Raw genomic sequence first — 112,051 nt, 5'->3', positions numbered from 1 at the left:
CGTGCGGCAGCCGCGCGCGGACCGCTGGTGCTGGCCGGTTCCAGCCTCGGGTCCTACATCGCGGCGCGGGTATCGCTGCAGGTGCCGGTGGCCGGGCTGTTCCTGATGGTGCCGCCGACCACGATGGGACCGCTGCCGGGGCTGGATGCGGCGCGCGTGCCGACCTCGGTGGTGATGGCCTGGCACGACGAGGTGATCCCGGTGGCCGAGGTGATCGAGTGGTCGCGGCAGCGCTCGGCACGGCTGCTGCTGCTCGACGACAGCCACCGCCTGTCCGCGCACGTGGACGCCTCCGCGCGCGCCTTCGCCGAACTGCTGGAGTCGCTGTGAGCGCGGCGGACGGCATCGTCCTGCGCGCCGAGACCGATGCCGACATCGACGCGATCGAGGTGCTGACCCTGGTGGCGTTCTTCGAGGTGGAGCACAGCCGCCACGACGAACAGCGCATCGTCGCCGCGCTGCGGGCCGATGGCGCGCTGGCGGTGTCGCGGGTGGCCGAGCACGAGGGCTACGTGGTCGGGCATGCGGCCGCCTCGCCGGTGACCCTGTCCGACGGCACGCCGGGCTGGTACGGACTGGGGCCGGTGTCGGTCGGGCCGGGCCACCGGCGCCGCGGCATCGGCACCCGGCTGGTCGGCGCGGTGCTGGACGAGCTGCGCGCGCGTGGCGCGGCCGGCTGCGTGGTGCTGGGCGATCCGGCGTTCTACCGACGCTGCGGCTTCCATGCCGAACCCGGCCTGGTGCTGCCCGGGGCGCCGCCGGGATGCTTCCAGGCCATCGCCTTCGGCGACCGCCTGCTGCCGCTGGCCGAGGTCGAGTATCACCCGGCGTTTGCCGCCGGCTGAACGCGGTGGCCGGCAGCGGATCACATGCCGGGTGCCTGCGATTACACTTGCCGCATCCATCACCACGTGAGTATTCGTCCGATGCGCCATTGATGCCGCCGTCGCACTGACGGCAACGCCGCCGCCCGTCCGTCCAGGACCGGCCCGTGCATTGCATCCAATGGAGTACCGCATGACGCATCCGTCGCTTTCGCTCGAAGGCGTTTCGCACGTCCTGCCCGATGGCAGGCGCCTGTTCCCCGCGCTCGACGCGCAGTTCGATTCCACCCCGACCGGACTGGTCGGACGCAACGGCGTGGGCAAGAGCGTGCTCGCACGCATCCTGGCCGGCGAACTCGAACCATCCTGCGGCCGTTGCCGGCGTCCGGGCCGCGTGCACTACCTGCCGCAGCAGGTCGCCTGTGCACCGGGCGACAGCGTGGCCACGCTGGCTGGCGTTGCCGGCACGCTGGCCGCGCTGGAACGGATCGAGGCCGGCAGCTGCGACGTTGCCGATTTCGAACGCGTGGGCGAGGACTGGGATCTTGCCGCGCGGCTGGCGGCCGAACTGCAGCGGCAGGGACTCGGCGGCCTCGACGCCTCCACGCCGGCCGCGCGCCTGAGCGGCGGCGAGGCGATGCGGGTGGCGCTGGCCGGCGCATGGCTGGCGCAGGCCGACTTCCTGATCCTCGACGAACCGAGCAACCATCTGGACCGCGCGCATCGGCTGCGCCTGATCGAGCAGCTCGGGCAATGGCCGCGCGGCCTGCTGGTGGTCAGCCACGACCGCGAGCTGCTGCAGACGATGGGCCGCATCGTCGAACTGTCGCCGGCCGGATTGCGCGACTACGGCGGCGGCTATGCGTTCTACGCGCAGTGCCGCGCGCAGGAGCGGCAGGCGGCGCAGCAACGGCTGCAGCAGCGCCGGCTCGAGCGCCAGCGCGGCGAGCGCGCCTTGCAGGAACAGCACGAACGCATGCAGCGGCGCAGCGCGCGCGGCAACCGCGAGGCGCGCGACGCCAACCAGGCGAAGATCCTGCTGGACCGGCAGAAGGATCGCAGCCAGGCCAGCGCCGGGCGCCTGCGCCAGCTCCAGGCCGCCGAGTGCGAGCAGCTCGATGCCAACGTGCGCGAGGCGGTGCGGGAAGCCGGGCAGGAACAGGACATCGCCGTGCTGGCGCCGCTGCCGGCGGACCTGCATCGGCGCACGGCCGCCACGCTGGAGGGAATGCGGCTGCCGTTCGGGCCTGCACATGCGCATGCGCTCGATCTCGTCGTCACCACCGGCCAGCGCGTCGCCCTGACCGGCGGCAACGGCGCCGGCAAGTCGTCGCTGCTGCGCGTGCTGTCCGGGCAACTGGCGCCGGCGGCGGGCATCTGCCGGACCCACGTCGCCACCGCCTGCCTGGACCAGCGTCTGGATCTGCTGGACCCGGACCGCTCGGTGCTGGAGCAGATGCAGGCGGCCAACCCGGCCGCTGCGCAGTCGCTGCTGCGCACGCGGCTGGCGCTGCTGGGACTGGACGCGGCGCGTATCGGCGTCGCCAGCGGCCTGCTCAGCGGCGGCGAGCGGCTCAAGGCGGCGCTGGCCTGCGTACTGCATGCACGGCATCCGCCGGAACTGCTGCTGCTGGACGAACCCGGCAACCATCTCGACCTGCCGTCGCTGCAGGCGCTGGAGCAGATGCTGGCGGCGTACCCCGGGGCCTTGCTGGTGGCCTCCCACGACGAGGTCTTCCTGGACCGGCTGGGGCTGCAACTGCGGCTGCATGTCGATGGCGACGGCTGGCAGCTGCTGCCCTGGCGTGCAGATTTGGGGGCTGGCAGGTGATCCTGCGTTCGTCACCGCCTGGAATCAGCGGGATCCGGATCGAGGGTTGAGCGCTGAACGCCTGCTTCCCGTCATCCATGCGGCTGGAGAAAGCCGCGGGGACGACGCGTACGCCGGTATCGGCGCTACATCCAGGTCCCGTCGTCGCCAAGCGATCTCGCAGCATCGCTGCCGCAAGCCTTCGCCAACGAGATGAAAAGACTTCCCCGGACCCGTAATGCGCGAACGTGGGGAGCCAGGGATCTTCGTGCAGCTTGAAGCAACGTCCGTGGACTCGCGCCTGCGCGGGGACGACGATTCGCGTTCCCCGGGCATTGGGGCCCATGGCTTCGGCCGGGGGCACGCGGTCCGATGTTTCCCGGGCAGCAGGGAGCCCATGCGGGCACGACGGTCGGCTTCCCGCGCAACGCGGCGGCAGCGCGGGCTGGTAAACGGCGGCACGATGGCCGAACATCTGCGCCCTGCCTGCGCCGGCTCGGGGCCTTCCGCCCCCAGGCCGGCTGCCCATCCGATCCCGCGGCCGGCGCCGCTGCCGTGGCGCCACCGTCCCCAGCCGATACCCATCCACGTGAAATTCTTCGCATCCTGCGCCAAGGGCCTGGAATACCTGCTTGCCGACGAGCTGCTCGCGCTCGGCGCGGCCAAGGCCACCGCCACCATCGCCGGCGCCAACGTCGAGGGCGAGCTGCTCGACGCGCAGCGTGCGGTGCTGTGGTCGCGCCTGGCCAGCCGCGTGCTGTGGCCGCTGGCCGAGTTCGACTGTCCCGACGAGGCCGCGCTGTACGACGGCGTCGCCGCGCTGCCGTGGGCCGATCACCTGGCGCCGGGCGATACCCTGGCGGTGGACGCGCATGTCTCCGGCACCGCCATCACCCACGCGCGCTATGCCGCGCAGCGGGTCAAGGACGCGGTGGTGGACACGCTGCGCGGGCAGGGCCTGGAGCGGCCGTCGGTGGACGTGGAGCACCCGGACCTGCGGCTGAACCTGTCGCTGCGCAAGGGCCGGGCCACGATCTCGGTCGACCTGGGCGGCGGTTCGCTGCACCGGCGCGGCTGGCGGCTGGCGCAGAACGAGGCGCCGCTGAAGGAGAACCTGGCCGCGGCGGTGCTGCTGCGCGGCGGCTGGCCCAGGGCCTATGCGCAGGGCGGCGGCCTGCTGGACCCGATGTGCGGCAGCGGCACGCTGCTGATCGAGGGCGCGCTGATGGCGGCCGACGTCGCCCCGGGGCTCTTGCGGCTCGGAGAACTTCCGCCGACCCGCTGGCGCGGATTCGACAGCGATGGCTGGCGCCGGCTGCTCGACGAGGCACAGGCGCGCGAGCAGGCCGGGCGCTCGGCACTGAAGCCGGTGTTCCACGGCAGCGACCTCGATCCGCAGGCGATCGCCGCCGCGCGCGAGAACGCGGCGCGGGCCGGGGTGGAGACGGCCATCGCCCTGGCCGTGTGCGACGTCGCCGCGCTGCCGTCGCCGCCGCAGGCCGACGGCACCGTGGTCTGCAATCCGCCCTACGACGAGCGCCTGGCCGCCGACGCGGCGCTGTACCGGCAGCTGGGCGATGCGCTCAAGCGCGCGGTGCCGGGCTGGCGCGCCAGCCTGCTGTGCGGCAGCGAGGAGCTGGCCTTCGCCACCGGCCTGCGCGCCGGCAAGCGCTACCAGCTGTTCAACGGCGCGATCGAGTGCACGCTGATCGTCTGCGACCCGATCGCGGTGCCGCAGCGCGAGGCCGCGGCGCCGCGCGCGCTGGGCGAGGGCGCGCAGATGGTCGCCAACCGCCTGCGCAAGAACCTGCAGAAGACGAAGAAATGGCGCGCGCGCGAGGGCGTGGAGTGCTTCCGCGCCTACGACGCCGACCTGCCCGAGTACGCCGCCGCCATCGACGTCTACCAGGAGGCCGACGGCGCGCGGCGGCTGTTCCTGCACGTGCAGGAATACGCCGCGCCGGCGACGATTCCCGAGGCCGACGTGCGCCGCCGCCGCAACGAACTGCTGGCCGCGGCGCGCGAGGTGTTCCAGGTGCCGGCCGAGCAGGTGGCGCTGAAGACCCGCGAGCGCGGCAAGGGCGGCAGCAAGTACGGTCGCTTCGAGCAGCGCGGCGAGTTCGTCCACGTGCGCGAGCACGGCGCGCTGCTGCGGGTGAACCTGTTCGACTACCTGGACACCGGGCTGTTCCTCGACCACCGCCCGCTGCGCGGCATGCTGGCGGCGCAGGCGAAGGGACGGCGCTTCCTCAACCTGTTCTGCTACACCGGCGTGGCCAGCGTCGAGGCCGCGGTGGCCGGCGCGGCCGCGACCACCAGCGTGGACCTGTCGGGGACCTACCTGCAGTGGTGCGCGGACAATCTCGCGCTCAACGGCCTGGGCGGCGCCCGGCACCGGCTGGTGCAGGCCGACGCGGTGGCCTGGCTGGAGGCCGAGCGCGGCCAGTTCGACGTGGTCTTCTGCGATCCGCCGACCTTCTCCAACTCCGCGCGCGCCGACGATTTCGACATCCAGCGCGAGCACGTGCGGCTGCTGCGCGCGGCGGTGGCGCGGCTGGCGCAGGGCGGGGTGCTGTACTTCTCCAACAACTTCCGCCGCTTCCGCCTGGACGAAGAGGCGATCGCCGCGTTCGCGCGCTGCGAGGAGATCAGCCGCCAGACCCTGGACCCGGACTTCGAGCGCAACCCGCGCATCCATCGCGCCTGGCGCCTGAGCCCGGCGTAGCAAGCTCCTGCAGGAGCGACTTCAGTCGCGACGAAGCTTTCCTGGTCCTGATTCCCGGATGCCGCATCCTCGCCACAGGTCTGAAAAGGGAGCCTTGCCAGAAGCGGCAGCCGCCTCTTCACGTAGAGCCGGGCTGGCTCGGCTCTACGGCGAGGCGGGGCGCTTCACCTGGGGAGTCAGATTCCCGGTGGAGCTCCATCGCGACCGAAGTCGCTCCTGCGGGCCGCGGCGGCTTCGGGTCAGCGCTGGCGGTGCCCGCTCATCTCCTGGCCCGCGTCGCGATCGAAGCGCAGGTGCCAGCGCAGCGAGGTGAAGGAGATCACCGACACCAGCGCGAAGGCCCAGGAGAAGTCGGACAGCTGCGGCTGCGCATGCCCGGCCACGCCCATGGCGATCTTCAGGAACATCGCCCCGGCGCAGATGCCGACCGACAGCATCAACTGCTGCAGCGTGGTGTACAGGCTGCTGGCGCTGCTCATGCGGCTGGCCGGCACGTCCTCGTAGGCGATGGTGTTGTAGGCGGCGAACTGGAACGACATGAACGCCCCGCAGCACACCAGCAGCACGAACATCAGCGCCGGCGGCCAGCCGGGGCGGAAGAACGCGCATACCGCATAGCCCAGGCTGGCCAGCACGCCGTTGCCGATCATGCCGTTGCGGTAGCCGAACAGCCGCAGCAGGCGCGGGGTGAGGCTGCGCATCAGCAGCGCGCCCAGCGCGGTGGCCAGCACCAGCTGGCCGCTGTAGGCGGCGCTGTAGCCGAAGCCGAGCTGGAACAGCAGCGGCAGCAGAAACGGGTGCGCGCCCTGGGTCACGCGCATCAACGAACCGCCGATCACCGACAGCCGGACCGAGTCGATCCGCAGCAGCGACAGGTCCAGCAGCGGGTTGGGATGGCGGCGGGCATGCCGCAGGTAGCCCAGTCCGGCGCCGGCGCCGATGCCCAGCAGCAGCAGCGAACGCGCCAGCTCGCCGGGCTGGCTCGCGCTCTCCAGCCCGAACAGCAGGCAGCCCAGCGCGGTGCCGCTGAGCACGAAGCCGAGGAAGTCGAAGCGCCCCGGCTGCGATTCGGCCGGGATCTCGGGGATGAAGCGGCGCACCAGCAGGTAGCCGGCGATGCCGATCGGGACGTTGATGTAGAAGATCCAGCGCCAGTCGAGGTAGCTGACCAGCAGGCCGCCCAGCGGCGGGCCCAGCATCGGCCCGAGGAACGCCGGCACCAGCGTCCACGCCATTGCCGACACCAGGTGCCGGCGCTCGACCGTGCGCAGCAGGATCAGCCGTCCCAGCGGCGCCATCATCGCCCCGCCGGCGCCCTGCAGCAGGCGCGCGCCGACCATGGTCGGCAGGTCCACCGCCACCGAGCATGCGATCGAGCCGGCGACGAACACGCCGATGGAGGCGCAGAACACCCGGCGCAGGCCGTAGCGGTCGGCCATCGCGCCGCTGGCCGGGATCAGCACCGCCAGCGCCAGCAGGTAGGCGGTCATGGCGATGCTCATCGACGGCGCCGGCACGCCGAATTCGAGCGCCATGGTCGGCAGGGCGGTGGCCAGCACGGTCGCGTCCAGCTGTTCCATGAAGATGGCGCAGGCCAGGATCAGCGATATCAGGCGGTAGTCGGGGTAGGCGCTGGGCGAAAGCGACGCCGGCCGTTCCTCGATGGGCAACGTTGCGGTCTCACTGCGGGGGCGAAGGGGAGGGCGCGGCGGAGAGCGCAAGCGCCGCCGACCCGTCGCGGCCGCACATTATTGGCCCCATGCGGCGTCGCGGCAAGAACGCGACGGCGGCCTCGGGCGCTCTGCAGGGCGAGCGGAGAGGCTTAGATTGCCTCGATGCGGCATCCGCGCCGCAGCCCCTCGTGGAGCCGAGCTTGCTCGGCTGGGGCTGTACCGGGAACGCTTCAGCCGATCAAGCTCGGTTCCACGAGGAGGGGGCGCCGTCAGCGCAATCAGGTCGCGCTAGATCCAGCGGCTGATGGCCTGCAGCGCCAGCCCGATCAGGCCGCCGACCAGGGTGCCGTTGAAGCGGATGTACTGCAGGTCGCGGCCCACGCTCAGTTCCAGCTGCTCCACCAGGTGGCGCTCGTCCCAGCCCTTGACCGTCTGCGCGATGTGCGCGGTGACGCCGTCGCGCAGGCGCGTGGTGAGTCTTTCCGCACCGGCGAGCAGGTGCTGGTTGAGCGCCTCGCGCAGCGACGGGTCCTGCTGCAGGGCGTCGCCCAGCCCGGCCAGCGAGCGCTGCAGGTGGCCGGCGATCACCCCGTCCTCGCGCGCCAGGTCGCGGCGCAGCGAGGCGTTGACCTGGTCCCACAGGCCCTGCACGTACTCCTGCAGGCTGGGGTGGTCGATCAGCCGCTGCTTGATCGCCGCCACCCGCTCGCCCAGTGCCGGCTCGTCGCGCAGGCGCACGATGTAGTCGCCCAGCCAGCGCTCGTAGTCCTGCCGCAACGGGTGCTGCGGTTGCGACAGCACCTCGTTGAGCTCGTCCAGCAGCGCGCGCGCGATGCGGTCGGCGAGGTTGTCGGCGATGCCTTCCACCGGCTTGACCCACTCCACCGTGCCGACCAGCTTGGGCCATTCGCGGCGCGCGTACTTGACCAGCATCGCCGACACGCGCTGCTTGATCGCCTCGTCGTCCAGGTGCGCGGCCAGGCGCTTGAGCGCCTCGTCGAGCAGCTTCTGGTGGCGGCCGTCGGCGGTGAGCAGGCCGAGCACGTCGCTGGCGGTGGCGGCGGCATCCCAGCTGCGCAGGCGCTCGACCACGAAGGCCTGGATGTTGCGGCGCACGGCGGTCTCGTCGAGCAGGTCCAGCGCCTGCAGTGCCCAGCCCCGCGCCATGTCGGCGAGCATGCGCGATTGCGCGGGCTGGGCCAGCCACTGGCCCAGGCGCGCGGCCGGGTCGAACACCTTGAGCTTGGCCAGCAGGGTCTCCGGCTCCAGGAAATGGTCGCGCACGAACACCGCCAGGCTGTCGGCGATGCGGTCCTTGCCGTGCGGGATGATCGCCGTGTGCGGGATCGGCAGGCCCAGCGGCCGGCGGAACAGCGCCACCACCGCGAACCAGTCCGCCAGCGCGCCCACGGTGCCGGCCTCGCAGAACGAGGCCACCCATGCCCAGATGCCCTGGCGTCCCATCGCGTGGCTGACGACGAAGCCGGCCAGCATGAGCAGCAGCAGGGCCAGTGCGATGAGTTTCATGCGGCGCAGTTGCGCGCGGCGCGGATCGGGAGTCACGGGGGCCGTTCTTTCGGGAAACCAGCTTTCAGGGTGCCACAGCCGGGGTGGTGCGATCGTCGCGGCCACGGGTCCGGCCCGGGCCGCCGCGAGCGGCGATGGCGGCGACGGAAGGCGCGCGCGCGCCGCCGCATGCCGCGGCGTTGCTTTCTTTCGCAACCATCTTGCATGTGCGCCAAAACTGTGCATGCACCGCGCGATCTGCCAGAATCGCCCCGTTTCCGCCGCCTTGATCGCCCTTGATGAATGCAACAGTCGCAACACCCGGTGTCGCCGCCAATTCTCCCGCCCGCGTGCTCGCGGCGAGCCTGATCGGCACCACGATCGAGTTCTTCGACTTCTACATCTACGCCACCGCGGCGGTGCTGGTGTTCCCGCACCTGTTCTTCCCGGCCGGCGACAGCGGCGCGGCGACGCTGCAGTCGCTGGCGACGTTCGCGGTGGCCTTCATCGCGCGGCCGTTCGGCTCGGCGCTGTTCGGCCACTTCGGCGACCGCATCGGCCGCAAGGCCACGCTGGTGGCGGCGCTGCTGACGATGGGCATCTCCACGGTGGTGATCGGGCTGCTGCCGACCTATGCGCAGATCGGCGTGCTGGCGCCGGCGCTGCTGGCGCTGTGCCGCTTCGGCCAGGGCCTGGGACTGGGCGGGGAGTGGGGCGGGGCGGTGCTGCTGGCCACCGAGAACGCGCCTCCCGGCAAGCGCGCCTGGTACGGCATGTTCCCGCAGCTGGGCGCGCCGCTGGGGTTCATGCTGTCGGCCGGCACCTTCCTGATCCTGGGCGAGGCGCTCAGCGACGAGGAGTTCCTGCAGTGGGGCTGGCGCATCCCGTTCCTGGCCAGCGCGCTGCTGGTGGTGACCGGGCTGTGGGTGCGGCTGAAGATCACCGAGACGCCGGACTTCCAGAAGGCGCTGGACCGCAACGCGCGGGTGCGCCTGCCGATGTGGTCGGTGCTGTCGCAGCATGCCGGCGCGGTGGTGCTGGGCACGCTGGGCGCGTTCGCCACCTTCGTGCTGTTCTACCTGATGACGGTGTTCGCGCTCGGCTACGGCACCGCCACGCTGGGCTACGGCAAGGAACACTTCCTGCTGCTGCAGATGCTCGGCATCCTGTTCTTCGCCGCCGGCATCCCGATCTCGGCGCTGTACGGCGACCGCCGCAACGTGCGCTCGGCGATGATCGTGGCCAGCGTGGCGATCTTCCTGTTCGGCCTGGTGTTCTCGCACCTGTTCCAGGCCGGGCACCCGTGGATGGTGCTGCTGTTCCTGTCGCTGGGCTTCTTCGCCATGGGCCTGACCTACGGGCCGTGCGGCACGCTGCTGGCGCAGATGTATCCGGTGGAGGTGCGCTACACCGGCGCCTCGCTGTCGTTCAACCTGGCCAGCATCCTGGGCGCGGCGCCGGCGCCGTACGTGGCCACCAAGCTGGCGTCCGGGTACGGCCTGCAGGCAGTGGGCTACTACCTGGGCGCGGCGGCGGTGCTGAGCATCGTGGCGCTGCTGCTGTCGAGCAACGCGCGGCGCTGAGCGCGGCGGCCGCGGGGCCGGCGCTCAGCCGTGGCTGACCACGCGGTCGCGGCCACCGGCCTTGGCCAGGTACAGGCGGCGGTCGGCCTCGCTGATCAGCTGGTGCAGCGAATCGTGCGAGGGGTCGCCGCTGCGGCACACCCCGATGCTGACCGTCAGCGACAGCGCGGTGTCGCCGACCGGGACGCGCAGCTGGCCGATGCGCATGCGCAGGCTCTCGAAGTAGTCGTCGGCGTTGGCCGCGTCCAGGCCCGGCACCAGCAGGCAGAATTCCTCGCCGCCGAAGCGCGCCACCAGGTCCTGCGGCCGTGCATGGCCGGACACCGAGGCGGCCACCGCGCACAGCGCCAGGTCGCCGGCCTCGTGGCCCCAGGTGTCGTTGATGTGCTTGAAATGGTCGATGTCGAGCATCGCCGCGGCCACCGGCTGGTGGCTGGACAGCCACTTCGGCAGCAGCCGCTCGCTGTTTTCCAGGAAGTGGCGGCGGTTGGGCAGGCCGGTGAGGAAATCGCGCGTGGCCAGGTCCTGCAGCGTGCCGATCAGTTCCAGCTGGTCCACGTTCTGCGAGATGCGGCAGAAGAATTCCTCGCGCGAGTACGGCTTGCGCAGGAAGTCGTTGGCGCCGTTCTTGAGGAAGCGCGGGATCAGCGTGGGGTCCGCGTTGCCGGACAGGCCGACCACCGCGACGCGGTCGCGCGCGCGGATGGCGCGCAGGCGGCGGGTGAACTCCACCCCTTCCATGCCCGGCATCTCCTGGTCCACCACGGCCAGCCGGATCGTGGCGTCCTTCTCCACCGCCAGCAGGCCGGACGCGCCGTCGTCGGCCTCCACCACGCGGTAGCCGTACATGGACAGCAGGCCGCCGGCATAGGCGCGCGCGGAGGGCGAATCGTCCACCACCAGCGCCGAGATGCGGCGGTTGCGCTCGAGCCGGCGCACCAGCCAGACCAGGTAGTCGACGGCGCCCGGCGCGTTCTTGAGCACGTAGTCGATGACCTGCCGCGCCAGCGCGCGCTGGCGCAGGTCCTCGTCGTACACGCCGCTGACGACCACCGTGGGCAGGTTGCGGGTGGCGAAGAAGTCCAGCACCGCGTCGCGGTCGCCATCGGCCAGCACCAGCCCGGTGAGCACCAGGAACCAGTCGTCGAACCGTTCCAGCAGGCGTCCGGCCTCGGCCAGCGACGATGCGACGGTCACCGGCAGCTCCACCCGCGTGCGGATCTCGTGCCCGAGCATCGAGGTGAACGCGCGCGAGTTCTCGACCAGCAGCACGCGCTGGGGCAGGGTGCCCGATGGCGGGCGCTGCGGCGGCGCCGGGAGCGGGGACATGGAGGTCGGTGGCGCGTTTTCCGGGCGATGTCGGAGCCATTATCGGCCGTCCGGTGGTTGGCTTTAGTGCTGACAGGCCCTACGCTGCGCCGGCAGCACCCGCGTGCGCGGTGGTGGTCCGCCGCCCCGTGCATTCACGTTCCATCAGCACTGCGGCATCTACATTGCCGCCTGTCGTATCGCAGCCGGCCACCGGGCGGTTACCGGGGGATACGTCAGCAAGGAGTCCCGACTTGGCCAGCCCAGAACAACCGCAGACCCGGTCTGCCGCTTCCGATTCCAACGACTCGAACACCGACGCGGAGGCCGAGCGCCGCCCTTCGCCGCTGAAGAACCCCAAGGTCAAGTGGACCCTGATCGTCATCGGCATCGTGCTGCTGGCGGTGCTGCTGGTGTGGTTCGTCCACTGGCTGCTGGTCGGGCGCTACATGCAGGAGACCAACAACGCCTACCTGCAGGCCGATTCGGTGGCGGTGGCGCCGCGGGTGAACGGCTACGTGACCGACGTGTTCGTCACCGACAACCAGTGGGTCAAGGTCGGCGAGCCGCTGCTGCAGATCGACGAGCGGACCTACCGGGCCACGCTGGAGCAGGCCGAGGCGGTGGTGGCGGTGCGCCAGGCCGACATCGCCGCGGCCGAGGCCGGCCTGCAGGGACGCCATTCCAGCCGGGTCGAGGCGCAGACGCAGGTCGCTTCCGCCGCCGCCAGCCTGAAGTTCGCCAGGGCCGAGGTGGCGCGGTTCGCGCCGCTGGCCGCCTCCGGCGCCGACACCCACGAGCACCAGGAAAGCCTGCAGCACCAGCTGCAGCAGGCGCAGGCCCAGTACGACGCCGCCCGGGCGCAGCTGGCCGGCGCCGACAGCGGCATCGAGGCGGCCGCCGCGCAGCTGGAGCAGGCGCGTGCCGGGCTCAAGCAGGCCCAGGCCGATGCCGACCAGGCGCGCATCGCGGTGGAGGACACCCGCCTGAGCGCGCGCATCGACGGCCGCATCGGCGACAAGACCGTGCAGGTGGGCCAGTTCGTCGCCGCCGGCACCCGCACCATGACCGTGGTGCCGGTGGAGTCGCTGTACCTGGCCGCCAACTTCAAGGAAACCCAGGTCGGGCTGATGCGCCCCGGGCAGCCGGCCGAGATCAAGGTCGACGCATTGCCCGGCGTGAAGCTGCGCGGCGAGGTGGAAAGCATCTCGCCGGGCACCGGCTCGCAGTTCGCGCTGCTGCCGGCCGAGAACGCCACCGGCAACTTCACCAAGGTCGTGCAGCGGGTGCCGGTGCGCATCCGCGTGCAGGCCGGAGAGCACGCGCGCAAGGTGCTGGTGCCGGGCATGTCGGTGGAGGTCAGCGTCGACACCCGCTCGGCCAAGGACGAAAAACACGTGCTCAAGGACGAGGAACCCGCGCGCGGAGAACCCGCGGCGGCGGAACCGCGCAGGTGAACGCCACCGCCACCCGCACCGGCCCCAGCGCCCCGGCCAAGGCCGATGCCTCGGCGTGGCTGGCGGTGGCGGCCGGCACCATCGGCTCGTTCATGGCGACGCTGGACATCTCCATCGTCAACGCCGCACTGCCGACGATCCAGGGCGAGGTCGGCGCCAGCGGCACCGAGGGTACCTGGATCTCCACCGCCTACCTGGTCTCGGAGATCGTGATGATCCCGCTGGCCGGCTGGTTCGTGCGCACCCTGGGGCTGCGCAACTTCCTGCTGATCTGCGCGATCTCGTTCACCGGCTTCTCGGTGATGTGCGGGCTGTCGGACTCGCTGACGATGATGATCCTCGGCCGCATCGGCCAGGGCTTCACCGGCGGGGCGATGATCCCCACCGCGCTGACCATCGTCGCCACCAAGCTGCCGCCGTCGCAGCAGACCCAGGGCACCGCGCTGTTCGGCATGACCGTGATCCTGGGCCCGGTGATCGGCCCGCTGCTCGGCGGCTGGCTGGCCGAGAACCTGAGCTGGCACTACGCCTTCTTCATCAACGTGCCGGTGTGCGCGGCGCTGATCCTGTTGCTGCTGCTCGGCCTGCACCACGAGAAGATGGATCTTCCGGGCCTGCTGCGTGCCGACTGGCTGGGCATCTTCGGCCTGGGCACCGGCCTGGGCGCGCTGACCGTGGTGCTGGAGGAGGGCCAGCGCGAACGCTGGTTCGAGTCGGGGATGATCATCGGCCTGAGCCTGCTGTCGCTGCTCGGCTTCGCCGCGCTGGCGCTGGCCCAGGTCACCAGCCGCGAGCCGGTGATCCGGCTGTCGGTGCTGCGCAACCGCAGCTTCGCTGCGGTGTTCGTGATGGTGCTGGTGACCGGACTCATCCTGTTCGGCGTGATGTACATGATCCCGCAGTTCCTGGCGATGATCGCCGGCTACAACACTGAGCAGGCCGGCTACGTGCTGCTGCTGGCCGGTCTGCCGACGGTGCTGCTGATGCCGCTCACGCCGAAGATGCTGTCCACCATCGACGTGCGGGTCATGGTCATGACCGGCATGCTGTGCTTCGCCGGGGCCTGCTTCGTCAACCTCAGCCTGACCGCCGACAGCGTCGGCCAGCACTTCGTCATCGGCCAGCTGCTGCAGGGCTGCGGCCTGGCGTTCGCGCTGATGGCGCTGAACCAGGCGGCGATCTCCTCGGTGCCGCCGGAGGAGGCCGCCGACGCCTCCGGCCTGTTCAACGCCGCGCGCAACCTCGGCGGCTCGATCGGGCTGGCGATCATCTCCACCTTCCAGGAACGGCGCATGGCGCTGCACCTGGACAACATCGGCAGCGCGGTCACCGCCAACTCGCCGATGGCGCAGGACGCCGTGCGCGGCCTCACCGCGCAGCTGCAGTCCGCTTCAGGCAGCGAGGCGGCGGTGCGCGCGGTCGCCGAGCTGGGGCGGGTGGTGCAGCAGCAGGCGCTGGTGATGGCCTACAACGACCTGTTCTGGATCTTCGGCATGATCGTGGTGGCCTCGCTGCCGCTGGTGTTCCTGCTCAAGCCGCTGCCCAAGGGCGAGATCTCGCTCGCGATGCACTGAGATGGCCATGTCTTCATTCCGCACACGCTTCTTCCTGGCTTCCGCATTGCCGCTGGCGCTGGCCGGCTGCATGCTCGGGCCGGACTACGTCCGGCCGCAGGTGGCCGCGTCGGCCCAGGCCCAGCCGCGGCTGGTGCGCGCCGATCCGCAGCTGGTGGTGGCCGCGCCGCCGCTGCAGCGCTGGTGGACGCAGCTGCACGACCCGCAGCTGGACTGGCTGGTCGACCGGGCCCTGGCCAACAGCCCCAACCTGCGCGCGGCCGAGGCGCAGCTGCGTGCCTCGCGCGCGCTGGTGCGCCAGCGCCGTGCCGAGATGCTGCCGTCGATCGGCGCCACCGCGGTCTACGGCCACGCCACCGCGCCGGACTGGGCCAAGGACAGCGTGCGCAGTACCGCCGGCGAGGTCGCCGACGCGATCGAGGGCAGCGCCGGTGCCGAGGCCGCGCAGGCGATCCGCCAGCGCGCCCAGGCACTGGACATGGACATGGACCTGTACGACGCCGGCTTCGACGCCAGCTGGGAGCTGGACCTGTTCGGCCGCCGCCGCCGCGCCGCCGAGGGCGCGCGCGCCAAGGCCGAGGCCAGCGCGGCCGACCTGGCCGACGCCCAGGTGCAGCTCACCGCCGAGGTCGCGCAGGCCTACTTGGGCTACCGCGGCAATCGAGAGCGGCTGGCGATCGCGCGCGACAACCTGGAACGCGCCGAACGCATCCTGGCGCTGACCCGGCAGCGGCGCGATCGCGGCGCCGACTCGGACCTGCAGGTGGAACGCGCGGTGGCGCAGGTGCACCAGCAGGAGGCGATGGTGCCGCAGCTGGAGGCCGACGCCCAGGTGGCGCTGGACCAGCTGGCGCTGATGATCGGCCGCGAGCCGGGTGCGCTGGATGCGATGTTCGCGCAGGACCGCCCGCTGCCGGACCTGCCGCAGCGGGTGCAGGTGGACGACGCGGCGGCGCTGATCCGGCGGCGCCCGGACGTGCGCCGCGCCGAGCGCGAGCTGGCCGCCTCCTCGGCGCAGATCGGCGAGGCGCTGTCGGCCTACTTCCCGCAGGTGACCCTGCTGGGCTCGCTGGGCATGTTCGCCACTTCGGCCAGCGACCTGGGGGCGGACGCGGTGAACTGGGCGGTGGCGCCTATGCTGCGCTGGTCGGTGTTCGACTTCGGCCGCACCGGCGCCCAGGTCGAGCAGGCCCGGGCCGGCAACCAGGCGCGCCTGGCCGCCTACCAGGGCACCGTGCTGGCCGCGCTGCAGGACGCCAACGGCGCGCTGTCGCGCTTCGGTGCCGCGCGCCGGCAACTGGGCAGCGCGCAGCAGGCGCAGGCCTCGGCCGCCCGTGCGGCCGCGCTGATGGAGCAGCGCAACGCCGCCGGCGCCTCGTCGCTGATCGACACCCTGGACGTGCAGCGCCAGCGCCTGTCGGCCCAGGACGGCGCCGCGCAGGCGCAGCTGCAACTGCTGGTGGGCTACGTCGCGCTGCAGAAGAGCCTGGGCCTGGGCTGGGGCACGCCGCCGGCCACGCAGGCGGGCGATGCCGGCGCGGCTGCGCCGTAGGTAACGATGTTTCGACCGCAACGGGCGTAGGCTTGTGCGCATTGCCATAGGCACTGTGCAGGAGTCCGTGATGACCGTGGAAACCGTCAATCCCGCCACCGGCAAGGTGGAGTACCGCCTGGAACTGATGGGCGCCGACGATGTGGAGCGGCGCCTGGCCGCGGCCGAGCAGGCATTCCCGGCCTGGTCGGCGCTGTCGCTGGACGAGCGTGGCCGCCATCTGCAGCGCGTCGCGGACGGGCTGCGAAAGCGCAGCGAGGACATCCAGCGGATCATGACCGCCGAGATGGGCAAGCTGCGCGGCGAAGCGCTGGCCGAGATCGAGAAATGCGCGCAGGCCTGCGACTACTACGCCGACCATGCGCTGGAATACCTGCAGCCGCAGAGTATCGCCACCGAGGCCGCGCGCAGCTACGTGCGCTACGAGCCGCTGGGCTGCGTGTTCGCGCTGATGCCGTGGAACTTCCCCCTCTGGCAGGTGTTCCGCTTCCTGGCGCCGGGCCTGATGGCCGGCAACGTGGCCGTGCTCAAGCATGCGTCCAACGTGCCGCGCTGCGCCGACGTCATCAACGAGGTGCTGCAGGCCGCGGGATTGCCGGCCGGCGTGTTCGACGTGCTGCACATCGACAACGACCAGGCCGCGCAGGTGCTGCGCGACCGCCGCATCGCCGCCGCCACCCTCACCGGCAGCGAGCGCGCCGGGCGTTCGGTCGCGGCCACCGCCGGCGACCAGTTGAAGAAATGCGTGATGGAGCTGGGCGGCAGCGACGCCTTCGTGGTGCTGGCCGACGCCGACCTGGACAAGACCGTGGCCGCGGCGGTGAAGTCGCGATTCGACAACAGTGGGCAGACCTGCATCGCCGCCAAGCGCTTCATCGTGGTCGAGGCGGTCGCCGAGGCCTTCGTCGAGCGCTTCGTCGCCGCGGCCAGGGCGCGCGTGTACGGCGACCCCAACGACGAGGCCACCACGCTGGCGCCGATGGCGCGGGCCGACCTGCGCGACGAGCTGCACGGGCAGGTGTTGTCCAGCATCGAGAACGGCGCGCTGCCGCTGCTGGGCTGCGAGCCGGTGGCCGCCAGCCACGCCGGCTACCCGGCCTCGATCCTGGACAACGTGGGGCCGGGCATGCCGGCCTACGACGAGGAACTGTTCGGGCCGGTGGCGGCGATCATCCGCGTCGAGGACGAGGCCGAGGCGGTACGCGTGGCCAACGACACCACCTTCGGCCTGGGTGGCAGCGTGTGGACCGCCGATGCCGACCGCGGCGAGGAGGTGGCGCAGCAGTTGCAGTGCGGTGCGGCCTTCGTCAACTCGATCGTCCGCAGCGACATCCGGCTGCCGTTCGGCGGCATCAAGCGTTCCGGCTACGGCCGCGAACTGGCCGAGCCGGGCATCCGCGAGTTCACCAACATCAAGACCGTCTACGTGGCTTGAGTGCAGCGTTGGCAGGTAAGCATTTCCTTTCCCTGCGTCGTGCCGCCTCTTCCGAGCAAGACATGAACAGAAATCCTTCTCCCGCTTGCGGGAGAAAGTGGCGCGCAGCGCCGGATGAGGGCGCTTTTGCCGTGCCTTTCCCATGGCCCCAGGCAGCCCCCATCCGCCCTTCGGGCACCTTCCACCCCGAGGGTGCCCAGCCCCGCAAGCGGGAGAAGGGAGCAGCTCATGCGGGGACGGTGTCGCAGGCGCCTCGTCGCCGTGCAGCGCCTTGCCCTAAAGCCAGCGCACCCGCTTGAACAGCCGGTACAGCCCCACGCACACCGCGGCCACCACCACGATCAGCACCGGGTAGGCGAAGCGGCCCTGCAGTTCCGGCATGTGCGCGAAGTTCATGCCGTACCAGCTGGTGATCAGCGTCGGCGCGGCCAGCAGCGCCGCCCAGGCGCCCAGGCGCTTGACCGTCTCGCCCTGCGCCAGGGTGACCAGCGACAGGTTCACGCTCAGCGCGGTGCCGAGCATCTCGCGCAGGGTGTCGGTGGAGTCGTTGATGCGGACCGCATGGTCGTGCACGTCGCGCAGGTACGGCTTCATCTCGTCGTGGATCAGCGGGCTGCTGCTGCGCCGCAGCTGCGCCAGCACGTCCTGCAGCGGCGCCACCGCCAGCCGCATCTTGTTGAGCTCGCGCTTGAGCTCGTACAGGCGGATCACCGTGCTGCGCCGGTAGTTCTCGGCGAAGATGTCCTTCTCCAGCGAATCCAGGGTGTCGCGGAAGCCGGTGACCACCGGCAGGTAGTTGTCGACCACGAAGTCCAGCACCGCGTACAGGCAGAAGCCCGGGCCCAGCGCCAGCCGTGCCGGCTCGCGCTCCAGCCGCTCGCGCACCGGCGCGTAGGACAGCGAGGCGCCGTGGCGCACCGTGACCAGGAAGTGCGGGCCGAGGAAGGCATGGGTCTCGCCGTAGCGGATGCGCTCGTCCAGCAGCTGCGCGGTATGCACCACCGCGAACAGGGTGTCGCCGTAGGTCTCGATCTTGGGGCGCTGGTGGGCGTTGAGCGCGTCCTCGACCGCCAGCTCGTGGAGGTCGAATTCGTCGCGCAGCTTGCGCAGCACCTCGTCGTCGGGCTCGTACAGGCCCAGCCAGACGAAGCCGTCGAGCTGCAGCATGTCGCTGATGGCGTCGAAGGCGATGTCGCGGCGATGCCCCTGGCCGTCGTAGTGCGCGCAGGTGATGACGCTGGGCGGATTGGCCGGGGCGGGGGAGTTCATCGCGCCATCGTGATTCAGCGCGCGGCGGCGGGCAAGCGTGGCCGCGTGAACGACCATGCCAGTGCCGCGTGCAGCGGCAGCAGCAGCGCGATCCACTGCAGGTTGAACTGCGGCTGCGCCGACAACCAGTGCAGCAGCAGCGCGACACCGGCCAGCGCCGTCACCGTCCACAGGGTGGCGGCGAACCAGCGCCCGGGCCGGCGGCGGCGCAACAGCGCCACGGCGCCGAACAGCAGCGCCAGGCACAGCGGGTCGAGCAGCAGCAGGTTGCGGTTGGCCCAGGCGGCCTGGTGCGCGGTGAAGCCCCACAGCCACGCCAGCACGAGCCCGCCGACTGCGCACAGCAGCCAGAACGGGATGGCCAGCGCCGCCAGCAGCCGTGGCCGCCGCCGCAGCGAGCACAGGCCGGCGGCCAGCACCACGCCGGCCAGCAGCCAGGGCCACCAGGGACGTGGCGACTCCGCCGGCTCGGGCGGCAGGCGCTGCGGCAGTACCTGCTGGCGTGCCTGCACCAGCGGGCGGCCCTCGCTGTTGACCGCCTGCTCCAGGCTCTCGGCCAGCCGCATCGGCACGAAGGCCTCCTGCCAGCGCGACAGCGGGCGGTCGGCGTAGGGCCCCAGGCCGAGGTCGAAGCCGATCCACATCCAGGTCGCCGGCGACGCCAGTCGCACCGACTCGCTGCGGTAGGTGTTGCCGCGCGAGCGTCCGGCCAGCTGGGTCTTCAGCGCACCGCCCATGGCGTGGTCGATGGCGTCGCGCACCATCGTGGCGCAGTTGGCGGTGAAGTAGTCGTAGCGGTAGCGCGCGTTTTCCGGGCGCGCACGCTCGGCCAGCGCATCGGCCAGCGCCTGCGCCTGCGCGGCGGGCAGGTCCAGCCACTGGATGTCCACGCCGCGGCCGCTGTCGCGGTACTGGGCCAGGTCCTCCTCCAGCGGCAGCGCGACCAGCCAGTACATCATCTCGCCGCGGGCGAAGCGGCCGACGAAGTCCGGCTCGCCGGGATCGAAGTAGCCGAAGTTGTAGGAGGTGGCGCGGCCGCTGGCCGGGTCCGCCACCACGATGGCGTCATGGCCGAAGCGCTCGAAGAACACCTCGCCCGGCTGCATCGTGGCCACGCCGATGCGCGGCGGCAGCTGCTGCGCGCCGGCCGGCAGCGCGAGCAGCAGGCACAGAAGCAGCAGCCCGCACAAGGCGGCCCACAGCGACGATCCGCTCGATGGCACGCTCGGGACCATGCTTTTCCACGTCATTGAGGTGCTTGGAGATTGCAACTCCCCTCGCGCAGCCGTGTAGTGCGGGCAGGCATCCTGCGGAAGGCGAGGCTCGACGCCATGTCCGAGTGGCGACGATCTTCCCAGGCCCGGAGGGCGCCGCCCATGGATGGGCGGCCTGCCGCGATCAAGCATGTTCCGACCGAGCCACGCAGGGCGAGTCGGAAAATCCCGATAGCCCTTCCGATGAAGGCTCTTGACGTTGCAGGGGAGGCGTTTTTCTTTGGTCCGTTGCTTTGGGCGTTTTCCAAAACAAATGAACCCGGCCGCGACAGCGGCCGGAAGCCCCGGCTTCCGGTGCTTCCGGCTTGCCAATAGCCCGATGACTGCCTCGGCGCAGCCTTCCGTATCGATGGGACGGTCAAAGGCATGACGCTCAGGACTCTTCCTCGGGCGCGGGCGGCAGCACGGTGACATGGAACGCGCGCACGCGGCGGCTGTCGGCGCGTGCCACCCGGAACAGGAACCGCCCCAGCGCCAGCTCCTCGCCGGTCTCGGGCAGGTGGCCGATGGCGTCGGTGACCAGGCCGCCGATGGTGTCGTACTCGTCGTCGGGGAAATCGGCGCCGAAGCGCTCGTTGAAGTCCTCGATCGGGGTCAGCGCGTCGACCACGTACTGGCCGTCGGCCTGCACCGCGATCAGCTTGGCGTCGTCCTCTGCGATGTCGTGCTCGTCGTCGATCTCGCCGACGATCTGCTCCAGCACGTCTTCGATGGTGACCAGCCCGGCGACGCCGCCGTACTCGTCCACCACGATCGCCATGTGGTTGCGCGAGAGCCGGAACTCCTTGAGCAGCACGTTGAGCTTCTTCGACTCGGGGATCAGCACCGCCGGGCGCAGCAGCTCGCGCACGTTGCGCGCCGGCTTGCCGGCGACGATGCCGGGCAGCAGGTCCTTGGCCAGCAGGATGCCGAGGATCTCGTCCTTGTTCTCGCCATGCACCGGGAAGCGCGAGTGGCCGGACTCGACCACCTGCGTCATCAGCTCGTGCAGATCGGCCTCGGCCGCCAGCGAGACCATCTGCGAGCGCGAGACCATCACGTCGCCCACGGTCAGTTCGGAAATGGAGATCGAGCCTTCCATCATCCGCAGCGTGTCGGCGGCGATCAGGCCGTCCTGCTGGGCGGTGCGCAGCAGCGCGACCAGTTCGTCGCGGCTGTGCGGCTCGTTGGAGAACGCCGCGCTCAGGCGTTCCAGCCAGCCGCGTCGTTTTTCGGAGTTGTCGGAGGTATGGCTACTGTCGTCTTCTGACATTGAACTTGCGGGGAAACGGCACCCGGCACGCCGGGCGATGGAAGGAGTCTAGCAGGGAAGCCGCGACCCGGGCTGAGGTCCGCGAAAGCCGCGCACCGCCCCGCCTGTAGCAGCGGCCGTAGGAGCGACGGTAGGAGCGACTTCAGTCGCGATGGGCTCCACCGGGAAGGCTCCGATCGCGACTGAAGTCGCTCCTACGGCAAACCGCAAGCCCCGGGGCCGCTGGATCGCGAATCGCAGCCATGAAAGCCTTTTCCCGAATCCCGAATCCCGAATCCCGAATCCCGAATCCCGAATCCCGATTCCCGGACGCTTTCCGACAGCCGCAGGCTGGCCATCCCGAATCCCGTCCGTCACGGCAGGTCGAGGCTGTAGCTGCAGCCGGCCAGGGTCCTGCCCGGATGCGACCTGACGTTGGAGACGCTGAGCACGATCGACTCGATCATCGGCTCGCCGGTCCTAGGGTCGGCCACGTCGTCGCTGACCAGCTCGCGCCCGTACATCACCTTGTCCGGGGTATCCACGCCTTCCTCCAGCCGCAGCTGCCGCGCCAGCACCCGCGGGTCGGACAGGTCCAGGACCGCCATCACGGCGGGGCCGGAGAAGGCGATCTGCGAGGTCGCGTGGCCGAACACCGTGATCGGCTCGGCCAGCGTGTATTCGGTCATGAACGGGTTCTGCTGCGGCAGCGGCCGCCAGCCCAGCGCCACCGCCTCGAGCGGGTCGCCCAGCACCGGCGCCAGCGCGGCGAAGTCGGCCACGCGCTGGCGGCATTCGATCAGCGCCTTCAGGTCGATGGCCGGCGCCGGCGGGGCGGCCGCACCCGGCACGGCCGGCAGCGCCAGCAGCAGGGCCACGGCCGCGGCCAGGCGCGCATGCATCCTCAGCGTTCCCCCGCGTACGGGTCGTCGATGTCCAGCACCGCCAGGATCTCGCGTTCGAGCTGCTCCATCGCCTCGGCCTCCTTGTCGTCCTCGTGGTCCCAGCCGAGCAGGTGCAGCACGCCGTGCACGGTGAGGTGGGCGTAGTGCGCGGCCAGCGGCTTGTGCTGCTCGGCGGCCTCGCGCGCGACCACCGGCGCGCAGATCACCAGGTCGCCCAGCAGCGGGAACTTGACGCCCTTGGGCAGGCCCTCGGGGATCTCGGCCGGGAAGCTCAGCACGTTGGTGGCGTAGTCCTTGCCGCGGTAGTGGTGGTTGAGCGAGCGGCCCTCCTTCTCGTCGACCAGGCGGATGGCCAGGTCGGCCTCGCGGATGCGTCCGGCCAGCGCCGTCGCCACCCACTTGCGGAAACTCACTGCCGCCGGTAGCCCGGCGCGGGGCAGGGCATAGCTGACGGCGACGTCGAGGCGGATCGGTCCGCGGGTCATGGTGCGTATTTCCTGTAGCGATGAAGGGGAAGGGTCAGGTGACGCATGTGACCAGCCGGAGGAACCGCGTGTCCTCCAGCCAGTAGTGCTTGCCGCCCAGGGGGCCGTTGCGGCAGTGGCTGTCGACGTCGACCACGGTCACGGCGGGAGCGAAGCCCGGCCGGTCGGTCACGGACACGGCCGCCTCGCCGGCCTCGATCAGGGATGCGAGCAGGTACCGGCTGTCGTTCGGAACCTGCTCGAACGTGACGACGTTGCAGCCGAGGGCATCGCGGGGAGCACGCTCGGTCGCGCGCAGCAGGAGTGCGGCGCGATCGCCGGCGATCCAGGCCAGGCGTTCGCGTTCGTCGCTCCAGGACTGCCGGTGTGGCGGGCGCGCCGCCACGTAGCGATCGAACCGCGACCGCGGGATGCTGGCCGTCACCGCTTCCTGCAGGCCGATGGAAACGCAGGGGGGCGCGACGTCCGCCAGCATCGCCACGGTGCGGCTGGTCGTGGGAATCCGCGCCGCTTCCCGCGGAGCGGCGGCGAAGGCCGGCCCGATCGCCTGCGCCAGCAGCAGGACCGCGATCGTCCCGCGCCGCATCTCAGTCCGTTCCGGTCTGCGCATCGCGCGTGTCGCGCTTGTCGTAGGCGCTGACGATCCTGGCCACCAGCGGATGGCGGACCACGTCGCGCGACTCGAAGAAGGTGAAGCTCACGCCCTCGACCTCGTGCAGCACCTCGATGGCATCGCGCAGGCCGGACTTGACGTGCTTGGGCAGGTCGATCTGGGTCAGGTCGCCGGTGACCACCGCGGTGGAGCCGAAGCCCAGCCGGGTCAGGAACATCTTCATCTGCTCGATGGTGGTGTTCTGCGCCTCGTCCAGGATGACGTAGGCGTCGTTGAGGGTGCGCCCGCGCATGTAGGCCAGCGGCGCGATCTCGATGACGCTCTTCTCCAGCAGCTTGACCACCTTCTCCACGCCGAGCATCTCGTACAGCGCGTCGTACAGCGGGCGCAGGTAGGGATCGACCTTCTGGCTCAGGTCGCCGGGCAGGAAGCCGAGCTTCTCGCCGGCTTCCACCGCCGGGCGCACCAGCACCAGCCGCTGCACCCGCGATTCGTTCAGCGCCTCCACCGCGCTGGCCACGGCCAGGAAGGTCTTGCCGGTGCCGGCCGGGCCGATGCCGAAGTTGATGTCGTGGGTGGCGATGGCGTGCAGGTACTTGGCCTGATTGGGGCCGCGGCCGCGCACGGTGCCGCGCTTGACCTTGATCGCCACGTCCTGCGGCTCGTACTCGCGGCTGGCCACGTGCTCGACGTTGGCGTCGTTCAGGCGCAGGTGGATGGCGTGGCTGTCGAAGGTGGTGCCCAGCGTCTCCTCGTACAGCGCGTGCAGCAGCCGCTCGGCGGCCAGCACCGCCTCGTGCGGGCCGCTGACGCGGAACACGTTGCCGCGGTTGGCGATCTCCACGCCCAGCTTGAGTTCGATCTGGCGCAGGTGCTCGTCGAACGGGCCGGCAAGATTGGCCAGCCGCTCGGTGTCGGCCGGTTCCAGGATGAAGTCGCGGTGTGCGGATTTGCTCATGGGATGAGGCGGAACCTCGTGACCGAGCGTCCGCCGATACGCAGTGGAAGGACTGCAAGGTTAGCGCGCGGGTGCGGCGCCGGCCAGTTCGCCTTGCCTGCGGTTCAGCCGCGCCTGCGTGCATCGTCCATGCATGCAACGTGCGGCGCGGGCAAGGCCGGTGCCCGCGCCCCGGGACGAAGGCCGCGCCGTGCCTGCCCGTGCTGTACAGGCGGTCGCGCCGGCAGGCGTCAACCGCGCGCGTGCGCGGCGGCCGCAGCGATCAGCGCATCGTCCGGGCGGACGCCGGTGTACAGCACGAATTGCTCCACCGCCTGCAGCACGATCACCTCGGCACCGCTGATCACCGGCTTGCCGAGTTCGCGCGCACGCCGGATCAGCGGGGTCTCGGCGGGCAGGGCGACCACGTCGAAGACCCACTCGGCACGGCGGATCTCGTCCTCTTCGAATGCCAGCTGCCCGGCCTCGGCACCGCCTTCCATGCCGATCGGGGTGACGTTGACCAGCAGCCGCGCGTCGAGCCCGCGCGTGTCCGGCGTCCAGGCGAAGCCGCTGCTGGCGGCCAGGCGGCGGCCGCTGTCCGCGTTGCGGGCGACGATGTGGCCATTGCCGAAGCCGGCATCGCGCAGCGCGCAGGCCACCGCCTTGGCCATGCCGCCGCTGCCGCGCAGCGCCAGCGGCAGGGTGGCCGGCACGCCGTGGCGGGCGATCAGGCTGGCCACCGCGGTGTAGTCGGTGTTGTAGCCGCGCAGGACGCCGTCGTCGTTGACGATGGTGTTGACCGAGTCGATCGCTGCCGCCGAGGCCTCGACGGCATCTAGCAGCGGGATGCAGGCCTCCTTGAACGGCATCGACACCGCGCAGCCGCGGATGCCCAGTGCACGGATGCCGCCGATCGCCGCCGGCAGGTCGCGCGTGGTGAACGCCTTGTAGACGTAGTCCAGTCCCAGCGCCCGGTAGAGGTGGTTGTGGAAGCGGGTGCCGAAATTGCCGGGACGTCCGGACAGCGACATGCACAGGCGGGTGTCGCGGCTGATGCTCAAGGACATGGCGATCCGAAGCGATGCGGGGACGCCATTGCACCGCAACGCGGGTGCCGGCCGCAATTGCGCCGGGCATGGCATCGACGGGAGGGCATGGGCAGGACGGGCGGAACGGCGGCGCTGCTCGTGGCCCTGGGCACCGCCTGGGTGAGAGCGACGATCGGCGTCTGCCCGGATGGCCGCGTAGCCCGGGTAAGCGCAGCGCACCCGAGACAGGGAGCCGGGGCGCGACTTCCACCCGGGTGCGGCCTTCGGCCTCACCGGGGCTACGCATTGCACATGCCGGTACGGCGTCCTTCCTCGCAGGCGGCATGGGTGCTCGCGGGAGCATCGTGAGGTTTGGCGCCCGTAACCCACCGGCAGAGGTGATGGCGATGCCGCCAGGCAACCTCAGGCCAAGTACGGTTGACAGTTAATTAATTCATGAATTAAATAAGTGCATGGCCGACTCCACTCCTCCGCTTCCCTCTGCATTGCCGGGCGAGGCCCGGGTCGCCAGGCGCGGGCCGGGCCGTCCGTCCGCGCTCGATGCCGATGCCACCGGGCAGCGCACCACGCTGCTGCGTGCGGCGCTGGACTGCTACGTCCGCCATGGCGTCTCCGGCACCACGCTGCGGCACATCGCCGACCACGCCGGGGTGACGCCGGCCACCCTGCACTATCACTTCGGCAGCCGCGACGGGCTGCTCGACGCCGTGGTCGAGGAGCAGCTGCTGCCGGCGCTGCTGCCGATGCAGGAGGCGGTGCAGGCGGCCGGCGAGGACGTCGCCGCCTCGGTGGCGGCGCTGGTCAATGGCCTGTGCGCGGTGATCCAGGCCCATCCGTGGCTGCCGCCGCTGTGGGTGCGCGAGGTGGTCAGCGAGGGCGGGGCACTGCGCGGGCTGCTGGTCGAGCGCATCGCTCCGACCGTGGCGCAGACGCTGGCCGCGCGCTTCGCCGCGGCGCAGGCGCGCGGGCAGGTGAACCCGGACCTGGATCCGCGCCTGCTGATGGTGTCGCTGATCGGCCTGACCATGTTCCCCGCCGCCGGCGCGCCGATCTGGCGGCAGGTGTTCGGCGCCGACGAACTGGGCATCGAGGATGTGCGCGTGCACGCGCTGACGCTGCTCGACCGTGGTCTGGAGCTGAAATGATGGAACCGTCGCTATCGCGTACTTTCCGCCGGCAGGCCTTGGCCGGCGTGCTGGCGCTGCTGGTGGCCGGCTGCGGGCAGAAGCCGCCGCAGGTGCTGGGCACGCTGGAGTGGGACCGCATCGCGCTGCCGGCGCCGGCCGACGAGCGCATCGTCGCCATCCACGTGCGCGAGGGCCAGCAGGTGCAGGCCGGCACGCCGCTGCTGGAACTGGATCCCACCCGTACCCGGGCGCAGCTGGAAGCGGCGCAGGCATTGGAACGGCAGAACCGCGAACTGCTGGACGAGCGCGAGCACGGCCCGCGCGCGGAACAGATCGCACAGGCGCGCGCCAGCCTGTCGGCGGCGCAGGCCGAGGTGGCCGATGCCGAGGCCTACTACCGCCGCCTGCAGCCGCTCGGCCAGCGCCGGCTGGTGGCCGCCTCCGAAGTCGATCGCGCCCGCGCCGCGGCCGGCAGCGCCCGTGCCCAGGTGCGCGTGGCCGAGCAGGCGCTGCTGGAACTGCAGCGCGGCACCCGTCCCGAGCAGGTCGCGCAGGCCGGGTCGGCGCTGGCCGCGGCCACCGCGCAGGCCCAGGCGCAGGCGGTGCTGCTGCAGAAGCTGGAACTCGTGGCGCCACGCGCAGGACGGGTGGACAGCCTGCCTTACCGCCTCGGCGACCAGGCCGCGGTGGGCGCGTCGCTGGCGGTGCTGCTGGTCGGCGACAGGCCCTATGCGCGGGTCTACGTGCCGGAGACGCTGCGCGCCGGGGTCAAGGTCGGCGACGCGGCGCGCATCTACATCGACGGCCGCGAGCAGCCGTTGCCCGGGCGGGTGCGCATGATCCGCAGCGAGCCGGTGTTCACTCCGTACTACGCGCTCACCGGCGCCGACGCGGCACGCCTGAGCTACCTGGCCGAGGTGAGCGTGCAGCAGGCGCCGACGCAACTGCCGGCCGGCATCCCGGTGCGGGTGGAATTCGATGGCGGCCGCTGAGCGAGCCCTGCCGCACGACGCAGCGGCGATCCGCGCGCGCGGGCTGACCAGGCGCTTCGGCGCGCTGGCGGCGGTGGACCGTGTCGACCTGGATGTGCCGCGCCGGCAGGTGTACGGGTTCCTCGGGCCGAACGGCTCGGGCAAGTCCACCACCATCCGCATGCTGTGCGGGCTGCTCACGCCCAGCGAGGGCGAGATCGAGGTGCTGGGTCTGCGCGTGCCGCAGCAGGCCGAGCAGCTGCGCACGCGCATCGGCTACATGACCCAGCGCTTCTCGCTGTTCGAGGACCTAACCGTGCTCGAGAACCTGGAGTTCATGGCCGCGGTGCAGGGGCTGGCGAAGGCGCGGGCGCGGCAGCGCATCGCCGAGCTGGTGTCGCAGTACCACTTCCAGGATCGCCGCGGGCAGCTGGCCGGCACCCTCAGCGGCGGGCAGAAGCAGCGCCTGGCGCTGGCCTGTGCGGTGATCCATGACCCGGAACTGCTGTTCCTGGACGAGCCGACCAGCGCGGTCGATCCGGAATCGCGCCGCGACTTCTGGGAAAAACTCTTCGACCTGGCCGACGCCGGCACCACGCTGCTGGTGTCCACCCACTACATGGACGAGGCCGAGCGCTGCCACCGCATCGCCATCCTCGACCGCGGCCGGCTGGTGGCCGACGGCTCGCCGGACGAGCTGGCGCAGCGGCTTTCCGGCCGCACCCTGCTGGTGCAGTCGGCGCAGCCGCGGCAGGCGCAGAAGCTGCTGGCCGACGCCGACGGCGTGGTCAGCGTGGCGCAGATCGGCAACGCCCTGCGCGTGCTGACCGCCGACCGCGCGGACATGCAGGCGAGGGTGGGGCAGGTCCTGCGCCAGGCAGGCGTGGAGGCGGAGGTGGCGCCGGTGCACCCGAGCCTGGAGGACGTGTTCGTCGCCGCCACCCGCAGGCGGCCCGGGGCCGATGCCGGTGCGCAGGTGCCGGCATGAACTGGCGCAGGCTGCACGCGGTGATGCTCAAGGAACTGCGCCAGCTGCGCCGCGACCGCATCACCCTGGGCATGATCCTGGGCATCCCGGTGGCGCAGCTGCTGCTGTTCGGCTATGCCATCAACACCAACCTGCGCGACCTGAGCGCCGGCATCGCCGACCAGGCCAACACCGCCGCCTCGCGTGCGCTGGTGATGGACCTGGCCGCCACCACGGTGATCGATCCGGTGCTGGCCGCGCGCACGCCCGACAAGCTGATGCAGGCCATGCGCCGCGGCCGGATCAGCCTGGGCATCGTGGTGCCGCCGGATTTCGAGCGCCGCCGCAGCGAGGGCCGCGAGCTGGTGCAGGTGCTGGTGGACGGCAGCGACAACGCGGTGCAGAGCGCGGCCGCGCAGCTGGCGCAGATGCCGGTGGCCGGGTTCAGCGGGGTCCAGGCCGCCAGCGTGCGCCCGATCAGCGTGGTCGGCTTCTACAACCCGCAGCGGCGCTCGGCGCTGAACATCGTGCCCGGGCTGATCGGGGTGATCCTGACCATGACCATGGTGCTGTTCACCGGCGTGGCGATCGTGCGCGAACGCGAGCGCGGCAACATGGAGCTGCTGATCGCCACCCCGCTGAGCAGCGCCGAACTGATGATCGGCAAGGTGCTGCCGTACGTCGCCATCGGCCTGCTGCAGGCGTCGGTGGTGCTGGGGCTGGGCACGTGGCTGTTCCAGGTGCCGGTGGCCGGCAGCCTGCTGCAGGTCTACCTGGCCTCGCTGCTGCTGATCGCCGCCAACCTGACCCTGGGTCTGCTGATCTCCTCGCGGGCGAAGTCGCAGTTCCAGGCCACGCAGATGACCTTCTTCGTGTTCCTGCCGTCGATCCTGCTGTCCGGCTTCATGTTCCCGTTCTCGGGCATGCCGCGGGCGGCGCAATGGCTGGCCGAGGTGTTGCCGCTGACGCACTTCCTGCGCCTGATCCGCGGCGTGATGCTGCGCGGCGCCGGGCTTTGGGAGATGTGGGCCGACGTGCTGGCGCTGCTGGCCTTCACCGCGGTGATGATGGCCCTGGCGATCCTGCGCTTCCGCAAGCGGCTGGACTGAGTGCTCAGGGATCGGCGCCGCCTTCGAGCAAGGTGTAGGAATTGGCCAGCCACGGATGCGGCTCGGCGTACATCTGCAGCAGCAGCTGCCGCAGCAGCGCGACCGGGCTGGTCTCGTCGCTGCGGCGGTAGCTCAGGATGATCGGCGAGGTGGCGTGGGGATCGTCGATCAGCCGGTAGCGCAGTTCCTGGCGCATGCTGCCGGCCGAGCCGGGGATGACGCACACGCCGGTCTCGGCGGCCACCAGGCCCAGCGCGATCTGCAGCTCGCTGACCTCGTACACCGACAGCGGGCGCACGCCGTGGTCGCGCAGCAGCGACAGCACCTGGTCGGCGAAGCTGGGGCGCGGCCGGCTGGGATAGACCACCAGGTGCTCGCCCGCCAGCGCCGTCAGCGGCAGCGGACCGGGATCGCCGGCCAGCGGATGGTCGGTCGGCAGCGCCACCACCAGCCGTTCCTCGCGCAGCACCAGCCGCTCGATGGCGTCGTCGTCGCTGCGGATGCGGCCGAAGCCGAGGTCGATGCGCCCGGCCTTGAGCTCCTCGTTCTGGCCGCCGGACATGATCTCGACCAGGCGGATGTCCAGGTCCGGGCGCCGCTGGCGCAGGCGCCGCACCAGCAGCGGCAGCCCGCCGTAGAGCAGCGAGGCGACGAAGCCGATGGTCAGCAGCTGGCGTTCGCTGTGGCCCACCCGGCGGGTGGCCTCCTTCATCTGCTCCACCCGCCCCAGCACCTGCAGGGCTTCCTCGTAGAACAGCCGGCCGGCGTCGGTCAGCCGGATCGGGCGGCTGCTGCGCACCAGCAGGTGGGTGCCCAGTTCCTCCTCGATCTGCTGGATCTGCCGGCTCAGCGGCGGCTGGGCGATGTGCAGCCGCTCGGCCGCGCGGGTGAAATTGCGCTCCTGGGCGACGGCGATGAAGTAACGCAGCTGGCGCAGGTCCATCGGGATTAGACCAAAGTCGAATGATGCTTCCAGCGGCATGTTGCAGCGAAGCAAAACGAGATAACAAGCCGCTCCCGGGAAATATATACCTTCAAGGTATCAAATGCTGCCCAACATGATCTTGGACGCATGGCCGTGCCGGTAGCAGCCTGCGCGGGTACGCCGACCGGCCCCGCGAAGGTGCCGGCCGATCCCGCTCCACGGTCATGTCGGAGGGCCTATGACCAATACAACAGGCGCGCTGCTGGTGACGGGCATCTACGTCCTCGGGCTCGCGGCGATCAGTCTCTGGGTGCGTCGCCACGCGCGCTCGTCCGGCGCCTATACCGATGGCGGCGGGCATTTCCCCGCTGTGCTGATCGGGTTCCTGATGCTGTCCGAGTTCATCGGCACCGCGGTCAGCATCGGCACCGCCCAGACCGGCTACCAGGTCGGCATCTCGGCGTCCTGGAACCTGTTCGCGCTGGCGCTGGGCTTCGTCCTGTTCGCCTGGCTGATGGCGCGGCGCTACAAGCAGCTGGGCCTGAACACGATTTCCGGCGTGCTGGCGAGCAACTACGGCGAGCGCACCCGCATCGCCACCTCGGTGATCACCATCTTCGCGCTGGAGATCGTCGCCGTCTCCATCTATGCCAGCGGCGGCGCGGTGCTGGCCGGGCTGCTGGGCATCAATCGCGTGCTGGCCACGGTGATCGTCGGCGTGGTGGCGGTGGTGTACGTGAGCGTCGGCGGCATGCGCTCGGTGATCTACACCAACTTCGTGCACGCCTCGATCAAGTACGTGGGCGTGCTGATCGCGCTGGCCTTCGCCCTGGGCCAGGTGGGCGGCGTGGCCGGGCTGCGCCGGCAGCTGCCGGCCGCGATGTTCGACTGGACGGCGGTGGGCTGGGGCCAGATCGTGGCCTGGATGATCGCCGGCATCGGCTCGATCTTCTCCACCCAGTACGTGATCCAGGCGGTCAACGCGGTTAGCGTGGCCGGCAAGGCCCAGCGCGCCTGCTTCTACTGCGCGGGGCTGATGGTGCCGTTCGGCATCTGCGCGGCGCTGATCGGCATGTGCGCGGCGGTGCTGTTCCCGGGCATCGAGTCGATCCAGGCCTTCCCGCGCCTGATCGGGCGGATGGACGGGCTGGCGGCGGGACTGGTGGTGGCCGGCCTGGCCGGCTCGCTGTTCGGCACCATCTCCGCGGTCAGCATGGGCTCGGCGACGCTGCTGCTGCGCGATTTCTACGACCCGTACTTCAACCCCGACCGGGACGACCGCAGGTCGCTGCGCTTCGTGCGCATCGCCACGCTGGTGGTCGGCCTGCTGCCGATCGCGCTGGCGCTGCTGTCGACCAAGGTGCTGATGATCGCCTTCCTCGGCAAGGCGCTGCGCGCCTCGCTGGCGGTGCTGGTGCTGCTGGTGTTCTACGCGCCGCGCTTCGGCACGGCCACCGGCGCCTTCGTCAGCATCATCGCCTCGCTGGTGGCCACCGTCGGCTGGTACCTGGCCGGCAATCCCTGGGGCGTGGACAACGCCTACGTCGCGCTGGCCACGCCGCTGCTGATCATGGGCCTGAGCCAGCTGTTCAAGCGCGGCGACGCGGCGCCTGCCGCCGGGCAGGCCACCTCACTTTCTTCCTGAACCACGGGAGCCGAATGACCACCATCGAATCGATCGAGACCCTGCTCGTCGATCTGCCCACCATCCGCCCGCACCGCCTGTCCGTGGCGACGATGCACGGCCAGACCCTGATGCTGGTGCGCGTGCGCTGCTCGGACGGCATCGTCGGCCTGGGCGAGGGCACCACCATCGCCGGCACCGCCTACGGCGCGGAAAGCCCGGAAGGCATGAAGCTGGTGGTGGACCGATACATCGCCCCGGCGCTGACCGGCGCCGATCCGCGCCGGGTGCGGGCGGCGATGGCGCACGTGGGCAAGCTGGTCAAGGGCAACCACTTCGCCAAGTGCGCGGTGGAGACCGCGCTGCTCGACGCCCAGGGCAAGCGCGCCGGGCTGCCGCTGTCCGAGCTGCTGGGCGGGCGCGTGCGCGATGCGCTGCCGGTGGCCTGGACGCTGGCCTCGGGCGACACCGGGCGCGACATCGAGGAGGCCGAGCGCATGCTCGACGTGCGCCGGCACAAGGTGTTCAAGCTCAAGATCGGCCGCCGTGCGCCGGCCGAGGACGTCGCCCACGTGGCGGCGATCAAGCGCGCGCTGGGCGACCGGGCCGCGGTGCGGGTGGACGTGAACATGGCCTGGAGCGAGAGCCAGGCGCTGCGCGCGCTGCCGGCGCTGGCCGATGCCGGCTGCGAGCTGGCCGAGCAGCCGGTGGCCTCGCTGCTGGCGATGCAGCGGCTGGCGCGGCGCTTCCCGATCGCGCTGATGGCCGACGAATCGCTGACCGGCCCGGAGAGCGCGTTCGAGGCGGCGCGGCGCGGCGCGGCCGATGTGTTCGCGGTCAAGATCGAGCAGTCCGGCGGCCTGTTCGCCGCGCGCGAGGTGGCCGCGATCGCCGACGCGGCCGGCATCGAGCTGTACGGCGGCACCATGCTGGAAGGCGCGGTGGGCAGCATCGCCTCGGCCCACGTGTTCGCCACCTTCCCGAACCTGCAGTGGGGCACCGAGCTGTTCGGGCCGCTGCTGCTGACCGAGGAGATCCTCGCCGAACCGCTGCGCTACGCCGACTTCCAGCTCGCCGTCCCGGCCGCGCCGGGGCTGGGCATCGTGCTGGACGAGGACCGCGTGCAGGCGTTCCGGCGCGATCGCGACCGCATCGCGGTGCCCGCGGGCACCGCCCAGAAGGAGGACTGAACCATGCTGTTCCATGTGCGTATGGACGTGAACCTGCCGGTGGACATGCCCGCCGGGCAGGCGGCGACGTTGAAGGCCACGGAGAAGGCGCGTTTCCAGGAGCTGCAGCGCAGCGGCAAGTGGCGCCACATCTGGCGCGTGGTCGGACACTACTCGAACGTGTCCGTGTTCGACGTGGACAGCCCGGCCGAGCTGCACGAGCTGCTGCTGTCGCTGCCGCTGTTCCTCTACATGGACATCGCGGTGATGCCGCTGTGCCGGCATCCGTCCTCGCTGTACGAGGACGACCGCTGAACCGAACCGTTTCCTACCGGCCGGCGGCCACGCCGGCGGCAGCCGACACCCTGCAACCCGAGAGGAGGGAAACCATGAGCGTGAAGATTTTCGAAGGCCGGGAGGTCCAGCAGTTCCTGGACACGGTCAGCAACCTGGGCGGCGAGGGCGGCAATCCCCGCGCCAAGCAGGCGGTGCACCGCATCCTGTCGGACCTGTTCAGGACCATCGAGGACCTGGACCTGTCCCCGGACGAGATCTGGGCCGGCATCAACTACCTGAACTTCCTCGGCTCGCGCAACGAGGCGGCGCTGCTGGCCGCCGGCCTGGGCCTGGAGCACTACATCGACATGCGCCTGGACGAGGAGGACCGCATCGCCGGCGTCACCGGCGGCACGCCGCGCACCATCGAAGGCCCGCTCTACGTGGCCGGCGCGCCGGTGCACGAGGGCAGTGCGCGCATGGACAAGGACCCGGATCCCGATGCCGGGCCGCTGTTCATCCACGGCACCGTCACCGGCCCGGACGGCCGGCCGCTGGCCGGTGCCCTGGTCGAGGCCTGGCACTGCAATTCCAAGGGGTTCTACTCCCACTTCGACCCCACCGGCGAGCAGAGCCCGTTCAACCTGCGCAGCGCGGTACGCACCGGCGCGGACGGGGGCTACAGCTTCCGCACGCTGATGCCGGTCGGCTACGGCTGCCCGCCCGACGGTCCCACCCAGGCGCTGCTGGACCAGCTCGATCGGCACGGCCAGCGACCGGCGCACGTGCACTTCTTCATCACCGCGCCGGGCTGCCGCAAGCTGACCACCCAGTTCAACATCGAGGGCGATCCGCTGATCTGGGACGACTTCGCCTACGCCACCCGCGATGGCCTGATCCCGCCGGTGGTGGACAGGCACGATGGCAAGGCGCGCGGCCTGGACAGCGACGACTACAAGGACATCCGGTTCGACATCCACCTGACCGCGCTGGTGGACGGCAAGGACAACCAGGTGGTCAATCGCCTGCGTGCCACGGTCTGAGGCCGCCACCCGCCGCCGCGCATCGCCGCCGCGCCGCGCGCGCCGGCACGCGTGGCGGAGCCCGCCCCGGCCTTCCCCGGGCGCACGGCGGCCGCCGCTTCGGCCATTCATCCCGCCGGCCATGGGCCGGCACGGAGAGGACACGAACAACGTGATCGACAAGACCTTGCCCTCCTGCACCGAGGCCGTGGCCGGCATCTTCGACGGCGCCACGGTGATGATCGGCGGCTTCGGCACCGCCGGCATGCCCGACCAACTGATCGATGCGCTGATCGCGCACGGCGCGCGCGGGCTGACCATCGTCAGCAACAACGCCGGCAACGGCGAGGCCGGGCTGGCGGCGCTGATCAAGCACAAGCGCGTGCGCCGGATCGTCTGCTCGTTCCCGCGCCAGGCCGATTCGCAGCACTTCGACGCCGCCTACCGCGACGGCGAGATCGAGCTGGAACTGGTGCCGCAGGGCAACCTGGCCGCGCGCATCCACGCCGCCGGCAACGGCCTGGGCGCGATCTTCACCCCGACCGGCTACGGCACCGAGCTCGCCGCCGGCAAGGAGACGCGCCAGATCGACGGCCGGCACTACGTGCTGGAGTACCCGATCCGCGCCGACTTCGCGCTGATCAAGGCGCACCGCGGCGACCGCTGGGGCAACCTGGTGTACCGCAAGAGCGCGCGCAACTTCGGCCCGATCATGGCGATGGCCGCCGACTGCACGATCGCCCAGGTGGGCGAGGTGGTGCCGCTGGGCGGACTGGACCCCGAGACGATCGTGACCCCGGGCATCTTCGTGCAGCGCGTGGTCGCCACGGCGAACGGGGAGGCGGCATGAACGACTTGAACCGCAACCGGCTCGACCGCAACGCGATGGCCGCGCGGGTGGCGCGCGACATCCCGGACGGCGCCTACGTCAACCTCGGCATCGGCCTGCCGACCAAGGTCGCCAACTACCTGCCGGCCGACAAGGAGATCTTCCTGCACAGCGAGAACGGCGTGCTCGGCATGGGCCCGGCGCCGGCGCCCGGGCAGGAGGACCCCGAGCTGATCAACGCCGGCAAGCAGCCGGTGACGCTGCTGACCGGCGGCTGCTATTTCCACCACGCCGACTCGTTCGCGATGATGCGCAGCGGCCGCCTGGACGTATGCGTGCTGGGCGCCTTCCAGGTGTCCGCGCACGGCGACCTGGCCAACTGGAGCACCGGCGCGGCCGATGCGATCCCCGCGGTCGGCGGGGCGATGGACCTGGCGATCGGCGCGCGCCAGGTGTTCGTGATGATGGAACTGCTGACCAAGGCCGGCGAGAGCAAGCTGGTGGCCGAATGCAGCTATCCGCTGACCGGGCTGCGCTGCGTGTCGCGCGTGTACACCGACCTGGGCGTGTTCGCGGTCGGCGTGGACGGTGCGCGGGTGATCGAGACCGTGGACGGCGTTGGCCTGGACGAGCTGCGGCGCCTGACTGGCCTGCCGCTGGAAATGGCCACCGAAGGAGCATGAGATGAGCGAGACCTGGATCATCGACGGCGTGCGCACGCCGTTCGGCCGCTACGGCGGTGCGCTGGCGGGCATCCGCGCCGACGACCTCGGCGCGGTGCCGCTGAAGGCGCTGCTGGCGCGGCACCCGGACCTGGACCCGGCGCTGGTGGAGGAGGTCTGCCTCGGCTGCGCCAACCAGGCCGGCGAGGACAACCGCAACGTCGCGCGCATGAGCCTGCTGCTGGCCGGGCTGCCGGTGACGGTGCCGGGCAGCACGGTCAACCGCCTGTGCGGCTCGGGACTGGACGCGATCGGCACGATCTCGCGCGCGATCCGCACCGGCGACATCGGCCTGGCCATCGCCGGCGGCGTCGAGTCGATGTCGCGCGCGCCCTACGTGATGGGCAAGGCGTCCACGCCGTTCGCCCGCGACCAGCTCATCGAGGACACCACCATGGGCTGGCGCTTCGTCAACCCGGAGATGAAGCGGCTGTACGGCGTGGAGCTGATGGGCGAGACCGCCGAGAACGTGGCCGGGCGCCACGGCATCGCGCGCGAGCACCAGGACGCGTTCGCGCTGCGCAGCCAGCAGCGCGCCGGCGCGGCGCAGGCCGCCGGCTTCTTCGGCGGCGAGATCGTGCCGGTCGCCGTGCCCGGCCGCCGCCGCGGCGAGACCGTCGAGGTGACCCGCGACGAGCATCCGCGCCCGGACACCACGGCTGAGGCGCTGGCGCGGTTGAAGCCGATCTTCCGCCAGCCCGGCACCGTCACCGCAGGCAATGCCTCCGGCATCAACGATGGCGCCGCGGCGCTGCTGCTGGCCTCGGCCGAGCAGGCCGGCAGGCTCGGCCTGGCGCCGCGCGCGCGCGTGCTCGGCTTCGCCAGCGCCGGCGTGGAGCCCGGCTACATGGGCATCGGCCCGGTGCCGGCCACGCGCAAGCTGCTGGCGCGGCTGGGGCTGGGGATCGGCGACTTCGACGCCATCGAGCTCAACGAGGCCTTCGCCGCGCAGGGCCTGGCGTGCCTGCGCGAACTCGGCCTGCCCGACGATGCCGCGCACGTCAACGCCAACGGCGGCGCGATCGCGCTCGGCCACCCGCTCGGCGCCAGCGGGGTGCGCATCGCCCTGACCCTGCTGCGCCAGCTCGAGGCGACCGGCGGCCGCCGCGGCCTGGCGACGATGTGCATCGGCGTCGGCCAGGGCGTGGCGCTGGCGATCGAGCGGATCTGACGCCGGCGGCGGGCGTCGCCGCGAACCCGCGCGTCCTTGCCGCCGCGACGACGGACGCTCCGCGCATCATCCGCTTGCCCGCATTCCTTTCCGCCATCCCGACCAGGAGCCGCCGTGCCGTTCCTCCAGCTTCCTTCCCACCGCCTGCACTACCGCATCGACGGCAGCGAAGGCGCGCCATGGCTGACCTTCTCCAACTCGCTGGGCACCGACCTGAACATGTGGGGCCTGCAGGTGCAGGCACTGTCGTCCCGGTTCCGGATACTGCGCTACGACGTGCGCGGCCATGGCCGCTCCGGGGCGCCGGCCGGGCCGTACCGGATCGAGCAGCTCGGCGGCGACGTGCTGGCGCTGTGGGACGCGCTGGGCGTGCAGCGCTCGCATGTCTGCGGCCTGTCCATCGGCGGGCTGACCGGCCAGTGGCTGGCACTGGAGGCCTCCGCGCGGGTGGAGCGGCTGGCGCTGTGCGCGACGGCGGCGAAGATCGGCACCGCGGAAAGCTGGGAAGCGCGCATCGCCCAGGTGCGGGAAACCGGCCTGGCTGCGCTGACCGACGGCACCCGCCTGCGCTGGTTCACCCCGGCCTTCCAACAGGCCCACGCCGCCACGGTCGAGGCGGTCCTCGCCGTGTTCCTGGCCACCGATCCACAGGGCTACGCAAGCTGCTGCCACGCCGTGGGCGCGGCCGACTTCCGCGACCGCCTGGGCGCGATCGCCAACCCGGTGCTGGCACTGGCCGGCGACGACGATCCGGTGTGCCCGCCGGCCGACCTGCAGGCGCTGGCGGACGGCGTAGGCGGTGGCCGCTATGCCCAGGTGGGCGGGCGCCACATCTGCAACATCGAGTCCCCGGGCGAGTTCAACCGCATCCTGCTGGACTTCCTGGCCGGATCTTGAGCCCGATGCCGCTCAACGTCCTTTGGGTTGCAGGCTGCAGACGTGCCCCCTGGCAAGGCTCCCTGTCCAGGACGTTGCAAGGCATGACCCTGCGTCCGTGAGGTGTCCCACGGTCGATGTTTCAGGCGGCGATACCGTCGTCGGCGATCGCCACCCGCCCGCGCAGCGAGTTGCTCAGCGCCTCGGTGATCTCCACGTCGACGAACTGGCCGACCAGCCGCGGGCTGCCCGGGAAGTTCACCGAGCGCATGTTCTCGGTCTTGCCGGTCAGCTCGTTCGGGTTCTTGCGCGAGGGGCCTTCGACCAGCACCGACTGCACGCTGCCGACCATCGCCTGCGAGATCGACGCCGCATGCGCGTTGATGTGCGCCTGCAGCCGTTCCAGCCGCGCATGCTTGACTGCCTCGGGGGTGTCGTCCTCCAGGTCCGCGGCCGGGGTGCCGGGGCGGCGCGAATAGATGAAGGAGAAGCTCTGGTCGAAGCCGACGTCCTCGATCAGCTTCATCGTCTTGTCGAAGTCGGCGTCGCTCTCGCCGGGAAAGCCGACGATGAAGTCCGAGCTGATCGAGATGTCCGGGCGCACCGCGCGCAGCCTGCGGATCTTCTGCTTGAACTCCAGCGCGGTGTAGCCGCGCTTCATCGCGCTGAGGATGCGGTCGCTGCCGGCCTGCACCGGCAGGTGCAGGTAGTTGGCCAGCTGCGGCACGTCGCGGTAGGCGTCCACCAGCGAATCGCTGAACTCCAGCGGGTGCGAGGTGGTGAAGCGGATGCGGCCGATGCCGTCGATCTGGGCGATGGTGCGGATCAGCAGGCCCAGGTCCGCCTCCTCGCCGTCGCCGTACGGGCCGCGGTAGGCGTTGACGTTCTGTCCTAGCAGGTTGATCTCGCGCACGCCCTGCGCGGCCAGCTGCGCCACCTCCACCAGCACGTCCTCGAACGGCCGGCTGACCTCGGTGCCGCGGGTGTAGGGCACCACGCAGAAGCTGCAGTACTTGGAGCAGCCCTCCATGATCGAGACGAACGCGCTCGGACCTTCGGCGCGCGGCTCGGGCAGGCGGTCGAACTTCTCGATCTCCGGGAAGCTGATGTCCACCTGCGGCCGGTTCTGCTCGCGGCGGGCACGGATCAGCTCGGGCAGGCGGTGCAGCGTCTGCGGCCCGAACACCAGGTCCACGTAGGGCGCGCGCTTGACGATCGCCTCGCCCTCCTGCGAGGCCACGCAGCCGCCGACGCCGATGATCACCGGCCTGCGGCCGGCCTTGAGTCCGCTCTCCTTGAGCAGGCGCCAGCGGCCGAGCTGGCTGAACACCTTCTCCTGCGCCTTCTCGCGGATCGAGCAGGTGTTGATCAGGATGACGTCGGCGTCCTCCGGCGTGTCGGTCAGCTCCAGGCCCTCGCTGGCGGCCAGCACGTCGGCCATCTTGGCCGAGTCGTACTCGTTCATCTGGCAACCGTGGGTCTTGATGTAGAGCTTGCCTCGCGCTGGCGAGCCATCGCTGGGCACGCCGCGCGCGGGCGTGGTGCCGGCGGCGGCGGAAGAGGGCAGGGCGGTGCCGCCTGCCGAAGGCAGGGGGTGGAGTACGGTCCCGGGCATGGCGCTTATTCCAGACGGGTGGCTAGGGAGCCGCATAGTCTAGCGCCTCGCCGGGCGCTTGCATGGAGCGACGGCGCGGACGGCTTGGCAAGCGTTGCCGAAGCTGGGACACTCCGCGCGATGAGGGGAATGCTGCTGCCATTGGGGATACTGGCCGCCGCGTGGGCCGCTTCGCCGGCCAGCGCCGGCACGCTGTACAAATGCATCGGCGACGACGGCATACCCAGCTACGTCAGCAAGCGCACCGCCGGCGCCAGCTGCAGCGTGGTCAGCAGCTACGTCCCCGCCAGCGCCGCGCCAGGGCGGGCGCAGCCGCGGCCCTCCCGTTCGGGCGACGCGGTGCCGTCACCGGCTCCTGCCGCTGCCGCCACCGCGGTCGCGGCCGGCAGCGCGCCGCGGTCGGTGGCGCCGGTCCCGGCCCCCGTCGCCGCGGCGCCGGTGCGGCGCGTGGTGAAGGGAGAGGTCTATTCCTACATGAAGGACGGGGTGCGCCACTACACCAGCGCCCGGCCGCGGCAGGTGGCCAGCATCGAGAACCTGCGCACGATCTCCTACAGCTTCATCGAGACCTGCTACGCCTGCGGCGTCAATCCCGGCGTGGACTTCGGCTCCGTGCGCCTGAACACCTCCGCCTACCGGGACGAGATCGCGGCGGCGGCGCGCGAGTTCGGCGTGGACGAGGCGGTCGTGCGGGCGATCATCCATGCCGAATCGGCCTACAACCCGGTGGCGCTCAGCCGTGCCGGCGCGCAGGGGCTGATGCAGCTGATGCCGGCCACCGCGCGCCGCTTCGGCGTCACCGATTCCTATGATGCGGTGCAGAACATCCGCGGCGGCGTGCAGTACCTGGCGTGGCTGCTCAGGCGCTTCGACGGCAACCTGATGCTGGCCGCGGCCGGCTACAACGCCGGCGAAGGCGCCGTGGACCGCCATGGCGGCGTGCCGCCGTACAGCGAGACGCAGCGCTACGTGCAGCGCGTCGGCGTGCTGGCCGACCGCTACCGAAGCGCGGTGGCGGTGGCACGATGAGCGCCGCCCGGGAGATCGTGACGGTATCGGCATTGCTGCGCCGCGCTGGAAATTTCCGCCGCGATCTGCTTTAGATACACTGCTGGAGATCCACCGCGGCTCGCCCCACCGGACCGCTGGCAGCCACTGGTGCCGTGTGACCGGTGAATGCCGTGTTTCCGCGAAGTCATCGTCGCGTAGCGCAAGGCGCAAGCCGCCGCCCCGACTGGCCGTCCGGGCAAGGGTTGCACCGCAGCGATACGCGGCGGGGACGAGCGGAAACCGTCATTCGCCGGCGATACGACACCCGCTACCCAAACACCAAGATCGGAGCGCCGGATGGCCAACGATGGGGTCAACGAACCCGCAGATGCGGGACGTCGCCGGTTTCTCGGCGCCACCACCGCCGTGGTGGGCGCGGTGGGGGCGGGTTTCGCCGCCGTCCCCTTCATCAAGTCCTGGAATCCCAGCGCCCGCGCCAAGCTCGCCGGCGCCCCGGTCGTGGCCGACATCGGCGCGCTGCAGGAGGGCCAGCGGCTGATCGTGGAATGGCGCGGCCAGCCGATCTGGATCGTCAAGCGCTCCAAGGCCATCCTCGACGCCCTGCCGACGCTGGACCCGCGCCTGCGCGATCCGGAGTCGGAGAACAAGGACCAGCAGCCGGACTACGTGCTCGCGAGCGAGCCGGAGTACCGTTCCATCCGCCCGGAGATCTCGGTGCTGGTGGGGTTGTGCACCCACCTGGGATGTTCGCCGGAGATGGTCGCCGAGATCCGTCCCGAACCCTACGACCCGCAGTGGAAGGGCGGCTACTTCTGCCCCTGCCACAAGTCGCGCTTCGACATGGCCGGGCGGGTGTTCCAGGGCGTGCCGGCACCGACCAACCTGCTGGTGCCGCCGCACCACTACCGGGACGAGAACACGCTGGTGATCGGCGTGGACCCGGCGGCCGGTGCCGCCGCGAAGGGAGGAGCCTGAGCCATGGCGAGCAATCTGCTGAGCCGCACCGCCACCGGACTGGTGGACTGGGTCAACGCCCGCGCGCCGGGCCTGATGCCGGTGGTGCGCAAGCACGTCACCGAGTACTACGCGCCGAAGAACTTCAACTTCTGGTACTACTTCGGCTCGCTGTCGCTAGTGGTGCTGGTCAACCAGATCCTGACCGGCATCTTCCTGGCGATGTACTTCAAGCCCAGCGCCGCCGAGGCGTTCGCCTCGGTCGAGTACATCATGCGCGACGTGGAGTGGGGCTGGCTGATCCGCTACATGCACTCCACCGGCGCATCGCTGTTCTTCATCGTGGTCTACCTGCACATGTTCCGCGCGCTGCTGTACGGCAGCTACCAGAAGCCGCGCGAGCTGGTGTGGATCATCGGCATGCTGATCTACCTGGTGCTGATGGCCGAGGCGTTCATGGGCTACGTGCTGCCGTGGGGGCAGATGTCGTTCTGGGGCGCCAAGGTGATCATCTCGCTGTTCGGCGCCATCCCGGTGATCGGCCAGGGCCTGACCGAGTGGATCATGGGCGACTACCTGCCCGGCGACGCCACCCTCAACCGCTTCTTCGCCCTGCACGTGATCGCCTTGCCGCTGGTGCTGCTGCTGCTGGTGGTGCTGCACCTGGGCGCGCTGCACGAGGTCGGCTCCAACAACCCGGACGGCGTGGAGATCAAGAAGGGCCCGAAGGGCAACCGCTGGAGCGCCGACGCGCCGGCCGACGGCATCCCGTTCCACCCGTACTACACGTTCAAGGACCTGGTCGGCGTCGGCTTCCTGCTGATCATCGCCGCCTTCATCATCTTCTTCGCGCCGGGCTTCGGCGGCCTGTTCCTGGAGCACGACAACTTCACCGAGGCCAACCGCCTGGTCACCCCCGAGCACATCAAGCCGGTGTGGTACTACACCCCGTACTACGCGATGCTGCGGGTGGTGCCGGACAAGCTGCTGGGCGTGATCGTGATGTTCTCGGCGATCGCGATCCTGTTCCTGGTGCCATGGCTGGACCGGGCCAGGGTGCGCTCGATCCGCTACCGCGGCTGGCTGTCCAGGGCCATGCTGGGCATGCTGGCGGTGTGCTTCGTCTGGCTGGGCGTCATCGGCTCCGGCCCGGGCACCGAGATCTACGAGACCTACGTCGGCCGCGTGCTGACCTTCCTGTACTTCGCCTTCTTCATCACCATGCCGCTGTGGACACGCTGGGACAGGACCAAGCCGGTGCCGGAACGGGTGGTTTCCCATGACTGACGCCTGGATCTCACGCCTGGCCGGCCTGCTGGCGGGCCTGCTGGTTTCGGCCGCCGCCCTGGCCGCCGATGGCACCGCGCTGCTGCAGGCCGGCAACGACCTGGGCGACCGCGCCTCGCTGCAGCGCGGCGCGCAGCTGTACATGAACTACTGCTCGGGCTGCCACTCGCTCAAGTACCTGCGCTATTCGCGGATGGCCGAGGACCTGGGGCTGACCGAGCAGCAGGTGATGGAGAACCTGAACTTCACCAGCGCCGACTTCGGCGAGCACATCGCCTCGGCGATGCCGGCCGAGCCCTCGGCCAAGTGGTTCGGCAAGGCGCCGCCGGACCTCACCCTGGTCTCGCGCGTGCGCGGCAGCGACTGGGTCTACACCTACCTCAAGTCCTTCTACCTCGATCCGAGCCGTCCGCTGGGCTGGAACAACACCCTGTTCGCCAACGCTTCCATGCCCAATCCGCTGTGGCAGCTGCAGGGCATGCAGCTGCCCGAACTGGGCGAGCCCGACGCGGCCAGCGGCGAGCGGCCGGTCAAGGCGCTCAAGCTGGCGCAGCCGGGCCTGCAGAACCCGGCAGAGTTCGACCAGTCCGTGCGCGACATCACCAACTTCCTCGAGTATGCCGGCGAGCCGGCGGCCCTGAAGCGGCGGCAGCTGGGCGTCTGGGTGATCCTGTTCCTGGCGTTTTTCACCTTCCTCGCCTATCTGCTCAAGCGCGAGTACTGGAAGGACGTGCATTAGCACATGCGCCAATGCCGGCACCGCAACCGTCTTTGCGGTATTGGCTTTTTCCGCATGGGATTGCACACTCGGGGACCGTGGTGACCGTCCGGCAAGGGGCTGGCGGCACCGGACAGCCGGCGGATACCGGCTGCTGGAGAGCCTTGAATGGCGGCGAGTGTGCGCATGCGGAATACCCTGACGTTGTTTTCCTCCACCGATGATGTGCTCTGCCACCGCGTGCGGCTGGTGTTGGCGGCCAAGGGTGTCACCTACGATTTCGTCGCGGTCGATCCCCAGAGTCCGCCCGAAGACCTGATAGACCTCAATCCCTACCATTCCGTGCCGACGCTGGTCGAGCGCGAACTGGTGCTGTATGCCGCCTCGGTGGTCAGCGAATACCTCGACGAGCGCTATCCGCATCCGCCGCTGATGCCGGTCGATCCGCTCTCGCGCGCGCGCCTGCGCCTGGCGATGCTGCGCATCGAGCACGACTGGGTGCCGCAGGTGCAGGCCATCCAGCTGGGCAACAAGACCCAGGCCGAAGCCGGCCGCAAGCGGCTGCGGGAACTGCTTACCGCCTCGGTGCCGCTGTTCAAGGCCAGCAAGTTCTTCCTCAACCCGGAAATGAGCCTGGCCGACTGCGCGATGGCGCCGATCATCTGGCGCCTGGAAGCGCTGGGCGTCGCGCTGCCCAAGGACGGCAAGGCGATCGAGGACTACGGCAACCGCATCTTCCGCAACCCCGGCTTCATCCGCAGCCTCACCGAGCAGGAGAAGAAGCTGCGCGCGCTGCCGGCCTGATGCTTGGTCGCGACGGGCGGCGGACCGTTCGCCGCCTGTCCGCACGATGAAGTCGGGCACGGGCGGGATCGTGCCGATTGCGTGGTCCGCGATCCACTGCAAGCGGGCCGCGGTTAGACTTGTCTCATGAGCGAAGCTACTCCCCGAATGACCAGCCACCGGCCCTACCTGCTGCGTGCGCTGGTGGAATGGATCAACGACAACGGCATGACCCCGCACATCCTGGTCGATGCGGGCCTGTCCGGCGTGCGCGTACCGCCGAGCGCGATCAAGGACGGCAAGGTGGTACTGAACATCGCCGAACGCGCGGTGGTACACCTGCAGGTCGACAACGACGGCGTCAGTTTCACCGCCCGCTTCGGCGGCGTGAGCTACCCGGTGCAGGTGCCGATCTCGGCGGTGCTGGCGGTGTATGCGCGCGAGACCGGGCAGGGCATGGCGCTGCCGGACGATATCCCCGGCACCGCCGGCGGGCCTTCCGACGAAGACACGCCGCCGGATTCGCCGGGTCCGGACAGCCCGGCCCCGACGCCGGGCAAGCGGCCGTTCCTGCGCGTGGTCAAGTAGCGGGTGGCGGTCGTCACGCGCTACGGTAGGGCCGAGCTTGCTCGGCCGCTCTTCCCAAGTGACCAAGGGGTCCCCGGTTCCCGGTAAGGCCCGCCGAGCAAGCTCGGCGCTACAGGTCTTCCCCGCGCGGCCGCAACGCCGTCACCGAGGCCTCGGCGGGACCGATGAACGACACCAGCTGCTCGCCGCGCAGTACTAGGCGGCCGCTGTAGCGATCGGACCCGTCGCGCGAGTACTCGAAACGGAAGCTGCGCTCGAAGCCCAGCCAGCCGCTGGCCAGGCGGCACAGGCGCAGGCCGGTGGCGTGCACGCTCTGGTCGAGCCATTGCACGTCGGCGGCGCGGCAGGCATTGCGGCCGAGGGCTTCGGCGCGTTCGGCGGCGGCGCGGGAGGAGTTCCAGAACGCGAACGCCGCCGCGCCGGCGATCATCAGCAGGATCAGGCTGGGCATGGGCGTACTGTAGTGGCGCGACCGGCCTTGGGGAACAGCTGTGCTCGTCGCGGACAGCGGGCGGCCGGGCAGGCCGGGTAAGGGCGGCTGGCCCAGCTCACGCGTGGGCCTGTGGCTGGCCATGCCACGGGTGGCGTTCGGCCCTGTCCGGGCTGCTGCCATATCCGGCAGCCAGCCGTTCCGGCCCGATGCCTGCCGCGGGAAAGGAAGGAGGACGGGCCTTCGCGGGCAGGCACCGCCTCGCGCCCGTGGCCGGATCCACTCCGCGAAGGCCATGTCCCATGGGTCGGCCCCACGCGGTAGATGCCGGCGGGAGGCGGGTCCCATGGAGGAACGAGGCGGTTGAAGAGGCTGGCTGGCAGGGCACGCCGCCGTGTTCATTGCCCGGGTTGCGGCGAAGCCGGCACCGCGGGCACCTGCAGCTTCAGCAACGCCGCCCAGTCCTGGCGGTTGAAGTCGCACAGCTCCTCGTGGGCCGGCGTGCATTCCGCGCCGGGGGCGGTGATCTCCGCTTCGCCCTGCGCCGCCTGCGCGGATGCGGCGGGAAGCACGATGCGGCCGGCCCGGTCCAGCTCGAGCTTGCGCATGGTCACCGCGTTGAGCACGTTGCCGCCGATCAGGTAGAGGGTGCGGTCGCCGCCGACGTTCGCGGCGATGACGATGTCGCAGTGCGATTGCGTCGGCATCGGACCACGCCCGCCCAGCGCCTCGATCAACCCGCCGTAGCCCAGTTTCTGGCTGCGTCCGCGGATGAAGCACAGCAGGTCGCCGGGGGCCGGCTTCTCGCTGGCCGGGTCGCTCATCCGGTAGGGCCCGGTCGCGGCGTCGTGCCAGGCGCTGCGGATGTAGTCCATGTGCCGCTGGGAGCGATGGAAACCGGCCAGTCCGGCCCGCGTCATCACCCACGAGACGAAGGTCGCCGACCACGGGGTATCGACCAGGAACGCGCGGCAATCGCTGTCGGTGTAGCGCGACCCGGCCGGTTGCGCGCAACTGCTGGCGCCGGGCAGGTCGGCCACGGCGTCCAGGGTGCCGCTCTCGCGCCAGTAGCTGGCGGTACGCTGCCAGGCGACGATGCCATGGTCGGCCAGGTAGCCGCTCTCGGCCTCGGTGACGCGCAGGCTGGCCAGCCGCCCGTCGCGGTCTATGAAGGGGCGCAGCCATTGCCGATGCTCCTCACAGGCCACGCGGGTGATGGCGATGGCGATCGGGGCCAGACCGTAGCGCGGCGGCAGGTCGCACACTTCCGCCGCGTGTGCCTGCCAGGCCAGGGCCGGGGCCAGCAGCAGGCCGCACCTGGCCATCCATCGATTCAGCATCGCCTTGTTCCTTCGGGGGAGGGATGCGGCCAGCGTGGCAAAGTCGATGAGCAGGCATCGTGAAGCGGGGCACGGAGGATCGACGGACATCCCTTCGCCGCCGCGCAGAATCAATTGACCGCAGGAGCGACGTAGGAACGACTTCAGTCGCGATGGGGCTTTGCCGGCAAAGCCCCATCGCGACTGAAGTCGCTCCTACAGGTTGCTGCCGAAGGATGCCTTGCGCGGGTTATTCACACCCCGCGTGCCATTCCATTCGGCGCAGGGCCGAGCTTCAGCGACAGGTCGATGGCGCGCACGTGCTTGGTGAGCGCGCCGACGGAAATGCAGTCCACGCCGTCCTCGGCAATGGCGCGCACGCCGTCCAGGTCGACGCTGCCGGAGACCTCCAGCGGAATGCGCCCGGCGGTGATGCGCACCGCCTCGCGCCGCAGCGCGGGCTCGAAGTCGTCGATCAGGATGCGTTCGCAGCCCACGTCCAGCGCCTCGCGCAGCTGGGCCAGGTCCTCGACCTCGACGATCAGCGGCAGCGCCGGGTACTGCACGCGCGCGGCACGGGCCGCTGCGGTGAGCGAGCCGGCGGCGCGAATGTGGTTCTCCTTGAGCATCACCGCATCGAACAGGCCGATGCGGTGGTTGTGGCCGCCGCCGCAGCGCACCGCGTACTTCTGCGCCAGCCGCAGGCCGGGCAGGGTCTTGCGGGTGTCGAGGATGCGGGTGCCGGTGCCGGCCACCGCCGCCACGAACGCCGCGGTGGCGGTGGCCGTGCCCGACAGGGTCTGCAGGAAGTTCAGCGAGGTGCGCTCGGCGCCGACCAGCGAGCGGTTGCGGCCGTGCAGGGTGGCCAGCACGGTGCCGGCGCGGACCCGGGCACCCTCGTCGACGTGCCACTCGATCGCGACCTGGGGATCGAGCGCGCGGTGGGTGGCGTCGAACCAGGGCCGGCCGGCGATCACCGCGTCCTGCTTGCACAGCAGGTACGCCTCGTCGGGACGGTCGGGCAGCAGCGCGGCGGTGACATCGCCGCTGCCGATGTCTTCGGCCAGCGCCCTGGACACATCGGCCTGCACGACCGCCTCGGGCGGCGCGGAGACGCCGACGGCCGCGGTCATTTGCCGGCGAAGTCCGGGATCTGCGCGGTATCGATGGCTTCCTCGGCCAGCAGCACCGGAATGCCGTCCTCGACCCGGAAGACCTGCTTGCGGTCGCGGGTGACCAGCGCCTCGCGCAGCGCCGCGGCCTGCGCGCTGCCGTCGCCGCGCTTGATGCTGCCGGCGGCGATGGCGCGGTTCAGCGCCTCCAGCCCCTGCGCGTCCAGCAGCGACAAGGGTTGGCGGGTATCGGGCGAGCACAGCAGGTCGAGCAGTTTGCGGTCCATCCGGTCTTCGTCTTGCGTGGAGGATGGCTAGAATACGTCTTTAATACCGGGGACGGCCATGACCTCCAACCAACCCGCGCCGCTCGTCGGCATCGTGATGGGCTCCCGCTCGGACTGGGAGACCCTGCAGCATGCCGCGCTCAAGCTCGATGCACTCGGCGTGCCCTACGAAGTGAAAGTGGTATCGGCACACCGTACGCCGGACGTGCTGTTCTCCTATGCCGAGGCCGCCGCCGGGCGCGGCCTGCGCGCGATCGTGGCCGGCGCCGGCGGCGCTGCGCACCTGCCGGGCATGCTGGCGGCCAAGACCGCGGTGCCGGTGCTGGGCGTGCCGGTGCAGTCGCGGGCGTTGAACGGGCTGGATTCGCTGCTGTCGATCGTGCAGATGCCGGCCGGGGTGCCGGTGGCGACCTTCGCCATCGGCAATGCCGGCGCCGCCAATGCCGCGCTGTTCGCCGCGGCGATGCTGGCGGCCGAGAACCCGCGGGTCGGCGAGGCGCTGGCCCAGTTCAGGCAGCGGCAGACCGACGACGTGATGGCCGCGGACGATCCGCGTTCATGATCACCGTCGGCATCCTCGGGGGCGGGCAGCTGGCCCGCATGCTGGCCCTGGCCGGAGCGCCGCTGGGGCTGCGGTTCCTGGTGCTGGACCCGTCGCACGACGCCTGCGCCGGGCAGGTGGCGCCGCTGCTGGTGGGCGATTACCGCGACGAGGCGATCCTGGCCGAGTTCGCCGCACGGGTGGACGTGGCCACGTTCGATTTCGAGAACGTGCCGGCCGAGAGCGCGCAGTGGCTGGCCGCGCGCGTGCCGGTGCACCCGGACCCCGCCGCCCTGGCGGTGGCGCAGGACCGCCTGTCGGAAAAGACGCTGCTGCGCGAACTCGGCATTCCCGTGCCCGATTTCGCCGCCTTCGACGACCGTGCCGGGCTCGACGCGGCGCTGGCCCGGGTCGGCACCCCATGCATCGTCAAGACGCGCCGCTTCGGCTACGACGGCAAGGGCCAGTTCCGCATCAAGTCGCCGGCCGATGCCGATGCCGCCTGGGAAGCCCTGGGCGCGCAGGCGTCCAGGACCGGCCTGATCGCCGAGGCATTCGTCCCGTTCGACTACGAACTGAGCGTGGTGGCGGTGCGCGCGCGCGACGGCGAGTTCCGCGCCTGGCCGCTGACCCGCAACTGGCACGTGGACGGCGTGCTGTCGGCGAGCCTGGCGCCGGCCGGCGAGCCGGAGGCGGTGCAGCAGGCCGCGATCGCCCATGCCCGCCGCCTGGCCGAGCACCTGGACTACGTCGGGGTCTTCGCCCTGGAGCTGTTTTGCCGCGAAGGCCGGCTGCTGGCCAACGAGATGGCGCCACGGGTGCACAACTCGGGCCACTGGACCATCGAGGGCGCGGAGACCTCGCAGTTCGAGAACCACCTGCGCGCCGTGGCCGGCCTGCCGCTGGGGTCCACCCGCATGCTCGGCCACGCCTGCATGCTCAACTGGCTGGGGCACATGCCCGAGGCGGACGCGATTTTGCGCGAACCCGCCGGCCACTGGCACGACTACGGCAAGCAGCCGCGCGAAGGCCGCAAGGTCGGCCACGCGACCCTGCGCGACGATACCGCCGCAGCGCTGGCGACGGCGCTGGAACGGGCAGGGGGGGCGCTGGGGCGCGAGGAACAGGTGCGGCCGGTGGTGGAACTGCTGCGCAGCCCCGGGGCGTCATCGTAGGTCGGGTACCACGCGGCCTACGCGCCCGGTGCCTGGATTTCCGGGCATGGCCCCGACGCGTTGGCCGGACCGCGTGGCCCGGCCAAGGAAGGTCTGAGTAACGCTGTCGGATGTAGCAGGCTACATCGGTCAGGCCGGCAGCGTTCACACCTTCGATTTTTCGCCGTTTCCGACGTATTCCCTGAGGATTGCCCGGATTACAGGCGCACCTCGACCGCAGGTCCTTCCACGGCACCACCAGATCCATCTCGTCCAGACAGATCCATCTCGTCCAGAAACACCTCCCGACGCGTTCGCTTACGCTTGCCGTTGCACTCTGCGTCGCCGAAGGAAAGCTGCATCGTCGTCATTCCGTGGGGGGCGATTGTGGCAGAGTCAGATGGAGTTCTTAGACCTTTCGCAAGTTGAGAGCATTGGTGCGGATGGGGCGTCGCGGCCGCGGCGATGCTCGATCAGGGAATGACGCAGCCGCATTGTCGGTAGCAGCGCGCGCAAGTCGCGTCGGTGTAGCAGCGATCGCCGCCGCCGGCCAGGCAGTTGGCGATGGCGTAGTCCTTGCAGGTTTCGAAGCAACGGCTGGTGCAGGCGGCGAACGCGACCGACGCGAAGCTCATTCCGAACGCGAACGCGCACAGCGCCAGCCAACGGGTGGTATGGGTCATGATCTCTCTCGGAGGTCCAGGACCGGGCCAGCGCACGCCAGCACCGCGCTCGCGGCCGTAACGAGTCATCGCCTGTATGTTTCACGCCGACGTACGTTCGACTGTCAGCTTTTCCAGTCGTTCGCACGCCGCTCGGCTTGCGCCTCCATCGCCGCTGGCCGATCATGGCCGCGGCGGTCGCGCGGGCCTTTGCGATGCTGTCCGCACGCGCTGCAATGTGCGGCGCCGCTGCGCGCCCGCCTCAATCCGCGCCGCGCGAACTATGCGCGAACGCTCCGACGCGACACCCCGCCACTTCCGAGGACGACAGTCATGTTGAAAGGATCGAAACCGCTCGCCGCAGCTGCGCTGTGCCTGCTCGGCCTGTCCGCCTTCGCCCAAGACGCCGCCGCCGCGCAATGGGTCGAGAGCGGCCGCACCGCGTACCTCAAAAACAGCTTCTTCGGCAGCTTCATCCAACACACCTGCAACGCCGGTGCTGCGCCGATCCCGGGTTATCCGGGCAGCTGCCCCAACGATGCGGCCAGCGGCTGGACGGCCAACTACAGCGCCTCCAGCGGACAGGCCAACGAGCAGCTCATGGCCTGCAACCACAATCCGCACCAGCTCGGCTCGGCCTGCTACGGCCTGGCGTATGCGATCAACGGGCAAGCCTACGCCGGCGGGCTGCCGGCCGCGTGCAGCGTCGGCGCGCGCGCGGTGGTCACTTCGACCAGCGTGGAAACCGTCGAGATCCAGTACGAAGAGCTCGACGTGGACACCATCGAGTTGGCGCGCGAGTACGTCTGCCAGTAAACCGGTCGCAGGACGCGGCCGCCGAGCGCGGCGGCGTCCTGCGTGTTACCGGAGGCGACCGCGATTGTCGCGGTCGCGATGCGAACGGTGCGCGACGCTAGGCCTGCGCCCGCTCGGGCGCGGCCTGTGCGGTCCGTCGCACCACCGCACCAGACTCAGCCCGGCGCGCCCCCGCGGGTGGATTGGCCTGTTCCAGCGCTTGTTCAGCCGTTGGCCTCGTTCCTGGCCCCTGCGACCATTGTCACCGCCTCTCGGTGATTGTGCGCCGCGGCCATCGAGCAAGGCGTTGGTATCGCCCGCGTCGGATCCGGACGTGGGTTGCAGCGCGCTATGGTTGGGCAGGTCGTGCAGCGACGGCGGTTTGCTCAAGCCGCCACGCGGCTGCGCCGCCGAAGAGCGTATCGAGCCGGATGGTCAGCGTGCCGCGCGCGCCGTAGCCGTCGCGGGTATCGATGTCGACCTTCCCTAGGCGAAACGCCCCCGGGCTGGCCGAGTACCCGGGTGCACTTACCTTGGCTACGGATTTCCCTGCCGCCATCCGGCGCCCCCGCATCCGGCGCGAACAGGGCCTGGACGCTCAGTCCCGCAGGTTGGACGTCGCGAAGTCCCAGTTCACCTGCTTCCAGAAGCCCTGCAGGTACTGGCCGCGGTCGTCCTGGTGGTCAAGGTAGTAGGCGTGCTCCCAGACATCGCAGACCAGCAGCGGGGTGTCGCCACCGGTCAGCGGGGTGGTGGCGCCGCGGGTGGCCACCACCGCCAGCGCGCCGCCCGGGCGCTGCACCAGCCAGATCCAGCCCGGACCGAACAGGCCCAGCGCGGCACGGGTGAACTCGTCCTTGAAATGGGCGAAGTCGCCGAAGCCGCGGGCGATCGCCTCGCCCAGCGCGCCGCCCGGTTCGCCGCCGCCGCGGGAGCGCATGCTGCGCCAGTAGAAATCGTGGTTCCAGGCCAGGGCCGCCAGTTCGAACAGCGTGCCCTGTGCCTTGCGCACGATCTCCTCCAGCGGCAGTTCGGCCAGTTCGGTGCCCTGGACGCGGTTGTTGAGGGCGTCGACATAGGCGCGCTGGTGCACGCCGTGGTGCAGATCGACGGTCTGGCCTGAGATGGCCGGTTCGAGCGCAGTGCGCGAGTAGGGCAGGTCCGGGAGTTCGATGGGCATCGTGGAGTCGGCTGGGCCGGCGGGCAGCGGCAGGCGCTGCGCAGGCCTTACAATATTGGCAGATGCGGAAGTCTATCCGACCAGGACGGTCCCGCCTTCCGCTGCCCTTGCAGGAGAACCCCATGCCGGTGATGGAACATATCCAGGCCGAAGTCGAACGCCACCCCCTCGTACTGTTCATGAAAGGAACCCCGCAGTACCCGATGTGCGGCTATTCCAGCCGGGCGGTGCAGGCGTTGCTGGCGGCGGGGGCCACCCAACTGCACACGGTGAACGTGCTGGAGGAGCCGGAAGTGCGCGCCAACCTCCCGCGCTATTCCAACTGGCCGACCTTCCCGCAGCTGTTCATCCACGGCGAGCTGATCGGCGGCTGCGACATCACCCTCGAACTGTTCGAGTCTGGCGAACTCAAGCGCATCGTCGCCGAGGCCAGCGCGCAGTGACCCCGGCGCAGGACCAGCACCTGCCGGCGTCCGCGTTGGCGGGGCGCGTCGTGCTGGTTGCGGGGGCGACTGGCGGCCTGGGCAGCGCCGCCTCGCTGGCCTGCGCCGAGGCGGGCGCCACCACGGTGCTGCTCGGCCGGCGCAAGGCGCGGCTGGAGCGCCTGTACGACCGCGTCGCCGCCACCGGCCATGCGCCGCTGCTGTATCCGCTGGACATGGAGGGCGCGACCGCGGACGACTACGCGGAGCTTGCCGGGCACCTGCAGTCCGAATTGGGCCGCCTCGACGGCCTGCTGCACTGCGCGGCGGACTTCCCCGGGCTTTCCCCCCTGGAACTGGCCGATCCGGCGGCCTTCGCGCGTGCGCTGCACGTCAACCTGACCGCCCGGGCCTGGCTGACCCAGGCCTGCCTGCCGCTGTTGCGCCGCGCGGAGGATTCCGCGGCGGTGTTCGTGCTGGACGATCCGGCGCGCACCGACGGCGCCTACTGGGGCGGCTACGGCGCAGCCCAGGCGGGCCTGCGGGCCCTGGTGTCCGGCCTGCATGCCGAACTGGCCGGCAGTCCGGTTCGGGTCAGCGCGCTGCAGCCCGGGCCGATGCGCACCGCCCTGCGCGCCCGTGCCTACACCCACGAGGAGCGCGAGCCCGCCGACCCGGCGGACTATGCCGCCGCCTGTGTCACCTTGCTGTCGCCCGCCGGCCGGTCGCGCCGTGGCGGGATATGGAGTTTCCCCGCATGACCATCCTTTCCGCCTCCCTGCTGCTGTTCCTGATCCTGGACCCGCTGGGCAACATCCCGATCTTCCTGAGCGTGCTCAAGCCGCTGACGCCGAAACGGCAGCGGATCGTGCTGGCGCGCGAGCTGTTGATCGCGCTGGCGGTCCTGATGGGCTTCCTCTGGTGCGGCAAGGTGTTCCTGAGCATGATGCACCTACGCGAGGAGTCGGTCTCCATCGCCGGCGGCATCGTGCTGTTCCTGATCGGCATCCGCATGATCTTCCCGCGCCCGGAAGGGGTGATGGGCGAGATCCCGGACGGCGAACCCTTCATCGTGCCGCTGGCGGTGCCGCTGGTGGCCGGTCCCTCGGGCATGGCGGCGGTCATGCTGATGGGCAGCAACGAGCCGGACCGGCTGCTCGACTGGAGCCTGGCGCTGATGATCGCCTGGGGCGCGACGGCGGCCATCCTGGCCTGTGCCCCGCTGCTCTACAAGCTGCTCGGGATCCGCGCGCTCTCGGCGCTGGAACGGCTGATGGGCATGCTGCTGGTGGCCATCTCGGTGCAGATGTTCCTGGACGGCATCGGTGCGTATCTGCAGTTGCCCGCCGCGGGCTGATTCATGGCGGCAGAGGTCGCCGGATGGCATGTGACGCAATGCACGCAATCAATGGTGCCGGTTGTTTGTGCGTCGCGAAATAAATGTCATGACACCGTCACAACTTCGCCTTAGCGTGTTAACCTGTCGTTAACCGTTGCGGCTGTAACCGGCCGCCGGCAAAGGACCTCTAAGCTCGCCGCAGCTCGGCTTCCTGTGCCTGGGCTGCGTGTGTTTTCCGCCATCGCCAACTGCACCGAGGCTATCAAATGAACCACCCACGCCGTATCCGGATGTCCAAGCTGACGCTTGGGCTTGTGGCTGCGCTTGCCACCGCTCCCGTCTTCGCCCAGAGCACCTCCGCCGGTGTCGGTGGCCTAGTGACCACTTCCGGCGGCCAGCCGGTCGCGGGAGCCGAGGTGACCATCACCCATGCCGAGTCGGGCACGGTCAGCCGTGCAACCACCGATGCCGCCGGCCGCTACAACGCCCGCGGTCTGCGCGTGGGTGGTCCGTACACCATCACCATCACCAAGCCGGGCGAGGGTACCAAGACCGAGGATGGCGTCTATCTGAACCTGAACCAGGTCAGCACCGTCAATGCAGCCTTGACCGGCGACGTGACGACCTTGGAAACCGTTACCGCGGTCGCGGCAGCCGGGTCCAGCGTGTTCACTTCGGACAACAAGGGCGTGGGAACCTCGATCAGTGGTCGCCAGCTGGAACTGACGCCTCAGGGGAGCCGTTCGCTGGACGACGTGGCACGTCTGGATCCGCGCATCATGGTGACCAACCAAGCCACGGGCGCGATTTCCGTCGCCGGTGTGAACAACCGCTACAACCGCATCTCCGTCGATGGCCTGTCGCAGGGCGACCCCTTCGGCCTGAATGCCAATGGCATGCCGTACACCGGCTCGCCGATCTCGGTGGACACCATCGCCGCCTACGACATCAATGTCAGCGACTATGACGTGTCGCAGGATGTGGTCGGCGCGGCCGTCAACGCCGTCACCAAGTCCGGTACCAACGAGTTCCACGGCTCGGCCTATTACGTCTACAAGGACGCTGGCAGCATGGTTGGTTCGCGCGATGGCGAGGACTACGCCGCGTTCGACAAGGACACAACCAAGGGTGTGACCATCGGTGGCCCGATCGTCAAGGACAGGCTGTTCTTCTTCGGATCCTATGAAGAGCAGAAGATCACCAACTTCGGCGGAGCGGCATCTTCCGACGGCGTCACCAACGGCGTCGTTTCGCAGGACGAGATCAACGAAGTCATCGACATCGCCAAGAACGTGTACGGCATCCAGCCTGGCACCTATGGCGCCCTCGGCGTCAACCTGGAGACCAAGCGCTACCTGGGCAAGATCGATTGGAATATCAACGACTACCATCGTGCCAGTCTGACCTATCAGGAAACCAAGGAAACCCTGCCGCAGCCGTACGACAGCAACGCCTCCTCGGCGATCCTGAGCACTCGCTGGTACACCAAGGAAAGCACCACCAAGAACACTGCGCTGCAGCTGTTCAGTGACTGGAGCGACAACTTCACCACCGAAGCCAAGTTCAGCTACCAGAAGTTCGACCAGATCGCCGGCAACGCCATTGACCTGCCGACCATCAACGTCACCACTGCGAACAACAGCAGCGGCAGCGGCAACGGCGTGCGCCTGGGCGAGGATCGCAACCGCCACGAGAACGCCATCAACACGGAGACATGGACGGGCTCGGTTTTCGGCACCTATTACGCTGGCGACCACACCATCAAGGCCGGTTTCGACTACCAGAAGAACGAGGCGCTGAACCTGTACGGCCGCGACCTGCATGGCGTGTACATATTCAACAGCATCGATGACTTCAGGAACGGCGAGTACTACTCGTATACGGTGCGCCGGCCGACCGATGGCTACACCGAGGCCGATACCGCAGCCACCATCAAGTTCAGCCAGTGGAGCCCTTACATCCAGGACACCTGGCAGGTCAACGACCAGCTCTCGTTGACCTATGGCGTGCGCGCCAACATTCCCAAGGCCGACAAGGCGCCGCCGAGGAACGATGGGTTCGAAGAAGCCTTCGGCTTCCCGAACGACTTCAAGCTGGGCAGCAGCAACAAGGTCATCCTGCCGCGTTTCTCGTTCAACTACAGCTTCGACACCCCCCGCTATTCGCAGTTGCGCGGTGGCGTCGGCCTGTTCCAGAGCGTGCCGCCGTTCGTTTGGCTGGCCAACCCTTACCAGAACAACGGTGTGACCTCGACGTCCTTCACCACGGATGACTGGGCAAACTATCCGTTCAGCGTCGATCCGTACAACCAGCCGGTCCCGGATAACCTGACCGCTACCGGCGCGGCGCAGATGGACAGCATCGATCCGGACTTCAAGCTGCCGACCGTGTGGAAAGTGAGCCTGGGCTACGATGCCGAGTTGCCGTGGTACGGCCTGGTGGGTTCGGTCGAGATCCAGCACCTCAAGAACAAGGACGGGGCGTACTACAAGGCGCTCAACATCGGCCAGGCGCAGGGGCAACTGGCCGATGGTCGCGACAGCTACTGGTGCACGCTGGGTGGTGCGGACAACAGTGCCAACAAGAACTGTGGCCTGAATCCCCGCTACCAGTACAACTCCACCGTGCTGACCAACACCGACAAGGGTTCGTCCACCGCGGTGACCTTCTCGCTGGACAAGCCGCTGGCCAATGGCTGGTACGGCAACATCAGCTATACCTATACGAAGGCCACCGAGGTGGGTTCCGATGCCAGTTCGCAGGCATGGTCCAGCTACCAGTACGTTTCCCGCCTGAACCCGAACGAGGAGATCGCCGGTACTGCCAGCCGCGAGATCCGCAACTCGATCAAGCTCTCGCTGGGCTGGGAACATGCCTTTTTCGGCGACTACAAGACCAGTGTCACCGCCTTCTACAACGGTCATGACGGACTGCCGTACACCTGGATCATCGACGGCGACCCGAATGGCGACCGGATCTTCCAGGATCCGGCCTACATCCCGCTGGTCAACGATCCGATCGTGAGCTATGTCTACGGGAGCAATGCGGCCACGGCCGAGCAGATCGCCGCGTTCAATGCGTTCATCGAGAGCAATCCCTACCTGGCCGCTCACCGCGGCAGCATCGCCGAGCGCAATGGCGACCGTTCTCCGTGGGTCAACCAACTCGACGTGAGCTTCCAGCAGGAACTGCCGGGCTTCTTCAAGGAGCACAAGTCGCTGATCCGGCTGGACATCTACAACTTCCTGAACATGCTCAACAAGGACTGGGGTGTCACCAGGAATCCAGGCGAGTTCGACACCCGTTACCTGGCGAGCCTGAGCAAGGTCAACGCGGATGGCAGCTATGTCTACGACCTGTCTTCCAATTCGCCGCAGCAGCTCTCGGAGTACGACTTCAACTCAGGCTACCCGTCCCGCGTCGTGTCGCGCTGGTCGGCGCTGCTGACCTTCAAGTACGAGTTCTGATCCATCGGTGGTATCCGCAACATCCAAACGGCCGGGGCAACCCGGCCGTTTTCTTTTGTGGGGGCGAGTGCGCTACAGTCCGGCGCCTGTATCGAGGAGCAAGACATGGAAAACAGCAGTACGGCTGCGAGGGCGCTGCCGGTGGTGGATGCGCGGGTCTACCCGCGCGGCGGTCTGGACATCCTTTCGCGGATCGAGGTGGCGCGGCTGCGCGACGCCTCCATCGGCGGCATGCACGAGCTGCTGCGCCGATGCGCGCTCGCGGTGCTGACCAGCGGTAGTTCGTCGGACGACCCGCGCGCGGCGCGCGACCTGTACCCGGATTTCGACATCCAGGTCACCCAGCAGGACCGCGGCATCCGCATCGACCTGAGCAACGCGCCGGCGATGGCCTTCGTCGACGGCGAGATCATCCGCGGTGTCGCCGAGCTGCTGTTCGCGGTAGTGCGCGACCTGGCCTACATGGCGATCGAGATGGGCCCCGAGTATGCCGCCGACCTGGAGTCTTCCGACGGCATCACCAATGCCGTGTTCGGGCTGCTGCGCAATGCCCGCATCCTGCAGCCGGCCGACCCCAACCTGGTGGTCTGCTGGGGCGGGCATTCGATCTCGCGCGACGAATACATGTACACCAAGCAGGTGGGCTACGAGCTTGGCTTGCGCGGCCTGGACATCTGCACCGGCTGCGGCCCGGGAGCGATGAAGGGGCCGATGAAGGGCGCCACCATCGCCCATGCCAAGCAGCGGCGCAGCCATACCCGCTACATCGGCGTCACCGAGCCGGGCATCATCGCCGCCGAGTCGCCGAATCCGATCGTGAACCACCTGGTGATCATGCCGGACATCGAGAAGCGGCTGGAGGCTTTCGTGCGCCTTGGACACGGCATCATCGTGTTCCCCGGCGGCGTCGGCACGGCGGAGGAGATCCTCTACCTGCTCGGCATCCTGCTCAGGGAGGACAACCAGCACTTGCCGTTCCCGCTGGTGCTGACCGGTCCCACGATCGCGGCGCCGTACTTCGAGCAGATCGATCGGTTCATCCGCCTGACATTGGGCGACGAGGCGGCCTCGCGCTACGAGATCGTCGTCGGCGATCCGGTGACGGTCGCGCGCAAGATGGCGCACGGGATCAAGCGGGTGCGCGAACACCGCATCGCGCAGAAGGACTCCTTCTACTTCAACTGGTCGGTCGACATTCCCGTGGAGTACCAGCAGCCCTTCGTTCCCACCCACGAGGACATGGCGGCGCTGGACCTGCATTACGGAAGGCCCGCGCCCGCGCTGGCGGCGGATCTGCGCCGTGCGTTTTCCGGCATCGTCGCCGGCAACGTCAAGGAGGACGGCATGCGCAGGATCGAGCAGTTCGGCCCGTTCGAGATCCACGGCGACCCGGCGATGATGCAGGCGCTGGACGCGCTGCTGCGCGGCTTCGTCGAGCAGCGGCGGATGAAGATATCCGGCGAGTACAAGCCCTGCTACCGGGTCGTGTCGTAGGGCGCCTGCAGTCCGTCATCGCCACTTATGGCAACGGCAACCGGATCGTCGCCACGTACTGTCCGTCCACGATCCCTGTTTCCAGTTGCCCGCGCCCTTCGGTCAGTGTCTGGATCCGTGCGCCCACTGCGTCTTGGCCGATGCGGTGGCCAGCGGTAGGCGAGATGGCGACAGGCAAGGGGTTGCGCACGGATACTTCGACCTGGCCAGCAGTTTCCGCGACAGCTATCGCTACCTCGCCTCCCGATGGGCTGGGTTCGATGCCGTGGCGGATGGCATTCTCCACCAGCGGTTGCAACGACAGCGTCGGGATCACCGCTGCAGGAATCGTTTCCGGCAGGTGCCAGACGATGTGCAGGCGCTCGCCGAAGCGAAGCGCCTCGATCTCAAGGTAATGCCGCGCCAACGCGAGTTCGTCGCCCAGCGGGATTGCCTGAGGCCCGGTCAATGCGGCGCGGAACAGGTCCGCCAGGTCCAGCAGCAATTGCTCGGCATCGGCCGGACGCTGGTGCACCAGCGTCGCGCCCGTGTTCAAGGTATTGAACAGGAAGTGCGGATGCACCCGGGCGCGCAGCGCCTCCAGTTCGGCCTGCTTGGCCCTCAGCGCCAGTTGCTGCAGCCGCCAGTGGTTGTAGAACGCGGCCAGCCCCAACACGCCCACGACAAACGCGATGGCGGCAAAGCGCAGCCCCAGCGCTTGCCAGTCCTGGCTGATCGTTCCGCCCGAGTTGTGGAACAGCCACCAGGCCGCACCGGACACCAGCCACGCGGACAGCATCAACAATGCCAAGGCGATGCAGGCGACCCAGGGCGAACTCAGGCGCGCCAACGGGCGGCGCAGGAGATACAGGCCGCTCAATGCGAGCATCGAGATCCACTGCACGATCAGCGAGGCCAGTCCGAAATAGGTCAATGCGCCGTTGGCCGGTTGCGCGGCCAGGGTCAGGATGGCCGCCACTCCCTCGCCGGCGAGGACTGTCCACACGATGACCGGGGGCTGCCAGAGCGCGTCCAGCGGCTTGAGTGACTTGGGCATGATCGCGATCGTTCCGGGCCGATGACATGATGCCCGGAAAGTGTCGGGCAACGACAGTCGATCATGCTGCGTCGGCGTTTGAAGTCCCCGGGAAGTGTATCTGCAGCATTCCCCGGGAGCATCGGCGACAGACCGCTCGCATCCCTTTCCTGCCAGAAGCATGCGTACGAATGCATGTCGGTCGAGTGCGAACGGACTGCGTTGCCGTTCGTGGACAGGATCCAACCATTGGTCGGGCTGGATATGGCGCAGGCCGTGTTTGCCGCGGTAGATTGGAAAAGGGGAAACGCTGGGATGTTCGGATGCTTATGCAAGCGGGCCGGGGAGCCTGGAAAGAGGGCGCGGGATTCAGCCTGATCGAGCTCATGGTCACGGTGGCCGTGCTTGCCGTTCTGGTGACGGTCGCGCTTCCGAGCTTCACCTCGACCATCAATGGCAACCGCCTGGTCGCACAGGCGAACGAACTGGTGGTCATGGCGCAACTGGCCAAGTCCGAGGCGATCAGGGCCAATGGCACGGCGCATCTGTGCCGCACGACCGATGGCAGTTCGTGCGCGGACGGTAACGGGGAATGGAGCCGCTGGCTGGTCGTTTCCGGCGGAAACGTGATGCAGGAGGGAATACCCGGCAGTTCCGGGGTGCAGGTTACGGCCGGTGCGGCGGATGTGACGTTCCGCCCCGATGGCACTTCCGGCGGCGGCACCCTGATTGCCTGCCTGCCGACGACGCGTCCGCAGGAGAATCAGCGAGTCGTCAACATATCGTCAGGCGGGCGCATTTCGGTCGCATCCAGGAGTGGGGCAGGGGAGTGTCCGTGAAGCGAGGAATTCCGCATGGAAGGGCGGCAACGCAATCTGGCGCCGGCCTGATCGAAGTGATGATCTCGGTGCTGATCCTGGGGATCGGCCTGCTCGGCATCGCCGCCATGCAGGCCACCGCATTGAAGAACAGCCAGAGTTCGCTGCAGCGCAGCCAGGCCGTTGCGCAGACCTACAGCATTCTGGATTCCATGCGAGCCAACCGGGCCGCCGCCCTGAGTGGCGATTACAACCAGAGCTCGATGCAGTGCAAGGCACCGGCCGGCGGCTCTCTGGCGCAGGAGGACCTGCATGAATGGATTTCGGCGATCAAGGCCGGGTTCGGCAAGCCCACTGACGATGAAACCGCTTGCGGCCAGGTGTCCTGCGACAACGCCGGCCTGTGCACGGTCATCGTCCAGTGGGACGACAGCCGGGCCACTGCGGTCGCGGGCGGTGACGGCGAACAGGCGGCCAACCATGAAGGCGGAACCAAACGCCAGGTGACAACGGCGGTGCAGCTATGAGACACGGACGTAGCATCCGAACGCCGGCGGCCCACCGCGCCGCGGGCCTGAGCCTGATCGAGCTGATGGTCTCCATGCTGCTGGGGCTGTTGGTGGTCGGCGCGGCCATCGGCATCTTTCTGTCCAACCGGCAGGCATACCGGACTACCGAAAGCCTCGGGCAGGTGCAGGAAACACTGCAGATGGCCTTCGAGCTGATGGCGCGCGATGTGCGCGAGGCAGGGGGCAATCCCTGCGACATAGGACTGCCGGTTGCGAATGTGGTCGACGATGCCACGACGAACTGGTGGACGAACTGGGCGGTGCCTTTGCAGGGCTACGACAACGGCGGTCCGGCCGGGCTCGGCAGCGTGGCGGGAACCGATGTCCTCCAGGTCCTGGCCGTCGGCGACGTGCTGGCGAACGTGGAGGGTCATTCCGGCACGACGCTGACGGTGGACAGCGCATCCGGGATCACGGCCGGCGACGTGGTGATGGTCTGCGATACCGCGCAGCTGGCGATATTCAAGGCCAGCGCAGCCAGTGCGACGACGATCGAACATGCAGCTTCCGGTGGCAATTGCAAGGACAGTCTGAATACCAAGCCCGCTGCCTGCTCCGACGTGCCGTACGTGTATCCACGCAATTCCGTGGTGAGCCAGCTGCACGGGACACGATGGTTCGTTGCCGACAACGGACGTGGCGGCAGATCGCTGTTCCGCGTGGTGGACAACGGCGCCAGGGAGGAGATGGTGGAAGGCGTGGCCGACATGCAACTTGAGTACCTGCTGGGGGCCGGTGCGGCCAGCTATGTGAGTGCTGCCGCAGTGAGCGACTGGACGGCGGTCACCGCGGTGCGCATCGCGCTGACGAGCCAGAGCAGCGAGGCGACCGGAACCGACAATGCACCGCTCCAGCGTCGTCTGGAACATGTGGTGGCGCTGAGGAGCCGCACGATATGACCGGCGACTTGAACAAGGGAAAGGCGGAGCGTCCGGGTGTACCCGGCTGGAATCGACAGCATGGAATGTCGCTGTTCGTCGTGCTGATCATGCTGCTGGTGGTGACGTTGCTGGGGCTTGCCGTGGTGCGTGGCGTCACGCTACGGGAGCGGATGAGCTCCAACATGTACGACCGCAGTCTGGCCTTCCAGGCGGCCGAGTCGGCCTTGCGCGAGGCGGAGGCCGCAGTGCGCAACGCGGTGCTTGCTGGCGCGGCGATTGGCGTCGACTGCAGTTCGACAACGGCTTCATGCCCGGTGCCGCCGGCGGATGCCTATACAGGCGGGGCCAACGGCTGGATTGACGGCACCGCCCCGCAGACGCTTTCGGCCGGTAGGCCTCAGTACTACATCCAGTACCTGGGGCAACGGGACAGTGTCGACAAACTGAGCCTGGGCTACAGCGCCAATGCCAACCAGTACGGCAGTGGAGGAGGCGTGCAGCTCGAGTCCTTCTACCGGATCATCGCGCGCAGCCACGACCCGGCGAATGGTTCCAACCGCTCGTTGGTGGTGTTGCAGTCGAACATCACCGTCAAATGAGACCTGTACAGCTGCGCGGAATGCCCGCGCCGGGGGAAACACCATGAAAATCCATGTCCGTGCTACCGCGCCCGGCGGCCAGCAGCCAGGCAACCGCGTCGCCGCCTTCCTGGTAGGTCTGATCGCGGCATTCAGCTCGGTCACGGCGGTGTCGGTGGAAATCGAGACGCGTCCGCTCTACATCGGTAGCGACGTGCCGGGGAATCTGGCGCTGGTGCCTTCGGTCGAGTATCCGACGATCATCAGCAAGGCCCATATTGGAGATTATTCCTCGGATCAGAAATATTCGGGATATTTCGATTCCGAGAAGTGCTACCTGTACCACTACGAGTCAGAGGAAAGCAACAGGCATTTCTATCCCGCTTCCAGTGCAGTTTCGCATAAATGTTCTTCCGACAAGCAATGGAGCGGAAATTATCTCAACTGGGCCGTCACCCAGACCATCGATCCATTCCGAAAGGCGCTGACCGGAGGATATCGCGTCAAGGATACGGCATCGGAAACGTGGCTCGAAAAGGCGCGGCATGACCGGAACAGCCTTTTTCCGATAACGACCATAACGGACCAGGCAGTTAAGGACTCTGCTCCTTCCGCTTGGAGTAAATTGAGGGTCCGCATCGGTGGGCTCGGTAACCAGATGTGGATAACGAACTACGAGAACCTGGACACCGCGTCATCGGCCAACGTTATTGCTTATGATCCGGATAAGTATGGGCTGAACGGAACTTGCGTTTCCTACAATGGGAAAAATTGTTCCCGACAGGATTGGAATACCGTTTTCACCCTGAGCGTGCGAGTGAAGGTCTGCGACCCTTCCGTGGGGGAGGTCGAATCCAACTGCAAGCAATACCCCAATGGCAATTGGAAGCCGGAGGGGCTCGTTCAGGAGTATTCGAGCAAGCTGACCTACAGCATATTCGGCTATCTGAACGAGAGCGGAAACCAGCGCAATGGTGGTGTCATGCGGGCCCGCCAGAAATTCGTGGGCCCCAGTACGCATTATCCCGAGGTCGGTACCGTAGCCAACGGGAACAGGGAATGGGATACCGAGACCGGCGTTCAGTATCGGAATCCGGATCCAGCCGATGCCACTGCCACCGGATACGGCGTGGCGGACAGCGGTGTCATCAATTACCTGAACAAGTTCGGTCAGATGACGGCGCAGAGCGCAAAGGCTAACGATCCGGTGAGTGAGCTGTACTACGCAGCGATCCGATACTTTCGCGGGCAAGGAAATCTTGCCGCTTACTCAAGCGGCATCGATTACAACAAGGCAGACGGGTTTCCGGTTATCACCAACTGGGACGATCCAATACGTTACTCCTGTCAGGTGAATGCCGCCCTCGGTATTGGTGACGTTTATACACATGCTGACCACGACCTTCCTGACGCGGACAAGAAGATTGCCGAGACATATACACAGAAGATTTTCGATCTCGAAGGCATAAATAAATCTGCATCGGCGGATTTCAGTGGGCGTGGGAACTCCGCATATATCGCCGGGCTTGCTTATTTTGCGCACACCTCCGACTTGCGTGAGGACGACGCCCAGAAGTCCAATACGGCTGGCAGCCAGAGCCTTTCAACCTACTGGGTTGATGTTAGAGAAAATCAGTTTCTGGAGCCCAAGCAAAGCAATCAGTATTGGCTGGCAACCAAGTACGGTGGTTTCAGAGTGCCGGCTGGTTTCGATCCCCTGACGGCCAATGGACTCGAAGAGGCATTGTGGCATGCCACCTCGGACTATCTTGCGAGTGGCACCAACGGTGGAGTCGTCACTAGTGCCAACAGCTATCCGCGCCCTGACAATTTTTATGTGGCCAGCGATGCCGACAAGATGGTTGAGAGTTTGCGCCAAGCCTTCGAAAACATAATAGACAATCTTCGCGGGTCGTCCGGCTCGCTAGCCAGTAACACTGGTCGACTGACAGAAGGCACCAGGATCTATCAGGGGCAGTTCGTCACTGGCAACAACAATGAATGGGGCGGCGAACTGCTTGCCTATAGCGTGAATGCCGGCACTGGAGCGCTGACGCAGTCATGGGCGGCGACGACGTTGTTCCCGCTTTGGGGACCCACCAATGAAACCACCGGCAGCAACGGCACAAAGTCACGGCAGATATTCTATGGCGCCAATCAGGCTCCATTCCAGGGCGCTGTGCCGGGACTGACGGCCGAGCAGGTCAACTACATCCGTGGGGACCGCTCCGGTGAGATGGCGAATGGCGGGAGTCTGCGTAATCGCTTGAGCGTGCTGGGCGACATCGTCAATTCGCAGCCAACCTATGTGGGAGCGCCCAACGGGAATCTATATTCCCGACAGTCATTCAGCGGGTCTGGCACATACGCCGCCTTTGCGGCCAACAACGCGTCGCGCGCCAGCGTCATTTACGTGGGAGCCAACGATGGCATGCTGCATGCCTTCAACGCAGACAATGGCAGTGAACTCTTTTCCTTCATGCCCAGCGCCGCGCTGGCCAAGCTGATCCAGAGCAGGTATTGGGAACCTGGCTACGAACACGAGTATACGGTCGATGGCTATCTCACCGCGGCGGACGTATATGTGGGCGGTGCCTGGAAAACCATCTTGGTCGGCACCATGGGGCGTGGCGGCAATGGCGTGTTCGCAATCGATGTGACGCGGCCGGGGTCTCCCAAGCTGCTGTGGGAGGTCGACGATGCGCGGCTGGGAAACAGCCTGGGGCAACCCATCATCGCTCAGGTGGCGGACGGTGACTGGCGTGTGTTGATGGGCAACGGACCGAACAGTTCCTCCGGTCGCGCGCAGTTGGTGATGATCGGCATTGCCGACGGAGGCGTGACCTCGATCGACACCGGCGTAGGCGACGACAACGGATTGTCCGGTGTCAATGCTTGGTCGTCCAGTGGAAGTGGCATCGTCGATACCGTATACGCGGGCGATCTCAAGGGTAATTTGTGGAAATTCACGGCCCTCAACGCTTCCGGTAGCCGGCAGCTGCTATTCGCAGCGGGTACGACCAGGCCGATCACCGCTGCTCCGTTGGTGGCCAAAAATCCCTCAACGCTGAAAACCTGGGTGTGGTTCGGCACCGGGCGTTACCTGAATTCGGCGGATATGGCCAATACCGATCAGCAGACTTGGTATGGCCTGATCGATATCGGGACGCAGATCACCGGCGGGCTAAGAGAAGTGGATCTTGTCTCGCAAGGTCCTTTTTCCGAGACCGACAGCACTATCGTGCGCACGCTTGAATCCTACGAGCAGGCGGGTGCCAATGGCTGGTACTTCGATCTGCCCGACACCGGCGAGCGCATGATCGTGCCCAACTATTTCCAGGGGCTCAACCTGGTAGGCACGACGCGTATTCCGAACTCTTCCGATGTGTGCAGTCCTAATGGTACTGGCTTTACCATGGTTATCGATCCATTTACTGGGGGGCGGACCAGTTCGGGCACCTTCGATGTCAATGGAGATGGTGTTATCGATTCAGATGACGAGAAGGACGGGCATCCCGTGTCAGGTATTGGGCACGATTCCGGTGTGGGGGGATCAATGACACTCGGGAATTATATGTATGCAAATCTTGACGACAGCACCACGGAGGTCACCAAGATAAAATCTTTGGCCGGTGAGGTGTCTCGCGTTTCCTGGCGTGAATTGATAAGGGAGTGATTCCGAATGGTGATGCCTATGCTTGATCGCACCGGACTGTTGCGCTCGGATAAGGATATTTTGTCGGGCAGGGCGCAAGCGGCGGGCTTCACCCTGATCGAGCTGATGATCGTGGTCGCGATCGTGGCCATACTGGCGACGATAGCGTATGCGAGCTACCAGTCGTTCGTCGTCAAGTCGCGGCGCAAGGCGGCCGAGGTATGCCTGCAGGAGCGGGCGCAGTTCATGGAGCGCTACTACACGACCAAGCTGACATACGCGGGTGCGCCGGATCCTGCGCAATGCAACGACCTGGAATCCTTCTATACGGTGGAATTCTCAGGCACGCCAGATGCGAGCAGCTTCGTTATCCAGGCCAAGCCTTCCAGCAAGCAGAACGATTCTTTGTGTGGGACATTGTCGATCAATGCGCAGGGCACAAGAGGGGAAACGGGTTCCGGTACCGTGGACGATTGCTGGTAGGGTCGTGCGGAATGGTATCGATGCGGGGCCTGATTCCCCGGCTGTCGCATCGTCGCTCGATCTCGCGCGTCGGAATCGCCCATTTGCAGCGAAATGACCGCAAGAGCAGGGCGCGCGCAGGACCAGCGGCAGTCCAAGCAATCCCTCCTTGCAATCCCTCCTTGTAGGAGCGACTTCAGTCGCGATCGGGCTCTGCCGGGAAGGCCCATCGCGACTGAAGTCGCTCCTACAGATTGCTTCCGCGATGCTTCGATTCGACTCGCCAGACTTCGGTGAGCTGACGCGGCACGGAATTCGACTGGCGGGGAACCAGGGGCCAGCTCGACCAGTACCGGGCCATGCTAGGCGCTGGATGCCGCTTGTGTACGCGGCGCGGCGGCCGTCGCTCAACCATGGACGCCCGGGAGGGCGGGGAACAACGGGTTCAAGGCGTGTAGCATGCGGAACGTTGAAGGTGTTGCATGGCATCACCTTGGGTCTATACAATGCGCCTCCCCGCCCGAATAGCTCAGCCGGTTAGAGCACTTGACTGTTAATCAGGGGGTCGTTGGTTCGAGTCCAACTTCGGGCGCCAGACACTGCTAGGGCCGCGAGCGATCGCGGCCCTTTGCTTTTGGGAATCCAGGGATCAGTCGGCGCACCGCATGGCTGCCGCGGGCCTGGACGTTCTCACGCGGCCATGATTGTTCACCACGACCTGGGCCATCAGCCGCCCGCCCGAGCAGATCCCGATGCTCAGGTTCGTGCCGGCGCTGCGGCCGTCCGGAAGAAATCGGATGAAGCGGCGGCCGGATGTGGAGATCAGCCGGATCGTTCCCGCGGCAGGGCGGTTCTCCCACCTCAGGACGGCTGGGCTGCCGGCCGGCTGGGTGGCCCTTCCCGGGTCGCGGTACATGATCCAGCCCCGGCTCCAGTCGGTGCCGTCGCTGCAACGGGTTCCATCCGAGGAAGGGCAGACCGCCGTGGGAATCCGCTGGCTGATGGCGGTGCTGCGCGCGATGGCGAACTGGGCACTCAGCAGGTGGGTGGCGGCGAGGGCTCGCTGTCGCTCGATCATGCCCTTGAACGAGGGCAGCCCGATGGCGACCAGGATGCCCAACAGGGCCATGGTGATCATGGACTCGACCAATGTGAAGCCGGTTGCTGCGGTTCTTGGCATTTGGCTGTCTCCTTGCGACCCGGCAGCAGTCTGGGGCGCAGGAGCGGCTGCCATGAATCGGTCAGGCAGCTCCGGCGCCGTAGGGTTTGCGCTGGCCGGGGCGTCGGAAAACGGTGGATATACTTGTGGGTCGCCCCCATATCAGCGGCCATGACCGATCGTTTCCAACTCGTATCCCCGTACTCGCCGTCCGGCGACCAGCCCCAGGCCATCGACAAGCTGGTGGCCAACTTCCAGGCTGGCCTGGCCAAGCAGACGCTGCTGGGCGTCACGGGTTCCGGCAAGACCTACACCATCGCCAACGTGGTGCAGCAGGTGCAGAAGCCCACGCTGGTGATGGCGCCGAACAAGACCCTGGCCGCGCAGCTTTACGGCGAGTTCAAGTCGTTCTTCCCGCACAATGCGGTGGAGTACTTCGTCAGCTACTACGACTACTACCAGCCCGAGGCCTACGTCCCGTCGTCGGACACCTTCATCGAGAAGGACAGTTCGATCAACGAGCACATCGAGCAGATGCGGCTGGCGGCGACCAAGACGCTGCTCTCGCGCCCGGACGCGCTGGTGGTTGCCACGGTGTCGGCGATCTACGGCCTGGGCGCGCCGGAGGACTACCTGTCGCTGCGGCTGATCCTCTCGCGCGGCGACCACGTCGACCAGCGCCAGCTGATCCGCCACCTGACCGACCTGCAGTACACCCGCAACGAGTACGAGCTGCATCGCGGCAGCTTCCGCGTGCGCGGCGAGGTGGTCGATGTGTTTCCCGCCGAGTCGGACAGCGAGGCGATCCGCATCGAGCTGTTCGACGGCGACGTCGAGGGGCTGACCCTGTTCGACCCGCTCACCGGCGAGACCCTGCGCAAGCTGCCGCGCATCACCGTCTACCCGAAGACCCATTACGCCACCACCCGCGAACGCACCCTCAGCGCCGTCGAGACGATCAAGATCGAGCTCAAGGAGCGCCTGGAGCAGCTGTATGCGCAGAACAAGCTGGTCGAGGCGCAGCGGCTGGCGCAGCGCACCCAGTTCGACCTGGAGATGATGGCCGAGGTCGGTTACTGCAACGGCATCGAGAACTACTCGCGGCACCTGACCGGCAAGGGGCCGGGCGAGCCGCCGCCGACGCTGTTCGACTACCTGCCGGCCGACGCGCTGCTGGTGATCGACGAGTCGCACGTGACCATCCCGCAGATCGGCGCGATGTACAAGGGCGACCGCTCGCGCAAGGAGACGCTGGTGGAGTTCGGCTTCCGCCTGCCGTCGGCGCTGGACAACCGTCCGCTGCGCTTCGAGGAATGGGAGGCGCGCTCGCCGCGCAGCATCTACGTCTCGGCAACGCCGGGTCCGTACGAGCTGCGCGAGTCCGCCGGCGAGATCACCGAGCTGGTGGTGCGCCCGACCGGCCTGATCGACCCGGAGGTCGAGATCCGCCCGGTCGGCACCCAGGTGGACGACCTGATGTCCGAGGTGCACGAGCGCATCAAGCTCGGCGACCGCGTGCTGGTGACCACGCTGACCAAGCGCATGGCCGAGAACCTGACCGAGTACCTGGGCGAGCACGGCATCCGCGTGCGCTACCTGCACTCGGACATCGACACCGTCGAGCGCGTGGAGATCATCCGCGACCTGCGCCTGGGCAAGTTCGACGTGCTGGTGGGCATCAACCTGCTGCGCGAGGGCCTGGACATGCCCGAGGTCTCGCTGGTGGCGATCCTGGACGCGGACAAGGAGGGTTTCCTGCGTTCGACCGGCTCGCTGATCCAGACCATCGGCCGCGCCGCGCGCAATGTGCGTGGCAAGGCGATCCTGTACGCGGACAAGGTCACCCGCTCCATGCAGGCGGCGATCGACGAGACCGACCGCCGCCGGCAGAAGCAGGTGGAGTACAACGCCGAGCACGGCATCGTGCCCAGGTCGGTGGCGCGGCCGATCACCGACGTGCTGGAAGGCGCGGTGTCCGAGGCCGCCGGCGGCGGCAAGGGCGGGAAGGGCAAGGCCAAGCGCGTGGCCGAGCCGGCCGAGGACTACCGCGCGCTCGATCCGGCGCAGCTGGCGTCGCGGCTCAAGGCGCTGGAGCAGGAGATGTACCAGCATGCCCGCGACCTCGAGTTCGAGGAGGCGGCGCAGGTGCGCGATCGGATCAAGAAGCTGAAGGAAGCCAGCCTGGCCGTGTGAGCACTGCGGTCGCTGCAGGAAACGAAAAAGCCGGCTGTCGCCGGCTTTTCTGTCGCCACGATCCATGAGATCGTGGTGGGCGGTACAGGGTTCGAACCTGTGACCCCTACCATGTCAAGGTAGTGCTCTACCGCTGAGCTAACCGCCCGTGGGCCAACTACACATGGCGTGTAGCGGGCGCGCATTCTAGCCCGGCCGGGCGGGGAAAGACAATAGCTCCCCGTCGCCCGGCCAAGTCCGCCAACGGCGGCTACAGCGCCTCGAAGATGCCCGCCGCGCCCATGCCGGTGCCGATGCACATGGTCACCATGCCGTACTTCTTGTGGTGGCGGCGCAGGCCATGGACGATCGTGGCGGTGCGGATCGCGCCGGTGGCACCCAGCGGGTGGCCCAGGGCGATGGCGCCGCCCAGCGGGTTGACCTTGGACGGGTCGAGCTGGCTGTCGCGGATCACCGCCAGCGACTGCGCGGCGAAGGCCTCGTTGAGCTCGATCCAGTCGATCTGGTCGCGGGACAGGCCGGCCTGCTTGAGCGCCTTCGGAATCGCCTCGATCGGGCCGATGCCCATCACTTCCGGGCGCACGCCGGCGACCGAGAAGCTGACGAAGCGCGCCAGCGGGGTCAGGCCATAGTCCTTGATCGCCTGCTCGGAGGCCAGCAGCACCGCGCCGGCACCGTCGCTCATCTGCGAGGAGTTGCCGGCGGTCACGGTGCCGCCGAACTGGCCGTTGCGGAACACCGGCCGCAGCTTGGCCAGGCCCTCGATCGAGGTGTCCGCGCGCGGCCCCTCGTCGGTGTCGGCCAGCTTCTTGCGCAGGGCGATGACATTGCCGTCAATCAGGTCCGGCACCCGCGAGACGATCTCGTACGGGCTGATCTCGTCGCTGAACTCGCCGGCGGCGATCGCGGCCAGCGCCTTCTGGTGCGAAGCCAGGGCGAAGGCGTCCTGCTCGGCGCGGCCGACCTTCCATTCCTCGGCCACCTTCTCGGCAGTGATGCCCATGCCGTAGGCGATGGCGACGTGGTCGTCGGCGAATACATTCGGCGACAGTGCCACCTTGTTGCCCATCATCGGCACCATCGACATCGATTCGGTGCCGCCGGCCAGCATCAGGTCGGCGTTGCCCAGGCGGATCTGGTCGGCCGCCAGCGCCACCGCCTGCAGGCCGGAGGAGCAGAAGCGGTTGACGGTCTGGCCGGCCACGGTGTTCGGCAGGCCGGCCAGCAGCACGCCAATGCGCGCCACGTTCATGCCTTGCTCGCCCTCGGGCATGGCGCAGCCGATGATGGCGTCGTCGATGCGCGAGGTGTCGATGCCCGGCGCCTGCGCGACCACGGCGCGCAGCACGTGGGCGAGCATGTCGTCGGGACGGGTGTTGCGGAACATGCCCTTGGGCGCCTTGCCGACCGGGGTGCGGGTGGCGGCGACGATGTAGGCGTCCTGGATCTGCTTGGTCATTTGGTTTTCTCCGGAGGCCGGGAATGGGGATTCGGGATTGGGGATTCGTGAAGCGGAATCCGGCAACCCCGAAAGAGACCGATGCCCGGCGTAGTTGGAATGTTGAAGGGAAGGGGATGCGCTCTTGCGAATCTCCGATCCCGAATCCCGAATCTCAGTTCCTGAGCGGCTTGCCGGTCTTGAGCATGTGGGCGATGCGGGCCTGGGTCTTCTCCTGCTGCGCCAGTTCGACGAAATGCCGGCGCTCGAGCTTGAGCAGCCATTCCTCGTCCACCAGCGTGCCGCGGTCGACCTCGCCGCCGCACAGCACGGTGGCGATGCGGGTGGCGATCTCGTAGTCGTAGTCGCTGATGAAGCGGCCTTCCAGCATGTTGACCAGCAGCATCTTGAAGGTGGCGATGCCGACGTCGCCGGCCACCTGGATGCGGCGCGCCGGCAGCGGCGGACGGTAGCCGCCCTCGTACAGCGCGGCCGCCTCCTCCCTGGCGATGTACAGCAGCTCGAAGCCGTTGAGCACGACCTTGTCGCCGGCGCGCACCAGGCCCAGTTCCTTGGCGTTGACCGCCGAGTTGGAGACCTTGGCCATGGCCACCGTTTCGAAGGTCTTCTTCAGCTCGGCGAACACGTCGCCGCCCGGGCCGGCCGCCTGCGAGGCGCGCACCGCCAGCTCCTTCAGGCCGCCGCCGGCCGGCAGCAGGCCCACGCCGGCCTCGACCAGGCCGATGTAGCTCTCCAGCGCGACCACGCTCCTGGCGCTGTGCATCTGGAACTCGCAGCCACCGCCCAGCGCCAGCCCGCGTACCGCGGCCACCACCGGCACCAGCGAATACTTGATGCGCTGGCTGGTGGCCTGGAAGTTGGCCACCATCGCCTCGAACTGCTCGACCTTGCCGGCCTGCAGCAGGCCCAGCGCGCCGGCCAGGTCGGCACCGGCGGAGAACGGCTCCTTGTGCTGCCACAGCACCAGGCCCTTGAAGTCCTTCTCGGCGCGGCTCACCGCTTCCTGGATGCCGTCCAGCACCTGGTCGGACACGGTGTTCATCTTGGTCTTGAAGCTGACCACGGCGATGCCGTCGCCGTCGTGCCACATGCGTACGCCGTCGTTCTCGAACACCGTCTCGCCCTGGCCGAAGGTCTCGCCCAGCAGCGGGTCGGGGAAGCGCTGGCGCTTGTACACCGGCAGCGACGAGCGCGGCACGACCGCGTTGCGGGCCGGGCTGTAGCTGCCTTCGGCGCTGTGCACGCCGTCGCGGCCGTCGAGCACCCAGGCCGGCAGCGGCGCATCGCTCATCGCCTTGCCCGCGGCGATGTCCTCGGCCACCCACTGCGCCACCTCGTGCCAGCCGGCGGCCTGCCAGGTCTCGAACGGGCCCAGCGACCAACCGTAGCCCCAGCGGATGGCCAGGTCGACGTCGCGCGCGGTGTCGGCGATGTCGGCCAGGTGGTAGGCGCTGTAGTGGAACAGGTCGCGGAACGTCGCCCACAGGAACTGCGCCTGCGGATGCTCGCTGGCGCGCAGCTTGGCGAACTTCTCCGCCGGGTTGCGGATCTTGAGGATCTCCACCACCTCGTCGGCGGCCTTGCGGTCGGCCGGGCGGTAGTCCTGCTTCTCCAGGTCCAGCACCACGATGTCCTTGCCGACCTTGCGGAAGATGCCGGCGCCGGTCTTCTGGCCCAGCGCGCCCTTGGCGATCAGCGCCTCCAGCCAGGCCGGCGACTTGAAGTACCGGTGCCAAGGGTCCTCGGGCAGGGTATCGGCCATGGTCTTGATGACGTGGGCCATGGTGTCCAGGCCGACCACGTCGGAGGTGCGGTAGGTGGCCGACTTCGGCCGGCCCACCAGCGGGCCGGTCAGGCCGTCGACCTCGTCGAAGCCCAGCCCGAACTGCGCGGTGTGGTGGATGGTGGACAGGATCGAGAACACGCCGATGCGGTTGCCGATGAAGTTCGGCGTGTCCTTGGCGTAGACCACGCCCTTGCCCACGGTGGTGGTCAGGAAGGTCTCCAGCCCGGTCAGCACCGCGGCGTCGGTGGTGGTGGCCGGAATCAGCTCGGCCAGGTGCATGTAGCGCGGCGGGTTGAAGAAATGCACGCCGCAGAAGCGGTGGCGCAGCTGCTCGGGCAGCACGCCGGCGAGCTTGTTGATGCCCAGGCCGGAGGTGTTGGAGGCCAGCACCGCGTGGTCGGCCACGTACGGGGCGATCTTCCTGTACAGGTCCTGTTTCCAGTCCATGCGCTCGGCGATGGCCTCGATGATCAGGTCGCAGTCCTTGAGCAATTCCAGGCCGCTGCTGTCGTCGGACGTGCCGTAGTTGGCCGGGGTGATGGCCTCGGCCAGGCCCTTGCCGGCCAGCGGGGCGGGGCTGAGCTTGGCCAGGTTGGCGATGGCCTTGAGCACGATGCCGTCGGCGGGACCTTCCTTGGCGGGCAGGTCGAACAGCACGGTATCGACGCCGGCGTTGGTCAGGTGCGCGGCGATCTGCGCTCCCATGACGCCGGCACCGAGGACGGCGGCGCGTCGAACGAGCAGGGTGTTGGACATAGGGATGAGCCTTTGGTTGGTCTGCGGTCGTGTTGTCTAGGAGACGGAGGCGGCCAGGAAGCCGGCCTCCGCGAAACGGATCAGTTCGCGCGCGGCGCGGGTGCGGTGCTCGGCCTCGCCGACGCCGGCCGGGCGCCTGATCAGGCCGAAATCGGCCATCGCGTAGGTCAGCGCCCCAGCGAGGAAGTCCAGGCGCCAGTACAGCTCCTCCTTGCTCAGACCCGGCACGCACTCGGCGATGGCCTTGCCGAACTCGCGCAGCACGTGGCCGTAGTGGTCGGAGAGGAACTTGCGCAGGTTGTCGTTCTTCTCGGCATAGGCGCGGGCGATCACCCGCACGAAGGCGCCGCCGCTCTGCCGGTCCTGCGCCATCGCCAGCGCCGGTTCGACGAAGGCGGCCAGCACCGCCTCCAGCTGTCCGGGGCGCTCGCGCCGGGCGGCTTCCAGTTGGCCCAGGCGCGCGCCGGTCATCTCGTCCATGCGTCGGCGGAACACCTCGTTGACCAGGTTCTCCTTGGAGCCGAAGTGGTAGTTCACCGCGGCGATGTTGACGTCGGCCTGGCTGGTGACCTGGCGCAGCGAGGTGCCGGCGAAGCCGTGCTGGGCGAACAGTTCCTCGGCCGCGCCGAGGATGCGGTCCTTGGTGGAGAAGTGGGCAGGCTTGGACATGTGCAGGAATCAATCAAACGATTGTTTGAGTTTATGCGCTTTCCCGCCGGCCGGGCATTCTGCGATGCAGCACGATTCAGCCGGCACTGTGCAAACCCCGCCGGCACGCGCTAGAATCGGCAGTTGCAATTTCGGCCAAGCCCGCGTTTTGACGCGGGTTTTTTACATGCTAACCTCGGGCCTTCAGTGGCCCGCCCAACGGAGACATTCCATGGCGCTGGAGCGCACCCTGTCCATCATCAAGCCCGATGCCGTCGCCAAGAACGTCATCGGCGAAATCTACAGCCGCTTCGAGAAGGCCGGCCTGAAGGTCGTGGCCGCCAGGTACAAGCAGCTGTCGCAGCGCGAGGCCGAGGGCTTCTATGCCGTGCATCGCGAGCGCCCGTTCTTCAAGGCGCTGGTCGAGTTCATGATCTCCGGCCCGGTGATGATCCAGGTGCTGGAAGGCGAGAACGCCGTGGCCGCGCACCGCGAGCTGCTGGGCGCCACCAACCCGAAGGACGCCGCGCCGGGCACTATCCGCGCCGATTTCGCCGATTCCATCGACGCCAATGCCGCGCACGGCTCGGATTCGGTCGAGAACGCCGCCAACGAGGTGGCCTACTTCTTCGCCGCCACCGACGTGGTCTCGCGCTGAGGCGATGGCCGTGAACGAGATCGTGCAGATCCCCAGCGTCACGACCACCGGCGGGCCGATGCCCGCCGCTGCGCCCGTGCGCCGGCAGAACCTGCTCGATCTCGACCGCGCCGGGCTGGAGCGCTTCTTCGTCGAAGTCCTCGGCGAGCAGCGCTTCCGCGCCCACCAGGTGATGAAGTGGATCCACCACCGCTACGTCACCGACTTCGAGCAGATGACCGACCTCGGCAAGGCGCTGCGCGCCAAGCTGCAGCAGCATGCCGAGGTCGTGGTTCCCAACGTGGTGTTCGACAAGCCTTCCACCGACGGCACCCACAAGTGGCTGCTGGCAATGGGGGCCGACGGCAAGAACGCCATCGAGACCGTCTACATCCCCGACAAGGGCCGCGGCACCCTGTGCGTGTCCTCGCAGGTCGGCTGCGGGCTCAACTGCACCTTCTGCTCCACCGCCACCCAGGGCTTCAACCGCAATCTCTCCACCGCCGAGATCATCGGCCAGGTGTGGGTGGCCGCGCGCCACCTGGGCAACGTGCCGCACCAGCAGCGTCGCCTCACCAACGTGGTGATGATGGGCATGGGCGAGCCGCTGATGAACTACGAGAACGTGGTGCGGGCGATGAGCATCATGCGCGACGACCTGGGCTATGGCCTGGCCAACAAGCGCGTGACGCTGTCGACCTCGGGCCTGGTGCCGATGATCGACCGGCTCTCGGCCGAGAGCGACGTGTCGCTGGCGGTGTCGCTGCATGCGGCCAGCGACGAGCTGCGCACCACCCTGGTGCCGCTGAACAAGAAGTACCCGGTCGCCGAGCTGATGGCGGCCTGCGTGCGCTACCTGCGCGCCAACAAGAAGCGCGACTCGGTGACCTTCGAGTACACCCTGATGAAGGGCATCAACGACCAGCCCGAGCACGCCCGCCAGCTGGCGCAGCTGATGCGTCGCTTCGACAACGCGGTGCAGGCCAAGGATTCGGGCAAGGTCAACCTGATCCCGTTCAACCCGTTCCCCGGTACCCGCTACGAGCGTTCGGACGACGCGCAGATCCGCGCCTTCCAGAAGATCCTGCTCGATGCGCAGGTGCTGACCATGGTGCGCCGCACCCGCGGCGACGACATCGATGCGGCCTGCGGCCAGCTCAAGGGGCAGGTGATGGACCGCACCCGGCGCCAGGCCGAGTTCCGCCGCACCCTGGAAGGCCGGGCCGGGCAGGATGCCGCCGCGTAGATTCCACTGGCTGGCGATGGTCGCGCTCGTGCCGGTCATCGCCGGCTGCGGTGGCGGACGCCACGCCAGGGCCGGGCAGGTCACCCGTGTCGAGTCCGTCGCGCCGCGCTACCACGTGCGCGACACCCGCGAGGTACGGCAGCGCATCGAGCAGCAGGAGCAGCTGGGCCTGGCCGTCGAGCGCATGCGCGCCGGCGACCATGCCGCCGCCGAGCGACTGGTGCGCGATGTCCTAAAGAAACAGCCCGCCTCTGCCGATGCCTATACCGTGCTGGCGTCGGTCCAGAGCCTGGCCGGGAACGTGGCCGCGGCAGGGGAAAGCTATCGCAGGGCCACCGAGCTCGGGCCGGGGCGGGGAGATCTGCTCAACAACTATGGTGCGTGGCTATGTGCAAATGGCCATCCGGCCGAGGCGCTGGTGTGGTTCGATCGCGCGCTGGCCGATCGCGGCTACGCCACGCCGGCCGCGGCGCTGGCCAACGCCGGCGGCTGCGCGCTGCAGACCGGGCAGTTCGAACGGGCACAGCGCGATCTGCGGCGGGCGCTCGAACTGGATCCCGGCAATGCCTATGCGCTGGAGTCGATGGCGCGCAGCGAGTTCCACCAGCGGCGCTATTTCGAGGCCCGGGCGTTTTCCCAGCGGCGGCTGGCGGCTGCAAGCAGCACGCCTTCCGTGTTACAACTCGCGATCGAGGTCGAACAAAGGCTTGGCGACAAGGCAGCCGCCAGCCGTTACCAAGAGCAGCTGCGCAAGGAGTTTCCTGATGCGATCGCTGCTTCACAGGATTGATGCATTGTGACCACCGATTCCAACCAGAACGCCTTCGGAAATGCAAAGGGAAGTGGTGAGTGGCTGCGGGAGGCGCGCGAAAGGGCGGGTCTGACCATCGAGGACGCCGCTGCGCGTCTGCACATGCCGGTACACGTGGTGCGTGCGCTCGAACAGGAGGACTGGCATCGGCTGGGGGCTCCGGTATTCGTCCGCGGCCAGCTCAGGAGCTACGCGCGCCTGCTGCAGGTCGATCTGGAGCCGCTGCTGCGCGACCAGGTCGCTCCGATCGAGCCGGTGAAGCTGGTCAGCCGTGCCCACACCCCGCGCGCGCGCCGGGTGCTGGAGAGCATCGCGCGGCGCACGGTGTATGTGGTGATCACGGCGGCGCTGGCCGTGCCGGTGTGGTTCGCGACGCGCGGCCATTTCGGCGAGGCCGTGCTCAGTACCGCTTCGCTGGACGTGCTGCCGGCCGCCGGCGAAGCGCCGCCGCCGCCCTCCGCGGACCCGGCGCCGCGGCCCGAGGCTGCTGCGCCGCGCAAGCCGGTCGCCCCCTATGTCGCCTCGCTTACGCCGATGCCGCGGGCCGATTCCGGCACCGCTGCGCAGGACGACGGCCTGCGCCTGCGCTTCAGCGGCGACAGCTGGATCGAGATACTGGGCCATGACGGCGACACCATCGAGAAGACGCTGGTGCATTCGGGCGAGGAGCGCAGCTATCCGGCCGGCCAGGTCGGCCGCGTGGTGCTGGGCAATGCGTCCGCGGTGGAGGTTCAGCATGCCGGTAGTACGGTGGACACGGCTGCGTTCCGTCGCGCGAATGTGGCGCGGTTTGCGGTATCCTCTGATGGTTCCGTGGTGCCCGCTTCCAACTGAAGCGCACTGCGGTTTTTTTAATCATCGACTGAATAGATGCTTCGCCCGGCGGGGGAAGCGAGAGTACGCATGGCGATTGACGATCTGCTCGACGAGCACGAACAAAGTGAACGTGTCCGCTCCTGGCTCAGGAGCAATGGTGCCGCGGTGATAGGCGGCGTGGTGATCGCACTGGCCGCGATCCTGGGCTGGCAGTGGTGGCAGAAGCACAGCCACAACCAGTTGGCCGAGGCCAACGCCCGCTACGAAGGCGTGCTCGGCGGCATCCAGTCCAACAACCTCGAAAAGGCCGCCAAGGACATGGCGGGGCTGGAGCAGGGGCGCACCGGCATCTACACCGACCTTGCGGCGCTGCGGCTGGCCAAGGCCCAGGTGGAGGCGGGCAAGAGCGAGGATGCGATCAAGACGCTGCGCGGCGTCAAGGCCAGCGGCGAGTTCCAGCTGCTGATCGACCAGCGCCTGGCGCGACTGCTGGTGGATGCCGGCAAGCCCGACGAGGCGCTCAAGCTGCTTGCCTCGGCCGAGGACAACATCAGCCTGGAGATTCGCGGCGATGCGCTGATCGCGCAGGGCAAGCGCGACCAGGCGCGTGATCTTTACGCCAAATCCCTGGCGACACTGGATGTGGCGGCCCCGCAGCGGCGCCTGGTGGAAATGAAATTGATGGATGCCGGCGGCGTGGTGCCGGATCCTGCGGAGCCGATCTGATGGGACACATGGTCATGTTGAAGCGGATTGCCCTGGTGGCGGTCGTGGGCGTTGCGCTTTCCGGTTGCAGCACCGTCAAGGGCTGGTTCGCCGGCAAGGACGCCGAGGCCAAGAAGGCCACCGAGCCGGCCGAACTGGTCAAGTTCGAGCCCAGCGTACGGGTCTCCAAGGCTTGGTCGGCCAACGTCGGCAAGGGCGAGGGCCGTATCGGCGTGCGCCAGGCCCCGGTGGTCGCCGACGGCAAGGTGTATGCGGCCGCGTCCAGCGGCTCGGTATTCGCCCTGGACCTGCAGAGCGGCAAGAAGATCTGGGAATACGAGGCCAAGAAGGTGCGCAAGGAGCGTCTGGCGCGTGCCGACGAGGCACCCAGCCAGGTCGAGAGCGAATCCACCGAGGGGCTCTCGCGCGACGACAAGGCCTCCCGCAAGGAGCGCCTGCGCAACGAGAAGCTGCAGGCGAAGGAGCGCAGGAACCTAGCGAAGAAGCGGCCGCTGCCGCGATTCGCCGGTGGCCCCGGCGTGGGCGAGGGGCTGGTGGTCATCGGCTCGCTCGACGGCGAGGTGATCGCCCTCGACGCCGCCGACGGCAGCGAGAAATGGCAGGCCAAGGTGTCCAACGAGGTCATCGCCCCGCCGGCGATCGCGCAGAACCTGGTGTTCGTGCGCAGCAACGATGGCCGCGTGACCGCCTTCGACGCCGCCAACGGCCAGCAGCGCTGGTTCCACGAGCAGGAGTCGCCCTCGCTCACCGTGCGCGGCAACGCGCCGGTGGTGACCGGGCCGGGCGTGCTGTTCGTCGGCAACGACGATGGCACCGTGACCGCGCTGGCGATGCAGGACGGCCGCCCGTTGTGGGAGCAGGCCGCGGGCATCCCGGAAGGGCGCACAGAACTGGAGCGCATGGCCGACGTCGATGGCGCGCCGGTGCTCGAGGACACCATCCTGTACGCCACCAGCTTCAAGAACGAGACCGTGGCCATCGAGGGCCCGAGCGGGCGCCCGCTGTGGACGCGCGATCACGGCGGCGCCGGCGGCGTGGGTGTCTCCTCCGGCAACGTGGTGGTGGCCGACAACGCCGGTACCGTGTGGGGCCTGGACAAGGCCAGCGGCTCGGCGATGTGGTCGCAGGCCGCCCTGGCGCGCCGCTCTCTGACCGGCGTGGCGATCCAGGGCGACTACGCCGTGGTCGCCGACTACAAGGGCTACGTGCACTGGCTGCGGCTGGACAACGGCGAACTGGCGGCGCGCGAGCGCGCCGGGCGCGACCGGGTCAAGGCGCAGCCGATCGTGGCCGACGGCATCGTGCTGGTGCAGAACACCGACGGCAAGCTGACCGCTTTCCGGCTGGCTCAGTAAGGGGACGACGCGATGCTGCCTTTGGTCGCCCTGGTCGGACGGCCGAATGTCGGCAAGTCCACCCTGTTCAATGCGCTTACGCGCAGCCGTGACGCGCTGGTCCACGACCAGCCCGGCGTCACCCGCGACCGCAACTACGGCGTGTGCCGCCTCGACGAGGCCAATGCCTTCCTGATCGTCGATACCGGCGGCATCGCCGGCGACGAGCAGGGGCTGGCCGGCGCCACCGCGCGCCAGGCCCGCGCCGCCGCCGCCGAGGCCGACCTGATCCTGTTCGTCGTCGATGGCCGCGAAGGGCCGTCGGCGCTGGACGACGAGATCCTGGCCTGGCTGCGCAAGCTGTCGCGGCCGACGCTGCTGCTGGTCAACAAGATCGACGGCACCGACGAGCAGGCGGTGCGCGCCGAGTTCGCCCGCTACGGCTTCTCCGACGTGCTCGCGGTCTCGGCCGCGCATCGGCAGGGACTGGACGACCTGGTCGACGAGGTCGTCGAGCGGCTGCCGGAGGAAGGTTCCGGCGAGGTGCTGGACAACGATCCCGAGCGCATACGCGTGGCCTTCGTCGGCCGTCCCAACGTGGGCAAGTCGACGCTGGTGAACCGGCTGCTGGGGGAGGAGCGGATGATCGCCTCCGAGGTGCCCGGCACCACCCGCGATTCGATCGCGGTGGACATGGAACGCGATGGCCGCCCGTACCGGCTGATCGACACCGCCGGCCTGCGCCGCAAGTCGCGCGTGGACGAGGCGGTGGAGAAGTTCAGCGTGGTCAAGACGCTGCAGGCCATCGAGCAGTGCCAGGTGGCCGTGCTGCTGCTCGACGCCACCGAGGGCGTCACCGACCAGGATGCCAGCGTGCTTGGCGCGGTGCTCGACGCCGGCCGCGCGCTGGTGGTGGCGATCAACAAGTGGGACGGACTGAGCGGCTACCAGCGCGAGCAGGCCGAGGCGCTGCTGTCGCGCAAGCTCGGTTTCGTCGAGTGGGCCGAGGCGGTGCGCATCTCGGCGCTGCACGGCTCGGGTCTGCGCGAGCTGTTCCGCGCCATCCACCGCGCCCATGCTTCCGCCACGCACGAGTTCTCCACCGCCGAGGTCAACAAGGCGCTGGAGATCGCCTACGAGGCCAACCCGCCGCCGAGCGTGCGCGGCCACGTCTCCAAGCTGCGCTACGTGCATCCGGGCGGCGCGAACCCGCCGACCTTCATCGTCCACGGCACCCGCCTGAAGGAGCTGCCGGATTCGTACAAGCGCTACCTGGAGAACTTCTTCCGCAAGCGCTTCAAGCTGGTGGGCACGCCGGTCCGCTTCATGTTCCGCGAGGGCAGCAACCCCTACGAAGGCAAGAAGAACGTGCTCAGCGAGCGCCAGATCGCCAAGAAGAAGCGCCTGATCCGCCACGTCAAGCGCGGGAAGTAGCCCGCCGGACAGGCCTGGAGCCGGGCCGGGTCAGCGCTGCAGATGCGGGGCCAGCCGTTCCTGGAGCCATTCGATGAAGGCATGCAGCAGCCGCGACAGCCGCCGCTGCGGCGGGTACATGACCGAGACCGGCAGGGGCGGAGGCGTCCAGCCGGGGACGTCCACTTCCACCAGCTGCCCGGAGGCGAGCAGGTCCTCGACGTCGTAGCGGGGCACCTGGACCAGGCCCACGCCCGACAGGCAGCAGGCGATATAGGTTTCGGCGTTGCTGACCGAGACGCGGCCGCGCATCTGCAGTTGCCGGGTCTTGCCGTCGACGTGCCGGTATTCCCAGCTCTCGGTCTTGCCGATGGCGATTCGGCCGAAATGGACGATCGGCAGTTCCGCCAATGCCGCCAGCGTCGTGGGCCGGCCATGGCGGGCGAGCAGGCCGGGACTGGCGCAGGTGGCCTGCCGGAAGTGGCCCAGCGGCCTTGCCACCAGGTCGGCCGCGGCGGGCTCGCCGACCCGCAGCACGCAGTCGATGCCTTCGTCGAGCGGATTGCTGAAGCGGTCGCTGCTGCCGAGCTCCAGGCTCACCTGCGGGTAGCACTGCAGGAAGGCCGGCAGCGCCGGCGCGAGCAGGAGATGGGCGATCCGTGCCGGCACCTCCACCCGCAGCTGTCCGCCGGGCGCGTGGTCCTGGCGGAACAGCGCCTCGGTCTCGGCGGCGTCGGCCAGCAGGCGCACCGTGCGCTCGTACAGCAGCTCGCCCTCGCTGCTCAGGCGGATCCGGCGCGTGGTGCGCTGGAACAGCGGCACGCCGAGGTGCTTCTCCAGCCGCTGCACTGCGCTGGAGACCGAGGAGGTGGCCATGTCCAGCGCAAGCGCCGCACGGGTGAAGCTGCCGGTCTCGGCGACGCGCTGGAAGATGGTCAGGGTCTGCAGCAGGTCCATGGCGATTGTTCGATGCAGTCGAATATATTTTTGGATTCTTACCTGTTTATCCGCAAATTTCGACCGTCCAGACTGCAGGTCTCCATTCAACGAGGGACCTGTCATGAGCACTGTGCATACCCTGCAGGACAAGGTGGTGCTGATCGCCGGGGGCGCCAAGAACCTGGGTGGCCTGCTGGCGCGCGACCTGGCCGGGCATGGCGCCGCGGCGGTGGCCATCCACTACAACAGCGATGCCAGCCGGGCTGACGCCGAGGACACCGTGGCCGCGATCCGCGCGGCCGGGGCAGAGGCGGCCGCCTTCCAGGGCGACCTGACCGGGGCGGCGGAGGTGGAGAAACTGTTCGCCGACACCCTGGCAGCGTTCGGTCGCATCGACATCGCGGTCAATACCGTGGGCAAGGTGCTGAAGAAGCCGATCGTCGAGACCGGCGAGGCCGAGTACGACGAAATGGCGGCAGTGAATGCCAAGTCGGCGTTCTTCTTCCTGAAGGAGGCCGGCAGGCATGTCAGCGACAACGGCAAGGTGGTGACGCTGGTGACGTCGCTGCTGGGTGCTTTCACGCCGTTCTATGCCTCCTATGCCGGGACCAAGGCGCCGGTGGAGCATTTCACCCGCGCCGCGGCCAAGGAGTTCGGTGCGCGCGGCATCTCGGTCAACGCAGTCGGTCCGGGGCCGATGGACACGCCGTTCTTCTATGGCCAGGAAGGCGCCGATGCCGTCGCCTACCACAAGACCGCGGCGGCGCTGTCGCCCTTCAGCAGGACCGGCCTGACCGACATCGAGGACGTGGTGCCGTTCGTCCGCCACCTGGTCGGCGAAGGCTGGTGGATCACCGGGCAGACCATCCTGATCAACGGCGGCTACACCACCAAGTAGCGTCACGCGTCGCGTGGGTTACCGCCTGGTCCATGGAGTCAACGGTGGTCATGGGGCCTTGCCGCGTGGAATCGGCAGGCGGCCGCTGTCGCTCCTGTGGAGATGCCGGGCGCACCGTCGCGCTGACCGCGATCGGCGCCTGTCCGACTCGCCATGGTATCGCCGGCCCGGCGCCCGACTGTGGCGGGAAACGGCGGATGCGCGACAATACGCGCTTCCCCCAAACGACCGATCCTACCCGATGAGCGATTCCGCGCCTGCTTCCGCCGCCACAGCCCGCATCCTGGACGGCCGCCGCATCGCCGAGGATCTGCTCGATACGCTCAAGGTCCGTGTCGATGCGCGGCTGGCCGCCGGTCGCAGCCGTCCCGGGCTGGCGGTGGTGCTGGTGGGCGGCGATCCGGCATCGGCGGTGTACGTGCGCAACAAGCGCCGCGCGGCGGAGAAGGTGGGTATCGAGGCGTTCGACTACGACCTGCCTGCGGCGACCAGCGAGGCCGAACTGCTGCAGCTGATCGACAAACTCAACGCCGATCCGCGCATCCACGGCATCCTGGTGCAGCTGCCGCTGCCGGGGATCCCCGACGCCAGCCGGCTGATCGAGCGGATCGATCCGCGCAAGGACGTGGACGGCTTCCATCCCACCAACGTCGGGCACCTGGCCTTGCGCCAGTTCGGCCTGCGCCCGTGCACACCGCGCGGCATCGTCACCCTGCTGGCGCACACCGACCAGCCGGTGCGCGGCCGCAACGCCACCATCGTCGGGGTGAGCAACCATGTCGGCCGGCCGATGGGGCTGGAACTGCTGATCGCCGGCTGCACGGTCACCAGCTGCCACAAGTTCACCCCGCGCGCGGTACTCGAGCGCAGCGTCGGCGAGGCCGACATCCTGGTGGTGGCGGTCGGCAGGCCGGGGCTGATCCCCGGCGAGTGGGTCAAGCCGGGCGCGGTGGTGATCGACGTGGGGATCAATCGACTGGAGGACGGCCGCCTGGTCGGCGACGTCGGCTTCGATGCCGCCGCGCAGCGCGCCAGCTGGATCACGCCGGTGCCGGGCGGGGTGGGGCCGATGACGGTGGCCACGCTGATGCAGAACACGCTGGAGGCGGCCGAGGCCGCCGGCTGAACGCGGGCACCTGCAACGCTATGTCACGGTCCGGGCGCATGCGCGGACGTGCTGTCCGGACCGATTAGGGTTAAAATGCCGCGCTTCCCAACATCCGGGTCCGCCAATGCTGCGCATTCTGGCTGAAGCACTCACCTACGACGACGTCTCGCTCGTTCCCGCCCATTCCACCGTCCTGCCCAAGGACGTCGACCTGGGTACCCGACTCACCCGCGACCTGCGCCTGAAGCTGCCGATCCTGTCGGCGGCGATGGATACCGTGACCGAAGCACGCCTGGCGATCGCCATGGCCCAGCTCGGCGGCATCGGCATCATCCACAAGAACATGACCGTGGAGCAGCAGGCCGCGCAGGTGGCCAAGGTCAAGAAGTTCGAGTCCGGCGTGATCCGCGACCCGTTCACGGTCAATCCCGAGACCACCATCCGCGAAGTGCTGGCGCTGACCCGCGCCCACAACATCTCCGGCGTGCCGGTGGTGGACGGCAACGGCCAGCTGGCCGGCATCGTCACCCATCGCGACATGCGCTTCGAGACCGAGCTGGACGACCCGGTGCGCCACATCATGACCAAGAAGGACCGGCTGGTCACGGTGAAGGAGGGCGCCGCCTCCGACGAGGTGCTGCGCCTGCTGCACAAGCACCGCATCGAGAAGGTGCTGGTGGTCAACGACGACTTCGAGCTGCGCGGGCTGATCACGGTCAAGGACATCCAGAAGAAGTCCGACAACCCCAACGCCGCCAAGGACAGCTCGACCCGGCTGCTGGTCGGCGCCGCGGTCGGCGTCGGCGGTGATACCGAGCACCGGGTCGAGGCGCTGGTGGCCGCCGGCGTGGACGTGGTCATCGTCGATACCGCGCACGGCCATTCGCAGGGCGTGATCGAGCGCGTGGCCTGGGTCAAGAAGCGCTTCCCGCAGTTGCAGGTGATCGGCGGCAACATCGTCACCGGCGATGCCGCGCTGGCGCTGATGGACGCCGGCGCCGACGCGGTCAAGGTCGGCGTCGGTCCTGGCTCGATCTGCACCACGCGCGTGGTCGCCGGCGTCGGCGTGCCGCAGGTCACCGCGGTGAGCATGGTCGCCGACGCGCTGCAGGACCGCATCCCGCTGATCGCCGACGGCGGCATCCGCTATTCCGGCGACATCGGCAAGGCGCTGGTGGCCGGCGCTTCCACGGTGATGATCGGCGGCCTGTTCGCCGGTACCGAGGAAGCCCCAGGCGAGGTCGAGCTGTTCCAGGGCCGCAGCTACAAGAGCTATCGCGGCATGGGCTCGCTGGCGGCGATGGAGAAGGGGTCCAAGGACCGCTACTTCCAGGATTCCAGCGACGCCGACAAGCTGGTGCCCGAGGGCATCGAGGGGCGCGTGCCGTACCGCGGCCCGGTCGGCGGCATCGTCCACCAGCTGGTGGGCGGGTTGCGCGCGACCATGGGCTACGTCGGCTGCGCCACCGTCGAGGACATGCGCAGCAAGCCGCAGTTCGTCAAGATCACCGGCGCCGGCCAGCGCGAGAGCCACGTCCACGACGTGCAGATCACCAAGGAACCGCCGAACTACCGGATGGGCTGAGTCCCATCCGCGGGATCGGGGATTCGGGATTCGGGCTTCGTGGAAGCCCGCCGTGTTCCTGTCCGGTCGCGGCCCGCCGCTGTAGCGAATCCCAAATCCCGAGTCCCCAATCCCGGCCCCATGACCAACATCCACAGCGACAAGATCCTCATCCTCGATTTCGGCGCGCAGTACACGCAGCTGATCGCCCGCCGCATCCGCGAGATCGGCGTCTACTGCGAGATCTGGGCCTGGGACCACGACCCGGCCGAGATCGAAGCGTTCGGTGCCAGGGGCATCATCCTGTCCGGCGGTCCCGAGTCGACCACGCTGTTCGGGGCGCCGGCGGCGCCGCAGCAGGTGTTCGATGCCGGCGTGCCGATCCTGGGCATCTGCTACGGCATGCAGACCCTGGCCGCGCAGCTGGGCGGCGCTACCGAGGCGGCCGACCAGCGCGAGTTCGGCCACGCGGTGGTCGAGGTGGTCGCGCCCGATGCGCTGTTCTCCGGCCTGTCCGACCATGGCGGGCAACCGCAGCTGGATGTATGGATGAGCCACGGCGACCACGTCGCCCAGGTGCCGCCGGGCTTCACCATCACCGCCACCACCGAGCGCATCCCGGTCGCGGCGATGTCCAACGAGGACAAGCGCTGGTACGGTGTGCAGTTCCATCCGGAAGTCACCCACACCCTGCAGGGGCAGACCCTGCTGCGCCGCTTCGTGGTCGACATCTGCGGCTGCCAGACGCTGTGGACCGCCGCGCACATCATCGACGACCAGATCGCCCGCGTGCGCGCCCAGGTCGGCGACGACGAGGTGGTGCTGGGCCTGTCCGGCGGCGTCGATTCGTCGGTGGTCGCGGCGCTGCTGCACAAGGCCATCGGCGACAGGCTGACCTGCGTGTTCGTCGACACCGGCCTGCTGCGCTGGCAGGAAGGCGACCAGGTGATGGCGATGTTCGCCGAGCACATGGGCGTGAAGGTCATCCGCGTCAATGCGGCGGACCGCTATTTCAAGGCGCTCGAAGGCGTGGCCGACCCGGAGGCCAAGCGCAAGATCATCGGCAACCTGTTCGTCGAGATCTTCGACGAGGAGTCGGGCAAGCTGAGCAATGCCAAGTGGCTGGCGCAGGGCACCATCTACCCGGACGTGATCGAATCGGCCGGCAGCAAGACCGGCAAGGCCCACGTCATCAAGAGCCACCACAACGTCGGCGGCCTGCCCGAGCACATGAAGCTGGGCCTGGTCGAGCCGCTGCGCGAGCTGTTCAAGGACGAGGTGCGGCGCCTGGGCGTCGAACTCGGCCTGCCGCGCACCATGGTCTACCGCCACCCGTTCCCGGGCCCGGGCCTGGGCGTGCGCATCCTCGGCGAGGTCAAGCCCGAATACGCCGAACTGCTGGCGAAGGCCGACGCGATCTTCATCGACGAACTGCGCAAGGCCGACCTGTACGACAGGACCAGCCAGGCGTTCGCGGTGTTCCTGCCGGTCAAGTCGGTGGGCGTGGTCGGCGACGCGCGCGCCTACGAGTGGGTCATCGCCCTGCGCGCGGTGGAGACCATCGACTTCATGACCGCGCACTGGGCGCACCTGCCGTACGACTTCCTCGGTACGGTGAGCAACCGCATCATCAACGAACTGCGCGGCGTCTCGCGGGTGGTCTACGACATCTCTGGAAAGCCGCCGGCGACGATTGAGTGGGAGTGATTTGACATCCTTCGAGGACTATCGCCGGCTATCGAAAAATCGTCGTAACGCGTTGATTTATTAGGTAAATACGTCACGGCATCTATCGGTGGCTATCGCCGGCTAGCAAAACAAGTTGACGGTGGCGCTGGCGGTAAGAATCGAGGCCGGATTAAGACACTCTCGTTCACTATTGAGACTTTTACCGTCTTTGACGGTAAAAATCTTCTCGGGAAAGCTTGTTTTACGCGGCTTTCCGAGCATCAGCAGGCCTCCAGGTCCCTGACGGTAAAAGCCGTCGGAAAACCGGAGGAAAACCTCGATGCTGACCGACGCTGCACTGCGAAATCTGAAGCCTAAGTCCAAGATTTAGAAGGCTTCTGACCGAGACGGAATGTACGTGACGGTATCGCCCAGCGGTACCGTCACCTTCCGCTATGACTACCGGCTCCACGGCCATGCGTGGCAACATGCTGCGAGCAGGTTTCACGGTCTCATGACAACGCGGCCCAGCGGCTTGGCCGTTTCCGCATAGGTATGGGCCGCAGCGGCCTCCGCCAGGGGGAATGTTCGGTCAATGATGGTGCGTATGCGTCCGTCAGCAACAGCTTGCAACAGCTCATCCACGGTTGAGCGGACCGCAGGGGTCTCAAAAAGCGGTCCCATGAATACGCCCGAGAGCGTCTGGTTGCGCTGCATGGCGGGCCACAGATCGACGACCAAATCGCCGCCACCAGCATTGCCGACGAAAATAAGACGACCTTCTGGAGCCAGCGCAGCAAGAGAACTCTGCAGCGTCGTACCCACCGGATCGACGACGAGATTGGTGCCAGTTCCATGGGTGATCTGCCGGACGGCGTCCACGACGTCATGGGCAGTGCGATCCACGACATGGTTGGCGCCGAGTTCAGTCAGCCGGCTGCTCCGCTGCGTTCCACTCGCCACGGCGATGACCGTGGCACCGGCCTGCGCGGCGAGTTGGACGGCGGCAAGGCCCACGCCGCCGGCTGCCGCCTGGATGAGGACAGTTTCGCCGTGTGCAAGTCCGCCGCGTGCGAAAAGGCAGTGATGCGCCGTCCCGAACGAGATCGGCAATACCGCCGCATCTGTTGCATCCACTCCATCGGGTATGCGCCATGTACGCCCCGCTGGCACAGCCCAGAGCGCAGCATGCGAGCCTTGCATGTCAAACGCCGTGACGCGATCTCCGACTCTGCGGCTTGTGACATTCGATCCGGTCGCCACCACTGTGCCCGCCGCCGCGTATCCGACAACCCAGGAAGACTGAGGTGGCGGAGTCGAACGGCGGTTGATCAGGTCGCCACCTTCAATTGAGATCGCCTCAACGGAAATCAGTACGTTGTTAGGCCCGACGGTTGGGGCGGGAATGTCGGCATACCTCAAGACGCCGGGAGCTCCCGCCGCGTCATAAACTGCTGCTTTCATCATGGTTCATCTCTGTCGTCGATGTGTTTGGTCATTAGCAAGCGAAAGCTTGAATTGTTAGGCGAAATTGTTCGGTGCGCGTTTTGACAGCCATGCATGAATCAATCCGGCCTGAAAAAACTGCACGGAAGGCTCGAAACCTCCGGCCTCAATTATTGATGCAATCTCAATTGGCGGAAGAACGCCAACATCATTGGCATATGCTTTGCGCATGCGGTCTATCCCCTCAGGTGAAATGTCTGACGACGCCATCATGTTCATCCAGGCGCGAAGTAATACTTCATATTCTGGCGACGCCACATCAGAAGCCAAGTCAGAACTAGCAAGAATTCCTCCAGGCTTGAGATTGCTTGATATTTCCCGAAAGAACCCTGATCGCACTTGTTGGTCGAGAATTAATTGAGACACCAGAAAGCAAGTGGCGGCGTCATGAAGCCCGATGGCTGGAAGTGAATCAAGATAACCTTCGTGGAAATAACAACGAGATGTAAATCCGTCCTTCTCCGCCCGTTTTCGGCAACCATCAAGCATAGGGCCAGAAGGCTCTACTGCAGTAAACCGCCATGCAGGATGCTTTCGGGCAAGATGGGCCAACTCCGCTCCTGTTCCCGCTCCGACACAGAGAACTCGTGCGTCAGCGGGCAACTCGGCAAACAGCGACTCGAGAAGGAGGTACAAGCAATCGTTGATTGCTGCCGTTTTGGCCCACTGTATATCGTAGCTAGCAGCCTGTTGATCGAATACTGCCTTGACTTCGTCTTGATTCATTAGTTTCTCCGCATTCTTGCTGCCCAATACGATTTATTCAAGCATTATCAGAAACTGTAGACCAACAACCAAATACCATTGAAGATGGCATGCACAACGAACCCAGGCCAGATGGATTGAGTCGCGCGAAACAAGAAGCCGGTTAAGAGGCCGACTATAAAGGCGCTTAGCAGGACAACGCTGAATCCATGGGCGACTGCAAAGATCATTGCGCTGCCCACCACTCCGGCCCATGCACCGTATCGGTTCAGTGCATTGGCGATAACGCCACGGAACAATACTTCCTCGCCAAGCGGCGTCAGTATGCCCCCCATGAGGATTAAGGTGAGGAGCATCATCGGGCCATCCCGTGCCGCAGCCTGGAAGTCGCCCTGAGTGTTCTGCTCGGTGACAAACAGGAAATACACGTGTTCTGCCAGAACGCTCAACCCGAATGCGGCGATACCCAGCACAACACCCATGGCTAGCCAACGCGACCTCGCGGATTTGAATCCGAAGGCTTGAAAGTCTCGAATGCGCAGCGCATATGCAGCTAGTAAGGCGAGAATGCCAGCAACGCCATTCGTCGCCATCCCCACGATCCCACGCCAAGCGGCCTGTTCATCCGGGATTAGCACGAGTAACAATGCAATGAGCAGAAGCAGCAGCAGGTAGCTGATCAATGCGATAGCGATCTCTGGCAACCCTAATCCATTCATGGCGTCACCACCATGAAAATAGCCAGGCCAATAGCGGCAATGCAGTCGTTGCGCTTGCTAATGGAGGCTTCGATTTCTGCCAGATAGATTGCCACGACGATGGATGCATGTGCGGGCGGCCACATAACAGCCAGCGCTATGGTTGGCAAGATTTGTATCGCCTTCTTCATAGCATTGATTCCTCACCAGAATCAGGCATATTTCCTGGCGCTGGCCTGATGATCTCGGGTGACTCGATGGCCTGCACACGCTCGATGAAGCGAGCCAGCGTCTCTGAGGGTTCTGTATCCAAGCGCAGCAGGTAGGTCGTTAGCATTGGCGAACGCCCAGCTAATGGTCTCGCGACGACACCCTTCTCTCGGCTTGCGGTGATAAGTGTGGCACCAGTAAGTGGCCAGGAAGCAGCGAAGGTGGCGAAATTCCATCTATGTGCATCCTCCTATCTTTCTGGTTCGGCCTATCTATGCTTGTTTCCTGCACAACGCTTCTTCAAGCTTCTCCCGTCCCACTCCCATCAACCATGTACGCAACGAGACAAGTTCAGGATTGATCTCCCGCATCAAATCGAGGTCTACTCGCTCAGAGAGAGGACCATCTTGCAGGCTCGACGCCATATGGGCCAGATCGGCGTTTGAGGACAGAACCTCATCCGGGAAACGGAAATAGCTGATGGGTAGACCTGCCGCTTCCGAGAACACAGCCTCCAGTTCACGGCCCGTCACACGATCACTGGCGATCTTCAACGTCTTGCCGGCAAACCGTGCCTTGTCTACGAACATCGCGGTAACGATTTTCCCGATGTCTTGCACGGCAGTGAGCTGGATCGAATGATTGCGGTGGATCAGGGAGACCAACCGCCCTTCATCGAGGCCGAAGCCAGGTCGAACGAGCATCTCCATGAAGATCATGGGACGGATGATGGTGGCCGTCAGCGGCAGTTCGCGGATGTATGCTTCGATACGCGGCTTGGCGTCGAAGCGCGGGACACCTGTCGGCTCGTCGCCAGCGCTCGCGCCCGAAGAGTAGATGAAATGATCAACATGGCTCTTTACTGCCAGGTCTGCGACGCGTGTTCCATAACGGACTTCATCTTCTGCCGACAGGTTGGCTGGCATCACACTGAAAACGCCGTGCGCATCCTTCATGACTCCCGCGATGACTTCGGCATCTTCCAATGATCCTTGCACGAGCTCGGCGCCTGCCTCACGCAGCGCAACTGAGACAGGTTCGAACGGATCTTGCACAAAAGCGCGAACAGGCCAGTGGACCTTCAGCAGCGCCTTGGCCACTGATCCGCCTTGCCGGCCGGTGGCTCCGAAAACCAGGATAGGGCGATGTACTTCGTTCATGATTCAGCTCGAAAAAGATGAGAACGTCGTATTCTTTCCTCTATCTCTGAATTGCGGAAGACGGAACTTTTCTTAACCTCAGGCACAAAAATGAAACTCTTGGACCAAGCAGGACCGGACTACCTCAGTGAACGTCTTGAAGACGATTCATCATTCCATCCGATTCCCTCCAACGGAATCTGCACGCGGCTCGGTGATAAATGGACCGTGCAGGTTATATGGCGTCTGGCCATCGCAGATGATCGTCGCCTGCGGTTTTCCGAGATCAAGCGTGAGGTGGAAGGCATCACACAGCGCATGCTGACACTGAGAAACTTGGAACGAGATGGCTTGGTAGAACGCCACTATTTTCCCGAAGTACCTCCGCGTGTGGAATATGAGATCACGGAGATGGGGAAAAGCATGTTCCATGTGCTGGAAGGCATCAACATGTGGATCAGAGAAAACCTTCCACGTGTAAAGCAATTGCGTCAAACCTACGATACCAACAAGCGCTGATGCATATTTGGGCAACGAGCCGTACGGATACGGGAGTTAGGGTAGTTTGGCAATGACCTTAATCTCGAACTGGAATCCGTAAAGCCACGTCACGCCAACCCCGGTCAAAGTGGGATAAGGCGCTTCTCCCCAGTATTCTGGAAGGACACTCCAGATAGCGTCGAGGTTTGACTCCGGTTCGACGACAAAGAGGGTGACGTCAACCACATCACTGAATGTGCAGCCCGCCGCCATAAGAACAGCATTAAGGTTATCGAATGCCGCCCTGATCTGCGCTTTGAGGTCAGGTTCAGGCGAACCATCCTCACGGCTGCCAACCTGGCCCGAAACAAACAAGAATCCGTTGGATTTAATGGCCGGTGAATACCGGTTGCGCTCATAAAGCGCCTGCCGACCAAGGGGGAAAACTGCTTCGCGTGTTGTCATGTCTGTGCCTTTGCAATGGCGAATTCTCGCCAATGAACAAAAAAGGCAATTTACAGGTGCTGGACCGGGCGGATAAACAGGCGACTTTGTTCATCATTGTTTGTAAAATACAAGCAATCTGCGGAAAGAGAGGATGAAGAATGGATCGCTTCGACGCGATGCGCGCCTTTGCTCGTGTGGTAGAGGCAGGTAGCTTCACAAAGGCTGCACAAACACTTCATATGAGCAAAACCACGGTGACGCAGCTCATCCAGCAGCTGGAAGCACGCCTGCGCGTCAAATTGCTCCATCGCACCACCCGCAAGCTCGGTGTTACTCCCGATGGCGTGGCGTACTACGAGCGTGTTGTCCGCCTTTTGGCAGACATGGAGGATGCCGAAACCAGCTTGTCCAGTGCGGCGATCACGCCCAGAGGGCGCCTCCGTGTGGACGTGCCCAGTCCGCTGGCCCGCCTCATCCTGGTGCCGGCGCTACCGGATTTCCACGCGCGCTACCCTGATATCCAATTCGACATGGGCGTGAGCGACCGAGCCGTGGATCTGATCAGCGACAACGTGGATTGCGTCTTGCGTGGTGGTGAAATCAACGACCAATCCCTGATCGCACGCCATGTCGGCGATTTGCAAATCGCCGCCTACGCCGCACCGAGTTATGTGAAACGCCTCGGCACTCCTGCAAACCCGCAAGAGCTGGAAAACGCCAACCATCGCATAGTGGGATTCCTGTCCTCACGTACCGGTAAGATTGATCCTTTGGTAATGCACCGTGAGAGTGAACGTGTTGAAATCAGGAGCAGCTACGTGCTCGCAGTGGATGATGGCAATGCCTATCTCGAAGCGGGGTTAGCAGGGTTAGGAGTGATTGCGCTGCCCACTTATATGGCGGCAGCACATCAGGCTTGTGGCACCTTGATTCCGTTATTCGAACAATGGCGGTTTAATCCAATGCCGCTGTACTTGGCATTTCCACCGAACCGCCATGTCAGTGCCAAGCTGCGAGTTTTTATTGATTGGATCATTGAGCTGATGCAGCAGCATGCACCGAATTCCAGCAACCAGCAACGACATCCCAGCCCCTGATTCGTCGCTCCTCCTGCAGCGGTATTAGTCGCTATGCAGCCGACCTGTTAAATCGAAATTCCACGCTGCCGTCCGACTTCCCAAGACACCCTATCACCGCGCGCCAGGTATCGATGAAAGTTACGTAACTTGTTTATCTTAAAAAGATAAGTTGCGTTTTCTGTCGGTGGCTATCGCCGGCCAGCAGAACGGGTCGGAGACAGAACTGACGGCAATCCCCCAGAGGTCGGATCCAGACCTTCCCGTTTACTATTGAGTGGTGACGCCAGGGTTTTTGGTGTCTATCGCCGCAGCCACGGCATCAGTGCAGGCTGGCCATGTGGTCGGCCAGCCTCCCGTACTTGATTGTGTATCGCCTGACGTCGAACCGTTGATCGGCAGTGCGCACGTCGGAGTGATCGCCGCTGGCGGTCAGCCCGCCAGCAGCGATTCGACCTGCGCCAGGCCGTCGGCATAGGGGGCGCGCAGGCGCAGGTTGGATTCGCCGCCCGGGCTCTGCACCACCACTGCCTTGGCGTGGCTGAAGCGGCGGAAGCCGTGGATGCCGTGGTAGGCGCCGATGCCGGAGGCACCGACGCCGCCGAACGGCACGCTCTCGACCGTGGCGTGGGTCATCACGTCGTTGATCACCAGCGCGCCGGAGGTGGTGCGCTCGCCGAAGCGCTGCTGGCGCGCGGCGTCGTTGCCGAAGTAGTAGGCGGCCAGCGGGCGCGGATGGGCGTTGATGTAGTCCAGCGCCTCGTCGGCATCGCGGTAGGTCTTGAGCGGCAGGATCGGCCCGAAGATCTCCTCCTGCATCAGCTGCATCTCGTCGCTGGCGTCGAGCACCAGCGTCGGCGCCAGTTTGCGGCTGGCCGCATCGGCCTCGGGTTCGCCCTGCGGTTGCAGCCCGATCACCGTGGCGCCCCTGGCGCGGGCGTCGTCCAGCAGCCGCTGCAGGCGCTGGAAGTGGCGGTCGCTGACGATCGAGGTGTAGTCCGGGTTGTCCTGCAGCGTCGGGAAGCTGCGGGTGACGAAGCGGCGCGCATGTTCAACGAAGGCATCGCGCGCGGCCTCGGGCAGCAGTACGTAGTCGGGGGAGATGCAGATCTGCCCGGCGTTGAAGGTCTTGACCGTCAGCACGCGCTCGGCCGCCACCTGCACGTCGGCATCGGTGTCCAGCACCACCGGCGACTTGCCGCCCAGCTCCAGCGTCACCGGCACCAGGTTCTCGGCGGCGGCGCGCATCACCTGGCGGCCAACGCCGGTGCTGCCGGTGAACACCAGGTGGTCGAAGGCCTGCGCGCTGAAGGCCGCACCGACCTCGGCGTCGCCGAGCACGGTGGTCAGTTCCAGCGGATCGAAGTAGCGGCCGACCAGTTCGGCCAGCAGTCCGGCGGTGCGCGGGGTCAGCTCGGACGGCTTGATCAGGGCGCGGTTGCCGGCGGCGAACACGCCCGCCAGCGGGCTGAAGGCCAGGTTGAGCGGGAAGTTCCACGGACTGATGATGCCGACCACGCCCAGCGGCTGGTACTGCACCCGGGCCTGCATGCCGGGGCCGGGCGCCGGCTGCTCGTCGGCCTGCATCCATTGCTCCACGTTCTCGGCGGCGTACTGCAGGGCACCCACCGAGGACAGCACGTCGGCCATCAGGCTCTGGTAGGGGCTGCGGTGGCCGTAGTCGGCGCCGATCGCGGCATCCAGTTCCTTGTGGTTCTCGGTCAGCAGCCTGGCGGCACGGCCGAGGCGGTCGCGGCGCAGTCCGGCGCTGGCCGGGCCGTCCTGCACGTGGGCGCGCTTCATCGCGGCAACGGTCGCGGCCAGGGTGGCGGCGGTCACGGGAGAATTCATGTCTCGACTCCGGAAAGGGAAATGGGGAGGGCGGTCAGGCCAACTGCTTGAGCAGGGCTTCGGCCACGGCCTCGGAACTGGCCGGGTTCTGGCCGGTGACCAGGCGGCCGGCGACGACGACATGCGGTTGCCAGTCGGGGCCCTTCTCGTACAGCCCGCCCTGGCGCTTGAATTCGTCCTCGATCAGGAACGGCACCACGTCGGTCAGCTGTACCGCGGCTTCCTCGCTGTTGGAGAAGCCGGTGACCTTGCGGCCCTTGACCAGCGGCTGGCCATCGGCGCCGCGTACGCGGCGCAGCGCGCCGGGGGCGTGGCAGACCAGACCGAGCGGCTTGCCGGCACGCTCGAAGCCCTCGATCAGCGCGATCGAGGCCGGGTCCTCGGCCAGGTCCCACAGCGGGCCGTGGCCGCCGGGGTAGAACACCGCGTCGAAGTCGGCCTCGCGCACGTCGGCCAGCCTGCCGGTATGGGCGAGCGCGTCCTGCGCCTGCGGATCCTTGCCGAAGCGCTCGGTGGCGGCGGTCTGCGCGTCCGGCTCGTCGCTCTTGGGATCCAGCGGCGGCTGCCCGCCCAGCGGCGAGACCAGGGTGAGTTGCGCGCCGGCGTCCTTGAACACGTAGTAGGGCGCGGCGAATTCCTCCAGCCAGAAGCCGGTCTTCTTGCCGGTGTCGCCGAGGCGGTCGTGGGAGGTGAGGACGATCAGGATCTTCATGGGGTGGACTCCTTTCGGGTTCGGGTGAGCGGCGCGCAGAAACACGTTCAGGCGCCGGTGGTGGCGGGATTGGGGGCCAGCAGCAGGTCGGTGGCGGCCAGTGCCTGCTGCAGCGGGGCCTTGTCCTGGCCAAGCTTGGCCAGCAGCGCGGCGCCCAGCCACAGCTGGTACAGGGTCTGCGCGGTGGCCTGCGGTGCCAGTGACGGCGGCAGCGAGCCGTCGCGCTGGCCTTCGGCCACCATCGCCGCGATGCGGTCCACCAGTTGCGCCACGCCGTCGTGCAGGATCCGGCGCATGTCCCCGGACAGGTCGGCGACCTCGGCGGCCAGCTTGACCACCAGGCAGTGTTCGGCCCAGCCGCCCAGCACCGGGTCGTCGATCCATGCCGACCAGTAGCGCATCAGGCGTTCGCGTCCGCTGCCGGTGCCGGGTGCGAACAGGGCGTCCAGGCGCTGTCCGTAGTCGCCCACGTACTGCTCCAGCAGCACGCAGCCGAACGCTTCCTTGGACGGGAAGTAGTGATAGAACGAACCCTTGGGCACCTTGCAGGTGTCCAGGATCTCCTTCAGTCCCACCCCCACGAAACCCTTGTGCAGCACCAGTTCGCGGCCGCTGTCGAGGATGTACTGGCGGGTGAGCTCGGCTTTGCTTGTTCTGACCATGGCGGACATCCTGCATGGAATAGACCGGTCGTCTATTAACGAGGGCTGGCTGGGGAGGCCCGCTCGATCCTCCGCTCGGCCAGGTCGGGAGTGCCCTGGGCTCCCGCCTGCGCGGGAGCGATGATCGATGCGTCACCGCGCAGCAGTGCGCGAGCGCGAAGGCGGCGAGCGACGGATGTCGACGCCGCGATTCCTGCCCTGTCGTTGCCACGCGACGCCGGAGCGCTGCAGACCTGGCAAGGCAGGAACCTCCCCGGCAGGTGCGCATGGCAGCGTCCGGCCGGCGCGGATTCGCAGGCGAATCAGGCTTTGCCGACAGGCACGCGCGCCTTGCGCCGATGCGAGGCGCGATGTCCGGTCGCTAGCCTGCCGGCATGTGTGCTGCCCTCGAACCAAGGCTTCCACCTCCTGCGGATCATGGCCCGCGCGATGGCGCTGCGTTGCGCAGGGTGGGCGTCGCGACCGCGGGCCTGCTGCTGGCGGGAGCGTTGGCGGCACTGTTCATTCCCTGGCCGATGCCGGCGTGGTGCTCCGTGGCGGCGATCGCGATGGGTTTTGCCACGTACTGGCGTTGGCCACGGCTGTCCTGGCTGGTCCTGCTGGTGCTGGGCTTTGCCTGGACGGCGCTGCATGCGTCGCGCGCATTGGAAGGCTGGTTGCCGCCGTCGCTGGAAGGCCGCGAGTTCGCGTTGACCGGCAGGGTGCTCGACCTGCCCGACGTGCAGCAGCGCAGGACCCGCTTCCTGTTCCGGGTCGATCCCGCTCCCGGCGTGCCGCGGGCATTGTGGGGGCGGCGATTGCAGGTGTCGTGGTACGACGACTTCGGCGCGGTCGCTCCCGGTCCGCGCACGGCGCTGCATGCCGGCGAACGCTGGAGCCTGAAGTTGCGCGTGCGTGCTCCGCGCGGGCTGGCCAATCCCGGCGGGTTCGACGCGGAGAGAAACGCGCTGGCACGGCGCATCAGCGCCAGCGCGCTGGTGCGCGATCCGCAGCGTGCGCAGCGGATCGGGCCGGCGGGCGGCATCGATGCCTGGCGCGAGCGCATGTCCGGGCGCATCCGGGACGCGGTCGATTCGACTTCGAGCCGCTACGTGCAGGCGCTGGCCCTGGGCGATACGCGGCAGCTCGACGACGCCGACTGGCAGGTGTTGCGCGCCAGCGGCCTGACCCATCTGATCGCCATTTCCGGTTTCCATGTCGGCATGGTCGCCGGCTGCTTCGCGCTGTTCGCCGGTGCGTTGTGGCGCTTGTGGCCGCCATTGGGACGCCGTTGGCCGCGGGTGCAGGCCGCGGCGCTGGCGGCCATGCTGGCCGGCATCGGCTATGCGGCCGTCGCCGGCTTCGCGCTGCCCACGGTCCGTACCGTGCTGATGATCGCCGTGGTCGCGGTGGCGCGAATCCTGCGCCGGCGCGGCAGCGTGGGCGATTCGCTGGCCATCGCCGCCATCGCCATCGTGCTGGTGGATCCGCTTGGGTTGCTGACGGCCGGCTTCTGGCTGAGCTTCGCCGGCGTGGCCTGGCTGGTGTGGTGCCTGGGGGCAGAGGACTCGCGGGGCAGGCTGAGGGCCTTCCTGTCCGCCCAGGGCGTGGCGACGGTGGGGCTGTTGCCGCTCACGGTGATGCTGTTCGGCCAGGCTTCGCTGGCGGGGCCGCTGGCCAATCTGGTGGCCATTCCCTGGTGGTCGCTGGTGGTGGTGCCGCTGTCGCTGGTCGGCACCGGGCTGGAAGCCGTGCATGCCGGCGGCGGGCAGTGGGCCTGGCGTGCGGCGGCGTCCTGCTTCGACCTGAGCTGGCCGCTGTTCGAATGGCTGGCGCGCAGCCGCTTCTCGCTGTGGTGGCTGCCGGAAGCGCGCGACGTGGCCTTGCTCCTGGCCATGCTGGCGGCGTTCTGGCTGTTGATGCCGCGGGGCGTGCCCGGGAAGTCGCTGGCATGGCTGCTGTGGCTGCCGCTGTTGTTCCCGGCGCGGGAGCTGCCGCGCGAGGGCGAACTGGAGATGACGATGCTCGATGTCGGCCAGGGGCTGGCCATCGTGGTGCGCACCGCGCATCACACGCTGCTGTACGACGCCGGGCCGGCGGTGGCCGATGGCTACGACGCAGGCGAGCGCGTGGTGGTGCCGGCGCTGCGCGCGCTGGGCGAGCCGCGGCTGCATGGGGTGGTGATCAGCCATGGCGACAGCGACCATGCCGGCGGCCTGGGCGCGGTGCTGGGGGCCGTGCCTGCGGACCGGACGCTGTCTCCCCCCGGTTCGGCGGTCGCCGATGCCGATCCCTGCATCGCCGGCGACGAATGGAGCTGGGACGGGGTGCGCTTCCGCTTCCTGCATCCGGGCGATGGCTTTCCCTACCTGCGCAACGAATCCAGCTGCGTGCTCAGGGTGGAAAGCCGCTTCGGCGCGGTGCTGCTGACCGGCGACATCGGCGAGGTGATCGAGCGCCGGCTGCTGCGGGACCGGCCCGGCGAACTGCAGGCGGCGGTGGTCGCGGTGGCGCACCATGGCAGCGGCGGTTCCTCGCAGCCGGCCTTCGTCGCCGCCACCGGGGCGCGGCTGGCGCTGATCTCGTCCGGCCATGGCAACCGCTTCGGCCATCCCAACGGCGATGTGGTGCGGCGCTGGCGCGAGGCCGGCGCGGAGGTGCTGGACACGGCCGGGAGCGGGGCGACACGCGTCTGGCTGGGGGAGCAGGGTCTGCAACTGCGTGAATACCGGCCCTGGCGGGCACGGCTGTGGGATGCGGAGCGGCGCACGAGAGCGGTGCGTGCGACTGCTATCCTATCGGTTCGAGAACAGACGGCAGGCTTGCCAGAGGGTTGACGCGTGTGGGAACTGGTCAAGGCCGGCGGCTGGCCGATGCTGCCGCTGCTGCTGCTGGGCGTAGTGGCGTTGGCGATCATTCTCGAGCGTTTCTGGACCCTGCGTCGCAATGAGGTGCTGCCGCCCGGGCTGGGCCAGGAGGTCCGCAACTGGGCGGTGCGCGGCAAGCTCGACCCCGGCCATGTCGAATCGCTGCGCCGCAGCTCGCCGCTCGGCGCGCTGCTGGCGGCCGCGCTGGACGTGCGCGGCCGCCCGCGCGAAGTGGTGCGCGAGCGCATCGAGGACACCGGCCGGCATCTGGTTCATCGCATGGAGCGCTTCCTGAACGCACTGGGCACGGTGGCGTCGGCCGGACCGCTGCTGGGCCTGCTGGGCACGGTGGTGGGCATGATCCAGATGTTCCTGGGCATCCTCGACCATGGCGTGGGCGACGTGAACCAGCTCGCCGGCGGCATCGGCAAGGCGCTGGTATGCACCGCGACCGGCATGATCGTGGCGGTGCCGGCGCTGATCTTCCACCGCTATTTCAAGGGCCGCATCGCCGGCTACGTCATCGAGATGGAGCAGGAGGCGACCGCGCTGCTCGATGCGCTGGAGAGCGGCAGGGCCGGGCAGCCCGCCGCGCCGGCGCGTGCCGATTCCGCCGCGCGCGCCGCGACCGTCGCCAAGAGCCGTGCCTGATGCGCATCCGTGACGATCGCGCACAGGACGAGCCGCATATCGATCTGGTGCCATTGATCGATGTCATCCTCGTACTCATCATCTTCTTCGTGATCACCACCACCTTCGACGCCCGTTCCACGCTGCAGCTGCAGTTGCCCACCGCCAGCGAGCAGGATTCGCCCACGCCGCCGCGCTCGCTGAGCGTGCTGATCAATGCCGACGGCCGCTACTTCATCAACGACAGCGAGGTGCTGCGCAGCGACGTGGAGGCGGTCAAGCGTGCCATCGCCGAGGCGGCCGGCAGCGACCGCGAGCAGCCGGTGCTGCTGCGCGCCGATGCGCGCACGCCCTACCAGGCGGTGGTGACCGCGCAGGACGCGCTGGGGCAGCTCGGGTTCCGCCGCATCGCCATCGCCACCGCGCCCGACGCCGCCGGCAGCGGGGGCACGCCATGAGTCACGTGCTGGACAACGGACGCAATGCCTCGCCCTGGGGCACCTACCGGCGCCTGCTGTCGTACGCCGCGCCCTACCGCTGGCTGCTGGTCGCCGCGGCGATCGGCGCCTTGCTCGAGGCGGCGGCGGGCGGCGGCTTCCTGCTGCTGATGAAGCCGATCACCGACGAGACCTTCATCGCCCGCAACCGCGACGTGGCGCTGTGGCTGCCGCTGGCCATCGTCGGCCTGTTCGTGCTGCGCGGCGTGGCCGGCTACATGACCGACATCTCGATGGGCCGCGCCGCCAGGAGCATCGCCCGCGATTTCCGCGTGCAGGTGATGGACAAGTACCTGCACCTGCCCGGGGCGCGTTTCGACACCGAACCGGTGGCCTCGATGCTGGTGCGGCTGGGATCGGACAGCGACCAGGTCGCGCAGGCCGCGGTCGATGCGATGAAGGTGATGGTGCAGCAGAGCCTGCAGATCGTCGCCTCGCTGGCGGTGATGCTGTGGTACAGCTGGACGGTCACCGTCACCATCCTGCTGGTGGCGCCGCCGCTGGCCTGGGTGATGGACCGGGTCGCCAAGCGCTACCGGCGCATCAGCCATCGCATCCAGGAAAGCAACGCGCAGCTGATGCTGGCGGCCGACCAGGCGCTGAGCAGCCAGCAGGACGTCAAGATCTACGGTGCCCAGGCCAGCGAGATGGCCCGCTACCGCGGCCTGGCCGACAACAACCTGCGCCTGGCGATGAAGGTGGAGTCCACCCGCGGCATCTCCTCGGCGGCGGTGCAGCTGCTGGGCGCGGTCGGCCTGGCGGTGCTGCTGCTGATCGCCGGCCACGAGGCGCTGCAGGGCCGCCTGAGCGCCGGCGAATTCGTCTCGCTGATGACCTCGATGATGGCCATCATCCCGGCGCTGAAGCAGCTGACCAACGTGCAGAACATGCTCCAGCGCGGCGTTGCCTCGGCGCAGCGGCTGTTCTCGGTGCTGGACAGTCCGGACGAGAGCAACAGCGGGACCCTGCGGGTCGAACGCGCCCGCGGGCTGATCGAGTTCCGCCAGGTGACCGCCCGCTACCCGGGCCAGGGCTCGCCGGCGTTGGCCGACGTGACCTTCACCGCCACGCCGGGCACGGTCACCGCGATCATCGGCCGCTCGGGCAGCGGAAAGTCCAGCCTGATCAAGCTGATCCCGCGCTTCTACGATCCCGAATCGGGGCAGATCCTGCTCGACGGCCATCCGCTGCAGGACTACGTGCTGGCCGACCTGCGCCGGCAGATCGCCATGGTCGGGCAGCAGGTGACGCTGTTCGACGGCACCATCGCCGACAACGTGGCCTACGGCGAGATGAGCCAGGCCAGCGCCGAGCAGGTCGACCAGGCCGTGGCCTCGGCCAATGCCAGCGAGTTCGTCGAGCAGCTGCCGCTGGGCCTGCAGGCCGAGGTCGGCGCCCGTGGCGGGCGCCTGTCCGGCGGCCAGCGGCAGCGCCTGGCGATCGCCCGCGCCATGCTCAAGGACGCGCCGATCCTGATCCTGGACGAGGCCACCGCGGCGCTGGACAACGAATCGGAACGGCTGGTGCAGGATGCGCTGCAGCGGCTGATGCCGGACCGCACCACGCTGGTGATCGCCCATCGCCTGTCCACCATCGAGCATGCCGACCAGGTGCTGGTGATGGACCACGGGCGCATCGTCGAGCGCGGCACCCATGCCGAGCTGCTCGCCCTCGGCGGCCTGTACGCCCACCTGCACGCGATGCAGTTCAGGGAAAAGCACTCCGCATGAGCCAGAAAGGTCCGGTCTCGCCACCGTACTGGTACGGCGAGGGACGTCCGCCGCTGCCGATGCAAGGCCTGTCGTGGCTCTACGCGGCCGCCATCGGCGCGCGCCGATGGCTGTACCGGCGCGGCTGGCGCAAGCGCCTGCAGGTGTCGGTGCCGGTCATCGTGGTCGGCAACATCACCGCCGGCGGCGCCGGCAAGACGCCGCTGGTGATCGAGCTGGTGCAGCGGCTGCGCGAGGAAGGCTGGAAGCCGGGCGTGGCCAGCCGCGGCTACGGGCGCCAGGACGCCGGTACGGCGCGCTGGGTGCAGGCCGATACCGCGCCGGCGCTGGGCGGCGACGAGCCGGTGCTGATCGCCTACAAGACCGGCGTGCCGGTCAGGGTGGACCGCGACCGCGTCGCCGCGGCGCGCGCGCTGGTGCAGCAGGGCTGCGACATCGTCGTCTGCGACGACGGGCTGCAGCACTACCGGCTCGCCCGCGACATCGAGATCGAGGTCATCGATGCGCGGCGCCGCTACGGCAATGGCCGCATGCTGCCGGCCGGGCCGCTGCGCGAGCCGCCCTCGCGCTCGGCGGAATGCGATTTCCGCGTGGTCAACCTGGGGCAGGGCGGCGAAGACGGTGCGGCGCAGTCGAGCGGTTTCGGCGAGTGGCAGATGCGGCTGCGCATCGACACCGCGGTACCGATGGTCGGCGGCAGGACGCGCGCGCTGTCCGCGTTCGCCGGCCAGCGGGTGCATGCGGTGGCCGGCATCGCCCACCCGCAGCGTTTCTTCGCCATGCTGCGCGCGTGCGGCATCGCCGTGGTGCCGCACGCGTTCCCGGACCATCACCGCTACCAGCCGCAGGACCTGGACCTGGGCAGCCAGCTGCCGGTGCTGATGACCGAGAAGGACGCGGTCAAGTGCGCCGCCTTCGCCAATGCCTGGTGCTACAGCGTGCCGCTGCAGGCGGAGCTGCCGGCGGCGTTCTGGGTGGCGCTGCTGGACCGGCTGGACAAGCTCGCGCCCCGCCACGCTCCGGATGGGCGCTGAGCAAGGCCGCACCTTGGTGTTGTGCGGTGCCGGCGGTGGCGAGCGATGATGTCGATGAATACAGGTGAATCATGAACACAGCTTCCGTGGACTTCGTCGTGGCGATTCCCGCCCGCCATGCCTCCACCCGCCTGCCGGGCAAGCCGCTGCGCCTGCTGGGCGGCGAGCCGTTGATCGCGCGCGTGGCCCGGCGCGCGCTGGCGGCCGGCGCGCGCGAGGTCTGGGTGGCCACCGACGATGCGCGCATCGCCGAAGCGGTTGCCGGGCTTGCCGGCGTCTCGGTGGCGATGACGGCGTCCGAGCTGGCCTCCGGGACCGACCGCCTGGCGGCCTGCGCCGAGCGGGCCGGCTGGAGCGACGACACCCTGGTGGTGAACCTGCAGGGCGACGAACCCTTCGCCCCGGTCGCCGGCATCCGCGCGGTGGCCGCGACGCTGGCCGCCAGCGGCGCGCAGATGGCCACGCTGGCGGCCGCGGTGGAGGCGGCCGACGAACTGTTCGACCCCAACGTGGTCAAGCTGGTGAAGAACGCGCACGGCGATGCGCTGTACTTCAGCCGCGCGCCGATCGCCTGGCATCGCGACGGCTTCGCCCACGACCGCGCCGTGCTGCCGGACGGGCAGTGGTTCCGGCATATCGGCATCTATGCCTACCGGGTGGATTTCCTGCGCCGGTTCGCGCAGATGCCGGCGGGCGTGCTGGAGAGGATGGAGTCGCTGGAACAGCTGCGGGTGCTGGAAGCGGGCTACCGCATCGCCGTGGCGGTGACGCCGGAACCGTTCCCGCCGGGCATCGACACGTTCCAGGACCTGCAGCGGGCCGAGGCCTTCCTGTCCGCGCCATGACGCGCCTGCTGCTGGTGTGCCTGGGCAACATCTGCCGCTCGCCGATGGCCGAGGGCGCCTTGCGCGCGCGCATCCAGGCCTCGCCGCTGGCGGGCAGGGTGCAGGTGGATTCGGCCGGGACCGGCGGCTGGCATGCCGGCCAGGCGCCGGACCCGCGGGCCATCGCCTGCGCGCGCGGGCACGGCGTCGACATCTCCACGCTGCGCGCGCGCCGGATCGCGCGGGAGGATTTCGAGCGTTTCGACTGGATCCTGTGCGCCGACCGCGACAACCTGCACGACGTCGGCCGGCTGGCCCCGCCCGTGGCCAGGCCCCGCGTCGCCCTGTGGCTGCCCTGGGCCGGGGTGGCCGGGCCCGACGACCTCGCCGATCCGTACAGCGGCGGTCCGCGGGATTTCGAACAGGTATGGGCGCGCGTGGAACAGGCGGCCGCGGCTACCGTGGAACGGCTGGCCCGGGCAGGCGGTTCCGGCATAATCGAGCGATGAGCGCCCGTCCAGCCAAGGAACTGCCGGATTCCTCCACCTGGCTCAATGCCAGGCCGGCCACGCTGGGGGACTATCGCGGGCGCCCGCTGGTGCTGGCGTTCGTCAACGCCGCGTCCGCCTGGTGCATGCAGCGGGTGGGCGAGCTGGCGCAATGGAGCGCGCGCAATCCGGGCAGGGCGCAGGCCATCGTGGTCCAGGTCCCGCGTTTCGACAGCGAGCGCGATCCGGCCCACTCGCTCAAGCTGCTGCGCCGGCAGGGAGCCGCCATGCCGGCGCTGCTCGACCGCGACTGGCGCGCCTGGCGCGATTTCGCCGTCGAATCCTGGCCCACGCTGGTGCTGCTGGACAGCCGGGGCGAGGAGCACTCGCGCTTGGTCGGGGCGCAGGCGGGCGACCTGGAGAAGACGCTCAATATGCTTTGCGAAGACGCGCTTCCGCGGCTGGACGAGGATTTCGCCGGCACGGCCGAGGCCAATGCCGAGCCGCGGGCCACGCTGAGCTTCCCGATGGGCCTGGCGGCGACGGAGGAACGGCTGTACATCGCCGACAGCGGCCATCACCGCATTCTCGAGTGCGACCATGGCGGACGCGTGCTGCGCAGCTTCGGCCTGGGGATCGCGGATTTCGTCGATGGCGGCATCGGCGAGGCGGCCTTCCGCCGGCCGCAGGGCGTCGCGCTGCTGCGCGATGCCCTGTACGTCGCCGATACCGGCAACCATGCGCTGCGCCGGATCAACCTGTCCTCCGGGCACGTCGACACGCTGTGCGGCAGCGGCCGAGCCGGGGAGCCGGTGGAAGGCGTCGTGTCGCAGCCGCGGCAGGTATCGCTGAACCAGCCGCGCGACCTGGTGGTGGCTCACAACCAGGTGCACCTGGCCATGGCCGGCGACAACCGCATCTGGAGCTACGACCTGGGACGCCGCGAACTGCACTGGCGCGCCGGCTCCGGCGCGCTGGAGTCGCGCGACGGCAGCGGCCACCTGGCCGCGTTCTCGCAGCCCACCGGCCTGGCCCAGGTGCAGCACACCCTGTACGTGTGCGACGCGCTGGCCTCGTCGGTGCGTTCGCTGCAGATCGCCGGCGACCGGGTGCAGACCCTGGTGGGCGGGCGCGGCAACTGGGAATTCGGCGATGCCGACGGACCGCGCGGCCAGGCGAGCCTGCAGTATCCGCAGGCGATCGCGCTGAGCCCGGAGGCGCCGCTGCTGTGGATCGCCGACAGCGGCAACGGCCGCCTGCGGGTGCTGCGGCTGGGCGGCGGCGAGCTGTCCACGGTGGCGCTGCCACGTCCCCTGCATGGGCCGGCCGGCCTGGCGGCCACCGACGATGCGGTGTGGATCGCCGAGACCGACGCCCACGCGCTGCTGAAATACCAGCCGGCTACCGGCCAATTGCACGAGATCCCGATCCAAGAATGACTGCAGGCGAACCCAGCCGATTCGACGGCAAGGCCTTTGTCGCCAATCTCAGCACCGCTCCCGGCGTGTACCGCATGTACTCGGCCGACGACACGCTGTTGTACGTCGGCAAGGCCGGCGCGCTGCGCAAGCGCGTGGCCAGCTACTTCAGCGGCTCGCCCAAGAGCGCGCGGATCATGTCCATGCTCTCGCAGGTGGCGCGGATGGACGTCACCGTCACCCGCACCGAGGCCGAGGCGCTGCTGCTGGAGAACCAGCTGATCAAGTCGCTGACGCCGCGCTACAACGTGGCGCTGCGCGACGACAAGAGCTATCCCTACGTGCTGCTCACGCGCGAGCAGTGGCCGCGCATCGCGCTGCACCGCGGCCCGCGCGCCGTGCCCGGCCGCTACTTCGGCCCGTATCCGGGCGTCACCGCCGTGCGCGAGACGCTCAACCTGATGCACAAGCTGTTCAAGCTGCGCAGCTGCGAGGACAGCGTGTTCCGCAACCGCTCGCGGCCGTGCCTGCAGTACCAGATCGGCCGCTGCAGCGCCCCGTGCGTAGAGCTGGTGGACGCCGACGAGTACGCCGAGTCGGTGCGCCGGGCGACGCTGTTCCTGGAAGGGCGCAGCGACCAGCTGGCCGACGAGCTGATGAAGGACATGCAGCAGGCCAGCGAGCAGCTCGAGTTCGAGCGCGCCGCGCGCCTGCGCGACCTGCTGGCCTCGCTGCGCAGCATGCAGAGCCGCCAGTACGTCGATGGCCGCGCCGCCGACCTGGACGTGCTGGCCTGCGCGATGCAGGGCAGCCAGGCCTGCGTGCTGCTGCTGGCCTTCCGCGACGGCCGCAACCTGGGCACGCGCGCGTTCTACCCGCGCACCAACGGCGAGGACAGCGCCGAGGAAGTGCTGGGCGCCTTCGTTTCGCAGTACTACGCCGAGCACGCGCCGCCGCCGGAGATCGTGCTGGACCGCGAGATTCCCGACGCCGGCCTGATCGAGACCGCCCTGGCCAGCGCCGCCGAGCGCAGGGTGGCGTTGCGGTGGAACGTGCGCGGCGAGCGCGCCGGCTACGTCGAACTGGCCAGCCGCAACGCACAGGCGACGCTGGCGACCGAGCTGAGCAGCCGCAGCGCGCAGCACGCCCGCAGCGAGGCGCTGCGCGAGATGCTGGGGCTGGCCGAGCCGGTCAAGCGGGTGGAGTGCTTCGACATCAGCCACACCATGGGCGAGGCGACCGTGGCCTCGTGCGTGGTGTTCGACGCCAGCGGCCCGGTGAGCAGCCAGTACCGCCGCTACAACATCAGCGGCATCGAGCCGGGCGACGACTACGCCGCCATGCACCAGGCCATCGAGCGCCGCTTCCGCCGCGCGGTGGAGGAGGACGGGGTGATGCCCGACGTGCTGCTGATCGACGGCGGCGCCGGCCAGCTGGCGCAGGCGCAGGCGGCGCTGGCCGACCTGGGCGTGGAGAACGTGGTGCTGGTGGGCGTGGCCAAGGGCGAGGAGCGCCGGCCCGGCCACGAGACGCTGGTGCTGCCGGACGGCCGCGAACTGCGTCCGGGCGCCGCGTCGCCGGCATTGCAGTTCATCCAGCAGGTGCGCGACGAGGCGCACCGGTTCGCCATCACCGGCCACCGCGGGCGGCGCCAGAAGGTGCGCATGACCAGCAAGCTGGAGGACATCCCCGGCATCGGGCCGCGGCGCCGGGCCAGCCTGCTCAAGCACTTCGGCGGGCTGGCGGGGCTGAAGGCGGCCGGCGAGTCCGAGATCGCCCGGGTCGAGGGCATCAATGCCGCATTGGCCGCGCGCATCTACGCTAACCTGCACGGACTGCCGATGCCCGACGCCGCGGGCGAGTAGAATCTCCCGATGAAAGTGACCATTCCCACCTGGCTGACGCTGCTGCGGATCGTGATGATCCCGGTGCTGGTGCTGGTGTTCTACCTTCCCTACAAGTGGACCAATTTCGCCTGCGCGGCGATCTTCGGCCTGGCCGCGATCACCGACTGGCTCGACGGCTGGATCGCGCGGCGCTACCACCAGTACTCGGCCTTCGGCGCGTTCCTGGACCCGGTGGCCGACAAGCTGATGGTGGCGGTGGCGCTGTTCCTGATCGTGCAGGGCCATCCGACGCCGTGGATGGCGTTCTGGGCGGCGGTGATCGTCGGCCGCGAGATCGCGGTGTCGGCGCTGCGCGAGTGGATGGCCGAGATCGGCCAGCGCGCCAAGGTGCGGGTGGCGATGATCGGCAAGATCAAGACCACCGCGCAGATGGTCGCGCTGCTGTGCCTGCTGTACTCGGTCACGCCCGGGCACGTGGCGACCAAGGAGATCTGGCTGGGGCGCTTCATCTTCCACATCGGCGACTGGACGCTGGCGATCGCGGCGCTGCTCACGCTGTGGTCCGGCTTCCAGTACCTGCATGCGGCATGGCCCAGCCTCAAGGCCGATGAAAAGGCGGCGATGCAGAACCGGAAAAACGGCAACGACAACAGTTGACAGCTTTGCCGTTCCTTGTAGAATTTCGCCTCCCAAGCGGGAATAGCTCAGTTGGTAGAGCGCAACCTTGCCAAGGTTGAGGTCGCGAGTTCGAGTCTCGTTTCCCGCTCCAGACGTCGATCTGCAGGTGTCCGGCGGACATTCTGCGATCCATCGAACCAGGACCTTCGGGTCCTGTTTTCGTTTGTGCGCATGCACTGCGAATCCGGCGGTTTTCGGAAGGGCGCCGACGGCTGCGCGCCAGCGCCAGGCATGCCGCCGCTGTGGCGGGGCAGGGCCGGCCGACGAGGATCTTCGCGCGTGCCACGGCGCCAGGTGGCCGCGGACCGGCGGCCATTCTGCGGTTCTGCGACCGGGGGTAACCGCATTGCCACCGATCCAACGTATTACTGCCTGCTCGAACGCAACCACAGCCTGCAGGTGAGCCTTGATTTCTGACCGGACCCTTCCCCGCGCCACGGCCGCATGGCGCTGGCTGCTTCCCCTGGCCGTCCTAGCGGGCGGCGCGCATGCGGCCGGATGCGCGGCGCAGGCCGGCGACCTGGCCGCGGCCGGCGGGGCGGACTGCGTGCGGCCGTGGATGGACCGGCAGCTGAAGCTCAACGACCTGCTGGCGGTCGGCACCCACAACAGCTACAAGCAGGCCATTCCCGCCGCGGAGCATGCGCTGATCCAGGCCCGCGACCCGGAGGCGGCGCTGGCGCTGGACTACGCCCACAAGCCGCTGTCGGCGCAACTGGACGCCGGCGCGCGGCAGCTGGAGCTGGACGTGGTGCGCGACGATCCGCACGGCGGCCGCTATCTGGACCCGCTGCTGGCCAGGGCCGCCGGCAGCACGCTCGATCGCCGCTGGCTGCATGCCATGGCGCAGCCCGGATTGAAGGCCATGCACGTGCCGGACGCGGACTTCCGTTCCAGCTGCCCGCTGTTCCGCGACTGCCTGCGGCAGTTGCTGGCCTGGTCGGACCGGCACCCGGGGCATGTGCCGATCCTGGTGCTGGTCAATGCCAAGGACGGCGATGCCGTCCCCGAAGGGGTGTCGCTGCGCGGGTTCGACGCGGCCGGGTTCGACGAGCTGGACGCGGAGATCCGCAGCGTGCTGCCGGCCGCGCGGCTGATCACCCCGGACGAGGTGCAGGGCAGGCACCGCACGCTGCGCGAGGCGGTGCTCGCCGGTGCCTGGCCGACCCTGGCGCAGGCGCGCGGCAGGTTCCTGTTCGCGCTCGACGAGGGCCCGGAGAAGGTCGCGCTGTACCGCGGCCGGCGCGCCTCGCTTGAGGGCCGGGCGATGTTCGTCAACACCGACGAGGACTCGCCCGCGGCGGCCTACCTGACCCTCAACGACCCGCAGCGCGATGCCGAGCGCATCGCCCGGGCGGTGCGCGCCGGTTTCCTGGTGCGCACCCGCGCCGATGCCGATACGGTGCAGGCGCGCGGCAACGACGTCGCGCACCGCGAGCGGGCGCTGGCTTCCGGCGCGCAGTGGGTCTCCACCGACTACCTGTGGCCGGACGAACGCTTCCCCGGCGGCTTCTCGGTGCGCCTGCCGCGGCGGGCGGCGGCTCTGTGCAATCCACTGCGGGCCGCGGCGCGCTGCGCCGGCCATGCCGTCGAGACCGTCGCCGACGAGGACTGGCGGCGCGCCGAGGCGGCGGTGCTGGCGGCGCCTGCACCTCGCCAGTAGCTTCCGTCCTCGCCGTCAGGCGGCCGAATGCGGGTGCTTCACCGCCGCCAGCACGTCGGCGATGAGGTCGTCGGCGCCGATGCCGCCGGCCTGGGCGTGGAAGTTGGTGACCAGGCGGTGGCGCAACACCGGCAGCGCGACCGCCTTGATGTCCTCCACCGCCACCGCGAAGCGGTCGTCCAGCAGCGCCTGCACCTTGGCCGCCAGCATCAGCCCCTGGATGCCGCGCGGCGAGGCCCCCAGCGTCACCGACGCGTTGACCGAGGCCGGCGCGTACGCGCTGCGCGGCTGCGTCGCCATCACCAGCCGGATCGCGTAGCTCTGCGCCGCCTCCGGCACCGGCACCTGCCGCACCACCGTGCGCAGCCGGCACAGCGTCGCCGCATCGGTCACCGCCGACAGCTCGATCGCCTGACCGCTGGTGGTGCGGTCGATGATCGCGTGGTAGTCCTGCTCGCTCGGGTAGCCCACCACCAGCTTGAACAGGAAACGGTCCAGCTGCGCCTCCGGCAGCGGGTAGGTGCCTTCCTGGTCCACCGGGTTCTGCGTGGCCATCACGCAGAACGGCTCGGGCATGGCGATGGTGCGCCGGCCCACGGTGACCTGCTTCTC

98 protein-coding genes, 3 tRNA genes and 5 pseudogenes (1 of these 106 cut by a window edge) are annotated in these 112,051 nt (G+C 68.3%); 69 read left to right on the top strand and 37 right to left on the bottom strand.

Annotated features, from left to right (window positions below; translation table 11 throughout):
- The 4 genes from LRX76_RS10910 to rlmKL all read left to right on the top strand — a co-directional run.
- Positions 1 to 330, top strand: the 3' portion of a protein-coding gene (locus tag LRX76_RS10910) for a hypothetical protein (RefSeq protein WP_231805031.1). The gene continues 240 nt to the left of window position 1, outside the view; 330 of the gene's 570 nt are visible here — the last part of the coding sequence; its start codon lies beyond the left edge, outside the window; it ends in the stop codon at positions 328 to 330.
- Complete coding sequence (locus LRX76_RS10905) at positions 327 to 845, top strand: N-acetyltransferase (protein WP_231805028.1); 519 nt, start codon at positions 327 to 329, stop codon at positions 843 to 845. Before LRX76_RS10910 ends, LRX76_RS10905 begins: the two co-directional genes overlap by 4 nt.
- Before the next feature lie 172 nt (positions 846 to 1,017).
- A complete protein-coding gene (locus tag LRX76_RS10900) occupies positions 1,018 to 2,655 on the top strand; it encodes an ABC-F family ATP-binding cassette domain-containing protein (RefSeq protein WP_231805025.1) in 1,638 nt (545 codons plus the stop codon).
- Between the two features lie 568 nt (positions 2,656 to 3,223).
- Positions 3,224 to 5,359, top strand: a complete 2,136-nt coding sequence (gene rlmKL, locus LRX76_RS10895) for a bifunctional 23S rRNA (guanine(2069)-N(7))-methyltransferase RlmK/23S rRNA (guanine(2445)-N(2))-methyltransferase RlmL (RefSeq protein ID WP_231805023.1) — start codon at positions 3,224 to 3,226, stop codon at positions 5,357 to 5,359.
- Positions 5,360 to 5,598: 239 nt separating this feature from the next.
- Here the strand turns inward: rlmKL and LRX76_RS10890 are convergent, their stop codons facing one another.
- Both LRX76_RS10890 and LRX76_RS10885 read right to left on the bottom strand, forming a co-directional pair.
- Entirely contained in the window at positions 5,599 to 7,029 is a 1,431-nt protein-coding gene (locus LRX76_RS10890; RefSeq protein WP_231805020.1) for an MFS transporter, read from the bottom strand.
- 291 nt (positions 7,030 to 7,320) lie between these two features.
- Positions 7,321 to 8,559 carry a DUF445 domain-containing protein gene (locus LRX76_RS10885; RefSeq protein WP_231805017.1) on the bottom strand — a complete coding sequence of 413 codons (1,239 nt, stop codon included), beginning with the start codon at positions 8,557 to 8,559 and terminating at the stop codon, positions 7,321 to 7,323.
- A gap of 278 nt (positions 8,560 to 8,837) precedes the next feature.
- On the opposite strand from LRX76_RS10885, the gene LRX76_RS10880 reads away from it, so the two are divergent.
- The gene (locus LRX76_RS10880; RefSeq protein WP_231805014.1) at positions 8,838 to 10,121 is read left to right on the top strand and encodes an MFS transporter; all 1,284 of its coding nucleotides are present in this window, start codon (positions 8,838 to 8,840) and stop codon (positions 10,119 to 10,121) included.
- A 24-nt stretch (positions 10,122 to 10,145) separates the two neighbouring features.
- Here the strand turns inward: LRX76_RS10880 and LRX76_RS10875 are convergent, their stop codons facing one another.
- Positions 10,146 to 11,450: a diguanylate cyclase gene (locus LRX76_RS10875; RefSeq protein ID WP_231805011.1), complete on the bottom strand. Its 1,305-nt coding sequence runs from the start codon at positions 11,448 to 11,450 to the stop codon at positions 10,146 to 10,148.
- A 314-nt stretch (positions 11,451 to 11,764) separates the two neighbouring features.
- Between LRX76_RS10875 and LRX76_RS10870 the strand changes: the two are divergent.
- The 4 genes and pseudogenes from LRX76_RS10870 to LRX76_RS10855 all read left to right on the top strand — a co-directional run.
- A pseudogene (locus tag LRX76_RS10870) lies at positions 11,765 to 12,886 on the top strand (HlyD family secretion protein); the annotation flags it as partial.
- Positions 12,883 to 14,460, top strand: coding sequence for an MDR family MFS transporter (locus tag LRX76_RS10865; protein WP_331716772.1), 1,578 nt, complete (start codon positions 12,883 to 12,885; stop codon positions 14,458 to 14,460). The pseudogene LRX76_RS10870 and the gene LRX76_RS10865, both read left to right, overlap by 4 nt.
- A 7-nt stretch (positions 14,461 to 14,467) precedes the next feature.
- Entirely contained in the window at positions 14,468 to 16,012 is a 1,545-nt protein-coding gene (locus LRX76_RS10860; RefSeq protein WP_231805006.1) for an efflux transporter outer membrane subunit, read from the top strand.
- Positions 16,013 to 16,082: 70 nt separating this feature from the next.
- The gene (locus LRX76_RS10855; protein ID WP_231805003.1) at positions 16,083 to 17,447 is read left to right on the top strand and encodes an NAD-dependent succinate-semialdehyde dehydrogenase; all 1,365 of its coding nucleotides are present in this window, start codon (positions 16,083 to 16,085) and stop codon (positions 17,445 to 17,447) included.
- 276 nt (positions 17,448 to 17,723) lie between these two features.
- On the opposite strand, the gene LRX76_RS10850 is transcribed toward LRX76_RS10855, so the two are convergent.
- The 8 genes from LRX76_RS10850 to LRX76_RS10815 all read right to left on the bottom strand — a co-directional run bounded on the left by LRX76_RS10850 (position 17,724) and on the right by LRX76_RS10815 (position 25,231).
- A complete protein-coding gene (locus LRX76_RS10850; protein ID WP_231805000.1) occupies positions 17,724 to 18,716 on the bottom strand; it encodes a magnesium and cobalt transport protein CorA in 993 nt (330 codons plus the stop codon).
- Positions 18,717 to 18,730: 14 nt separating this feature from the next.
- On the bottom strand, positions 18,731 to 19,966 hold the full coding sequence (locus LRX76_RS10845; RefSeq protein WP_231804998.1) for a DUF4105 domain-containing protein: 1,236 nt from the start codon (positions 19,964 to 19,966) through the stop codon (positions 18,731 to 18,733).
- Positions 19,967 to 20,363: 397 nt separating this feature from the next.
- Entirely contained in the window at positions 20,364 to 21,242 is an 879-nt protein-coding gene (locus tag LRX76_RS10840; protein ID WP_231804995.1) for a transporter associated domain-containing protein, read from the bottom strand.
- Between the two features lie 353 nt (positions 21,243 to 21,595).
- The gene (locus LRX76_RS10835) at positions 21,596 to 22,123 is read right to left on the bottom strand and encodes a hypothetical protein (protein WP_231804992.1); all 528 of its coding nucleotides are present in this window, start codon (positions 22,121 to 22,123) and stop codon (positions 21,596 to 21,598) included.
- Between the two features lie 2 nt (positions 22,124 to 22,125).
- The gene (gene ybeY / locus LRX76_RS10830) at positions 22,126 to 22,611 is read right to left on the bottom strand and encodes an rRNA maturation RNase YbeY (protein ID WP_231804989.1); all 486 of its coding nucleotides are present in this window, start codon (positions 22,609 to 22,611) and stop codon (positions 22,126 to 22,128) included.
- A 34-nt stretch (positions 22,612 to 22,645) separates the two neighbouring features.
- The gene (locus tag LRX76_RS10825) at positions 22,646 to 23,197 is read right to left on the bottom strand and encodes a hypothetical protein (protein ID WP_231804987.1); all 552 of its coding nucleotides are present in this window, start codon (positions 23,195 to 23,197) and stop codon (positions 22,646 to 22,648) included.
- 1 nt (position 23,198) lies between these two features.
- Complete coding sequence (locus LRX76_RS10820; RefSeq protein ID WP_231804984.1) at positions 23,199 to 24,182, bottom strand: PhoH family protein; 984 nt, start codon at positions 24,180 to 24,182, stop codon at positions 23,199 to 23,201.
- A gap of 230 nt (positions 24,183 to 24,412) precedes the next feature.
- A complete protein-coding gene (locus tag LRX76_RS10815; RefSeq protein WP_231804982.1) occupies positions 24,413 to 25,231 on the bottom strand; it encodes a shikimate 5-dehydrogenase in 819 nt (272 codons plus the stop codon).
- Between the two features lie 434 nt (positions 25,232 to 25,665).
- On the opposite strand from LRX76_RS10815, the gene LRX76_RS10810 reads away from it, so the two are divergent.
- From LRX76_RS10810 to LRX76_RS10795, 4 genes are read left to right on the top strand one after another with little or no spacing between them, the layout of a single operon-like run.
- Positions 25,666 to 26,358 (top strand): TetR/AcrR family transcriptional regulator, encoded by a 693-nt coding sequence (locus LRX76_RS10810; protein ID WP_231804979.1) that lies wholly within the window; start codon positions 25,666 to 25,668, stop codon positions 26,356 to 26,358.
- The gene (locus LRX76_RS10805; protein ID WP_231804976.1) at positions 26,358 to 27,332 is read left to right on the top strand and encodes an HlyD family efflux transporter periplasmic adaptor subunit; all 975 of its coding nucleotides are present in this window, start codon (positions 26,358 to 26,360) and stop codon (positions 27,330 to 27,332) included. Before LRX76_RS10810 ends, LRX76_RS10805 begins: the two co-directional genes overlap by 1 nt.
- A gap of 28 nt (positions 27,333 to 27,360) precedes the next feature.
- Positions 27,361 to 28,299 (top strand): ABC transporter ATP-binding protein, encoded by a 939-nt coding sequence (locus LRX76_RS10800; protein ID WP_231805175.1) that lies wholly within the window; start codon positions 27,361 to 27,363, stop codon positions 28,297 to 28,299.
- The gene (locus LRX76_RS10795; RefSeq protein ID WP_231804973.1) at positions 28,296 to 29,387 is read left to right on the top strand and encodes an ABC transporter permease; all 1,092 of its coding nucleotides are present in this window, start codon (positions 28,296 to 28,298) and stop codon (positions 29,385 to 29,387) included. The genes LRX76_RS10800 and LRX76_RS10795 overlap by 4 nt, the downstream gene beginning before the upstream one ends.
- Before the next feature lie 4 nt (positions 29,388 to 29,391).
- Here the strand turns inward: LRX76_RS10795 and LRX76_RS10790 are convergent, their stop codons facing one another.
- Complete coding sequence (locus LRX76_RS10790) at positions 29,392 to 30,330, bottom strand: LysR family transcriptional regulator (RefSeq protein WP_231804971.1); 939 nt, start codon at positions 30,328 to 30,330, stop codon at positions 29,392 to 29,394.
- Between the two features lie 220 nt (positions 30,331 to 30,550).
- Between LRX76_RS10790 and LRX76_RS10785 the strand changes: the two genes are divergently transcribed.
- The 8 genes from LRX76_RS10785 (at position 30,551) to pcaD (ending at position 38,022) form a co-directional block, all read left to right on the top strand.
- Positions 30,551 to 31,957, top strand: a complete 1,407-nt coding sequence (locus LRX76_RS10785; RefSeq protein ID WP_231804968.1) for a sodium:solute symporter family protein — start codon at positions 30,551 to 30,553, stop codon at positions 31,955 to 31,957.
- 14 nt (positions 31,958 to 31,971) lie between these two features.
- Positions 31,972 to 33,126 (top strand): muconate/chloromuconate family cycloisomerase, encoded by a 1,155-nt coding sequence (locus LRX76_RS10780; protein ID WP_231804964.1) that lies wholly within the window; start codon positions 31,972 to 31,974, stop codon positions 33,124 to 33,126.
- Positions 33,127 to 33,129: 3 nt separating this feature from the next.
- Entirely contained in the window at positions 33,130 to 33,420 is a 291-nt protein-coding gene (gene catC / locus LRX76_RS10775; RefSeq protein WP_231804961.1) for a muconolactone Delta-isomerase, read from the top strand.
- Between the two features lie 74 nt (positions 33,421 to 33,494).
- Entirely contained in the window at positions 33,495 to 34,424 is a 930-nt protein-coding gene (gene catA / locus LRX76_RS10770; RefSeq protein WP_231804958.1) for a catechol 1,2-dioxygenase, read from the top strand.
- 151 nt (positions 34,425 to 34,575) lie between these two features.
- Positions 34,576 to 35,253, top strand: a complete 678-nt coding sequence (locus tag LRX76_RS10765; protein WP_231804956.1) for a 3-oxoacid CoA-transferase subunit A — start codon at positions 34,576 to 34,578, stop codon at positions 35,251 to 35,253.
- On the top strand, positions 35,250 to 35,915 hold the full coding sequence (locus LRX76_RS10760; protein ID WP_269450829.1) for a 3-oxoacid CoA-transferase subunit B: 666 nt from the start codon (positions 35,250 to 35,252) through the stop codon (positions 35,913 to 35,915). Before LRX76_RS10765 ends, LRX76_RS10760 begins: the two co-directional genes overlap by 4 nt.
- Before the next feature lies 1 nt (position 35,916).
- On the top strand, positions 35,917 to 37,125 hold the full coding sequence (gene pcaF / locus LRX76_RS10755) for a 3-oxoadipyl-CoA thiolase (RefSeq protein ID WP_231804954.1): 1,209 nt from the start codon (positions 35,917 to 35,919) through the stop codon (positions 37,123 to 37,125).
- A gap of 114 nt (positions 37,126 to 37,239) precedes the next feature.
- Positions 37,240 to 38,022 (top strand): 3-oxoadipate enol-lactonase, encoded by a 783-nt coding sequence (gene pcaD / locus LRX76_RS10750; protein WP_231804952.1) that lies wholly within the window; start codon positions 37,240 to 37,242, stop codon positions 38,020 to 38,022.
- 121 nt (positions 38,023 to 38,143) lie between these two features.
- Here the strand turns inward: pcaD and miaB are convergent, their stop codons facing one another.
- Entirely contained in the window at positions 38,144 to 39,616 is a 1,473-nt protein-coding gene (gene miaB, locus LRX76_RS10745; RefSeq protein ID WP_231804949.1) for a tRNA (N6-isopentenyl adenosine(37)-C2)-methylthiotransferase MiaB, read from the bottom strand.
- A gap of 120 nt (positions 39,617 to 39,736) precedes the next feature.
- Between miaB and LRX76_RS10740 the strand changes: the two genes are divergently transcribed.
- The 6 genes from LRX76_RS10740 (at position 39,737) to LRX76_RS10715 (ending at position 44,957) form a co-directional block, all read left to right on the top strand.
- Positions 39,737 to 40,645, top strand: coding sequence for a lytic transglycosylase domain-containing protein (locus LRX76_RS10740; RefSeq protein ID WP_231804947.1), 909 nt, complete (start codon positions 39,737 to 39,739; stop codon positions 40,643 to 40,645).
- 318 nt (positions 40,646 to 40,963) lie between these two features.
- Positions 40,964 to 41,602, top strand: coding sequence for a ubiquinol-cytochrome c reductase iron-sulfur subunit (gene petA / locus LRX76_RS10735; RefSeq protein WP_231804945.1), 639 nt, complete (start codon positions 40,964 to 40,966; stop codon positions 41,600 to 41,602).
- Between the two features lie 3 nt (positions 41,603 to 41,605).
- A complete protein-coding gene (locus tag LRX76_RS10730; RefSeq protein WP_231804942.1) occupies positions 41,606 to 42,868 on the top strand; it encodes a cytochrome bc complex cytochrome b subunit in 1,263 nt (420 codons plus the stop codon).
- Positions 42,861 to 43,607: a cytochrome c1 gene (locus LRX76_RS10725; protein ID WP_231804940.1), complete on the top strand. Its 747-nt coding sequence runs from the start codon at positions 42,861 to 42,863 to the stop codon at positions 43,605 to 43,607. Before LRX76_RS10730 ends, LRX76_RS10725 begins: the two co-directional genes overlap by 8 nt.
- A gap of 147 nt (positions 43,608 to 43,754) precedes the next feature.
- Entirely contained in the window at positions 43,755 to 44,390 is a 636-nt protein-coding gene (locus tag LRX76_RS10720; RefSeq protein ID WP_231804938.1) for a glutathione S-transferase N-terminal domain-containing protein, read from the top strand.
- 126 nt (positions 44,391 to 44,516) lie between these two features.
- Positions 44,517 to 44,957 carry a ClpXP protease specificity-enhancing factor gene (locus LRX76_RS10715; protein WP_231804936.1) on the top strand — a complete coding sequence of 147 codons (441 nt, stop codon included), beginning with the start codon at positions 44,517 to 44,519 and terminating at the stop codon, positions 44,955 to 44,957.
- A 109-nt stretch (positions 44,958 to 45,066) separates the two neighbouring features.
- On the opposite strand, the gene LRX76_RS10710 is transcribed toward LRX76_RS10715, so the two are convergent.
- From LRX76_RS10710 to LRX76_RS10695, 4 genes and pseudogenes are all read right to left on the bottom strand, one after another.
- Positions 45,067 to 45,408, bottom strand: a complete 342-nt coding sequence (locus LRX76_RS10710; RefSeq protein ID WP_231804934.1) for a DUF3301 domain-containing protein — start codon at positions 45,406 to 45,408, stop codon at positions 45,067 to 45,069.
- Positions 45,409 to 45,824: 416 nt separating this feature from the next.
- A pseudogene (locus LRX76_RS10705) lies at positions 45,825 to 46,712 on the bottom strand (DUF2272 domain-containing protein); the annotation flags it as partial.
- Positions 46,713 to 46,960: 248 nt separating this feature from the next.
- On the bottom strand, positions 46,961 to 47,839 hold the full coding sequence (nadC, locus tag LRX76_RS10700; RefSeq protein WP_231804932.1) for a carboxylating nicotinate-nucleotide diphosphorylase: 879 nt from the start codon (positions 47,837 to 47,839) through the stop codon (positions 46,961 to 46,963).
- Positions 47,836 to 48,105, bottom strand: coding sequence for a Trm112 family protein (locus LRX76_RS10695; RefSeq protein ID WP_231804930.1), 270 nt, complete (start codon positions 48,103 to 48,105; stop codon positions 47,836 to 47,838). Before LRX76_RS10695 ends, nadC begins: the two co-directional genes overlap by 4 nt.
- A 58-nt stretch (positions 48,106 to 48,163) precedes the next feature.
- On the opposite strand from LRX76_RS10695, the gene purE reads away from it, so the two are divergent.
- Positions 48,164 to 48,667, top strand: a complete 504-nt coding sequence (gene purE / locus LRX76_RS10690) for a 5-(carboxyamino)imidazole ribonucleotide mutase (protein WP_231804928.1) — start codon at positions 48,164 to 48,166, stop codon at positions 48,665 to 48,667.
- A complete protein-coding gene (locus LRX76_RS10685; RefSeq protein ID WP_231804926.1) occupies positions 48,664 to 49,821 on the top strand; it encodes a 5-(carboxyamino)imidazole ribonucleotide synthase in 1,158 nt (385 codons plus the stop codon). The genes purE and LRX76_RS10685 overlap by 4 nt, the downstream gene beginning before the upstream one ends.
- 452 nt (positions 49,822 to 50,273) lie before the next feature.
- Here the strand turns inward: LRX76_RS10685 and LRX76_RS10680 are convergent, their stop codons facing one another.
- Positions 50,274 to 50,483 carry a hypothetical protein gene (locus LRX76_RS10680; protein ID WP_231804924.1) on the bottom strand — a complete coding sequence of 70 codons (210 nt, stop codon included), beginning with the start codon at positions 50,481 to 50,483 and terminating at the stop codon, positions 50,274 to 50,276.
- Between the two features lie 312 nt (positions 50,484 to 50,795).
- Here LRX76_RS10680 and LRX76_RS10675 point away from each other — a divergent pair, with 312 nt between their 5' ends.
- A complete protein-coding gene (locus tag LRX76_RS10675) occupies positions 50,796 to 51,278 on the top strand; it encodes a hypothetical protein (RefSeq protein WP_231804922.1) in 483 nt (160 codons plus the stop codon).
- Positions 51,279 to 51,855: 577 nt separating this feature from the next.
- Here LRX76_RS10675 and LRX76_RS10670 read toward each other — a convergent pair.
- On the bottom strand, positions 51,856 to 52,437 hold the full coding sequence (locus tag LRX76_RS10670; protein ID WP_231804920.1) for a Fe-Mn family superoxide dismutase: 582 nt from the start codon (positions 52,435 to 52,437) through the stop codon (positions 51,856 to 51,858).
- 122 nt (positions 52,438 to 52,559) lie between these two features.
- Between LRX76_RS10670 and grxD the strand changes: the two genes are divergently transcribed.
- The 5 genes from grxD (at position 52,560) to ppnN (ending at position 59,159) form a co-directional block, all read left to right on the top strand.
- A complete protein-coding gene (grxD, locus tag LRX76_RS10665; RefSeq protein WP_231804918.1) occupies positions 52,560 to 52,880 on the top strand; it encodes a Grx4 family monothiol glutaredoxin in 321 nt (106 codons plus the stop codon).
- A complete protein-coding gene (locus LRX76_RS10660) occupies positions 52,877 to 53,620 on the top strand; it encodes an SDR family NAD(P)-dependent oxidoreductase (RefSeq protein ID WP_231804916.1) in 744 nt (247 codons plus the stop codon). The genes grxD and LRX76_RS10660 overlap by 4 nt, the downstream gene beginning before the upstream one ends.
- Positions 53,617 to 54,216 (top strand): YhgN family NAAT transporter, encoded by a 600-nt coding sequence (locus LRX76_RS10655; RefSeq protein ID WP_231804914.1) that lies wholly within the window; start codon positions 53,617 to 53,619, stop codon positions 54,214 to 54,216. The genes LRX76_RS10660 and LRX76_RS10655 overlap by 4 nt, the downstream gene beginning before the upstream one ends.
- A gap of 359 nt (positions 54,217 to 54,575) precedes the next feature.
- The gene (locus LRX76_RS10650; protein WP_231804912.1) at positions 54,576 to 57,665 is read left to right on the top strand and encodes a TonB-dependent receptor; all 3,090 of its coding nucleotides are present in this window, start codon (positions 54,576 to 54,578) and stop codon (positions 57,663 to 57,665) included.
- A 105-nt stretch (positions 57,666 to 57,770) separates the two neighbouring features.
- Complete coding sequence (ppnN, locus tag LRX76_RS10645) at positions 57,771 to 59,159, top strand: nucleotide 5'-monophosphate nucleosidase PpnN (RefSeq protein WP_231804910.1); 1,389 nt, start codon at positions 57,771 to 57,773, stop codon at positions 59,157 to 59,159.
- A 25-nt stretch (positions 59,160 to 59,184) separates the two neighbouring features.
- Here the strand turns inward: ppnN and LRX76_RS10640 are convergent, their stop codons facing one another.
- Positions 59,185 to 60,195, bottom strand: a complete 1,011-nt coding sequence (locus tag LRX76_RS10640) for a histidine kinase (protein WP_231804907.1) — start codon at positions 60,193 to 60,195, stop codon at positions 59,185 to 59,187.
- Between the two features lie 302 nt (positions 60,196 to 60,497).
- Between LRX76_RS10640 and LRX76_RS10635 the strand changes: the two genes are divergently transcribed.
- The 7 genes from LRX76_RS10635 (at position 60,498) to LRX76_RS10605 (ending at position 67,732) form a co-directional block, all read left to right on the top strand.
- Positions 60,498 to 61,013: a GspH/FimT family pseudopilin gene (locus tag LRX76_RS10635; protein WP_231804905.1), complete on the top strand. Its 516-nt coding sequence runs from the start codon at positions 60,498 to 60,500 to the stop codon at positions 61,011 to 61,013.
- Positions 61,010 to 61,519 (top strand): type IV pilus modification protein PilV, encoded by a 510-nt coding sequence (gene pilV, locus LRX76_RS10630; RefSeq protein WP_331716771.1) that lies wholly within the window; start codon positions 61,010 to 61,012, stop codon positions 61,517 to 61,519. Before LRX76_RS10635 ends, pilV begins: the two co-directional genes overlap by 4 nt.
- A 65-nt stretch (positions 61,520 to 61,584) precedes the next feature.
- Positions 61,585 to 62,460 (top strand): PilW family protein, encoded by an 876-nt coding sequence (locus tag LRX76_RS10625; RefSeq protein ID WP_231804903.1) that lies wholly within the window; start codon positions 61,585 to 61,587, stop codon positions 62,458 to 62,460.
- A complete protein-coding gene (locus tag LRX76_RS10620; protein ID WP_231804901.1) occupies positions 62,457 to 63,041 on the top strand; it encodes a PilX N-terminal domain-containing pilus assembly protein in 585 nt (194 codons plus the stop codon). Before LRX76_RS10625 ends, LRX76_RS10620 begins: the two co-directional genes overlap by 4 nt.
- 43 nt (positions 63,042 to 63,084) lie before the next feature.
- Entirely contained in the window at positions 63,085 to 66,696 is a 3,612-nt protein-coding gene (locus tag LRX76_RS10615; protein ID WP_231804899.1) for a PilC/PilY family type IV pilus protein, read from the top strand.
- Positions 66,697 to 66,714: 18 nt separating this feature from the next.
- Positions 66,715 to 67,158: a type IV pilin protein gene (locus tag LRX76_RS10610; RefSeq protein WP_269450827.1), complete on the top strand. Its 444-nt coding sequence runs from the start codon at positions 66,715 to 66,717 to the stop codon at positions 67,156 to 67,158.
- A 497-nt stretch (positions 67,159 to 67,655) separates the two neighbouring features.
- A tRNA-Asn gene (locus LRX76_RS10605) sits at positions 67,656 to 67,732 on the top strand.
- Positions 67,733 to 67,786: 54 nt separating this feature from the next.
- Here the strand turns inward: LRX76_RS10605 and LRX76_RS10600 are convergent.
- Positions 67,787 to 68,317: a Tfp pilus assembly protein FimT/FimU gene (locus tag LRX76_RS10600; protein ID WP_231804897.1), complete on the bottom strand. Its 531-nt coding sequence runs from the start codon at positions 68,315 to 68,317 to the stop codon at positions 67,787 to 67,789.
- 150 nt (positions 68,318 to 68,467) lie between these two features.
- Between LRX76_RS10600 and uvrB the strand changes: the two genes are divergently transcribed.
- Positions 68,468 to 70,489 carry an excinuclease ABC subunit UvrB gene (uvrB, locus tag LRX76_RS10595; RefSeq protein ID WP_231804895.1) on the top strand — a complete coding sequence of 674 codons (2,022 nt, stop codon included), beginning with the start codon at positions 68,468 to 68,470 and terminating at the stop codon, positions 70,487 to 70,489.
- A 73-nt stretch (positions 70,490 to 70,562) separates the two neighbouring features.
- Here uvrB and LRX76_RS10590 read toward each other — a convergent pair.
- The 4 genes from LRX76_RS10590 to LRX76_RS10575 all read right to left on the bottom strand — a co-directional run bounded on the left by LRX76_RS10590 (position 70,563) and on the right by LRX76_RS10575 (position 75,159).
- Positions 70,563 to 70,637 (bottom strand) — tRNA-Val (locus LRX76_RS10590).
- Between the two features lie 102 nt (positions 70,638 to 70,739).
- Positions 70,740 to 71,948, bottom strand: a complete 1,209-nt coding sequence (locus LRX76_RS10585) for an acetyl-CoA C-acyltransferase (protein ID WP_231804892.1) — start codon at positions 71,946 to 71,948, stop codon at positions 70,740 to 70,742.
- Positions 71,949 to 72,102: 154 nt separating this feature from the next.
- Positions 72,103 to 74,490, bottom strand: a complete 2,388-nt coding sequence (locus LRX76_RS10580; RefSeq protein WP_231804890.1) for a 3-hydroxyacyl-CoA dehydrogenase/enoyl-CoA hydratase family protein — start codon at positions 74,488 to 74,490, stop codon at positions 72,103 to 72,105.
- A 36-nt stretch (positions 74,491 to 74,526) separates the two neighbouring features.
- Positions 74,527 to 75,159: a TetR family transcriptional regulator gene (locus LRX76_RS10575; RefSeq protein WP_231804888.1), complete on the bottom strand. Its 633-nt coding sequence runs from the start codon at positions 75,157 to 75,159 to the stop codon at positions 74,527 to 74,529.
- A 211-nt stretch (positions 75,160 to 75,370) separates the two neighbouring features.
- On the opposite strand from LRX76_RS10575, the gene ndk reads away from it, so the two are divergent.
- From ndk to der, 7 genes are all read left to right on the top strand, one after another.
- Positions 75,371 to 75,796 carry a nucleoside-diphosphate kinase gene (gene ndk / locus LRX76_RS10570; protein WP_231804886.1) on the top strand — a complete coding sequence of 142 codons (426 nt, stop codon included), beginning with the start codon at positions 75,371 to 75,373 and terminating at the stop codon, positions 75,794 to 75,796.
- 10 nt (positions 75,797 to 75,806) lie between these two features.
- A complete protein-coding gene (gene rlmN, locus LRX76_RS10565) occupies positions 75,807 to 77,021 on the top strand; it encodes a 23S rRNA (adenine(2503)-C(2))-methyltransferase RlmN (RefSeq protein ID WP_231804884.1) in 1,215 nt (404 codons plus the stop codon).
- A 16-nt stretch (positions 77,022 to 77,037) separates the two neighbouring features.
- Positions 77,038 to 77,811 (top strand): type IV pilus biogenesis/stability protein PilW, encoded by a 774-nt coding sequence (gene pilW, locus LRX76_RS10560; RefSeq protein WP_231805167.1) that lies wholly within the window; start codon positions 77,038 to 77,040, stop codon positions 77,809 to 77,811.
- Positions 77,812 to 77,817: 6 nt separating this feature from the next.
- Positions 77,818 to 78,666 (top strand): RodZ domain-containing protein, encoded by an 849-nt coding sequence (locus LRX76_RS10555; protein WP_231804882.1) that lies wholly within the window; start codon positions 77,818 to 77,820, stop codon positions 78,664 to 78,666.
- Between the two features lie 69 nt (positions 78,667 to 78,735).
- Positions 78,736 to 79,374 (top strand): tetratricopeptide repeat protein, encoded by a 639-nt coding sequence (locus LRX76_RS10550; protein ID WP_231804880.1) that lies wholly within the window; start codon positions 78,736 to 78,738, stop codon positions 79,372 to 79,374.
- Positions 79,374 to 80,729: an outer membrane protein assembly factor BamB gene (bamB, locus tag LRX76_RS10545; protein ID WP_231804878.1), complete on the top strand. Its 1,356-nt coding sequence runs from the start codon at positions 79,374 to 79,376 to the stop codon at positions 80,727 to 80,729. Before LRX76_RS10550 ends, bamB begins: the two co-directional genes overlap by 1 nt.
- Positions 80,730 to 80,741: 12 nt before the next feature.
- Positions 80,742 to 82,142 (top strand): ribosome biogenesis GTPase Der, encoded by a 1,401-nt coding sequence (gene der, locus LRX76_RS10540; RefSeq protein WP_231804875.1) that lies wholly within the window; start codon positions 80,742 to 80,744, stop codon positions 82,140 to 82,142.
- A 30-nt stretch (positions 82,143 to 82,172) separates the two neighbouring features.
- On the opposite strand, the gene LRX76_RS10535 is transcribed toward der, so the two are convergent.
- Positions 82,173 to 83,078, bottom strand: coding sequence for a LysR family transcriptional regulator (locus tag LRX76_RS10535; protein WP_231804873.1), 906 nt, complete (start codon positions 83,076 to 83,078; stop codon positions 82,173 to 82,175).
- A gap of 103 nt (positions 83,079 to 83,181) precedes the next feature.
- On the opposite strand from LRX76_RS10535, the gene LRX76_RS10530 reads away from it, so the two are divergent.
- From LRX76_RS10530 to LRX76_RS10510, 5 genes and pseudogenes are all read left to right on the top strand, one after another.
- Positions 83,182 to 83,958 (top strand): SDR family oxidoreductase, encoded by a 777-nt coding sequence (locus LRX76_RS10530; protein ID WP_231804871.1) that lies wholly within the window; start codon positions 83,182 to 83,184, stop codon positions 83,956 to 83,958.
- Between the two features lie 241 nt (positions 83,959 to 84,199).
- A complete protein-coding gene (gene folD / locus LRX76_RS10525; protein ID WP_231804869.1) occupies positions 84,200 to 85,084 on the top strand; it encodes a bifunctional methylenetetrahydrofolate dehydrogenase/methenyltetrahydrofolate cyclohydrolase FolD in 885 nt (294 codons plus the stop codon).
- Between the two features lie 106 nt (positions 85,085 to 85,190).
- Entirely contained in the window at positions 85,191 to 86,651 is a 1,461-nt protein-coding gene (gene guaB / locus LRX76_RS10520; RefSeq protein WP_231804867.1) for an IMP dehydrogenase, read from the top strand.
- A 120-nt stretch (positions 86,652 to 86,771) separates the two neighbouring features.
- Positions 86,772 to 88,337, top strand: a complete 1,566-nt coding sequence (guaA, locus tag LRX76_RS10515; RefSeq protein WP_231804865.1) for a glutamine-hydrolyzing GMP synthase — start codon at positions 86,772 to 86,774, stop codon at positions 88,335 to 88,337.
- 301 nt (positions 88,338 to 88,638) lie between these two features.
- A pseudogene (locus tag LRX76_RS10510) lies at positions 88,639 to 88,773 on the top strand (Arm DNA-binding domain-containing protein); the annotation flags it as partial.
- Between the two features lie 29 nt (positions 88,774 to 88,802).
- Here LRX76_RS10510 and LRX76_RS10505 read toward each other — a convergent pair.
- From LRX76_RS10505 to LRX76_RS10480, 6 genes and pseudogenes are all read right to left on the bottom strand, one after another.
- Positions 88,803 to 89,762: a zinc-binding alcohol dehydrogenase family protein gene (locus LRX76_RS10505; protein ID WP_231804863.1), complete on the bottom strand. Its 960-nt coding sequence runs from the start codon at positions 89,760 to 89,762 to the stop codon at positions 88,803 to 88,805.
- A gap of 57 nt (positions 89,763 to 89,819) precedes the next feature.
- Positions 89,820 to 90,530 (bottom strand): class I SAM-dependent methyltransferase, encoded by a 711-nt coding sequence (locus tag LRX76_RS10500; RefSeq protein ID WP_231804861.1) that lies wholly within the window; start codon positions 90,528 to 90,530, stop codon positions 89,820 to 89,822.
- 47 nt (positions 90,531 to 90,577) lie between these two features.
- Positions 90,578 to 91,192, bottom strand: a complete 615-nt coding sequence (locus LRX76_RS10495) for a type II CAAX endopeptidase family protein (RefSeq protein WP_231804859.1) — start codon at positions 91,190 to 91,192, stop codon at positions 90,578 to 90,580.
- Positions 91,193 to 91,224: 32 nt separating this feature from the next.
- Positions 91,225 to 91,398, bottom strand: coding sequence for a hypothetical protein (locus LRX76_RS10490; protein ID WP_231804857.1), 174 nt, complete (start codon positions 91,396 to 91,398; stop codon positions 91,225 to 91,227).
- A pseudogene (locus LRX76_RS10485) lies at positions 91,395 to 91,619 on the bottom strand (LysR family transcriptional regulator); the annotation flags it as partial. The gene LRX76_RS10490 and the pseudogene LRX76_RS10485, both read right to left, overlap by 4 nt.
- A gap of 70 nt (positions 91,620 to 91,689) precedes the next feature.
- Positions 91,690 to 92,577, bottom strand: coding sequence for an NmrA/HSCARG family protein (locus LRX76_RS10480; RefSeq protein WP_231804854.1), 888 nt, complete (start codon positions 92,575 to 92,577; stop codon positions 91,690 to 91,692).
- 90 nt (positions 92,578 to 92,667) lie between these two features.
- On the opposite strand from LRX76_RS10480, the gene LRX76_RS10475 reads away from it, so the two are divergent.
- Entirely contained in the window at positions 92,668 to 93,075 is a 408-nt protein-coding gene (locus LRX76_RS10475; RefSeq protein WP_231804852.1) for a helix-turn-helix domain-containing protein, read from the top strand.
- 36 nt (positions 93,076 to 93,111) lie between these two features.
- Here LRX76_RS10475 and LRX76_RS10470 read toward each other — a convergent pair whose 3' ends face one another.
- Positions 93,112 to 93,501, bottom strand: a complete 390-nt coding sequence (locus LRX76_RS10470; protein ID WP_231804850.1) for a RidA family protein — start codon at positions 93,499 to 93,501, stop codon at positions 93,112 to 93,114.
- Positions 93,502 to 93,641: 140 nt separating this feature from the next.
- Between LRX76_RS10470 and LRX76_RS10465 the strand changes: the two genes are divergently transcribed.
- Positions 93,642 to 94,580 (top strand): LysR family transcriptional regulator, encoded by a 939-nt coding sequence (locus LRX76_RS10465; RefSeq protein WP_231804847.1) that lies wholly within the window; start codon positions 93,642 to 93,644, stop codon positions 94,578 to 94,580.
- A 411-nt stretch (positions 94,581 to 94,991) separates the two neighbouring features.
- Here LRX76_RS10465 and LRX76_RS10460 read toward each other — a convergent pair whose 3' ends face one another.
- Genes LRX76_RS10460 through LRX76_RS10450 form a run of 3 tightly spaced genes read right to left on the bottom strand, consistent with a single transcriptional unit; the run spans position 94,992 to position 97,784 of the window.
- Positions 94,992 to 96,410 carry a coniferyl aldehyde dehydrogenase gene (locus LRX76_RS10460; RefSeq protein WP_231804845.1) on the bottom strand — a complete coding sequence of 473 codons (1,419 nt, stop codon included), beginning with the start codon at positions 96,408 to 96,410 and terminating at the stop codon, positions 94,992 to 94,994.
- A 34-nt stretch (positions 96,411 to 96,444) separates the two neighbouring features.
- Positions 96,445 to 97,122, bottom strand: coding sequence for a type 1 glutamine amidotransferase domain-containing protein (locus LRX76_RS10455; protein ID WP_231804843.1), 678 nt, complete (start codon positions 97,120 to 97,122; stop codon positions 96,445 to 96,447).
- A gap of 47 nt (positions 97,123 to 97,169) precedes the next feature.
- A complete protein-coding gene (locus LRX76_RS10450) occupies positions 97,170 to 97,784 on the bottom strand; it encodes a TetR/AcrR family transcriptional regulator (RefSeq protein ID WP_231804840.1) in 615 nt (204 codons plus the stop codon).
- 440 nt (positions 97,785 to 98,224) lie between these two features.
- Here LRX76_RS10450 and LRX76_RS10445 point away from each other — a divergent pair.
- From LRX76_RS10445 to LRX76_RS10390, 12 genes and pseudogenes are all read left to right on the top strand, one after another.
- A pseudogene (locus LRX76_RS10445) lies at positions 98,225 to 100,713 on the top strand (DNA internalization-related competence protein ComEC/Rec2).
- Positions 100,604 to 101,281, top strand: a complete 678-nt coding sequence (locus tag LRX76_RS10440; RefSeq protein WP_231804838.1) for a MotA/TolQ/ExbB proton channel family protein — start codon at positions 100,604 to 100,606, stop codon at positions 101,279 to 101,281. Before LRX76_RS10445 ends, LRX76_RS10440 begins: the two are co-directional and overlap by 110 nt.
- Positions 101,281 to 101,718, top strand: coding sequence for a biopolymer transporter ExbD (locus LRX76_RS10435; protein ID WP_231804836.1), 438 nt, complete (start codon positions 101,281 to 101,283; stop codon positions 101,716 to 101,718). Before LRX76_RS10440 ends, LRX76_RS10435 begins: the two co-directional genes overlap by 1 nt.
- On the top strand, positions 101,715 to 103,487 hold the full coding sequence (gene msbA / locus LRX76_RS10430; RefSeq protein ID WP_231804834.1) for a lipid A export permease/ATP-binding protein MsbA: 1,773 nt from the start codon (positions 101,715 to 101,717) through the stop codon (positions 103,485 to 103,487). The genes LRX76_RS10435 and msbA overlap by 4 nt, the downstream gene beginning before the upstream one ends.
- Complete coding sequence (gene lpxK / locus LRX76_RS10425; RefSeq protein ID WP_231804832.1) at positions 103,484 to 104,521, top strand: tetraacyldisaccharide 4'-kinase; 1,038 nt, start codon at positions 103,484 to 103,486, stop codon at positions 104,519 to 104,521. Before msbA ends, lpxK begins: the two co-directional genes overlap by 4 nt.
- A gap of 71 nt (positions 104,522 to 104,592) precedes the next feature.
- The gene (kdsB, locus tag LRX76_RS10420; protein ID WP_231804830.1) at positions 104,593 to 105,366 is read left to right on the top strand and encodes a 3-deoxy-manno-octulosonate cytidylyltransferase; all 774 of its coding nucleotides are present in this window, start codon (positions 104,593 to 104,595) and stop codon (positions 105,364 to 105,366) included.
- The gene (locus tag LRX76_RS10415) at positions 105,363 to 105,854 is read left to right on the top strand and encodes a low molecular weight protein-tyrosine-phosphatase (RefSeq protein ID WP_231804828.1); all 492 of its coding nucleotides are present in this window, start codon (positions 105,363 to 105,365) and stop codon (positions 105,852 to 105,854) included. Before kdsB ends, LRX76_RS10415 begins: the two co-directional genes overlap by 4 nt.
- Positions 105,851 to 107,272, top strand: a complete 1,422-nt coding sequence (locus LRX76_RS10410; protein ID WP_231804825.1) for a hypothetical protein — start codon at positions 105,851 to 105,853, stop codon at positions 107,270 to 107,272. Before LRX76_RS10415 ends, LRX76_RS10410 begins: the two co-directional genes overlap by 4 nt.
- Positions 107,269 to 109,116, top strand: coding sequence for an excinuclease ABC subunit UvrC (uvrC, locus tag LRX76_RS10405; RefSeq protein ID WP_231804823.1), 1,848 nt, complete (start codon positions 107,269 to 107,271; stop codon positions 109,114 to 109,116). The genes LRX76_RS10410 and uvrC overlap by 4 nt, the downstream gene beginning before the upstream one ends.
- 9 nt (positions 109,117 to 109,125) lie before the next feature.
- Positions 109,126 to 109,755, top strand: coding sequence for a CDP-diacylglycerol--glycerol-3-phosphate 3-phosphatidyltransferase (pgsA, locus tag LRX76_RS10400; RefSeq protein ID WP_231804821.1), 630 nt, complete (start codon positions 109,126 to 109,128; stop codon positions 109,753 to 109,755).
- Between the two features lie 36 nt (positions 109,756 to 109,791).
- Positions 109,792 to 109,867, top strand: a tRNA-Gly gene (locus tag LRX76_RS10395).
- A 315-nt stretch (positions 109,868 to 110,182) separates the two neighbouring features.
- Positions 110,183 to 111,439, top strand: coding sequence for a phosphatidylinositol-specific phospholipase C1-like protein (locus LRX76_RS10390; protein ID WP_231804819.1), 1,257 nt, complete (start codon positions 110,183 to 110,185; stop codon positions 111,437 to 111,439).
- Positions 111,440 to 111,454: 15 nt separating this feature from the next.
- Here LRX76_RS10390 and LRX76_RS10385 read toward each other — a convergent pair.
- Positions 111,455 to 112,051 (bottom strand): MoxR family ATPase (locus LRX76_RS10385; RefSeq protein ID WP_231804817.1); only part of this gene is annotated, 597 nt, incomplete at its 5' end.

This window comes from Stenotrophomonas sp. MMGLT7 (assembly GCF_021168555.1).
Classification (GTDB): Bacteria; Pseudomonadota; Gammaproteobacteria; order Xanthomonadales; family Xanthomonadaceae; genus MMGLT7.
The sequence above is the reverse complement of the archived record's forward strand: the minus strand, read 5'-3'. Positions and strand labels throughout refer to the sequence as shown.

What these genes read in the sequence shown, in the direction of transcription:
- LRX76_RS10900 (WP_231805025.1), top strand. Translation starts at nt 1,018, where the DNA reads ATGACGCATCCGTCGCTTTCGCTCGAAGGCGTTTCGCACGTCCTGCCC.
- LRX76_RS10885 (WP_231805017.1), bottom strand. Translation starts at nt 8,559, where the DNA reads ATGAAACTCATCGCACTGGCCCTGCTGCTGCTCATGCTGGCCGGCTTC.
- LRX76_RS10880 (WP_231805014.1), top strand. Translation starts at nt 8,838, where the DNA reads ATGAATGCAACAGTCGCAACACCCGGTGTCGCCGCCAATTCTCCCGCC.
- LRX76_RS10875 (WP_231805011.1), bottom strand. Translation starts at nt 11,450, where the DNA reads ATGTCCCCGCTCCCGGCGCCGCCGCAGCGCCCGCCATCGGGCACCCTG.
- LRX76_RS10860 (WP_231805006.1), top strand. Translation starts at nt 14,468, where the DNA reads ATGTCTTCATTCCGCACACGCTTCTTCCTGGCTTCCGCATTGCCGCTG.
- LRX76_RS10855 (WP_231805003.1), top strand. Translation starts at nt 16,083, where the DNA reads ATGACCGTGGAAACCGTCAATCCCGCCACCGGCAAGGTGGAGTACCGC.
- LRX76_RS10850 (WP_231805000.1), bottom strand. Translation starts at nt 18,716, where the DNA reads ATGAACTCCCCCGCCCCGGCCAATCCGCCCAGCGTCATCACCTGCGCG.
- LRX76_RS10845 (WP_231804998.1), bottom strand. Translation starts at nt 19,966, where the DNA reads ATGACGTGGAAAAGCATGGTCCCGAGCGTGCCATCGAGCGGATCGTCG.
- LRX76_RS10840 (WP_231804995.1), bottom strand. Translation starts at nt 21,242, where the DNA reads ATGTCAGAAGACGACAGTAGCCATACCTCCGACAACTCCGAAAAACGA.
- LRX76_RS10835 (WP_231804992.1), bottom strand. Translation starts at nt 22,123, where the DNA reads ATGCATGCGCGCCTGGCCGCGGCCGTGGCCCTGCTGCTGGCGCTGCCG.
- ybeY (WP_231804989.1), bottom strand. Translation starts at nt 22,611, where the DNA reads ATGACCCGCGGACCGATCCGCCTCGACGTCGCCGTCAGCTATGCCCTG.
- LRX76_RS10825 (WP_231804987.1), bottom strand. Translation starts at nt 23,197, where the DNA reads ATGCGGCGCGGGACGATCGCGGTCCTGCTGCTGGCGCAGGCGATCGGG.
- LRX76_RS10820 (WP_231804984.1), bottom strand. Translation starts at nt 24,182, where the DNA reads ATGAGCAAATCCGCACACCGCGACTTCATCCTGGAACCGGCCGACACC.
- LRX76_RS10815 (WP_231804982.1), bottom strand. Translation starts at nt 25,231, where the DNA reads ATGTCCTTGAGCATCAGCCGCGACACCCGCCTGTGCATGTCGCTGTCC.
- LRX76_RS10810 (WP_231804979.1), top strand. Translation starts at nt 25,666, where the DNA reads ATGGCCGACTCCACTCCTCCGCTTCCCTCTGCATTGCCGGGCGAGGCC.
- LRX76_RS10805 (WP_231804976.1), top strand. Translation starts at nt 26,358, where the DNA reads ATGGAACCGTCGCTATCGCGTACTTTCCGCCGGCAGGCCTTGGCCGGC.
- LRX76_RS10795 (WP_231804973.1), top strand. Translation starts at nt 28,296, where the DNA reads ATGAACTGGCGCAGGCTGCACGCGGTGATGCTCAAGGAACTGCGCCAG.
- LRX76_RS10790 (WP_231804971.1), bottom strand. Translation starts at nt 30,330, where the DNA reads ATGGACCTGCGCCAGCTGCGTTACTTCATCGCCGTCGCCCAGGAGCGC.
- LRX76_RS10785 (WP_231804968.1), top strand. Translation starts at nt 30,551, where the DNA reads ATGACCAATACAACAGGCGCGCTGCTGGTGACGGGCATCTACGTCCTC.
- LRX76_RS10780 (WP_231804964.1), top strand. Translation starts at nt 31,972, where the DNA reads ATGACCACCATCGAATCGATCGAGACCCTGCTCGTCGATCTGCCCACC.
- catC (WP_231804961.1), top strand. Translation starts at nt 33,130, where the DNA reads ATGCTGTTCCATGTGCGTATGGACGTGAACCTGCCGGTGGACATGCCC.
- catA (WP_231804958.1), top strand. Translation starts at nt 33,495, where the DNA reads ATGAGCGTGAAGATTTTCGAAGGCCGGGAGGTCCAGCAGTTCCTGGAC.
- LRX76_RS10760 (WP_269450829.1), top strand. Translation starts at nt 35,250, where the DNA reads ATGAACGACTTGAACCGCAACCGGCTCGACCGCAACGCGATGGCCGCG.
- pcaF (WP_231804954.1), top strand. Translation starts at nt 35,917, where the DNA reads ATGAGCGAGACCTGGATCATCGACGGCGTGCGCACGCCGTTCGGCCGC.
- miaB (WP_231804949.1), bottom strand. Translation starts at nt 39,616, where the DNA reads ATGCCCGGGACCGTACTCCACCCCCTGCCTTCGGCAGGCGGCACCGCC.
- LRX76_RS10740 (WP_231804947.1), top strand. Translation starts at nt 39,737, where the DNA reads ATGAGGGGAATGCTGCTGCCATTGGGGATACTGGCCGCCGCGTGGGCC.
- petA (WP_231804945.1), top strand. Translation starts at nt 40,964, where the DNA reads ATGGCCAACGATGGGGTCAACGAACCCGCAGATGCGGGACGTCGCCGG.
- LRX76_RS10730 (WP_231804942.1), top strand. Translation starts at nt 41,606, where the DNA reads ATGGCGAGCAATCTGCTGAGCCGCACCGCCACCGGACTGGTGGACTGG.
- LRX76_RS10725 (WP_231804940.1), top strand. Translation starts at nt 42,861, where the DNA reads ATGACTGACGCCTGGATCTCACGCCTGGCCGGCCTGCTGGCGGGCCTG.
- LRX76_RS10720 (WP_231804938.1), top strand. Translation starts at nt 43,755, where the DNA reads ATGGCGGCGAGTGTGCGCATGCGGAATACCCTGACGTTGTTTTCCTCC.
- LRX76_RS10715 (WP_231804936.1), top strand. Translation starts at nt 44,517, where the DNA reads ATGAGCGAAGCTACTCCCCGAATGACCAGCCACCGGCCCTACCTGCTG.
- LRX76_RS10710 (WP_231804934.1), bottom strand. Translation starts at nt 45,408, where the DNA reads ATGCCCAGCCTGATCCTGCTGATGATCGCCGGCGCGGCGGCGTTCGCG.
- nadC (WP_231804932.1), bottom strand. Translation starts at nt 47,839, where the DNA reads ATGACCGCGGCCGTCGGCGTCTCCGCGCCGCCCGAGGCGGTCGTGCAG.
- LRX76_RS10695 (WP_231804930.1), bottom strand. Translation starts at nt 48,105, where the DNA reads ATGGACCGCAAACTGCTCGACCTGCTGTGCTCGCCCGATACCCGCCAA.
- purE (WP_231804928.1), top strand. Translation starts at nt 48,164, where the DNA reads ATGACCTCCAACCAACCCGCGCCGCTCGTCGGCATCGTGATGGGCTCC.
- LRX76_RS10685 (WP_231804926.1), top strand. Translation starts at nt 48,664, where the DNA reads ATGATCACCGTCGGCATCCTCGGGGGCGGGCAGCTGGCCCGCATGCTG.
- LRX76_RS10680 (WP_231804924.1), bottom strand. Translation starts at nt 50,483, where the DNA reads ATGACCCATACCACCCGTTGGCTGGCGCTGTGCGCGTTCGCGTTCGGA.
- LRX76_RS10675 (WP_231804922.1), top strand. Translation starts at nt 50,796, where the DNA reads ATGTTGAAAGGATCGAAACCGCTCGCCGCAGCTGCGCTGTGCCTGCTC.
- LRX76_RS10670 (WP_231804920.1), bottom strand. Translation starts at nt 52,437, where the DNA reads ATGCCCATCGAACTCCCGGACCTGCCCTACTCGCGCACTGCGCTCGAA.
- grxD (WP_231804918.1), top strand. Translation starts at nt 52,560, where the DNA reads ATGCCGGTGATGGAACATATCCAGGCCGAAGTCGAACGCCACCCCCTC.
- LRX76_RS10655 (WP_231804914.1), top strand. Translation starts at nt 53,617, where the DNA reads ATGACCATCCTTTCCGCCTCCCTGCTGCTGTTCCTGATCCTGGACCCG.
- ppnN (WP_231804910.1), top strand. Translation starts at nt 57,771, where the DNA reads ATGGAAAACAGCAGTACGGCTGCGAGGGCGCTGCCGGTGGTGGATGCG.
- LRX76_RS10640 (WP_231804907.1), bottom strand. Translation starts at nt 60,195, where the DNA reads ATGCCCAAGTCACTCAAGCCGCTGGACGCGCTCTGGCAGCCCCCGGTC.
- LRX76_RS10635 (WP_231804905.1), top strand. Translation starts at nt 60,498, where the DNA reads ATGCTTATGCAAGCGGGCCGGGGAGCCTGGAAAGAGGGCGCGGGATTC.
- LRX76_RS10625 (WP_231804903.1), top strand. Translation starts at nt 61,585, where the DNA reads ATGGTCTCCATGCTGCTGGGGCTGTTGGTGGTCGGCGCGGCCATCGGC.
- LRX76_RS10620 (WP_231804901.1), top strand. Translation starts at nt 62,457, where the DNA reads ATGACCGGCGACTTGAACAAGGGAAAGGCGGAGCGTCCGGGTGTACCC.
- LRX76_RS10615 (WP_231804899.1), top strand. Translation starts at nt 63,085, where the DNA reads ATGAAAATCCATGTCCGTGCTACCGCGCCCGGCGGCCAGCAGCCAGGC.
- LRX76_RS10610 (WP_269450827.1), top strand. Translation starts at nt 66,715, where the DNA reads ATGCTTGATCGCACCGGACTGTTGCGCTCGGATAAGGATATTTTGTCG.
- LRX76_RS10600 (WP_231804897.1), bottom strand. Translation starts at nt 68,317, where the DNA reads ATGCCAAGAACCGCAGCAACCGGCTTCACATTGGTCGAGTCCATGATC.
- uvrB (WP_231804895.1), top strand. Translation starts at nt 68,468, where the DNA reads ATGACCGATCGTTTCCAACTCGTATCCCCGTACTCGCCGTCCGGCGAC.
- LRX76_RS10585 (WP_231804892.1), bottom strand. Translation starts at nt 71,948, where the DNA reads ATGACCAAGCAGATCCAGGACGCCTACATCGTCGCCGCCACCCGCACC.
- LRX76_RS10580 (WP_231804890.1), bottom strand. Translation starts at nt 74,490, where the DNA reads ATGTCCAACACCCTGCTCGTTCGACGCGCCGCCGTCCTCGGTGCCGGC.
- LRX76_RS10575 (WP_231804888.1), bottom strand. Translation starts at nt 75,159, where the DNA reads ATGTCCAAGCCTGCCCACTTCTCCACCAAGGACCGCATCCTCGGCGCG.
- ndk (WP_231804886.1), top strand. Translation starts at nt 75,371, where the DNA reads ATGGCGCTGGAGCGCACCCTGTCCATCATCAAGCCCGATGCCGTCGCC.
- pilW (WP_231805167.1), top strand. Translation starts at nt 77,038, where the DNA reads ATGGTCGCGCTCGTGCCGGTCATCGCCGGCTGCGGTGGCGGACGCCAC.
- LRX76_RS10550 (WP_231804880.1), top strand. Translation starts at nt 78,736, where the DNA reads ATGGCGATTGACGATCTGCTCGACGAGCACGAACAAAGTGAACGTGTC.
- bamB (WP_231804878.1), top strand. Translation starts at nt 79,374, where the DNA reads ATGGGACACATGGTCATGTTGAAGCGGATTGCCCTGGTGGCGGTCGTG.
- der (WP_231804875.1), top strand. Translation starts at nt 80,742, where the DNA reads ATGCTGCCTTTGGTCGCCCTGGTCGGACGGCCGAATGTCGGCAAGTCC.
- LRX76_RS10535 (WP_231804873.1), bottom strand. Translation starts at nt 83,078, where the DNA reads ATGGACCTGCTGCAGACCCTGACCATCTTCCAGCGCGTCGCCGAGACC.
- LRX76_RS10530 (WP_231804871.1), top strand. Translation starts at nt 83,182, where the DNA reads ATGAGCACTGTGCATACCCTGCAGGACAAGGTGGTGCTGATCGCCGGG.
- folD (WP_231804869.1), top strand. Translation starts at nt 84,200, where the DNA reads ATGAGCGATTCCGCGCCTGCTTCCGCCGCCACAGCCCGCATCCTGGAC.
- guaB (WP_231804867.1), top strand. Translation starts at nt 85,191, where the DNA reads ATGCTGCGCATTCTGGCTGAAGCACTCACCTACGACGACGTCTCGCTC.
- guaA (WP_231804865.1), top strand. Translation starts at nt 86,772, where the DNA reads ATGACCAACATCCACAGCGACAAGATCCTCATCCTCGATTTCGGCGCG.
- LRX76_RS10505 (WP_231804863.1), bottom strand. Translation starts at nt 89,762, where the DNA reads ATGAAAGCAGCAGTTTATGACGCGGCGGGAGCTCCCGGCGTCTTGAGG.
- LRX76_RS10500 (WP_231804861.1), bottom strand. Translation starts at nt 90,530, where the DNA reads ATGAATCAAGACGAAGTCAAGGCAGTATTCGATCAACAGGCTGCTAGC.
- LRX76_RS10490 (WP_231804857.1), bottom strand. Translation starts at nt 91,398, where the DNA reads ATGAAGAAGGCGATACAAATCTTGCCAACCATAGCGCTGGCTGTTATG.
- LRX76_RS10480 (WP_231804854.1), bottom strand. Translation starts at nt 92,577, where the DNA reads ATGAACGAAGTACATCGCCCTATCCTGGTTTTCGGAGCCACCGGCCGG.
- LRX76_RS10475 (WP_231804852.1), top strand. Translation starts at nt 92,668, where the DNA reads ATGAAACTCTTGGACCAAGCAGGACCGGACTACCTCAGTGAACGTCTT.
- LRX76_RS10470 (WP_231804850.1), bottom strand. Translation starts at nt 93,501, where the DNA reads ATGACAACACGCGAAGCAGTTTTCCCCCTTGGTCGGCAGGCGCTTTAT.
- LRX76_RS10465 (WP_231804847.1), top strand. Translation starts at nt 93,642, where the DNA reads ATGGATCGCTTCGACGCGATGCGCGCCTTTGCTCGTGTGGTAGAGGCA.
- LRX76_RS10460 (WP_231804845.1), bottom strand. Translation starts at nt 96,410, where the DNA reads ATGAATTCTCCCGTGACCGCCGCCACCCTGGCCGCGACCGTTGCCGCG.
- LRX76_RS10455 (WP_231804843.1), bottom strand. Translation starts at nt 97,122, where the DNA reads ATGAAGATCCTGATCGTCCTCACCTCCCACGACCGCCTCGGCGACACC.
- LRX76_RS10450 (WP_231804840.1), bottom strand. Translation starts at nt 97,784, where the DNA reads ATGGTCAGAACAAGCAAAGCCGAGCTCACCCGCCAGTACATCCTCGAC.
- LRX76_RS10435 (WP_231804836.1), top strand. Translation starts at nt 101,281, where the DNA reads ATGCGCATCCGTGACGATCGCGCACAGGACGAGCCGCATATCGATCTG.
- msbA (WP_231804834.1), top strand. Translation starts at nt 101,715, where the DNA reads ATGAGTCACGTGCTGGACAACGGACGCAATGCCTCGCCCTGGGGCACC.
- lpxK (WP_231804832.1), top strand. Translation starts at nt 103,484, where the DNA reads ATGAGCCAGAAAGGTCCGGTCTCGCCACCGTACTGGTACGGCGAGGGA.
- kdsB (WP_231804830.1), top strand. Translation starts at nt 104,593, where the DNA reads ATGAACACAGCTTCCGTGGACTTCGTCGTGGCGATTCCCGCCCGCCAT.
- LRX76_RS10415 (WP_231804828.1), top strand. Translation starts at nt 105,363, where the DNA reads ATGACGCGCCTGCTGCTGGTGTGCCTGGGCAACATCTGCCGCTCGCCG.
- LRX76_RS10410 (WP_231804825.1), top strand. Translation starts at nt 105,851, where the DNA reads ATGAGCGCCCGTCCAGCCAAGGAACTGCCGGATTCCTCCACCTGGCTC.
- uvrC (WP_231804823.1), top strand. Translation starts at nt 107,269, where the DNA reads ATGACTGCAGGCGAACCCAGCCGATTCGACGGCAAGGCCTTTGTCGCC.
- pgsA (WP_231804821.1), top strand. Translation starts at nt 109,126, where the DNA reads ATGAAAGTGACCATTCCCACCTGGCTGACGCTGCTGCGGATCGTGATG.